91 protein-coding genes, 1 pseudogene and 1 other annotated feature (1 of these 93 running past the window's edge) are annotated in these 115,343 nt (G+C 39.1%); of the genes and pseudogenes, 39 read left to right on the plus strand and 53 right to left on the minus strand.

Annotated features, from left to right (window positions below; all coding sequences use genetic code 11):
* The first annotated feature begins 197 nt into the window (after window positions 1-197).
* Window positions 198-1,604, plus strand: a complete 1,407-nt coding sequence (gndA, locus tag HMPREF3129_RS10950; protein ID WP_004244519.1) for an NADP-dependent phosphogluconate dehydrogenase — start codon at window positions 198-200, stop codon at window positions 1,602-1,604.
* A gap of 119 nt (window positions 1,605-1,723) precedes the next feature.
* Here gndA and HMPREF3129_RS10955 read toward each other — a convergent pair whose 3' ends face one another.
* Complete coding sequence (locus HMPREF3129_RS10955; RefSeq protein ID WP_036920007.1) at window positions 1,724-2,230, minus strand: YbaK/prolyl-tRNA synthetase associated domain-containing protein; 507 nt, start codon at window positions 2,228-2,230, stop codon at window positions 1,724-1,726.
* A gap of 313 nt (window positions 2,231-2,543) precedes the next feature.
* Here HMPREF3129_RS10955 and yiaY point away from each other — a divergent pair, with 313 nt between their 5' ends.
* Window positions 2,544-3,695, plus strand: coding sequence for an L-threonine dehydrogenase (gene yiaY / locus HMPREF3129_RS10960; protein ID WP_036920008.1), 1,152 nt, complete (start codon window positions 2,544-2,546; stop codon window positions 3,693-3,695).
* Between the two features lie 142 nt (window positions 3,696-3,837).
* Here yiaY and hisIE read toward each other — a convergent pair whose 3' ends face one another.
* The 8 genes from hisIE to hisG are packed head-to-tail and all read right to left on the minus strand — an operon-like array spanning window position 3,838 to window position 10,967.
* Complete coding sequence (gene hisIE / locus HMPREF3129_RS10965; RefSeq protein ID WP_012367689.1) at window positions 3,838-4,455, minus strand: bifunctional phosphoribosyl-AMP cyclohydrolase/phosphoribosyl-ATP diphosphatase HisIE; 618 nt, start codon at window positions 4,453-4,455, stop codon at window positions 3,838-3,840.
* Window positions 4,455-5,228 carry an imidazole glycerol phosphate synthase subunit HisF gene (gene hisF, locus HMPREF3129_RS10970; RefSeq protein WP_004244523.1) on the minus strand — a complete coding sequence of 258 codons (774 nt, stop codon included), beginning with the start codon at window positions 5,226-5,228 and terminating at the stop codon, window positions 4,455-4,457. The genes hisIE and hisF overlap by 1 nt, the downstream gene beginning before the upstream one ends.
* Complete coding sequence (hisA, locus tag HMPREF3129_RS10975; RefSeq protein WP_036920009.1) at window positions 5,210-5,947, minus strand: 1-(5-phosphoribosyl)-5-[(5-phosphoribosylamino)methylideneamino]imidazole-4-carboxamide isomerase; 738 nt, start codon at window positions 5,945-5,947, stop codon at window positions 5,210-5,212. Before hisA ends, hisF begins: the two co-directional genes overlap by 19 nt.
* 6 nt (window positions 5,948-5,953) lie before the next feature.
* Window positions 5,954-6,544, minus strand: coding sequence for an imidazole glycerol phosphate synthase subunit HisH (gene hisH / locus HMPREF3129_RS10980; RefSeq protein ID WP_004244525.1), 591 nt, complete (start codon window positions 6,542-6,544; stop codon window positions 5,954-5,956).
* Window positions 6,544-7,611, minus strand: a complete 1,068-nt coding sequence (gene hisB, locus HMPREF3129_RS10985) for a bifunctional histidinol-phosphatase/imidazoleglycerol-phosphate dehydratase HisB (RefSeq protein WP_004252073.1) — start codon at window positions 7,609-7,611, stop codon at window positions 6,544-6,546. Before hisB ends, hisH begins: the two co-directional genes overlap by 1 nt.
* A 48-nt stretch (window positions 7,612-7,659) precedes the next feature.
* Window positions 7,660-8,742: a histidinol-phosphate transaminase gene (gene hisC / locus HMPREF3129_RS10990; protein ID WP_036920010.1), complete on the minus strand. Its 1,083-nt coding sequence runs from the start codon at window positions 8,740-8,742 to the stop codon at window positions 7,660-7,662.
* 2 nt (window positions 8,743-8,744) lie between these two features.
* Window positions 8,745-10,061, minus strand: a complete 1,317-nt coding sequence (gene hisD, locus HMPREF3129_RS10995; protein WP_017628449.1) for a histidinol dehydrogenase — start codon at window positions 10,059-10,061, stop codon at window positions 8,745-8,747.
* A 6-nt stretch (window positions 10,062-10,067) separates the two neighbouring features.
* Window positions 10,068-10,967, minus strand: a complete 900-nt coding sequence (hisG, locus tag HMPREF3129_RS11000) for an ATP phosphoribosyltransferase (protein ID WP_070487033.1) — start codon at window positions 10,965-10,967, stop codon at window positions 10,068-10,070.
* Window positions 10,968-11,011: 44 nt separating this feature from the next.
* Window positions 11,012-11,143: a sequence feature (His leader region), on the minus strand.
* A 329-nt stretch (window positions 11,144-11,472) separates the two neighbouring features.
* On the opposite strand from hisG, the gene HMPREF3129_RS11005 reads away from it, so the two are divergent.
* Window positions 11,473-12,294, plus strand: a complete 822-nt coding sequence (locus tag HMPREF3129_RS11005) for an SDR family oxidoreductase (RefSeq protein ID WP_004247604.1) — start codon at window positions 11,473-11,475, stop codon at window positions 12,292-12,294.
* On the opposite strand, the gene HMPREF3129_RS11010 is transcribed toward HMPREF3129_RS11005, so the two are convergent.
* Window positions 12,291-12,911: a glutathione S-transferase family protein gene (locus tag HMPREF3129_RS11010; protein ID WP_036920012.1), complete on the minus strand. Its 621-nt coding sequence runs from the start codon at window positions 12,909-12,911 to the stop codon at window positions 12,291-12,293. The genes HMPREF3129_RS11005 and HMPREF3129_RS11010 overlap by 4 nt on opposite strands.
* A gap of 157 nt (window positions 12,912-13,068) precedes the next feature.
* On the opposite strand from HMPREF3129_RS11010, the gene HMPREF3129_RS11015 reads away from it, so the two are divergent.
* A complete protein-coding gene (locus tag HMPREF3129_RS11015) occupies window positions 13,069-14,271 on the plus strand; it encodes a serine hydrolase (RefSeq protein WP_004247605.1) in 1,203 nt (400 codons plus the stop codon).
* 89 nt (window positions 14,272-14,360) lie between these two features.
* On the opposite strand, the gene HMPREF3129_RS11020 is transcribed toward HMPREF3129_RS11015, so the two are convergent.
* The 4 genes from HMPREF3129_RS11020 to ybjG form a co-directional block, all read right to left on the minus strand.
* The gene (locus tag HMPREF3129_RS11020) at window positions 14,361-16,031 is read right to left on the minus strand and encodes a formate--tetrahydrofolate ligase (protein WP_036920014.1); all 1,671 of its coding nucleotides are present in this window, start codon (window positions 16,029-16,031) and stop codon (window positions 14,361-14,363) included.
* Between the two features lie 347 nt (window positions 16,032-16,378).
* On the minus strand, window positions 16,379-17,743 hold the full coding sequence (locus HMPREF3129_RS11025; RefSeq protein ID WP_004244536.1) for an L-serine ammonia-lyase: 1,365 nt from the start codon (window positions 17,741-17,743) through the stop codon (window positions 16,379-16,381).
* Window positions 17,744-17,857: 114 nt separating this feature from the next.
* On the minus strand, window positions 17,858-19,186 hold the full coding sequence (locus HMPREF3129_RS11030; protein WP_004244537.1) for an HAAAP family serine/threonine permease: 1,329 nt from the start codon (window positions 19,184-19,186) through the stop codon (window positions 17,858-17,860).
* 929 nt (window positions 19,187-20,115) lie between these two features.
* Window positions 20,116-20,727 (minus strand): undecaprenyl-diphosphate phosphatase, encoded by a 612-nt coding sequence (gene ybjG, locus HMPREF3129_RS11035; RefSeq protein ID WP_004247606.1) that lies wholly within the window; start codon window positions 20,725-20,727, stop codon window positions 20,116-20,118.
* Window positions 20,728-20,963: 236 nt separating this feature from the next.
* On the opposite strand from ybjG, the gene HMPREF3129_RS11040 reads away from it, so the two are divergent.
* Window positions 20,964-21,389, plus strand: a complete 426-nt coding sequence (locus HMPREF3129_RS11040) for a secondary thiamine-phosphate synthase enzyme YjbQ (RefSeq protein WP_036920015.1) — start codon at window positions 20,964-20,966, stop codon at window positions 21,387-21,389.
* Window positions 21,390-21,655: 266 nt separating this feature from the next.
* Here the strand turns inward: HMPREF3129_RS11040 and HMPREF3129_RS11045 are convergent, their stop codons facing one another.
* Complete coding sequence (locus tag HMPREF3129_RS11045; RefSeq protein WP_004244541.1) at window positions 21,656-21,919, minus strand: GrxA family glutaredoxin; 264 nt, start codon at window positions 21,917-21,919, stop codon at window positions 21,656-21,658.
* 170 nt (window positions 21,920-22,089) lie between these two features.
* Here HMPREF3129_RS11045 and HMPREF3129_RS11050 point away from each other — a divergent pair, with 170 nt between their 5' ends.
* The 3 genes from HMPREF3129_RS11050 (at window position 22,090) to rlmC (ending at window position 24,228) form a co-directional block, all read left to right on the plus strand.
* Window positions 22,090-22,392, plus strand: coding sequence for a YbjC family protein (locus tag HMPREF3129_RS11050; RefSeq protein ID WP_004247610.1), 303 nt, complete (start codon window positions 22,090-22,092; stop codon window positions 22,390-22,392).
* Window positions 22,393-22,562: 170 nt separating this feature from the next.
* Entirely contained in the window at window positions 22,563-23,066 is a 504-nt protein-coding gene (locus tag HMPREF3129_RS11055; protein WP_004244546.1) for a type III secretion system chaperone family protein, read from the plus strand.
* A 28-nt stretch (window positions 23,067-23,094) separates the two neighbouring features.
* Window positions 23,095-24,228, plus strand: a complete 1,134-nt coding sequence (rlmC, locus tag HMPREF3129_RS11060; protein ID WP_036920017.1) for a 23S rRNA (uracil(747)-C(5))-methyltransferase RlmC — start codon at window positions 23,095-23,097, stop codon at window positions 24,226-24,228.
* A 142-nt stretch (window positions 24,229-24,370) separates the two neighbouring features.
* Here the strand turns inward: rlmC and artM are convergent, their stop codons facing one another.
* The 6 genes from artM to HMPREF3129_RS11090 all read right to left on the minus strand — a co-directional run bounded on the left by artM (window position 24,371) and on the right by HMPREF3129_RS11090 (window position 29,775).
* Window positions 24,371-25,039, minus strand: coding sequence for an arginine ABC transporter permease ArtM (gene artM, locus HMPREF3129_RS11065; protein ID WP_036920019.1), 669 nt, complete (start codon window positions 25,037-25,039; stop codon window positions 24,371-24,373).
* Window positions 25,039-25,743 (minus strand): arginine ABC transporter permease ArtQ, encoded by a 705-nt coding sequence (gene artQ, locus HMPREF3129_RS11070; RefSeq protein ID WP_004244549.1) that lies wholly within the window; start codon window positions 25,741-25,743, stop codon window positions 25,039-25,041. The genes artM and artQ overlap by 1 nt, the downstream gene beginning before the upstream one ends.
* 30 nt (window positions 25,744-25,773) lie before the next feature.
* Window positions 25,774-26,508: an arginine ABC transporter substrate-binding protein gene (artJ, locus tag HMPREF3129_RS11075; protein WP_004244550.1), complete on the minus strand. Its 735-nt coding sequence runs from the start codon at window positions 26,506-26,508 to the stop codon at window positions 25,774-25,776.
* A gap of 14 nt (window positions 26,509-26,522) precedes the next feature.
* The gene (gene artP / locus HMPREF3129_RS11080; RefSeq protein WP_012367698.1) at window positions 26,523-27,251 is read right to left on the minus strand and encodes an arginine ABC transporter ATP-binding protein ArtP; all 729 of its coding nucleotides are present in this window, start codon (window positions 27,249-27,251) and stop codon (window positions 26,523-26,525) included.
* Between the two features lie 115 nt (window positions 27,252-27,366).
* Window positions 27,367-28,821, minus strand: a complete 1,455-nt coding sequence (locus tag HMPREF3129_RS11085; protein WP_036920021.1) for a DUF2867 domain-containing protein — start codon at window positions 28,819-28,821, stop codon at window positions 27,367-27,369.
* A 51-nt stretch (window positions 28,822-28,872) separates the two neighbouring features.
* Window positions 28,873-29,775, minus strand: coding sequence for a LysO family transporter (locus HMPREF3129_RS11090; RefSeq protein ID WP_004244553.1), 903 nt, complete (start codon window positions 29,773-29,775; stop codon window positions 28,873-28,875).
* Between the two features lie 345 nt (window positions 29,776-30,120).
* Here HMPREF3129_RS11090 and HMPREF3129_RS11095 point away from each other — a divergent pair, with 345 nt between their 5' ends.
* The 3 genes and pseudogenes from HMPREF3129_RS11095 (at window position 30,121) to macB (ending at window position 34,988) form a co-directional block, all read left to right on the plus strand.
* Complete coding sequence (locus HMPREF3129_RS11095; RefSeq protein WP_020945404.1) at window positions 30,121-31,794, plus strand: ATP-dependent nuclease; 1,674 nt, start codon at window positions 30,121-30,123, stop codon at window positions 31,792-31,794.
* Window positions 31,795-31,935: 141 nt separating this feature from the next.
* Window positions 31,936-33,045 (plus strand): annotated as a pseudogene (macA, locus tag HMPREF3129_RS11100) (macrolide transporter subunit MacA).
* Window positions 33,045-34,988: a macrolide ABC transporter ATP-binding protein/permease MacB gene (gene macB / locus HMPREF3129_RS11105; RefSeq protein ID WP_036920023.1), complete on the plus strand. Its 1,944-nt coding sequence runs from the start codon at window positions 33,045-33,047 to the stop codon at window positions 34,986-34,988. The pseudogene macA and the gene macB overlap by 1 nt, the downstream one beginning before the upstream one ends.
* 162 nt (window positions 34,989-35,150) lie before the next feature.
* On the opposite strand, the gene cspD is transcribed toward macB, so the two are convergent.
* Window positions 35,151-35,360 carry a cold shock domain-containing protein CspD gene (gene cspD / locus HMPREF3129_RS11110; protein WP_004244557.1) on the minus strand — a complete coding sequence of 70 codons (210 nt, stop codon included), beginning with the start codon at window positions 35,358-35,360 and terminating at the stop codon, window positions 35,151-35,153.
* A 289-nt stretch (window positions 35,361-35,649) separates the two neighbouring features.
* Here cspD and clpS point away from each other — a divergent pair, with 289 nt between their 5' ends.
* Both clpS and clpA read left to right on the plus strand, forming a co-directional pair.
* Window positions 35,650-35,964: an ATP-dependent Clp protease adapter ClpS gene (gene clpS / locus HMPREF3129_RS11115; RefSeq protein WP_004244558.1), complete on the plus strand. Its 315-nt coding sequence runs from the start codon at window positions 35,650-35,652 to the stop codon at window positions 35,962-35,964.
* Window positions 35,965-35,994: 30 nt separating this feature from the next.
* Entirely contained in the window at window positions 35,995-38,289 is a 2,295-nt protein-coding gene (gene clpA, locus HMPREF3129_RS11120; protein WP_004244559.1) for an ATP-dependent Clp protease ATP-binding subunit ClpA, read from the plus strand.
* Between the two features lie 119 nt (window positions 38,290-38,408).
* Here the strand turns inward: clpA and infA are convergent, their stop codons facing one another.
* The 5 genes from infA to trxB all read right to left on the minus strand — a co-directional run bounded on the left by infA (window position 38,409) and on the right by trxB (window position 44,265).
* Window positions 38,409-38,627 (minus strand): translation initiation factor IF-1, encoded by a 219-nt coding sequence (gene infA, locus HMPREF3129_RS11125; protein WP_004244560.1) that lies wholly within the window; start codon window positions 38,625-38,627, stop codon window positions 38,409-38,411.
* A 319-nt stretch (window positions 38,628-38,946) separates the two neighbouring features.
* Window positions 38,947-39,639 carry a leucyl/phenylalanyl-tRNA--protein transferase gene (aat, locus tag HMPREF3129_RS11130; RefSeq protein ID WP_004247616.1) on the minus strand — a complete coding sequence of 231 codons (693 nt, stop codon included), beginning with the start codon at window positions 39,637-39,639 and terminating at the stop codon, window positions 38,947-38,949.
* A 1-nt stretch (window position 39,640) separates the two neighbouring features.
* Window positions 39,641-41,392, minus strand: a complete 1,752-nt coding sequence (gene cydC, locus HMPREF3129_RS11135; protein WP_004244562.1) for a heme ABC transporter ATP-binding protein/permease CydC — start codon at window positions 41,390-41,392, stop codon at window positions 39,641-39,643.
* Window positions 41,393-41,394: 2 nt separating this feature from the next.
* Complete coding sequence (cydD, locus tag HMPREF3129_RS11140) at window positions 41,395-43,164, minus strand: heme ABC transporter permease/ATP-binding protein CydD (protein WP_070487035.1); 1,770 nt, start codon at window positions 43,162-43,164, stop codon at window positions 41,395-41,397.
* Window positions 43,165-43,305: 141 nt separating this feature from the next.
* A complete protein-coding gene (gene trxB, locus HMPREF3129_RS11145; RefSeq protein ID WP_004252032.1) occupies window positions 43,306-44,265 on the minus strand; it encodes a thioredoxin-disulfide reductase in 960 nt (319 codons plus the stop codon).
* 542 nt (window positions 44,266-44,807) lie between these two features.
* Between trxB and lrp the strand changes: the two genes are divergently transcribed.
* The 5 genes from lrp (at window position 44,808) to serS (ending at window position 52,710) form a co-directional block, all read left to right on the plus strand.
* Window positions 44,808-45,302: a leucine-responsive transcriptional regulator Lrp gene (gene lrp / locus HMPREF3129_RS11150; protein ID WP_004244566.1), complete on the plus strand. Its 495-nt coding sequence runs from the start codon at window positions 44,808-44,810 to the stop codon at window positions 45,300-45,302.
* A 106-nt stretch (window positions 45,303-45,408) separates the two neighbouring features.
* A complete protein-coding gene (locus HMPREF3129_RS11155) occupies window positions 45,409-49,209 on the plus strand; it encodes a DNA translocase FtsK 4TM domain-containing protein (RefSeq protein WP_441295501.1) in 3,801 nt (1,266 codons plus the stop codon).
* A gap of 112 nt (window positions 49,210-49,321) precedes the next feature.
* Window positions 49,322-49,927 (plus strand): outer membrane lipoprotein periplasmic chaperone LolA, encoded by a 606-nt coding sequence (gene lolA / locus HMPREF3129_RS11160; protein WP_004244569.1) that lies wholly within the window; start codon window positions 49,322-49,324, stop codon window positions 49,925-49,927.
* Between the two features lie 10 nt (window positions 49,928-49,937).
* Window positions 49,938-51,287, plus strand: coding sequence for a replication-associated recombination protein A (locus HMPREF3129_RS11165; protein WP_012367706.1), 1,350 nt, complete (start codon window positions 49,938-49,940; stop codon window positions 51,285-51,287).
* Between the two features lie 133 nt (window positions 51,288-51,420).
* On the plus strand, window positions 51,421-52,710 hold the full coding sequence (serS, locus tag HMPREF3129_RS11170) for a serine--tRNA ligase (protein WP_004244571.1): 1,290 nt from the start codon (window positions 51,421-51,423) through the stop codon (window positions 52,708-52,710).
* Between the two features lie 168 nt (window positions 52,711-52,878).
* Here the strand turns inward: serS and HMPREF3129_RS11175 are convergent, their stop codons facing one another.
* Window positions 52,879-53,211 (minus strand): hypothetical protein, encoded by a 333-nt coding sequence (locus HMPREF3129_RS11175; protein ID WP_004244572.1) that lies wholly within the window; start codon window positions 53,209-53,211, stop codon window positions 52,879-52,881.
* 399 nt (window positions 53,212-53,610) lie between these two features.
* Here HMPREF3129_RS11175 and allD point away from each other — a divergent pair, with 399 nt between their 5' ends.
* The gene (allD, locus tag HMPREF3129_RS11180; RefSeq protein WP_004247622.1) at window positions 53,611-54,660 is read left to right on the plus strand and encodes an ureidoglycolate dehydrogenase; all 1,050 of its coding nucleotides are present in this window, start codon (window positions 53,611-53,613) and stop codon (window positions 54,658-54,660) included.
* A gap of 72 nt (window positions 54,661-54,732) precedes the next feature.
* Here the strand turns inward: allD and HMPREF3129_RS11185 are convergent, their stop codons facing one another.
* The 5 genes from HMPREF3129_RS11185 to ycaO form a co-directional block, all read right to left on the minus strand.
* Complete coding sequence (locus HMPREF3129_RS11185; RefSeq protein ID WP_004244574.1) at window positions 54,733-55,638, minus strand: BPSS1780 family membrane protein; 906 nt, start codon at window positions 55,636-55,638, stop codon at window positions 54,733-54,735.
* 357 nt (window positions 55,639-55,995) lie between these two features.
* Window positions 55,996-56,736, minus strand: coding sequence for a pyruvate formate lyase 1-activating protein (gene pflA, locus HMPREF3129_RS11190; RefSeq protein ID WP_004244575.1), 741 nt, complete (start codon window positions 56,734-56,736; stop codon window positions 55,996-55,998).
* A 107-nt stretch (window positions 56,737-56,843) separates the two neighbouring features.
* Window positions 56,844-59,126 (minus strand): formate C-acetyltransferase, encoded by a 2,283-nt coding sequence (gene pflB / locus HMPREF3129_RS11195; RefSeq protein WP_004244576.1) that lies wholly within the window; start codon window positions 59,124-59,126, stop codon window positions 56,844-56,846.
* Between the two features lie 54 nt (window positions 59,127-59,180).
* Window positions 59,181-60,035 (minus strand): formate transporter FocA, encoded by an 855-nt coding sequence (gene focA, locus HMPREF3129_RS11200; RefSeq protein WP_004244577.1) that lies wholly within the window; start codon window positions 60,033-60,035, stop codon window positions 59,181-59,183.
* A gap of 670 nt (window positions 60,036-60,705) precedes the next feature.
* Window positions 60,706-62,463 carry a 30S ribosomal protein S12 methylthiotransferase accessory factor YcaO gene (ycaO, locus tag HMPREF3129_RS11205; RefSeq protein ID WP_036920028.1) on the minus strand — a complete coding sequence of 586 codons (1,758 nt, stop codon included), beginning with the start codon at window positions 62,461-62,463 and terminating at the stop codon, window positions 60,706-60,708.
* A 227-nt stretch (window positions 62,464-62,690) separates the two neighbouring features.
* On the opposite strand from ycaO, the gene ansB reads away from it, so the two are divergent.
* Window positions 62,691-63,728, plus strand: coding sequence for an L-asparaginase 2 (gene ansB, locus HMPREF3129_RS11210; protein ID WP_004244579.1), 1,038 nt, complete (start codon window positions 62,691-62,693; stop codon window positions 63,726-63,728).
* A gap of 74 nt (window positions 63,729-63,802) precedes the next feature.
* Here ansB and HMPREF3129_RS11215 read toward each other — a convergent pair whose 3' ends face one another.
* Both HMPREF3129_RS11215 and HMPREF3129_RS11220 read right to left on the minus strand, forming a co-directional pair.
* A complete protein-coding gene (locus HMPREF3129_RS11215; protein WP_036920029.1) occupies window positions 63,803-65,068 on the minus strand; it encodes a two-partner secretion domain-containing protein in 1,266 nt (421 codons plus the stop codon).
* A 136-nt stretch (window positions 65,069-65,204) separates the two neighbouring features.
* On the minus strand, window positions 65,205-66,635 hold the full coding sequence (locus HMPREF3129_RS11220) for an MFS transporter (RefSeq protein ID WP_004247627.1): 1,431 nt from the start codon (window positions 66,633-66,635) through the stop codon (window positions 65,205-65,207).
* A gap of 136 nt (window positions 66,636-66,771) precedes the next feature.
* On the opposite strand from HMPREF3129_RS11220, the gene serC reads away from it, so the two are divergent.
* The 11 genes from serC to kdsB all read left to right on the plus strand — a co-directional run bounded on the left by serC (window position 66,772) and on the right by kdsB (window position 80,151).
* Complete coding sequence (gene serC / locus HMPREF3129_RS11225) at window positions 66,772-67,860, plus strand: 3-phosphoserine/phosphohydroxythreonine transaminase (protein ID WP_004244582.1); 1,089 nt, start codon at window positions 66,772-66,774, stop codon at window positions 67,858-67,860.
* 196 nt (window positions 67,861-68,056) lie between these two features.
* A complete protein-coding gene (aroA, locus tag HMPREF3129_RS11230) occupies window positions 68,057-69,343 on the plus strand; it encodes a 3-phosphoshikimate 1-carboxyvinyltransferase (protein ID WP_004247629.1) in 1,287 nt (428 codons plus the stop codon).
* A gap of 288 nt (window positions 69,344-69,631) precedes the next feature.
* Window positions 69,632-70,309, plus strand: coding sequence for a (d)CMP kinase (gene cmk / locus HMPREF3129_RS11235; protein WP_004244585.1), 678 nt, complete (start codon window positions 69,632-69,634; stop codon window positions 70,307-70,309).
* A 181-nt stretch (window positions 70,310-70,490) separates the two neighbouring features.
* A complete protein-coding gene (gene rpsA, locus HMPREF3129_RS11240) occupies window positions 70,491-72,164 on the plus strand; it encodes a 30S ribosomal protein S1 (protein WP_036920030.1) in 1,674 nt (557 codons plus the stop codon).
* A gap of 64 nt (window positions 72,165-72,228) precedes the next feature.
* On the plus strand, window positions 72,229-72,516 hold the full coding sequence (gene ihfB / locus HMPREF3129_RS11245; RefSeq protein WP_004244587.1) for an integration host factor subunit beta: 288 nt from the start codon (window positions 72,229-72,231) through the stop codon (window positions 72,514-72,516).
* 414 nt (window positions 72,517-72,930) lie between these two features.
* Window positions 72,931-75,300 carry a DNA internalization-related competence protein ComEC/Rec2 gene (locus HMPREF3129_RS11250; RefSeq protein WP_036920031.1) on the plus strand — a complete coding sequence of 790 codons (2,370 nt, stop codon included), beginning with the start codon at window positions 72,931-72,933 and terminating at the stop codon, window positions 75,298-75,300.
* A gap of 36 nt (window positions 75,301-75,336) precedes the next feature.
* A complete protein-coding gene (gene msbA / locus HMPREF3129_RS11255; protein WP_004244589.1) occupies window positions 75,337-77,082 on the plus strand; it encodes a lipid A ABC transporter ATP-binding protein/permease MsbA in 1,746 nt (581 codons plus the stop codon).
* Window positions 77,079-78,080 carry a tetraacyldisaccharide 4'-kinase gene (gene lpxK, locus HMPREF3129_RS11260; RefSeq protein ID WP_004244590.1) on the plus strand — a complete coding sequence of 334 codons (1,002 nt, stop codon included), beginning with the start codon at window positions 77,079-77,081 and terminating at the stop codon, window positions 78,078-78,080. The genes msbA and lpxK overlap by 4 nt, the downstream gene beginning before the upstream one ends.
* A 495-nt stretch (window positions 78,081-78,575) precedes the next feature.
* A complete protein-coding gene (locus HMPREF3129_RS11265) occupies window positions 78,576-78,791 on the plus strand; it encodes a cold-shock protein (protein ID WP_004247631.1) in 216 nt (71 codons plus the stop codon).
* Window positions 78,792-79,205: 414 nt separating this feature from the next.
* On the plus strand, window positions 79,206-79,385 hold the full coding sequence (locus tag HMPREF3129_RS11270) for a Trm112 family protein (protein WP_004244593.1): 180 nt from the start codon (window positions 79,206-79,208) through the stop codon (window positions 79,383-79,385).
* A 4-nt stretch (window positions 79,386-79,389) separates the two neighbouring features.
* Window positions 79,390-80,151, plus strand: a complete 762-nt coding sequence (gene kdsB, locus HMPREF3129_RS11275) for a 3-deoxy-manno-octulosonate cytidylyltransferase (protein ID WP_004244594.1) — start codon at window positions 79,390-79,392, stop codon at window positions 80,149-80,151.
* A 123-nt stretch (window positions 80,152-80,274) separates the two neighbouring features.
* Here the strand turns inward: kdsB and elyC are convergent, their stop codons facing one another.
* Entirely contained in the window at window positions 80,275-81,105 is an 831-nt protein-coding gene (elyC, locus tag HMPREF3129_RS11280) for an envelope biogenesis factor ElyC (protein WP_070487040.1), read from the minus strand.
* A 379-nt stretch (window positions 81,106-81,484) separates the two neighbouring features.
* Between elyC and cmoM the strand changes: the two genes are divergently transcribed.
* Genes cmoM through mukB form a run of 4 tightly spaced genes read left to right on the plus strand, consistent with a single transcriptional unit; the run spans window position 81,485 to window position 88,756 of the window.
* A complete protein-coding gene (gene cmoM, locus HMPREF3129_RS11285) occupies window positions 81,485-82,258 on the plus strand; it encodes a tRNA uridine 5-oxyacetic acid(34) methyltransferase CmoM (RefSeq protein ID WP_004244596.1) in 774 nt (257 codons plus the stop codon).
* A 9-nt stretch (window positions 82,259-82,267) separates the two neighbouring features.
* Window positions 82,268-83,590 (plus strand): chromosome partition protein MukF, encoded by a 1,323-nt coding sequence (gene mukF / locus HMPREF3129_RS11290; protein ID WP_004244597.1) that lies wholly within the window; start codon window positions 82,268-82,270, stop codon window positions 83,588-83,590.
* Window positions 83,571-84,302 (plus strand): chromosome partition protein MukE, encoded by a 732-nt coding sequence (gene mukE, locus HMPREF3129_RS11295; protein WP_036920034.1) that lies wholly within the window; start codon window positions 83,571-83,573, stop codon window positions 84,300-84,302. The genes mukF and mukE overlap by 20 nt, the downstream gene beginning before the upstream one ends.
* Window positions 84,299-88,756, plus strand: a complete 4,458-nt coding sequence (mukB, locus tag HMPREF3129_RS11300) for a chromosome partition protein MukB (RefSeq protein WP_017827041.1) — start codon at window positions 84,299-84,301, stop codon at window positions 88,754-88,756. Before mukE ends, mukB begins: the two co-directional genes overlap by 4 nt.
* A gap of 282 nt (window positions 88,757-89,038) precedes the next feature.
* Here mukB and catA read toward each other — a convergent pair whose 3' ends face one another.
* Complete coding sequence (gene catA, locus HMPREF3129_RS11305) at window positions 89,039-89,692, minus strand: type A chloramphenicol O-acetyltransferase (RefSeq protein ID WP_036920036.1); 654 nt, start codon at window positions 89,690-89,692, stop codon at window positions 89,039-89,041.
* 405 nt (window positions 89,693-90,097) lie between these two features.
* On the opposite strand from catA, the gene aphA reads away from it, so the two are divergent.
* From aphA to HMPREF3129_RS11325, 4 genes are all read left to right on the plus strand, one after another.
* The gene (gene aphA, locus HMPREF3129_RS11310) at window positions 90,098-90,811 is read left to right on the plus strand and encodes an acid phosphatase AphA (protein WP_004247637.1); all 714 of its coding nucleotides are present in this window, start codon (window positions 90,098-90,100) and stop codon (window positions 90,809-90,811) included.
* A gap of 342 nt (window positions 90,812-91,153) precedes the next feature.
* Window positions 91,154-92,869: a L,D-transpeptidase gene (ldtD, locus tag HMPREF3129_RS11315; RefSeq protein WP_036920038.1), complete on the plus strand. Its 1,716-nt coding sequence runs from the start codon at window positions 91,154-91,156 to the stop codon at window positions 92,867-92,869.
* Window positions 92,870-93,200: 331 nt separating this feature from the next.
* Window positions 93,201-93,749 carry a peptidoglycan L,D-endopeptidase MepK gene (locus tag HMPREF3129_RS11320; RefSeq protein WP_004244605.1) on the plus strand — a complete coding sequence of 183 codons (549 nt, stop codon included), beginning with the start codon at window positions 93,201-93,203 and terminating at the stop codon, window positions 93,747-93,749.
* A gap of 53 nt (window positions 93,750-93,802) precedes the next feature.
* Window positions 93,803-94,453, plus strand: a complete 651-nt coding sequence (locus HMPREF3129_RS11325) for an MBL fold metallo-hydrolase (protein ID WP_004247640.1) — start codon at window positions 93,803-93,805, stop codon at window positions 94,451-94,453.
* A 92-nt stretch (window positions 94,454-94,545) separates the two neighbouring features.
* On the opposite strand, the gene HMPREF3129_RS11330 is transcribed toward HMPREF3129_RS11325, so the two are convergent.
* From HMPREF3129_RS11330 to tssC, 16 genes are all read right to left on the minus strand, one after another.
* A complete protein-coding gene (locus HMPREF3129_RS11330; protein ID WP_004244607.1) occupies window positions 94,546-95,019 on the minus strand; it encodes an Hcp family type VI secretion system effector in 474 nt (157 codons plus the stop codon).
* Window positions 95,020-95,109: 90 nt separating this feature from the next.
* Window positions 95,110-96,846 carry a type VI secretion system baseplate subunit TssF gene (locus tag HMPREF3129_RS11335; protein WP_004244608.1) on the minus strand — a complete coding sequence of 579 codons (1,737 nt, stop codon included), beginning with the start codon at window positions 96,844-96,846 and terminating at the stop codon, window positions 95,110-95,112.
* Complete coding sequence (locus tag HMPREF3129_RS11340; RefSeq protein ID WP_223302915.1) at window positions 96,839-98,182, minus strand: VasL domain-containing protein; 1,344 nt, start codon at window positions 98,180-98,182, stop codon at window positions 96,839-96,841. Before HMPREF3129_RS11340 ends, HMPREF3129_RS11335 begins: the two co-directional genes overlap by 8 nt.
* Before the next feature lie 49 nt (window positions 98,183-98,231).
* On the minus strand, window positions 98,232-101,780 hold the full coding sequence (tssM, locus tag HMPREF3129_RS11345; RefSeq protein ID WP_004244610.1) for a type VI secretion system membrane subunit TssM: 3,549 nt from the start codon (window positions 101,778-101,780) through the stop codon (window positions 98,232-98,234).
* A 2-nt stretch (window positions 101,781-101,782) separates the two neighbouring features.
* On the minus strand, window positions 101,783-103,246 hold the full coding sequence (gene tssA, locus HMPREF3129_RS11350; RefSeq protein ID WP_036920041.1) for a type VI secretion system protein TssA: 1,464 nt from the start codon (window positions 103,244-103,246) through the stop codon (window positions 101,783-101,785).
* Window positions 103,247-103,251: 5 nt separating this feature from the next.
* Window positions 103,252-103,902: a type VI secretion system-associated protein VasI gene (gene vasI, locus HMPREF3129_RS11355; protein WP_004244612.1), complete on the minus strand. Its 651-nt coding sequence runs from the start codon at window positions 103,900-103,902 to the stop codon at window positions 103,252-103,254.
* 1 nt (window position 103,903) lies between these two features.
* Window positions 103,904-104,692 carry a helix-turn-helix domain-containing protein gene (locus HMPREF3129_RS11360; protein ID WP_004244614.1) on the minus strand — a complete coding sequence of 263 codons (789 nt, stop codon included), beginning with the start codon at window positions 104,690-104,692 and terminating at the stop codon, window positions 103,904-103,906.
* Between the two features lie 3 nt (window positions 104,693-104,695).
* Complete coding sequence (gene tssH, locus HMPREF3129_RS11365; protein WP_036894552.1) at window positions 104,696-107,419, minus strand: type VI secretion system ATPase TssH; 2,724 nt, start codon at window positions 107,417-107,419, stop codon at window positions 104,696-104,698.
* An 8-nt stretch (window positions 107,420-107,427) separates the two neighbouring features.
* Window positions 107,428-108,183 (minus strand): type IVB secretion system protein IcmH/DotU, encoded by a 756-nt coding sequence (gene icmH, locus HMPREF3129_RS11370; protein WP_004244617.1) that lies wholly within the window; start codon window positions 108,181-108,183, stop codon window positions 107,428-107,430.
* Window positions 108,176-109,534, minus strand: a complete 1,359-nt coding sequence (gene tssK, locus HMPREF3129_RS11375) for a type VI secretion system baseplate subunit TssK (protein WP_004247647.1) — start codon at window positions 109,532-109,534, stop codon at window positions 108,176-108,178. Before tssK ends, icmH begins: the two co-directional genes overlap by 8 nt.
* Before the next feature lies 1 nt (window position 109,535).
* Window positions 109,536-110,087, minus strand: a complete 552-nt coding sequence (tssJ, locus tag HMPREF3129_RS11380; protein ID WP_004244619.1) for a type VI secretion system lipoprotein TssJ — start codon at window positions 110,085-110,087, stop codon at window positions 109,536-109,538.
* Between the two features lies 1 nt (window position 110,088).
* Window positions 110,089-111,357 (minus strand): type VI secretion system-associated FHA domain protein TagH, encoded by a 1,269-nt coding sequence (gene tagH, locus HMPREF3129_RS11385; RefSeq protein ID WP_004247648.1) that lies wholly within the window; start codon window positions 111,355-111,357, stop codon window positions 110,089-110,091.
* Between the two features lie 4 nt (window positions 111,358-111,361).
* On the minus strand, window positions 111,362-112,399 hold the full coding sequence (gene tssG, locus HMPREF3129_RS11390; protein WP_004244621.1) for a type VI secretion system baseplate subunit TssG: 1,038 nt from the start codon (window positions 112,397-112,399) through the stop codon (window positions 111,362-111,364).
* Complete coding sequence (gene tssF / locus HMPREF3129_RS11395; protein WP_017628432.1) at window positions 112,363-114,138, minus strand: type VI secretion system baseplate subunit TssF; 1,776 nt, start codon at window positions 114,136-114,138, stop codon at window positions 112,363-112,365. The genes tssG and tssF overlap by 37 nt, the downstream gene beginning before the upstream one ends.
* A 7-nt stretch (window positions 114,139-114,145) precedes the next feature.
* Window positions 114,146-114,577 carry a type VI secretion system baseplate subunit TssE gene (tssE, locus tag HMPREF3129_RS11400; RefSeq protein ID WP_004244624.1) on the minus strand — a complete coding sequence of 144 codons (432 nt, stop codon included), beginning with the start codon at window positions 114,575-114,577 and terminating at the stop codon, window positions 114,146-114,148.
* Between the two features lie 5 nt (window positions 114,578-114,582).
* A protein-coding gene (gene tssC / locus HMPREF3129_RS11405; protein WP_004247652.1) for a type VI secretion system contractile sheath large subunit crosses the window boundary here: on the minus strand, window positions 114,583-115,343 show its 3' portion. It continues 718 nt past the right edge of the window; 761 of the gene's 1,479 nt are visible here — the last part of the coding sequence; its start codon lies off the right edge, out of view; the stop codon is at window positions 114,583-114,585.

The following is a 115,343-nucleotide window of genomic DNA, read 5'->3' on the forward strand; positions in this document are numbered from 1 at the left end:
GAGGTGATTCAGACATCAGTCTGAACGCAGTAGGAACCCACATCCTTTAGGGCGTGGAGGATGTCAACCATAAGGAATGCGATATCGATTGCATCAATAACTACCACCAAATGAGAGAGTGAGTTACTATGTGATCAGGTTAACAAATTGTCAGTACATTGAGACTGGCAGGTTTATATTCAGACGGGAGTTATTTCATGTCAAAACAGCAAATCGGCGTGGTTGGTATGGCAGTGATGGGACGTAACCTTGCGCTAAACATTGAAAGCCGTGGTTACACTGTATCTATCTACAACCGCTCGAGCGATAAAACCAATGAAGTGATCGCTGAAAATCCAGGTAAAAAACTGGTTCCGAATTACTCTATTGAGGAATTTGTTGATTCATTAGAAAAACCGCGTCGTATTTTGTTAATGGTTAAAGCGGGTGAAGCAACAGATAAAACCATCGCAGCCCTGACACCACATTTAGATAAGGGCGATATCCTTATTGATGGCGGAAATACTTTCTTTAAAGATACTATTCGTCGTAATCGTGAGCTATCGGCTCAAGGTTTTAACTTTATTGGTACGGGTGTTTCTGGTGGTGAAGAAGGGGCATTAAAAGGACCTTCTATTATGCCTGGTGGTCAAAAAGAAGCCTATGAGTTAGTTGCTCCTATTCTTGAGAAAATTGCCGCGGTGGCAGATGGCGAGCCTTGTGTCACTTATATTGGTGCAGATGGTGCAGGCCACTATGTGAAAATGGTACACAATGGTATCGAATATGGTGATATGCAACTGATAGCAGAAGCTTATTCAGTATTAAAACACTCACTAGGTTTAACTAACGAAGAGTTAGCTGACACTTTTACCGAGTGGAATAAAGGCGAATTAAGTAGCTACCTTATTGAAATTACTGCTGATATTTTCCGTAAGAAAGATGAAGAAGGTAACTACCTTGTTGATGTTATTCTTGATGAAGCGGCAAATAAAGGCACCGGTAAATGGACTAGCCAAAGCTCTTTAGACTTAGGTGTTCCTGTTACGTTGATTACAGAATCTGTTTTTGCACGTTATATTTCTTCACTGAAAGATCAACGTGTGGCGGCATCTAAAGTATTATCAGGCCCAGCACCAAAAGCATTTACTGGTGATAAAAAAGCCTTTATCGAGAATGTTCGTCGTGCACTATATTTAGGTAAAATTGTCTCTTATGCGCAAGGCTTCCAACAATTGAAAGCTGCATCAGATGAATATAACTGGGATCTAAATTACGGTGAAATTGCGAAAATTTTCCGTGCAGGTTGTATCATTCGTGCTCAATTCTTACAAAAAATCACTGATGCCTATAATGACGATGCGAATATTGCTAATTTATTATTAGCACCTTACTTTAAAAATATCGCTGATGAGTATCAACAAGCATTGCGTGATGTTGTTTGTTATGGTGTTCAAGCAGGTATTCCTACGCCAACATTCTCTGCGGCTATCTCTTATTACGATAGCTACCGTGCGCAAGTGTTACCAGCAAACTTAATTCAAGCACAACGTGACTATTTTGGTGCGCATACTTATAAACGTACTGATAAAGAAGGCGTATTCCATACTGAGTGGATGGAGTAAGTTTTAAAAACAGTGAGTTATAAGTGTTAGGGGTGCTGAATTTCAGCACCTTTTTACTATTTGTAATTAAAAAGTTATAGTTAAAAAATACTTTTTAACTGCATTTTATAGTACTTTTATTAATCATTATGCTCTTGATCATCTTGGCGAATAAAATGAATTAACTCGGGCTGAGCAATCCGCTGATAATCTTGTGTATTTAAAATAATCGAGCGTTCTAATGTTCCAGCATTAAAGGCTAATTCATCAAAACGTTCAAATAATAGCGGATCAGCAACCAGTTTTAGTGCTGGATGAAAACTAAAAGGTGGGATCGCGCCAAATACACATTGCGTTAGTTCATCAACTTCTTTCGGGCTTGCAAGAGAGGCTCTTGTCCCACCAATAGCGATAGCGAGTTTTGATAGATCAGCTTGTTTATCAGCAGGTAAAATGGCCAGTACATGTTGTTTAATACCATTGCCTTTTACATGACAAACTAGACCTTTTGCCCCTTGCCCTAATTGTGTACCTCTTATTTTAGCAACTTCCTCAGAACGACCCGCGGTCGGGTGTTCCATGACGCGATAACGGGCGTGGTGGTTATTGAGTAATGTGGTTAATTGCTCGAAAATAGTCAAAGACATCAATGACTCCTAAGATTAAGCATGTATTTTTATTCGGTCATTATACGACTTTAAAAAAATTTTTCTGCGGTGATATGTTTCTTTGGTATTTATTATTTTGATAAGCCTATCAAATTATTTTGTTACAAATGATAATATGTTAATAGTATTATCCTATTGAATTAATAGGATAATTAGATTATCTATATTATTTTAGAGCTCTAATATTATAAAAAAATTAATATTTATTCATTATATTGATAATGATCAATTTAAGAATAAAAAGAATAGAACATATTAAAACGTAGATTAAATTACTAAAAGGAAGTCAATAATGGCCAGTTCAACATTTTATATCCCTTCAGTAAACAAATTAGGCGCAGGTTGTCTTGCAGACGCGATAAACTCAATGAAAGACTTTGGCTTTCATAAAGCACTGATTGTTACTGATAGTGTTTTAAATCAATTAGGTGTTGTAAATAAAGTGAGTGAATTACTGGCGAAATCAGGTATTGCTAGCGTTACTTATGATGGTACAGCGCCAAACCCTACCGTTGAAAATGTTGAAGCGGGGTTAGCCTTATTAAAAGAGCATCAATGTGACTGTGTTATCTCTTTAGGTGGTGGCTCTCCTCATGACTGTGCTAAAGGTATCGCATTAGTCGCTGCCAATGGTGGTAAAATTGCCGATTATGAAGGGGTTGATCGCTCTGAGCATCCGCAATTACCACTGATTGCAATTAATACAACCGCTGGTACTGCTTCTGAAATGACACGTTTTTGTATCATCACGGATACTGCGCGTCATATTAAAATGGCTATTGTTGATAAAAATGTAACACCAATCTTATCTGTAAATGATTCAGAGTTAATGATTGGCATGCCAAAAGGTTTAACCGCAGCGACGGGTATGGATGCGTTAACCCATGCTGTTGAAGCTTATGTCTCTACTGCCGCTAATCCTATTACTGATGCATGTGCGTTAAAAGCAGTGACGATGATCAGTGAGTCTTTACGTAAAGTCGTTGAAAACGGGGGTGATACAGCAGCACGTGAAAATATGGCTTATGCACAATTTTTAGCGGGTATGGCATTTAATAATGCTTCTTTAGGTTATGTGCATGCTATGGCTCACCAATTAGGTGGTTTTTATAACTTACCTCATGGTGTATGTAATGCAGTATTACTGCCTCATGTTCAAGCTTATAATATCCAAGCTGCAGCAGGTCGTTTAAAAGATATAGCGCAAGCTATGGGTGTTGATGTTTCGGCAATGAATGATGAGCAGGGTGCGCAAGCTTGTATTGATGAGATCCGCAAAATCGCCAAAGATGTCGGTATTCCAGCTGGCCTGAAAGAGTTAGGCGTGAAAGAAGAAGATTTTAAAACATTAGCTGAAAATGCATTAAAAGATGCATGTGCCATCACTAACCCTGTTCAAGGTAGTGAAAGTGATGTTATCGAGATATTCCGCCAAGCAATGTAATCGCTAAAAATAAGAGGGTTAATATAAGTTAACATCTTGTTTAAGCAAAAAATTAACACCTCAAATATCAATGTTGTATTTGAGGTGTTTTTTATATTATTAAGTATTAAGTGGTCATGTAGTTTAATGACTGATACTTATTTTATTGCGCTTTTTTATGACGCTTTTGTAAGCAATCAATCACATCAGATAGAGATAGCGATTGGTCTTGTAATAGCACCATTAAATGATAGAGCAAATCAGAAGCTTCATTTTTTAACTCTTCACGATCATTAACAGTTGCAGCTAAAGCAGTTTCAACACCTTCCTCTCCGACTTTTTGTGCGATACGTTTGGTTCCACTGGCATAAAGTTGTGCTGTATAAGAGCTATCTGGTGAGGCGCTTTTACGCTCGCGCAGTAAGTTCTCAAGCTCATAAAGAAATCCCCATTGGCTTTGAGCTGGAGCAAAACAACTTTCAGTCCCATTATGACAAGTAGGCCCGATTGGGTGAGCTAAAATAAGTAAAGTATCGTTATCACAATCAGGATAAATATCCACCAATTTAAGGAAATTGCCTGATGTTTCACCTTTTGTCCATAAACGTTGTTTAGTTCGTGAATAGAAAGTGACCTTGCCACTGTTTAGTGTCATTTCTAATGCAGCTTTATCCATATAACCAAGCATTAAGACATCACCAGAAATAGCATTCTGGATAATGACAGGCATTAGGTTATCGACTTTTTGCCAATCTAATTGGGCGAGTTTTGTATTATTCATTATATTCTTACCTTAACGCCATTTTCTGCGAGATACTGTTTCAATTCGTTGATATTAATGATCTGCTTATGGAATACGGAAGCGGCAAGGGCACCGTCAACATTGGCTAATTTAAATGCATCCAGAAAGTGTGACATTTCACCTGCACCGCCAGAAGCTATCATGGGAACCTGAGTGACTTGGCGTACCAGTGCGAGTTGTTTTAAATCATAGCCTTGTCTTACACCATCTTGGTTCATCATGTTTAACACTATTTCTCCCGCCCCCCGTTGCTGTACTTCTTGTACCCAATCGAGCGTTTTCCATGGCGTTTGTTGTGTGCGTTTTTCATCACCCGTAAATTGATAAACGAGATATTCCCCAGTTTTTTCATCAAACCATGTATCAATTCCCACAACTACACACTGCACACCGTAGCGATCGGCAAGGCGAGAAATCAGTGTTGGATCAGAAAGTGCAGGGGAATTAATTGAGATTTTATCTGCCCCAAAAGAGAGAATTTTCCCGGCATCTTCTACTGAGCGAATGCCACCCGCAACACAAAATGGAATATCAATCACTTCGGCTACCCGCGATACCCAACTTTTATCGACCACTCGGCCATCAGAAGAGGCGGTTATATCATAAAAGACCAGCTCGTCGGCACCTTCTTTCGCGTAGCGTTCTGCTAAGGGAACAATATCACCAATAATTTCATGGTTACGAAATTGCACACCTTTAACAACCTGTCCATCACGAACATCAAGACAAGGAATTATGCGTTTTGCCAACATGATATCGCCTCTTGTAATGTGAATTTGCCTTCTAATAGTGCTCTGCCAACAATAATGCCCGCAACACCCGATCCAGGAAGTGCTGCAATATCCTGTAAATCGCCAATACCGCCTGAAGCTTGGAATAAAATATCAGGGAAACGCTGGCTAATTTCTTTATACAGTTCGACGTTAGAACCGGCTAAGGTGCCATCACGAGAAATATCAGTACACAATACATGCTTTAATCCTACAGGTTGATAAAGTGCGATGATCTCTTCTAGTGTATAGGGGGAGTTTTCTTGCCAGCCACTTACCGCCACCCATTTTTTACCTTGTTCGTCGATACGAACATCAAGGGCGAGTACAATCGCATCGGCACCATAACGCTCAAACCATGTTTTGACTAATTCGGGCTGGCTCACCGCTGTAGAGCCAATCACCACTCGACTTGCTCCTGTGGCTAATAGCGACTTCACATCTTCTTCGCTACGAATACCACCACCAACTTGCACAGGAACGTTAACACAGGCAACTAGCTGTTTTAATAGTGGGATCTGCCGTGCAAGTGGATCTTTCGCACCAGTTAGGTCGACGAGATGCAATAATTTTGCTCCGTCTTGTTGATACTGTTGATAGCGACGGATCGGATCATCATCATAATCACGTTGTTTATTATAATCACCTTGATGAAGACGAACGACTTTGCCATCAATTAAATCTAATGCCGGAATAATCATAATGCGTTACATCTCCAAAAAATTCTTAATCAGTTGAGCACCCGCTTTTCCTGAGCGTTCAGGGTGAAATTGCACCCCATAGAAATTATCTTTCTGAATGGCACTGCTAAAGCGTGAACCATATTCTGTTTCGGCTATGGTTGAGTCATTGAGCCCTAAACCATAACTGTGAACAAAATAGAACCAAGCGTCGCTGTCAATATTGCGAAATAGAGGGTGAGCGGGTTTTGCTAATACCTGATCCCAACCCATATGCGGTAAGGGTAATCCTTTGGTATCAAGTTTATTGATATTACCGTCAACTAATCCTAATAGAGGGATATTGTGACCTTCTTCACTCAGAGAGGCCAAAATTTGCATTCCTAAGCAAATGCCTAATACGGGTTGGGTTAACGCTTTAATTAAAGGGATAAGTTCACGGGCTTTTAGTTGTTCCATAGCGGCACTAGCTGTTCCCACCCCGGGTAGAAACAGTTTATCAGCAGATAACACGATATTTTTTTCATAAGAAATAATCGGATCGTAACCTAGCCTTTGTACGGCGTATGCAACCGAGGCTAAATTAGCACAACCTGTATCAAGAATGACGACTTTCATCACAGCACACCTTTTGAACTGGGTAAGGTATTTCCTTCAACACGAATAGCTTGGCGTAAGGTACGACCAAATACTTTAAACAGACTTTCTGCTTTGTGGTGATCGTTTTTGCCTTTTGATTTTAAGTGTAGAGTGCAGCCCATAGTGTAAGAGAGAGAGCGGAAAAAGTGCTCAATCATCTCTGTGCTTAAATCACCAACGCGCTGATATTTAAATTCTGCTTTATATTCAAGGTGAGGGCGTCCAGAAATATCTAGCGCACAACTTGCTAGGCACTCATCCATAGGCAAAGTAAAACCAAAACGTGCAATGCCGCGTTTATTACCTAATGCTTCTCGCAGTGCTTCGCCGAGTGCAAGGCCTGTATCTTCAACGGTGTGGTGATCGTCAATGACTAAATCCCCTTGTACATTGATATTCATACGAAAGCCACCGTGGGTGGCAATTTGATCTAGCATATGATCAAAAAAACCAACTCCAGTGCTAATTTGGCTCTCGCCTTCACGATCAAGCCAGATATCAATGGCAATTTGTGTCTCTTTGGTTTTACGTTCAACGTGGGAGTAGCGATCTTTTTTCGTCAGTAATTCACTGATAGCTGACCAGCTTAATTCATTGGCGTTATAGCGTAATCCGTTGATCCCCATATTTTCAGCTAATTGTAGATCGGTTTGTCTATCACCAATCACATAGCTATTGGTTTTATCAAGAGCACTTTCAACCAGATATTGGGTGACTAACCCTGTTTCAGGTTTACGACAAGGACAGTTGTCTTCAGGTTTATGAGGGCAGATTAATACTTCATCAAAAACAATACCTTGTGAAGAAAAAACCTGCATCATGAGATTATGAGGGGGTTCAAAGTCCGCTTGTGGAAAACTGTCTGTACCAAGCCCATCTTGATTGGTGATCATAATAAGCTTATAGCCCGCCTGTTGTAAGTTGAGTAATGCGGGAATAACGCCATTTTCAAAGGCAAGCTTATTGAGACTATCAACTTGGTGATCGGTTGGTGGCTCAGTGATCAAAGTACCATCACGATCGATAAAAAGAATTTTCTGGCTCATGGTTGAGATCCCTCAGTGGTGATTTTTTATTGTTATCATTAGTGATGTTTATACGTTTGCCGTTTGTCTATTTTTTATAGCGGTTATCACGCTATCACACTCTTGACGCGTACCGATAGAGATGCGTAAACAACCTGCCAGCCCATATTGACGCTGTTGATCGCGTAAAATAATCCCTTGCTCCCATAAACTGCGGAAAACACAATCAGCATCAGTGAATTTCACTAAAATATAGTTGGTTTCACTACAATAAACCTGTTCAACATTGGGTAAATTTTTTAGTGCATCTGCTAAATATGCTCTATTGTGTACAATTTCCGTTACCCGTTGTTTCATCGCTTCTATACCTTGGTCAGTTAATGCTTGTGCCGCAATATCAGCAACTGGGGTAGAAAGTGGGTAAGGGGCGATCACCTTAAGTAATAATTCAATAACAGGTGAATTGGCAAGTGCAAAGCCACAACGCAGCCCCGCTAATGCAAAAGCTTTAGAGAGCGTTCGCAAAATGACTAAATTCGGATACTCTTTTAACCAAGTGACTAGTGATGCTTGAGGACAAAACTCAATATAAGCTTCGTCAATAGCCACAATGGCTTTATCTTTTGCTAATGCTAATACTTCGCGGATCAGTGAAGGCTCAACGATATTGCCCGTTGGGTTATTGGGACTGCATAGGTAGATAAGTTTTACATTATCAAGTTGTGATGCAATGGCTTTGACATCAGGCTCCCAATCAGCAAGAGCAGGGACAACACGCTGTTCTACACCAAAGGTTTCCGCACTGACGCTGTACATACCATAAGTGGGTGGACAATAGAGAACAGCATCTTTACCGGGCTCACAAAAAGCACGGATCAGTAGTTCTATCGCTTCATCGGCACCTCGGCTAACTAACACTTGCTCAGGTTGGACGCCTGCATATGCTGCATAGCGATTAATTACGTTAACAGGCTGACACTCAGGGTAGCGGTTTAAATTTTTTTCATTAAACGTAAAGTCAGGAGCGGTAGGGTATTCATTGGCATTTAACCAAACCGAGCCATTTCCACCTAAACGTCTCGCTGATTGATAAGGGGTTAACTGGCGAACATTTTTTCTGGCTAATAGGGTAATATCAAAGGGCGTGTTCATGGCTAGTTATCTCCTTGAGCCAAGGCGTTAACGCGAAGTGTGACGGCATTTTTATGTGCAGTTAATTGCTCTGCTTGCGCTAATATTTCAATGGTATTGGCTAAATCAGCCAAACCTTGAGCAGTCAGTTTTTGTACGGTCATACGTTTCATAAAATCGGCTAAGCCTAAACTCGAATAGGTGGCGGTATAACCGTATGTAGGTAGTACGTGATTGGTGCCAGAAGCGTAATCTCCCGCCGATTCAGGAGACCAAGCCCCTAAGAACACTGAGCCGGCGCTAGTAATGCTATCAACAAGTGAGTCTGCATCATTAGTCTGAATAATTAAGTGTTCAGGCCCATAGCGATTACTGATTTCAATACATTGGTTGAGATCACGGGTGATAATGACACGACTTTCGGCTAAGGCTTGTTGTGCTATTTCTGCGCGAGTTAATTGTGTTAATTGGGCTTGCGTCTCGCTAATGACCGCTTTGGCAAGGGCTTCATCTGGGGTTAATAGCACCACTTGTGAGTCAGGGCCGTGCTCTGCTTGTGATAGTAAATCAGCGGCAATAAAGGCAGGATCAGCATCGGCATCAGCAATCACTAATACTTCCGAAGGGCCGGCTGGCATATCAATAGCTGCACCTTGTAGCGATTGGCTGACTTGGCGTTTTGCTTCTGTCACATAGGCATTTCCCGGGCCGAAAATTTTATCTACCTTTGGGATAGACTCTGTACCAAAAGCCATCGCAGCAATGGCTTGAGCACCACCGACTTGGAATATTTCATCAATACCAATTTGTTGCGCAATATACAAAATTTCATCAGCAATCGGTGGCGGAGAGCATAAAATTATTTTGCGACAACCGGCAATACGGGCCGGTAGCCCCAACATCATCACTGTTGAGAGTAAAGGCGCTGATCCTCCGGGAATATAAAGTCCTACTGCATCAATAGGGCGACTGACTTGTTGGCAAAATACACCAGGTTGCGTTTCTACCTCAATGGTTTTAGGAATTTGCGCTTCATGAAAACGGCGTATATTGCTCATGGCTTGCGCTATTGCTTGTTTGATTTCGTTATTGAGCCTTGCACAAGCCGCGTCAATCTGTGTTTTTGTCACCAATACGCTATCGGGAGCCGCTTTATCATATTTTTGACTCAGTGCCTTAAGGGCTTTATCCCCATCGTTGCGTACCTGAGAAATAATCGTAGCAACTTGCTCTGTAATAGACGCTGATGCGGATATCGCTGGGCGAGTGAGTAGCTGTTGTTGTTGCTGTTGGGTGCATTTATCCCAGAAATTTAATGTATTAAACGCCGTTTTCATCATCTCACCTTATTCCATCATTTTTTCTATTGGTAAAACAAGAATTGAACTTGCCCCTAATGCTTTTAGTTTTTCCATCGTTTCCCAAAAGAGGGTTTCACTGCTGACCATGTGCATTGCTACTCGATTTTGATCACCCGCTAAAGGAAGGATGGTCGGGCGCTCAGCACCCGGTAATAGGGCGATAACATCTTCAAGGCAATCACTTGGCGCGTGTAACATAATGTATTTTGATTCGCGCGCTTGAATAACTCCTTGAATACGCGTCATTAAGCGATCGATAAGGGCTTGTTTTGTTGCGTCCATTTCACCGTCACGTTGAATTAAACAAGCTTTAGAACGATAAATAACTTCTACTTCTTTTAATCCATTGGCTTCTAATGTGGCGCCAGTAGAAACTAAATCACAAATAGAATCGGCCAGACCGGCTCCAGGGGCGACTTCCACGGAGCCATTTAATAAGCAAGATTTAAAGGTGATCCCTTTTTGGTCTAAATAACGTTTTAATAGATTAGGGTAAGAGGTGGCAATACGGGTATTATTGAGGCATTCAACCCCTTGATAATCAAAATCAACCGGTGCAGCAAGAGATAAACGGCAAGCACCAAAGTCAAGACGACGCAGTGTGATATAACTTGGATTTTCTCCTTGTGCTCGGCGTTTTAGTAATTCTTCTTCTAATACATTTTCACCAATAATGCCTAAATCAACCACTCCGTCCATCACTAAACCGGGGATATCATCATCTCTGACACGTAAAATATCGATAGGCATATTTTCCGCATAAGCGATAAGGCGTTGTTGGTTTAAGTTTATTTTAATGCCACAACGCGCTAAAAGTGCTCGTGAATCATCACTTAAACGACCTGATTTTTGCATGGCAATTCGTAATCTTGCTTTATCTAACATAATGTTACCCTATCTTTGTCCGTATTCTTGTTATGAAATTTAGCTATAAAAAAACCCCGGAAGTTGCCTTCCGGGGTTTTTATTTTATTGTCTGCACTCAGACCACCGGAAGCGTTACCTAAACGTCTTCCAGCACTCATCGCCTGAAAGACTAGTCAGGATGATGGTGATGATGGTGGTTTAATTGAATGCTATACATAATGTTTTCCTAGCGAATAAAAATACCCGTTATAAATAATTAACCAGTATTTAGAATTTGTCTGCCTTTCAACCTACCTGATTTATAAAGTAAAAAGCAACCTATTTTTTAATAATAATTTAAATAAATTGTAACCTTATGTTTTTTAGAGAATTTTAATATTTCTTTTCTTTACTTAACCGAGTAAGTGCGCCAGTATATTAAAGCAGGCTAAATATATATAACGCTTAAGCAGTTTTTATCAGTAATGGATAAAATTAAGTTTTGTTACATAATTTAAATAAGCCATGAAAGTAGGGGTAGAAAATGAAACGGATCACGATAGTCGGATTAGGTTGGTTAGGATTACCACTTGCCAATGCCTTGCGTGAAGCGGGGTATCAAGTAAAAGGAACAAAAACCACAGAAGATGGTGTAGAAGCAGCACGAATGAGTGGTGTTGATTGTTGTCTAATGAATTTAACACCGGCTATTGAGTGTGATAGAGATGATTTTGATTACTTAATGGAAACTGACGTACTGATTATTACATTACCTCCCAGTGCGGCGGGGGGAGGATATGATTATGTTGAAGGGATACAAACATTAGTGGATAGCGCCATGTCTCGGCATGTGACAAGAGTGATTTATATTAGCTCTACTTCAGTATATGGCAATCAAAGTGGTGTTATTACAGAAGAAGTTGATATTAGGCCAGAAACGCAATCCGCTAAGATGATAGCGGAAGTTGAAAATTGGTTACATCGCTTACCACTTACGACCGTCGATATTTTACGTTTGGCGGGGTTAGTTGGGCCTGGTCGTCATGCAGGACGCTTTTTATCCGGTAAAAAACAGGTCAAAGGTGCACATCAGAGTGTCAATTTAGTGCATTTAGACGATGTTATTTTTGCGATAGAGCAATTGCTTGCTCAAAATGAAGGAGGCCGTTTATATAATTTATGCGCCCCTATTCATCCTAAAAAGAAAGATTTTTACAGCCGTGCTGCTGCACAGTTAGATCTTACTCCCCCTGAATTTGCTCTAGAAGATAAACCGCCAGCACGAGAGATCGACGGTCAGGAGATTTGCCGAGATCTCGGATTTCATTATCACTATCCTGATCCCGACAAAATGCCAATGAGTTAATTTACCGGCAGTAAAACGACATCACGGAAGATCTGATTTTCACTTAATTGTGCAAACCAGCGTTGTAGATGTGGATAATCTGCACCTTCTTGGCAAACCTCTAGCCATGGGTATACCAAAGGAGCAATAGCGATATCAGCTAATGAAAAATAGTCACCGGCAAAATAAGCTGTTTTAGCCAGTTGATCATCGGCAATTTTGATCAGTTGGTTTAATTTCGCTTTTAGGCTCTGTACAAGCTGTGGATCTTGCTGCTCTTTTGGTGTGCGAACAAGATTTATCATCATTTGTTGGATTGGAGAAAAAAGGCTACCATTTGACCAATCCATCCATTTTTCAACGTTTGCGCGTTGCTTTACATCGGTTGGGTAGAGATGATAATTTTCATATTTGGTACATAAATAACGAATTATGGTATTTGACTCCCATAAGGCAAAATCATCATCTTGTAAGGTAGGAATAGATGCATTGGGATTGAGTGCTAAATAGTTGGCCTCATGAAGTCCACCAAAAGGGCCTCCGACATCAATTTGTTCGTAAGGAGCTTGAAGCTCTTTTAAACACCACAGGACTTTTTTAACGTTCGATGAGTTTTTTCTACCCCAGACTTTTAACATAAAGGTCTCCTAAACCACGATAAGTAACAAAAATTCCCTCTGTAGGGCGTTAAATATGAATATAAGATAAATCTTTATCTATCAATGTTGGCGTCTTATTCCATAAAGCCCTATAGTAGGAAAGCTTTAACAAATTGATATAAAAGGGTGATCGGTAATGAAAACAAATCTTCCATCCGTATTGGCTAAGGTTACCGCGGGAATGGGTTTACTGCTAATTATTTCTAGTCCTACTTTTGCGGTGAATAATCCTGTGCCGCCTCAAATTGAGGCTAAATCTTACGTATTAATGGATTATAACAGTGGAAAAATACTTGCTTCAGAGAAGCCTGAAGAGCGCCTAGATCCTGCCAGTCTAACCAAAATAATGAGTAGTTATGTGGTAGGACAAGCGATAAAAGAGGGACGTATGTCGCCCGATGATATTGTTATTGTTGGGCGCAATGCTTGGGCGACGGGTAATCCTGTTTTAAAGGGCTCATCCTTGATGTTTTTAAAACCAGGCGATCGAGTTAAAGTGATCGATTTAAATCGAGGTATGGTGATCCAATCTGGTAATGATGCCAGTATTGCGTTGGCAGAACATGTTGCCGGTAGCCAAGAAACCTTTGTTGATCTTATGAATACCTATGCCGCGAATTTAGGTTTAAAAAACACTCACTTTAAAACAGTACATGGTCTAGATTCTGAAGGGCAGTACACCACAGCACAAGATATGGCGTTATTAACAGCTGCCATGATCCGCGATGTACCTTCAGAATATGATATTCATAAAGAAAAAGAATTTACCTTCAACAATATTCGCCAGCCAAATCGTAACCGTCTATTGTGGAATAAAAATATGAATGTCGACGGTGTAAAAACCGGGCATACCAATGGGGCTGGCTATAACCTTGTCTCTTCGGCAACCGAAGGAAATATGCGTCTGATTGCAGTGGTTTTAGGGGCGCCATCAGATAAAGTGCGTTTTGCTGAAAGTGAAAGATTACTCGGCTGGGGTTTCCGCTTTTTTGAAACCGTGACACCTGTAAAAGAGAACGTGCCCCTGACTACGCAAAAAGTATGGTATGGCGATAAAGGTGAAGTGGCTTTAGGTGTTGCTAAAGATGCATCAATCACCATTCCTAAAGGAGAGCTAAAGAACTTAAAAGCCTCTTTTACATTGACTAACCCCGAATTAGAAGCACCATTAACACAAAATCAAGTAGTAGGAACAGTGAATTTCTTACTAAACGATGAAGTGATTGAGCAGCGCCCATTAGTGGTAAAAGAAGCGGTTGAAGAAGGGGGTTTCTTTAGTCGTATCTGGGACTTTGTGGTTAAAACAGTCTCTGGTTGGTTTAATGCGCTTTTTGGTTAATTAAGTTCATAATTACTGAAAAACTCACCCATTTAAAATAAGAATGCCAGTATTAACTGGCATTCTTTATTGAGCAGGTTTTAAGTGCCTTAGAACAGTCCTTTTATTGCCCCATGATCATCAACGTCCATCGCCATTGCTGCCGGTTTTTTAGGTAATCCTGGCATCGTATTTATTGTACCCGTTAATGCAACAACAAAGCCTGCACCAGCACTGACATACATTTCCCGGATATTAATGGTAAAATCAGTCGGGCGACCAAGTAATGTGGGATCATCTGATAGAGAATATTGCGTTTTTGCCATACAAATAGGGAAATGGCCAAAGCCCATATCCTCGATTTTTGTTAGCATCTCTTGGGCGTTAGCATTGTAAGTCACCCCTTTTGCACCATAAATTTCTTGAGCAATGGTCTCTATCTTTTGCTTTAAAGGCATATTATCAGGGTAGAGTAATTGAAACTGTGGTGCATCATTTTCTAGTGTATCAATAACCTGATTGGCTAATTCAATACCACCCGCGCCACCTTTCTCCCATACTTGACTAATGGCAAAACGACATCCTCTTTGCTGACAATATTGGGCGATAAATTCATGCTCTTTAGCAGAGTCTGTCACATAAGCATTTACTGTAACAATAACTGGAACACCATATTTTTTCAGATTTTCAATATGCTTACCTAGATTTTCGATCCCCGTTGCCAAAGCGGTGAGATTTTCGTGATCCCACTGCGTTTTGCCTAAGCCACCGTTATATTTTAATGCCTTAGTGGTAACGACTAAAACAGCGCAGTCTGGTTGTAAGTCGCCTATGCGACATTTGATATCAAAGAATTTTTCCGCACCTAGATCAGCACCAAATCCCGCTTCTGTTACGGTGATATCAGCCAGTTGAAGAGCAAGTTTAGTCGCTCTTAGGCTATTACAGCCATGGGCAATGTTGGCAAAAGGGCCACCATGAATAATCGCGGGGGTATTTTCTAACGTTTGTACTAAATTAGGATTAAGGGCATCTTTAAGTAAGGTTGCCATAGCGCCGACAGCGTTGAGATCTTCAGCACTAACAGGCTCGCCTTCATAGTTATATGCAACGATGATACGTGCTAAGCGCTGTTTTAAATCATTAATATCTTTTGCTAAACAAAGGATAGACATAATTTCGCTAGCAACGGTGATAACAAAGCTATCTTCTCTAACCACCCCATCTTTGTCGCCACCTAATCCAATCACTAAATGACGTAGTGCGCGATCATTCATATCCATACAGCGCTTAAAAATAATCTTTTTAGGATTAATGTTAAGGGGATTACCTTGATAAAGCGAGTTATCTAACATCGCTGCTAATAAATTATTTGCAGAGGTGATAGCATGAAAATCACCGGTAAAATGAAGATTGAGATCTTCCATCGGTACAACTTGTGAATATCCACCGCCAGCCGCTCCTCCTTTTAGACCAAAACAAGGGCCTAAGGAGGGTTCGCGTAATGCAATAATGGCACTTTTGCCTAATTGATTAAGGGCTTGTCCTAATCCTACCGTAACGGTGGTTTTACCTTCACCTGCTGGCGTGGGATTAATGGAAGTGACAAGCACCAATTTACCCTGTTTTTTTGAGGTGACTTTTGACCAAATACTCTGGCTAAACTTGGCTTTGTATTTGCCATAAAATTCAATATCGTCTTGGTCTACATTTATTTTTTTAGCAATATCTTGGATGGGTAAAAGCGGTGCTTGATGGGAAATTTCAATATCTGATTTCATTTTGGTTCTCTTTTTATCCCGTGTAGAGCTACATGAGTGATAATGCATCAATGCTATCGATTCAACAGATCAAGAAAAAATATATCGCTCTGTTGCTACTTATTGAGCGAATAACCCTCTAATTAATCAACTTTAGCTAATAATATAAATATGACCAATAGATTTATAGGTTTATAGATATTGGACTTTAGAAGATATGCTCGGTGTCACATGATACTGCCATTGTAATAAAAAATATAAAATTATTATGAAGTGATTGAAGAGATATAGGACGGGGGAGCAAAAATAAATAATGCCAGCAAAAGCTGGCATTGGTTTATGGGTAACAATCATGTCAAAGTGTTAAATTAATCGCAAGAGACTTTAATGGCTAAGCCACCTTGTGATGTTTCACGATATTTAGAATTAATATCTTTACCTGTTTCATACATGGTCTCGATGACTTTATCTAAACAGATACGTGGATCACTGACACGACGAAGCGCCATCCGTGCTGAGTTTACCGCTTGTACGGCAGCAATAGCATTACGCTCGATACAAGGCACCTGTACTTGTCCTGCAACCGGATCACAAGTAAGACCTAAGTTATGCTCCATTGCGATTTCAGCCGCAATACAGACTTGCTCAGGACTACCCCCTAGCAGTTCAGTTAAAGCCCCTGCAGCCATTGAGCAGGCTACACCGACTTCACCTTGACAACCCACTTCAGCACCGGAAATAGAGGCATTCATTTTGTACAGCGACCCAATAACACCGGCTACTAAGAAAAAGCGTGTATAAGAGTTTTCGTTGACTGGGCGAATAAATTTATCGTAATAGGAGAGTACGGCAGGAATAATACCGCATGCGCCATTAGTGGGTGCTGTTACAACACGTCCACCGGCGGCATTTTCTTCGTTTACGGCTAATGCAAACATATTGATCCAATCAACCACTGTCATAGGATCGGTGGTGGTTTTATCTTCAGTCACTAACATACGACGTAATGCAGACGCGCGACGAGGAACACGTAATGGTCCCGGTAATAAGCCTTCGGTATTAACACCGCGCTCGATACCTGATTTCATTACCTCCCAAACGGCAGCAAAATGGGCTGAGATCTCTTCTTTACTGCGTAATGCAAGTTCATTTTGCATCACCAGTGCAGAAAGAGAGAGGCCGGTTTCCTTACAGTGACGTCGCAAATCAGCAGCATATTGATAAGGATAAGGTACTTCAACTTTATTCTCTTCGGGCTGACCAAAATGCTCTTCATCAACAATAAAGCCGCCACCAATGGAGTAATAGGTTTTTTTCAACAGAAGTTGTTCGCCATTATAGGCGCTGATAGTCATACCATTTTCATGAAGAGGTAAATTACTTTTATGAAAATTCATGCCTCCAACCGCGGGGAAATCAACCTCTTGAGCACCATTAGCTAACATCAAACGTCCGGTATTTTCGACTTGTTTAATAAAAGGTGCGATAGCGTCAATATCAACCGTATCAGGTAAATTACCGGCTAATCCCATAATAATCGCGATATCTGTTGCGTGACCTTTACCTGTTAGAGATAAAGAGCCATACACATCAACGACTACGCGGGAAACAGAGGAGAGAAGGTTTTTCTCAGCAAGTAAATCGACAAATTCTTTACCTGCTTTCATTGGGCCTACCGTGTGTGAGCTTGAAGGTCCAATACCGATTTTAAAAATATCAAAAACGCTAACCATAATATTCGCCTCCCTAATTTAAAGGCGCACTGTGTGTTATTAGAATGAAAACTGTTTTGTAGACTGTAGCGATATGGCTACTTTCATTTTAGAAAGTAGCCATCGATAAACTTATTAGTTAAAGAAATAATTAATGAAAGTATTACCTAAGGTGTAGAAAACCGCTGAGATTGCAATCAGACCCATGATAACAACAAATACGTTGCTAATATGGCCTTGATATTTTTTCATCGCTGGTACTTTACGGATAGCATACATAGGCATTAAGAACAGTAACATTGCGATGATTGGGCCACCCAGTGTTTCAATCATACCAAGGATACTTGGGTTTAATGTTGCAACGATCCACGTTGTAACCAACATAAACAGAGCTGTGATTTTGTTTAAACGATCTTTTTCGACATTCTTACCAATTCCGCGCATCCCTTTGATAATTAAGCCATTGAAACCTTCACGAGCCCCTAAATAGTGACCTAAGAAAGATTTAGTAATCGCAACAAAGGCAATGAAAGGTGCAATGTAAGCGATAACGGGTGCTTCAAAGTGGTTAGCAAGATAAGACAGAATACTGATGTTTTGCTCTTTTGCTTCAGCTAAATTTTCTGGTGTTAAGCTAAATACGCAGCTAAACACGAAGAACATAACAGTGATCACCATCATAATATGAGCATAAGCTAAGATGCGTGAACATTTTTTCTCTGCATTGTCACCGTACTCTTCGCGTTTTGCCACAGCAAAAGCAGAGATGATTGGTGAGTGGTTAAAAGAGAACACCATCACAGGGATAGCTAACCATAAGGTTACTAACAAGCCTTGGCTCATACCTGAAGTTGAGGCGTGATCAAAAGAGAGCGTATCAAGAATGGCACCATTCCATTCAGGAATGAGGTATAAAGCAAGTACCATCAAGATGGCAACGAATGGGAATACTAAGACACTCATTGCTTTAACAATAGCTTGTTCACCAAAGCGAATGATACACATAATACCGACAATCAGTACCAGTGATAAAATCGCACGAGGTGGTGCTGTCATATGCATTTGGTGAACAATAAAGCTTTCTACCGTATTAGTGATAGCGACACTGTAAACCAACAAGATAGGATAAATAGCAAAGAAATAGAGCAGAGTGATTAATACACCTGCTGTTTTACCAAAGTGTTCTTCAACCACTTCAGTAATATCTTCACCTGGATTTTTACCTGATAGCACAAAGCGACACATACCACGGTGTGCAAAAAAGGTCATAGGAAAAGCAAGTACTAACATAATCAACAGAGGAATTAAGCCACCAATCCCGGCATTGATAGGTAAAAACAGAACGCCAGCACCGATAGCTGTACCATACAAACCGAGCATCCATACTGTGTCTGACTTACGCCATGTTTTGTAATCACTTTGGGTATTACCCTGTGCGATAGAACCAGCTTTGGTTGTATCCATAATACTCTCCGAAATAACGCGGTAAAAAAATAATGAAAAATAAAGTGAGTCATTGCCTTTTTACAAAGCAATCACTGCATAAATTTTATTATGAATAAATGAGCGCATTGAGTGCCTGGTGTTATCTCAATATCTTCAATTACCACATACTAAAAAAGCTAGATTTTAAAAGAATAAAAATCTTCTAAAATTTGAAAAAATATTCAATAAGTTTATATCTAGACTTTAGATGGGCAGAATATAGTGTTTTTCAGGATAAACTACCGTGATCACCATCTCAAATGCTAAATATAACTAAAAAATCGCTAAATGTAACATTTTTTATACTTTGTGCTTTTTGTGTGCTGTTTATAAACATTTTGAAATGGTTTTCCAAAATTGTTTATTTTTTAGAATAAAATTAAATATAGAAATATTCATATGTTAATGATTATTTTTCCTGCTTTCTATTTTTTATAAAATAGATGATTTAAATCAATGAGGTTATTTTTATTTACATTTAAAACATTATTTTAACTTTATAATATGTTGATTTATATATAAAAAATAAATTTTGTGACTTGGCTAAAAAATCACTTAAAAGCCTATAGAAATAAAAAAATATGATTATTTATTAATGGTCTTCTACTGTTTGATAAAATAGTTATCTCATTATTTTATCAATAACAGAAATATTGTTTATATTTGGTACAATATTCCTGTTAATAAAATCATAAAATATTTTATTTCTAGTGAATATAAAAACTTCATTTTGATTAAAATAACAACGAAATTATTTTTTGGACAAAAAATATAATAATAGAGAATATTTTTATTCATATATTAATATATAAAATCTTTATTTATTTATATTAAATAGCAGAAAAAGACAATAAAAAAGACCACATTAATACTGTGGCCTTTTGCGGTTGTTTCTTATCCTAATAGGATTAAGCTTTTGTCCAACCTTTGCGAATAGGATATGCAAAGCAGAGTTGATAGAGCTGGTGGATAGCTTTTTGTAACTTTTTCCCGCCTTGTGACCAAAGTATTTGGCTTAATGCACAAGAGAGGAGAGCAACAATAAATGCACCAACCATATCTATTGGCCAATGGACGCCAAGATAAATACGAGCCCAAGCAATCGCAAGACCTAAAATAAGCATCAGCATGCCAATGCGTTTACTGTTATGCCAAAAAAGATAAGCCAGTGCGATAGTAAACACGAAAGTACCATGATTACTAGGGAAGGAAGGCGTTGCTTCATGATCAAGGAAGTTATAACCGATATTGGCTGCAAAAGGGCGATCATGGGGAGCTATCATACCGATAAACCAAGAGATAGAGAGGGCAATAATCAGAGCGACCCCAGCCTTACAAGCTAAAGTCCTTTGCTGATCAATATGCTTTTCATTTCCCCATAGCCAATAGAAAGCTAAAGACAGAGGGAACAAGTAAACCAAGTATTTAGCAATAAAGATCGCGACATTAATCTCTAAAGGGGAGGCCGAAGGGGTTGCATTCATCAATGAAAATACGGCTAAATTGAGTTGTTCCAGCAAAGTAAGCTCCATATATATCGTGCTGATAGGCAATGTTTATGGTACATAATCAGTCAATCCCACAAGGTTAAATGAGGCTGTGCGCAGGGTAAAGAGTAATTTTCTTATTTAATTGTGCTTTTTTTCAAGAATTGTCAGTTTTTTTCGCTGACTGACTGAATTAACTAAAAAAACACTTTACCCTTGAGTAATTGCACTTTTTTATCTATCACCCATATGTTTAAAGGTATTAATCAATGTGGTTTCAAAAAGAGATTTTACTTCAAGCAAAACCGAGAGGATTTCATTTAATCACACAGGCACTGTTGCAAGAATTACCCGAACTCAGACAATACAAAATAGGTATTGCTCATTTTTTTATTCAACATACTTCTGCGTCATTAACCATTAATGAAAACGCCGATCCGACTGTACGCAGTGATTTTGAAAGTTTCTTTAATCGCTGTATGAAAGAGCATGAAGCTTATTATCTTCACACTTATGAAGGCAGTGATGATATGCCAGCCCATCTTAAAAGTAGTTTACTTGGTCAGAGTGTGTCGGTGCCTATTTGCCAAGGGGAATTAAATTTAGGTACATGGCAGGGGATTTATTTAGGTGAACATAGAGATCACGGTGGGCGTCGACGTATTGTGGTGACATTACAAGGAGAGTGTTACTGAATTTTAGGCAATAAAAAACCCGACAGTTATTTCACCAAAAGGGGTTGAAACTATCGGGCTCCTCAATATTTGGGGACATCAAAGAAAAGCAGTGGCACTAATTCAGACTACGAGTTAAAAAGAAAGTTCGCCAATTAATGAAAAAAATTAGAAATATTTTTAGTAAGTGGTCTGAAAAGGGAAAAAACAACGGAGAAAGTAGTAGGTAAAAAAGAATGAAAACGCTAAAACACATTGATAAATAAAGTATTTTAGCGTTTTAAAAATTAGTTATAGATGCCTAAATGCTCTTTCGCATAAGCTTCAAAATCTGTGCAGCCACCAATGTGTTTTTCATCAATAAAAATTTGTGGCACAGTTTCAACTGGTTTACCGACAGTTTTTGATAAGTCTGCTTTGGTAATACCTTCAGCTTGAATATCCACATAGCGGAAATCAAAGTCATCACGTTTTTCAGACAAGGTTTCAGCAAGTTGTTTAGCTCGGACACAATATGGGCAACCAGGACGACCAAAAATTACAACAAACATACGACACTCCTTATTGAGGAAATAAATTCAGGCATAATAGTCTTTATTTGTGAATACTATGCCTTTTTATTCGAATAAACAAAAACAGTTATTGCCTTTTAGTGTAATAAATTATATCAATTTGCTGAATGATGATATAGGACTAGTGCAAGGTGATGAACGGAGACAACATGGAAAAGCCCTCTAAACGGGATATGAAAACACTATCAGATATGCCAAAGCCAATTATTATTATTGAACTAATTGGTATTGTGCTATTGGTTATCGCTTACTTATATATTAATCAATATATGACTTCACCGGAATGGTTAACAACCTATACAGGGCAATTGACCTTGGTTGTTTTAGGGGTGCTTTGTATGATCCCACCTGCAATACATATCGTTTGGCGAGCGATCTATCGTTTAACCTTCTTAGGTATTGATACTAAGGCAACTGAAAATAAAAAGAAAAAGCCACATAACGAAAAATAAATACGCTTTTATATGATGATGATTGAAAGAGACTAGGTGACTTAGCCTCTTTGTCACTTGACTTTATTTGTGGCGTTTTTCTATTTATTACTGCCTTCTGGTGAAAAAAAGTGGCAAAATAACATCAATGCAGAAAAGCACTCTTATTTTTAGCGCGTAAAGGTTATTTAATGGACGCTGTTGTTACTATCGATCTGGATCAGCTGAAATCTTGGCTGGATGAATTACAGATTGCTTTCTATGAATGTGACTCTTGTCAGGCGTTACATTTACCTCATCTTCAATATATCAATGGTATTTTTGATGCTAAAATTGATGTGCTTGATGATGTGCTTGTTTTTACCGCTATTGCTGAATTAAAACCATCAGCGATAGTGCCTGTTATGGCAAATCTTAGTCAAATTAATGCAAGTTCCCTATTTATTAAGACGTTCCTAGAAATTAGCGATGAAAACTTACCGAAATTAGTTTTGAGCCAATCTTTACCTATTGCTGTGGGACTATCATTTAATCAGTTCGATCTGTTTTTACATAAGGCTGAAGAGCAGTCAGCAGAAGTGATCAGTGAGATCTTTAATAATGATTTTCTGTATGGCGAAAGACAAGAAAATGAAGAAGATGAAGATCTAGACATAACATCATCATCAACAGACTCTTCATATACTGTACATTAATTACTATCTATAACGGTCACAAAATCTTATGCAATGCGCACGCTCCAGTGCGGGTGATTGCCACTCTTGTGAGTGGCTTTCTCTTGCTTATTCCGAACAAATTAATCAAAAACAACATAATCTATTAGATCTATTGCCCAAAAACTACGCGTTTACTCAATTAGCGCCGGTAGAAAGCCAACAAGTTCAATTTCGTAATAAAGCGAAAATGGTGGTAAGTGGTAGTGTCGAAAAACCGATTTTAGGGTTACGTAAACCAGAGGGGGAAGGTGTTGATTTATGCCAATGCCCACTCTATCCCGCTTCCTTTGAACCGGTTTTCCCAATATTAAAAACCTTTATTGCCAAAGCAGGATTAGTGCCTTATAACGTGGAACGTCGTCGAGGCGAGCTAAAGTTTATTTTATTAACAGAAAGTCGCCACAATCACAGCATGATGCTACGTTTTGTGTTGCGCTCAGAAAAAAAACTGGCGCAACTTCGCCAAGCATTACCATGGTTACAGGCTCAATTACCCCAATTAGCCGTTATTTCGGTGAATATTCAACCTGTCCATATGGCGATATTGGAAGGTGAGCAAGAAATTGTATTAACAGAGAAAACCTTTTTAGATGAATATTTTAATGAGATTCCGTTACATATTCGCCCGAAAGGTTTTTTTCAAACCAATCCCGATGTTGCCGCGTCACTGTATGCAACGGCAGGGCATTGGGTCAAAGAGTTGCAGATAAACCGGTTATGGGATCTCTTTTGTGGCTCAGGGGGGTTTGGCTTACATTGCGCACAAAAAAACACGGAATTAACAGGCATTGAGATTAGTCCAGAAGCGATTGAATGTGCACGTTTATCCGCCAATGAATTAGGGTTAGAGCATGTAGAATTTCAAGCGCTGGACTCTACTGGTTTTGCTTTAGCAAAAGAGTCTGTTCCTGAATTAGTACTGGTTAATCCGCCACGACGAGGTATTGGCGAAACGTTATGCGACTATTTAAATAGTATGAAGCCTCGTTTTATCCTCTATTCCAGTTGTAATGCTCAAACGATGGCAAAAGATATACAACAACTTTCTCATTATCGTATCGATAGAGTACAACTGTTTGATATGTTCCCTCATACTGCTCATTATGAAGTGTTGACGCTCTTGGTTTTACAACAAAGTTAAACGCTCATTTAATCGCAATAACATATTATTGTCGTTAACGCTTGATAATTTTAACAGCACAACTTAATAACCCCCAAAGCGGTTGTTCAACTTTGGGGGTTAATTTTAAAGCAAAAAACGTGGTGTAATGATTTAAGTAGCACTAATCACGATGTTCAAAAGCTAAGGCTTTCTTCTCAATTAATCTCATTAACAGTGTCAGTATTCCATTGATAGCTAAATAAATAATGCCTGCAGCAACAAATACCATCACATCATAATTTTGCCCAAAGACTTGTCGGCTATAACCGGTTAGCTCAAGTAAAGTGATAGTGCTAGCAAGAGAAGTACTCTTGAAAATCAGCACCACTTCATTGGAATAAGAAGAAAGGGCGCGTTTAAAAGCATAAGGTAAGATGACATTCGCTGTTTGTAATGGCGACATACCTAAAGCTTGGCAGGATTGCCATTGTCCAGCAGGTATCGCCCTGACTGCACCGTGGAAAAGGAGTGTTGAATAAGCCGCACTATTTAATGCTAATGTCACCATGGCGCAAAACCAAGGTGTGGATAATAATTCCCACAACAGAGGATATTCTTTTAATGAGGGGAATTGTCCTGGTCCATAATAGATTAAGAAAAATTGTACCAACAAAGGTGTGCCAGTAAACAATGTAATATAGACTTTTACGATAGGTGAAATAACAGGGACTTTTAATGCCAAAATAAAAGTCATTAATACCGATAACGTAAAGGCGACGAAGAGCGCAACAAAAGTCAGTGATAAACTGGTCGGTAAGCCTGGTAAAATATCAACAATATAATCCCACATTATGAGGCACTCCGTTCAAATCGGGTCGTTCTCATCTCTAACCATTTCAGAATATATTGGCTGACTAATGTAATGGCTAAATAGATAAGTGCCACAATGCTATACCAAGTAAAAGGCTCTTGAGTACGATTGGCAATACTCTGGGTTTGTAGCATTAAATCATTAACGCTAATTAATGAGACTAAAGCGGTATCTTTTAAGAGCACTAACCACTGATTACCGAGTCCGGGTAACGCGTGACGCCACATTTGAGGCATGATAAAGCGGAAAAAAATGGTGATTTTTCCCATACCCAATGCCTGTCCTGCTTCCCACTGTCCGGTTGGCACGGCTTTTAATGCACCACGTAAAGTTTGTGAAGCGTAAGACGCATACAGAAGTGAAAGGGCGATAACACCACAATAGAAAGGTAAAGATTCAGTATCACCAAAGTCAAATTGTAAGGTGAAAGGACCTAATTCAATACCATCCATGAGCATCATGACACCTTGTAAGGTGCCATAATAGACAAAAAGAACCACCAGCATTTCTGGCAGTCCTCTAATTAGTGTTACCCAGCAAGTTCCTAGAAAAGCAAAGGCTTTCCACTTTGCGGATTCCCACGCAGTAAACAGCATGGCTAGAACTAATCCGATAATAAGAGCAGAAATAGCAAGTGTGACCGTAGTCACGGTCGCACCTGCTAGCGTTGTTATTTCATTCATTTATTAAGCTATTGTTGTTATTAACTATAATTATTCAAACCATTTTTTATAAATGACATCATAGGTGCCATCGGCTTTTACTTCAGATAATGCTTTGTTTAATTTATCTTGTAAATCAGCATTACCTTTTCTTACTGCAATAGCAAGGCCTGTACCAAAATAGTTAGGATCAGTGACCTTATCACCAACAATACCTAATTCAGGATTCTTTTTCAGCCATTCATTAACCACAGCGGTATCACCAAAGATAGCCTCGATACGACCATTTTTTAGGTCTAACACGGCATTTTGGTAACTGTCATAAGGCACCGTTTTCATCTCTTTATGTTGTTCATTGATGAATTTCTGATGGGTTGTTCCATTTTGGACACCAATTTGCTTGCCTTTTAAACTTGCAACATCGGAAATTTTACCTGTCACGGTGATAAAGACCGCTGAGTTGTCATAGTAAGAATCAGTAAAATCTACCTGTTTTTGACGCTCAGGCGTAATATCAATTCCCGCCATTAATGCGTCAAAACGACGGAATTTTAAGCTAGGAATTAAGCTATCAAATGATTGATTGGTAAAAGTACATTCAGCATTAATTTTTTCACACATGGCATTTGCTAAATCTACATCAAAACCAACGATTTGATTGTTTGCATCAATCATTTCAAATGGAGGATAAGTTGCCTCAGTAGCAAAACGAATAGTCTCTTTATCAGCCGCTGTTGCAGAAAGTGTAATACTGGTCAGAAGTGCTGCAAATAATATTTTTTTCATTGTCAGATCCCGATTTAGTGTGACAAGTAATTAGCAAAAGCTTCCGTTTGAGGGGCAGTGAAATGATGATTATCACCTTGCTCTATAATACGGCCGTTTTCCATATATACAACTTTGCTTGCGGCTTTGCGCGCAATTTCAACTTCATGGGTCACAATAACTTGTGTGATCCCTGTTTCAGAAAGCTCTTTTATGATATCAACAACTTGAGCCGTAATTTCTGGATCAAGTGCTGCCGTTGGTTCATCAAATAACAGTACCTGAGGCTCCATCATTAATGCTCTTGCAATGGCAACACGTTGCTGTTGTCCACCGGATAAATGCAGTGGAAAACGTTGTGCATAATCACTTAAACGTAAACGCTCAAGTAATTTCATCGCTTTTTCTTTAGCTTGCGGTTTTGCCAAGCCTAAAACACGACAAGGTGCTTCAATTAAATTATCAAGAACCGTTAAGTGTGGCCATAAATTATATTGCTGAAAAACCATGCCAACATTTTGGCGTAATGTACGAATCGCTTTCGCATTCGGTTGCTGGCCAAAATCAAAATGTAGACCAGCAATGTCTAATTCACCAGAACGAGGCATTTCTAATAAGTTTAGAACCCGCATTAGAGAGCTCTTACCCGCACCACTTGGTCCTAACAGAACCATTGTTTCACCAGCAGAACATTCTAGATTAATATCATAGAGTGCTTGGTGCGAACCGTAGAAACAATTTATATTTTTTAATTGAATACTCATGCGTTTTTTTTGAATAGTCATTAACTGTTTCAAATGATAAAACGATGAGAATAATTATGCAACTAATAGTGCATAAAAAATTGCTTTTTTTACTTAAAAATGGATATTAGGACGATTACTCGGGCTTTTTAGGTGAATTTTTATCCAATCTATAGGCGCAAGTTGAGATGGTTTGAGCCATACCTTTAAAAATAAATAAATGGGCTGGCATCATGGCAAACCAATAGAGTAAACCACTAAAACCAGCAGGATGCCACCAAGCACGGACATCTAATGAGCGTAGGTTACCACTATCGTGAATAGTAAAAGAGAGGCGCCCTAAACCGGGGGCTTTCATACCGAAGAGTAAAGTCAGTTGTTTTTCAGGCTCTAACTTTATTACCCGCCAACCATCAATCATATCACCTAGCGCTAGCGTTTCACGCTGAGGGCGTCCATAAGTGACTTTGTTGCCGACAAGATCATCTAATAAAGCACGTGTTTTCCATAATGCATTACCATAAAAATAACCTTGTTCACCACCAATTTGCTGAACGACATGCCAAAGTGCCGCCGCACTTGCTGGTGTTGACACTGTACATCCGGCATTTTTGGGATAATAGCCATAGCCGGGTTTCCAACGGTTACGTACTTCAGGAGAGTAACCCCAATCTTGATCATCTAAAGCCGCTTCTTCATCTGCGAGTGTTTCTCTGACTGCGTCATCAAAATAAATTAACTTTTGTGGGATCAGTTTGCGTAAAGAGGCATCTTTAGCGGGAAGATCGTATTTAAGCCCTTGGATAAGCTCCTTGGCGATTGAAGTGGGTACTGAAGTTATTAGGCTAATAAACCCAGCAGAAATAATACTGGCGGGGATCGGTAAAGGGATCAGTAATCGTTTTTTGCCGGAGATGTTAATAAAGCGCTCAAAAAGTGTTTGATAGCTAATATATTCAGGGCCACCGGCATCAAAAATGCGGTGTTGATGGGTTGGGTGATGAATAATTTCTGTTAAATAGTAAATTAAATTTTTTAACGCAATAGGGGATGATTTTGAACGCACCCAACGCGGCGGGGTTAATATCGGTAAGTTATATACCATATCTCGCATGATCTCAAAAGCGGCCGAACCGGGGCCGACAATCATAGAGGTGCGGATTTCTGTCACAGGAATAGAGCTGGTTCTAAGTACTTCTCCCGTGAGCTTGCGGGCAACAAGATGGGGAGAGTAGGGTTGATCTTTATGTTGGAGCGCACTTAAAAAAATAATTTGTTTAACGTCACTCTCTTCTAAAGCATCGACGACGTTCAATGCCGCTTGGCGCTCTTGTTCGATAAGGTTATGGGCATCTCCCATACTGTGCACAAGGTAATACACAATATCCGTATTACGGATGACATCTCGTAATGTTTTGGGATCGTGTAAATCAACAAATACACAGCGTGTATTTTGCCACCCTTGCGACATCATCCAATCGACTCTACGAGCTCCGGCGGTGACTTGATGGCCTTGTGCTATTAAGGCAGGAATAAGATTTTGTCCAATATGTCCACTGGCACCTAATACCAATACACGCTGTTGATTCATCGTTAACCCACTGTAAGAAAAGACGTAATAATACTATTGTTACAAAATTTTCTATGAAGTAAAGAACGCCATTAAGATTGGTGTGACCAAACTTAATACGAAACCATGCACAATTGCAGCAGGAACTATGGCAACCCCTCCACTGCGTTGTAATACAGGTAGCGTAAAGTCCATAGAAGTTGAACCACAAATACCTAATGCCGTATTTCTATAACGATTAACAATAATGGGGATTAGCATGATGGCGGCTAATTCACGCATTAAGTCATTAAAGAAAGCGGTACTACCAATTACCGGGCCAAACGCATCGGTTAATACGATCCCCGATAAAGAATACCAACCATAACCAGAGGCTATCGCTAATCCCATTTTTGTGGGTAATCCGAGTAAATAAGCCGCTAATGCACCACCTGCAAGGGCACTTATTGCCATCACTATTGCAATGGTAGTACCGCGACGATTAATTAAGATCTGCTTTGGACTCATGCCACTATTACGTAATTGTAGACCAACAAGCCATAATAAAAAGATAAGTGCGCCTTGGCTGGCTTGAGATGCATAACCAAAAATTGACCATCCGGTTAAACCGACAAAAAAACCTACTACCACTACACCACAAAGTTGTAGTGATTCGAGTACCATTTTGATACGTGAAGGGGGCTTAGCTTGTTTATGTGCAGGGACATGCCAAGGATCTTTTTTATCCAGCAACCATAAAAACAGCAGATTGGCACCAAAAGTACAGATAAAGAAGACACTGGCATAGGCAAGGATAGAAAATAAATTTTCACCAATATTATCTAACATGGCTAAGCTAACCCCCATTAAAAAGAGGATCACATAGACCATTGCACTAAGTAAACGGTTAGCCAATTGAAGCAAAGGGCGATTGTTTAACTTAATCAAATACCCTATAAACAGGGGCAATAGGATAATCAATAACCCTGATAGCATTTCTATTCCTTACTGTGTGTTGTCAAAATTATAAAATAAACTAATAACGCGAATTGTATTATAACATTTGCTAATAGTTATGTGGATATAGAAACCGCGATAAGTTGAAAATTTTTATTACAGAAGAAGAGCCTAGCACGATCTGATTAATATAGCCTTAATTGTTTGAAAAATGAGCTGATTAGTTATGTGTCGAATAGTTGAGTAAATTTTATTACGCTCATGAGGAACTGTGTTTTAATAAAAATAAGTCATTAAGTAAAATTATTATCAGAAAGCGTATAAAGTTGATAGAGATGCAATAGATGAACCATAACAACTGAGTTGCGACCTGAGAGGGAATTTATGTATTTAGAAAGAGTGGAAATAGCAGGATTTCGGGGGCTTAATCGCCTTTCTCTCCCCCTTGATATGAATACGGTTTTGGTTGGCGAAAATGCATGGGGTAAAACTTCATTACTTGATGCGTTAACCTTGAGTTTGGGGATCGAAACTTATCAATATGCTTTTACAGCAGAAGATTTTCATCGTTTACCTAATGAGCCAGAAAACAGTAAAAAAAACCTACAAATTATTCTGACTTTTACCGAATCACGTCCTGGTCGTCATCGCTCGTATCGTTTTCGTAAATTAGCACCCGTATGGATAGCTAATGGGGACGCTCGTAAGCATATTTATTACCGTATTAGTGCAGAATTAGATGAGCAGCAAAATGTCAAAACCTTTCGTTATTTTCTGGATAAAGAAGGTAAACAGATCCGTTTAGCGAATGGACAGACCAAAGCGATTATTGCTGAAATTGTGCGCCTTTATCCAGTATTGCGTTTACAGGATGCGCGTTTTATACCTAATTTAACAACAGAAGTTATTGACCCTCATAACGAGCCTCGTCGTGAAGCATTTAATAATAAGATGAGTGAATTAACGAAAGCATTAATTAATAACCCAGACAATTTATCAGATGAAGATTTACGTGAAGGGTTAGATGCAATGCAGCAGTTATTAGGACACTATTTTGCTGATCACGGTGCGCTACTGTTTAAATCTCATTTGAAACATCGCAAAGTCAGTGAGCCACATATTCGAGGATGGCATGCACTAGAAAATATTAATAAGATTTTAGCGAAACCTAATCAGCGCAATATCCGCTTAATTATTTTAGGTATGTTCTCTTCTATTCTACAGTCACGAGGCAGTGTCGAACTTGATCCTTATGCAAGACCGATAGTGATTGTAGAAAACCCTGAAACTCGCTTACACCCTATTATGCTTTCTGTGGCATGGGGATTATTAAATCTCTTTTCTTTGCAACGCATTACGACAACTAATTCAGGGGAGTTACTCTCCTTAGCACCACTACAAAGTGTTTGTCGATTAGTACGTGATACAGATAAAGTTGCCGCTTATCGACTTGGCGACAAACAACTTCATGCAGAAGAAGAGCGTCGTATCTCTTTTCATATTCGTTATAACCGACCTTCTGCACTCTTTGCTCGTTGTTGGTTATTGGTCGAAGGGGAAACGGAAATCTGGCTAATGAACGAATTAGCCAGACAATGTAACTACTTCTTTGAATCTGAAGGGATCAAAGTCATTGAGTTTGCGCAGTGCGGACTTAAGCCACTGTTAAAGTATGCTACCTATATGGGTATAGAATGGCATACGTTGGTTGATGGCGATGAGGCGGGTAAAAAATACGCCGCCACCGTTAAAGAATTTGCCGCAAAAAGAAATGATGCGGAGCGTGACCGATTAACACGGTTGCCAGCATTAGATATGGAACACTATTTATATAAAGAAGGTTTTCGCAATGTCTATCATGAGGTTGCGGGTGTTCCTGATAATGAAAAATGGCCAGTAAGACGTGTGATCATAAAAGCGATACAACGTTCATCAAAGCCTGATCTTGCCTTAACGGTTGCTAATAATGCTGCACAACGAGGTATTGATGCTATTCCTACTTTATTAAAGGTGATGTTTTCTCGGGTAGCATGGCTTGCGAGAGGAAAAGCCAATTAAGTCATTTTTCTATGCTTCTATTTATAGGGGCATAGATATCTTATTGTGTTTTTATTATCGAAAAAGTTAAGGGTGATTTTAGGTTATTACCAACAGGACTTTATTTTTTATTTCACTCTTATTGTATAAGAAGGATATTTCATGGCTTTTTTCCTAACTAAAAAGCAAGGGAAGATTATAGCTGCTATTTTGATTTTTATTGCCATAGGCTTATTTTTTTTCTGGCCGAAAGAGCATTTACCTAGTTATCAAACACAAAAAATTACTCGTGGGGAGCTTTCCAAAGAAGTCACAGCAACGGGCAAATTAGATGCGGTACGTAAAGTCGATGTTGGTGCGCAGGTGAGTGGTCAGCTACAAACCTTATATGTAAAAGAAGGGGATGTAGTAAAAAAAGGCGATCTGCTGGCGATTATTGATCCGAAAAAAGCACAAAATGAGGTCGCGGAATCTCAAGAAACTAATAATGAACTGACGGCTAATTTACAGCAAGCTAAAGCCGAATTACGTTTGGCGCAATTGACTTATCAACGTCAATTAAAGCTGATTGGCACACATGTTATAGCCCAAGAAGAGCTTGATCGCACTAAAACAGACGTTGAAGTCAAAAAAGCGCGAGTGGCGACTTATGAAGCACAAATTAGAAAAAATCAGGCAACACTGGATACCGCAAGAACTAATTTGCAATATACCCGTATTACTGCGCCGATGGATGGTGTGGTCACTTTTATCAAAACCCTTGAAGGGCAGACAGTCATTGCAGCTCAAGAAGCACCAACCATATTAACATTAGCTGATTTAGATACCATGTTAGTAAAAGCCGAAGTTTCTGAGGCGGATGTTATCTATTTAAAACCCGATCTTAAAGCCTCTTTTACTGTGTTAGGAGCACCAGACAAAGCCTTCAATGGTAAGTTAAAAGATATTTTACCTACACCTGAAAAAATCAATGATGCGATTTTTTACTATGCACGTTTTGAAGTCCCCAATGAACAACATTTGTTGCGTTTACAAATGACAGCACAAGTTAAAATTCTCCTTGAGCATAAAAAAGATATTCTCTTAGTGCCATTGTCAGCATTAGGGGAAGATGTAGGCATAAATGAATATCAAGTAGAGGTTCTCGTCAATGGGTAGCCTGAAAAACGCGTAGTTAAAATCGGTATTCGTACAGATGTTTATGCAGAAGTCATTAGTGGATTAAATGAAAATGATGACGTGATCCTCGGTGAGATTGCAGGAGAGTCATAATGTCTGCATTACTAGAGCTCAACAACGTAAGCCGTTTATATACCAATGGTGAAGAAGACACGGTGGTCCTAGATCAGATTTCACTGACGATTAATGCTGGGGAAATGGTCGCGATTATTGGTGCATCAGGCTCTGGGAAATCAACGCTAATGAACATATTAGGTTGCCTAGATAAGCCAAGCAGCGGTGAATATAAAGTGGCTGGGCAATGTGTGGCAGATATGGAAAGTGACCAACTGGCTGCGCTACGTCGTGAACATTTTGGCTTTATTTTTCAACGCTACCATTTGATGGCGCATTTAACTGCTGAGCAAAATGTGGAGATCCCCGCCATATATGCAGGTAAAAGTACAGAGCAAAGAAAAGAGCGCGCCCGTGCGCTATTAACTCGCCTTGGTTTAGTAGAGCGTATTCACTATCGACCAAGTCAGCTTTCCGGAGGTCAACAGCAAAGAGTCAGTATTGCCCGTGCATTAATGAATGGCGGAGAAGTGATCCTCGCCGATGAGCCAACGGGGGCATTAGATAGCCAATCGGGTAAAGAGGTAATGGCTATCTTAAAGCAATTAAATCAACAAGGGCATACGGTGATTATTGTCACTCACGATCCATTAATTGCCCAACAAGCCGATCGTATTATTGAAATTAAAGATGGTCAAATTATTAGCGATAATAATAATCACCATTCTGTACCAGTGAAAAAGGCACCACTTGCGATCCAAACCGCCTCTTATTTTCATCAAGTCATTGGGCGTTTTACGCAGGCATTAAACATGGCTTGGCGAGCAATGGTGGTGAATAAAATTCGTACCTTGCTAACAATGTTGGGGATCATTATTGGCATTGCCTCTGTTGTCACCATTATTGTTATTGGTGATGCTGCCAAAGATAGGGTCTTAGCAGATATAAAAGCGATTGGCGCCAATACCATTGATATCTATCCGGGTAAGGAGCTTGGTAGTGATTCACCAGAAGATAAACAATCCTTAACCATTCAAGATGTTGATGCGTTAAAACAGCAATCTTATATACAATCAGTGACACCACAGATTTACTTTAGCTCTCGATTACGTCGTGGTAATCAAGATGCGCCGGCAACAGTTTCTGGTGTTAACGAGGATTATTTTTCAGTGTATGCGTTGAAATTTGCACAGGGGAGCACTTTTACGCCTGATATGATCCATCGCCAAGCGCAAGTAGTCGTTATTGATGAAAATACTCGTCATCGTTTTTTCCCGAATAAACAAGCGGTGATTGGCGAGCAAATTATTATCCGTAATATTCCTTCTACTATCATAGGGGTGGTTGCAGAGCAAAAATCCACTTTTGGTGATAATAAGTCATTACGTGTCTGGGTGCCTTACAGTACGCTAAGTAGTCGAATTTATAACCGTAGTTATTTAGATAACATCACGGTAAAAGTAAAAGAGGGCTATGATGCGAGTGTTGCTGAGCAACAAATTCTCCGCTTATTAACGATCCGACATGGTAAAAAAGATATTTTTACTTATAACATTGATAGTTTTATTAAAGCGGCTGAAAAAACCACGCAAACTATGCAACTGTTTTTAACCTTGGTGGCGGTTATTTCGCTGGTGGTAGGCGGCATCGGCGTGATGAATATCATGTTGGTTTCTGTTACAGAAAGAACTCGAGAAATTGGTATTCGTATGGCAGTAGGCGCACGAGCCAGCGATGTTATGCAACAATTTTTAATTGAGTCAGTACTGGTGTGTTTGGTGGGAGGATTATTAGGTATTAGCCTTTCATTTGCGATTGCTATGTTTGCCAGCATGATGCTACCCAATTGGCATTTTGTTTTCCAGCCCACGGCACTGATAAGTGCTTTTGCTTGCTCTACAGCAATTGGGGTTATTTTTGGTTTTTTACCGGCGAGAAATGCGGCCAAAATGAACCCTATTGATGCCTTAGCGAGAGAGTAAAATAGCGGTAGACTATAAAAGATCCAAAGCCCTATCTTTCAAAAGATAAGGGCTTTTATTGGTATGATAATGTGAGCGTCATTTTCTGTTTAAAGTGTGAAAATGGACGAAATAAGGGGCGATAGCGGATAAAATATTATCCACATTATACTTACTTAACCATTATTCGATAATAGGAATGATAAGATCAGCATGATCCCCTTTAGGTCCTTTTATTGTGCTATAATTAACTTTCTGACCCGCTTTCAGTGTGCGGTAGCCTTCCATTCTTATTGATGAATAATGGGCAAAAATATCTTCGCCACCTGCGGCAGGGGTAATGAAACCAAAACCCTTAGCGTTGTTAAACCACTTAACTGTACCTGTCTCCATACTTAGCTTCTCTCATATACTTGTCTTTATTTACTTAACATTACTTTCAGTATATTTACTGAGCTGTTCATAAAACATACTCTAATTAATTGTTTCAATCGTCAAGGGGGAGATGAGCAAGAAAATGTTCCGAGTAGGTGAAACTTTGATGTAGCTAACGCTTTGTTATTTATTTTGGTAGAAAAAGAGTTAATAAAAAACCGTTGATAGGCAGACTTTCCTATGAGATGGTAAACTGAATGTCATAGTGAGTCGTGACGTTTAACAAACCAATGAGTAACACATAACAATGGGTCAGTTTGATTTTTTAACAGAAACCACACTAGGGGAGAAGGTCTCTCAGTTAAATGAGCCACCTGCGATGTATAAGGTGATCTTGAATAATGATGATTACACCCCCATGGATTTTGTTGTAGAAGTATTAACAATGTATTTTTTTCTTAACGAAGAAAAAGCCACACAAATTATGTTGGACGTTCATCATAAAGGGAAGGGAGTGTGTGGTGTCTATAGTGCGGATATCGCTGAAACTAAAGTTGCACAAGTGAATCAATACGCCAGAGAAAATGGCCATCCACTTTTGTGTACACTGGAAAAAGCGTAGTCCGGTGAGTCTTTTAAGGAGGAGGTGCTTATGCTTAATCACGAATTAGAGCTTAGTCTTAACATTGCATTCGCGAAAGCCCGTGATAACAGACACGAATTTATGACTGTAGAGCACCTGTTGCTGGCGCTATTAAGTAACAAATCGGCGCGTGAAGCATTGGAAGCTTGTAAAGTCGATTTAGCAGTCTTACGCGAAGAGCTTGAAATCTTTATTCGTAAAACGACACCTATTTTACCCGAGCATGTCGATAGAGAAACACAGCCAACCTTGAGTTTCCAACGTGTATTACAACGTGCTGTGTTCCATGTGCAATCTTCAGGTAAAAATGAAGTTTCCGGTGCCAATGTGCTAGTGGCGATTTTTAGTGAGCAAGAGTCTCACGCCGCTTATCTACTACGTAAACATGATGTTAGCCGTCTTGATGTGGTTAATTTTATCTCTCATGGCATTTTAAAAGATGATCAACAAAACAGTGATGATCAGTCTGATATGGGCGATATAAATGCACAATCTCAACAAGAGATGCCACAAGGCGATGATCGCATGGATAATTTTACCACTAACTTAAACCAGTTGGCGCGTCAGGGTAAAATTGATCCACTTATCGGCCGTCAAGCGGAATTAGAAAGAACGATACAAGTCTTATGTCGTCGACGTAAAAATAACCCATTACTGGTCGGTGAATCGGGTGTCGGTAAAACGGCAATTGCAGAAGGGCTCGCATGGCGTATTGAACAAAATGATGTGCCTGATGTGATGAAAGGCTGTACGCTCTATTCGCTTGATATTGGATCTTTATTAGCAGGAACCAAATATCGTGGTGATTTCGAAAAACGCTTTAAAGCGTTATTGAAAACACTTGAAAAAGATGAAAAAAGTATCTTATTTATCGATGAAATTCATACCATCATTGGTGCTGGTGCCGCCTCTGGTGGGCAAGTTGATGCCGCTAACTTAATTAAACCACTATTATCAAGTGGTCGTATTCGTGTGATTGGTTCAACCACTTATCAAGAATTTAGTCAGATCTTTGAAAAAGATCGCGCCTTGGCTCGTCGTTTCCAAAAAATTGATGTAATTGAGCCTTCGGCAGATGAAACTGTATTAATTATTAAGGGATTGCGTCAGAAGTATGAAGCACATCACGATGTGCGTTATACCAATAAGGCAATTCAGGCAGCTGTTGATTTATCAGTTAAATACATTACTGATAGACACCTTCCTGATAAAGCCATTGATGTTATTGATGAAGCCGGTGCGAAAACCCGTTTAATTGCACCAAGTAAACGTAAAAAGACGATTAATGTCTCTGATATTGAATCGGTAGTAGCAAAAATTGCCCGTATTCCAGAAAAAACGGTTTCTAGCAGTGATAAGTCAATGCTAAAAAATCTGGATAACCAATTGAAAATGTTGGTGTTCGGTCAAGATCAAGCCATTCATGCCTTGGCTGAATCTATCAAAATGAGCCGAGCAGGTTTAGGGCAAGAGAATAAGCCGGTTGGCTCTTTCTTATTTGCCGGACCAACTGGGGTGGGTAAAACAGAAGTAACGGTCCAGTTGGCGAAAGCGCTTAATATTAAGCTACTGCGCTTTGATATGTCTGAATATATGGAACGACATACGGTAAGCCGTTTAATTGGGGCACCTCCTGGTTATGTTGGTTTTGATCAAGGTGGATTACTCACAGATGCGGTGATTAAAAACCCTTATTCTGTAGTGTTACTTGATGAGATTGAAAAAGCACATCCTGATGTGTTTAACATTCTGCTACAAGTGATGGATAACGGAACACTTACTGATAATAATGGCCGTAAAGCTGATTTTCGTAATGTGATTTTGGTGATGACAACCAATGCGGGTGTTCATGAAACGCAACGTAAATCGATAGGGTTTACTGAACAAGATCATAGCACTGATGCCATGGTTGAAATCAAAAAAGCGTTTTCCCCAGAGTTTCGTAACCGTTTGGATGGCATTATTTGGTTTAATGCGCTATCAGCCGATATTATTGCTATGGTGGTTGATAAATTTATTGTCGAGTTACAAGCTCAATTGGATGATAAAGGGGTATCGCTAGAGGTAAGTCAAGAAGCTCGCCAATGGCTAAGTGATAAAGGTTACGATAAAGCAATGGGAGCAAGACCTATGGCTCGCGTAATTCAAGAAAATCTGAAAAAACCATTAGCCAATGAAATTCTGTTTGGCTCGTTAGTTAATGGCGGCTCGGTTTCTGTGACCTTAAATGACCAAGAAAATAAATTACAGTACCAATTTACTAGCCAAGAAAAATTGGCTAAAAAAGAAGATACCGTTATTTAATAATAGCGGTTTATCTTAGGCTAAAAAGCAGACACCACAGGTCAGCATCAATTCATGCTTTGCCTGTGGTGTTTTTTTTCACCCGAAATGATGATATTGCGGGAGAGAATGGATTGGGATCAACGGCTACGGAAGATGATACGGCCTTTGCTCAGGTCATATGGGGTCAGCTCAACGGTAACCTTGTCGCCTGTCAGGATACGAATATAGTTTTTACGCATTTTTCCTGAAATATGAGCGGTAACGACGTGTCCGTTTTCTAATTCTACACGGAACATCGTGTTTGGCAGAGTATCCAGTACAGTGCCTTGCATTTCAATGTTGTCTTCTTTGGCCATCTAATCCTCTAAGTTTTAATAACCATATTTTTTAAACGGCAAGATAATGCCGAAAATATTGTCCTATGTAAAGGAATGTTATTGGTTAACAAAGATGTTTGCTTTGCTAACAAGTTAATATTCCTTACCGTTACTTGTGTTTTAGTTGCTGAAAAACAAGGTTAATAACACAAGTCATAATTCTTTATTGTGCGGTATTTATTGCAATAAAATAACAACATCCAAACCACACTTTGGATGTGCAAGATGCATTTTTGTATAGACCACAGCAGTGAAATTCTATTTAAAATCTGATGGGCTTTACAAAAACGAGTGGTGATTATAATTCCAACGATTGCTGATACCAACACTTTTTATCAATAATCACCTTTTTCCAACGAGATAGCGCCTCTAAATAGCGATCTCTGGCAATTTCTATCGCACCTAATGCTGCCGTATGAGAGTTTAACACTTGGCAATCAAATAGTTGACCCCCATAACGCAGAAAATGGTTATAAAAAGCAACAAAGGCACATTTAGAAGCATTATTTCGACGACTAAACATTGATTCACCGCAGAAAACGGCACCAACGTTAACCCCATATAAACCACCGACCAATTCGTCGCCCTCCCAAACTTCTACAGAATGGGCTTCTCCTTGTTGGTGCAATGCCCGATAGCCGGTTTTTATATCAGGGCCTATCCAAGTTCCCTCATCACGTACACTACAGGCCTCAATGACATCAGAGAATGCCTGATTTAAGGTGATGGTATAAGGCGCTTGGCGTAAAAACTTACGTAACGTACGACCAATATGCAATGTTCCTGCGGGTAAGACGGCTCGGGGATCGGGTGACCACCATAACGGCGTTTCATGGGGTGTATACCAAGGGAAAATCCCCGTTTGATAAGCCTCTTTCAAACGAGCAGGGGAAATATCGCCGCCAATTGCCAATAACCCACTTGGCTCTTTTAAAGCCAAATGGGGGGCAGGAAAAGTCACATCGTGTTCATCTAATTGAAACAACGGCATATTACGCCTCATCATGTGGCATTAACAATGCTTGTCTTTGATGAAATTTAGCATACTGACCTTGCTGTTGTAATAACTGACGATGCGTGCCGGTTTCGACAATATGACCGCCATCCATCACACAAATTTTATCCATTTTATCTAGCCCAGAAAGTCGGTGGGTGATCATTAATACCGCTTTTCCTTGGCAATGTTGCTGTAATAGCGCGAGGATCTGTTGCTCTGTATCTGCATCAAGACCTTCTGTTGGCTCATCAAGTAAAATTAGTGGTGCATTATGGAGTATGGCTCTTGCCAGCCCTAAACGTCGTTGTTCGCCTCCAGAAAGCTGTCTTCCACCATCACCCATCCATGCATTTAAACCTTCATCATTTTCGACCAGTTGTTCAAGACCCACTTGGCGGAGAACATGAGTAAGCTCTTCATCTGTCGCATCTTCTTTTGCCATAATTAAGTTCTCTCTTAAAGTATGGCTAAAAACATGCACACGTTGAGGTACAACAGACATCATTGAACGTAATGTCGCTTCATCATAATCAGCAAGAGATAAATGATTTAATGTGATCACGCCCTGAGAGGGGTCGAACGCGCGATTGACTAATTGTAAGAGTGTTGATTTACCACAACCCGTTTTACCCAGTAATGCCACATGTTGTCCTGCTTCAATGGTGAGATCAACATGATTGATCACAGGCATGGGTTGATTAGGATAGGTAAAGCAGACATCCCGTAGTGTTAATGAGGCGCTCGGTTTTATCTCTCCCCCTTGGGCTGGGAAGGTGACATCGGGTTGTTGCTCAATTAAATGCGTAATACGCGTAGCCGATGTCATGACTTGCCCTAAATGTTGAAATGCGACAGTCACCGGGCCGAGCGATTCAAATGCCGCTAATGCACAGAAAGTAAAGAGAGCGATGAGTGCTTCTGGCATAAAGTGGGCATCAATACCATCGGCAGCTAACCATAAAATCAGTGTGGCGGTTAATCCCGAGGCCAAAATCATTAGCGATTGAGATAAACCAGTTAAGTTAGCTTGTTGTGCTTGACGGCGCAGCCAGCGTGCTTCAAGTTGCGCTAAATTTTGTCTAAAGCGGGGAAGGGCGCCAAAAATTGTTAATTCAGCTTGCCCTTGTAACATACTGGTGAGTACGGTGCGATATTGCCCTCTTAGATCTGTGAGATCACGACCAATGGGCTTTCCGGCATAATAAAATACAAAAGGTAATACCACCAGCAGGGTGAGCATAATACCGCCTAGCGTATTTGCTAAGCGAGCATCAATAAGCCCAAGCCCAAACATAATGGTCATGATAACCACAAAGGCGGCAATTATCGGTGAGATCACCCGGATATAAAGGTGATCTAAGGTTTCAACATCAGCCACTAAACGGTTAAGTAATTCACCTTGACGAAAACGGGCGATCCCCCCAGGAGAGAGCGGTAAAATTTTCTTAAAAGTGAAAACACGCAAGTGTGAGAGTACACGAAAGGTGGCATCATGGCTGACAAGACGCTCAAAATAACGCCCCGCAGTACGAAATATTGCCGCACCTCGTACCCCAGCGGCGGGTAACATATAGTTAAAACTATAAATGCCCGCAAAACCCGCTAATGACGTGCCCGCTAAGAACCAGCCAGAAAGTGTTAAAAGGCCAATACTGGCTAACAATGTTAAAATTGCCAACAAAATACCCAGTAACAGCATAAACCAGTGACGACGGTATAACGCGAGAAAAGGAAGCAGTACTCTCATGATCAAAGTTCCTCTTTACGATGAGCAAGAAGACGAGCAAAGGCACCATGTTGTTGACTGAGTGACTGATAAGTCCCAGTTTCAATGATTTGCCCTTTTTCCATTACCCAAATCTGATCATATTCCATCGTTTCTTCTAATAAGTGGGTAATCAACAGCGTCGTTTGATGTAATGAAGCTTCATTAAGCGCTTGCATAACGCGCTGTTCACTGTGAGAGTCTAAACTTGCTGCTGGCTCATCTAATAATAAAAAGTGACAAGGTGATAACAGGGCGCGAGCTACCGCAATACGTTGGGCTTGACCAACAGAAAGACGGGCAGCATTATCACCAATAATGGTGTTTAAACCATCCGGTAATTCGTTAATAAAATCACTTACATAAGCTTTTTCAATAGCTTGATTTATCTTCGCTTCACTGGCGTTCGGATCACTTAAACGAATATTATCCAGCAGGGTTTGCTCTGGTAAGTTAGGGTTTTGTCCCACCCAGCTGATACATTGTCGCCATGCCTGTGGAGAGAGTTGAGTTAACTCAACACCATTGACGGTTAACGAGCCACGATAAGGTAAAAAACCTAACAATACATTAAGTAATGAGCTCTTGCCTGCGCCACTTTGCCCGACCAGTGCAATACGCTGTTTGGGATGAATGGTAAAATTAAGAGGGCCTGCCAGTTTGGCTCCTTGATGTGACAAAATTTCTAATTGTTGGGCAACTATTTCAATACCTTGGTCGGTATTAATAGTTTGATTACCCGTAGGTTGGGGCTGTTCACTTTCGGCTTCTAAAAACTCAACCAAGGAGCCAGCTGCACCTACCGCCTGTGCTTTAGCATGATAATAGGTGCCTAAGTCGCGTAATGGTTGGAAAAACTCAGGGGCAAGGATCAGGGCTAAAAAACCAGAAAATAACGTCCCGCCTAACCCATAATCACCAAAGCTCAATTCTCCAAGATAGGAAAAACCAAAATAGACCGCGACGACCGCAATGGATACGGCGGTAAAGAATTCTAATACGCCAGAAGAGAGAAATGCCATACGTAGCACTTCCATGGTTCGCTTACGAAAGTCTTCCGTTGCATCCGTTATCTGTTTTACTTCTGCATCACCACGGTTGAATAGGCGCAATGTATCCAAACCACGTAATCTATCAAGGAAGTTGCCACTTAAGCGACCTAAGGCAAGAAAATTACGCCGGTTAGCATCTGCTGCGCCTAAGCCAACTAACGCCATAAATAAAGGAATAAGAGGGGCTGTGACAAAAAGAATTAATCCTGCGGCCCAATTAATAGGAAAAATGGTAATAAGAATAAGCAAAGGTACAATAGAGGCGAGATACATTTGCGGTAGATAACGCGCATAGTAATCTTGCATATCTTCTATTTGTTCTAGAATAATCGTTGCCCAACTTCCTGCGGGCTTGCCTTTGACCCATACAGGGCCTAGCGCTTCAAGTCTATCAAGTACTATTTTGCGAATTTGCTGTCTGACCGCCATACCACAGCGATAGCCTACACGTTCGCGTATCGCCATCACGACAGCGCGTAAAATAAAGATGCTGATAAGGATAAGGAAAGTAGTCGTATGTGTATCACGACTTAGCCCATCCATAATGAACGCTTGTAGTAGAATGGCTAATAACCATGCTTGCGCAATAATTAATAAACCACTGACTACCCCTAAAATCATTGATAGCCGTAACCAACGGCGGGCTGGAGCACTTTGCTGTTTCAGCCATCGAACCAATTCATTTTGTTTAGTTTTATCCATGAGAAAAGATTCAAATCTGCAGGTGAGATACAAAGTATCAAAAACGCCAAGAATAATAATGATTACTCTTTAACGACCAAGCTAGTATGTTACATGGTAAAAGGCGCTACTGAAATAGCGCCTTGAAAGGAAGTGAGGATTTTAGTTAGATTTTAGTGCGTCTAAGTAACGTTCTGCATCTAAAGCAGCCATACAACCTGTACCAGCTGAGGTAATGGCTTGACGATAAATATGATCCATTACATCACCTGCGGCAAAAACACCTTCAATAGATGTTTGGGTAGCATTGCCTTGCGTACCGGATTGAACTTTAATGTAACCGTTATCTAAGGCTAATTGATCTTCAAAAATTGCCGTGTTAGGGCTATGACCAATAGCAATAAAGACGCCCATGACCTCTAGCTCTTCGGTTTTATCACTTTTCGTATCTTTTAAGCGCACTTTAGTGACACCCATATCATCACCTAACACTTCATCTAAGGTACGATCGGTATGCAAAATGATATTGCCACTGTTAACTTTGTCCATTAAACGGTCAATTAAGATTTTTTCAGAGCGGAATGAATCGCGACGGTGGATTAGGTGCACTTCTGAGGCGATATTTGCTAAATACAGTGCTTCTTCTACGGCAGTATTACCGCCACCGACAACAGCAACTTTCTGGTTACGATAGAAAAAGCCATCACAGGTTGCACAGGCAGAAACACCACGGCCTTTAAATGCTTCTTCAGAAGGTAAACCGATATAACGTGCTGATGCCCCTGTTGCAATGATCAAGGCATCACAAGTATATTCTTGTTCATCACCAAATAGGCGGAAAGGTCGGTTTTTCAGATCGACTTTGTTGATATGGTCAGAGATAATCTCGGTATTAAATTTTTCAGCGTGCTGAAACATGCGATCCATTAAACCAGGACCAGTTAATCCTTCAGGGTCGCCAGGCCAGTTTTCAACTTCAGTTGTGGTAGTGAGCTGTCCTCCTTTTTCAACACCCGTAATCAGCACGGGTTCTAGGTTAGCTCGTGCTGCATAAACTGCTGCAGTATAGCCGGCAGGACCTGAACCTAAAATAATAAGTTTGCTATGTTTGATGGTGCTCATGGATACCTCATCTTTGATTAGGCTTGATGCGAATTGAGCGATTGTAGGAGAAATAAGACGTTAAAAAAAGCCAAGAAAGGGAAATAGCGATAATATTTTAACTATTTTAGCAATAGTTAATAGTAATATAGTTTAATAATTATAGAGTTATATTGCGTTAACATCATCGAATTAACCTGAAACATTTTGCTTTACAATTGCTGTTTATCTTGCATATATAGACAATAACATAGCGCCTTGTTCTGATTTTTGTTCATTTGCTTTGACAATCCGCTGTACATTTGCGAAAACATGACTGTAAAAGATAATTATCCTCAGACGTAATAGGTATTATTTTTAGACAGACAGGGCATAGGATAGTGCTTTTGCAAGATGAATAGATAAAAATTTGGATAAAATGATTGTTTTATCCGGCATTAAATAAAAATAGATTGGTAGTTTGCTCTGACCGTTTGATACCGAGGTCTCAATATGATGCTGAAGGTGTACAGGTATGGGTATAGGAAAATAAAGTAAGAGAAAAAGAGAAAGAGAGTATAGAGATGATTGATAATAAAAAACGTCCGGGTAAAGATCTTGATAGAATAGACCGGAATATTCTAAATGAGCTTCAGAAAGATGGTCGTATCTCAAACGTTGAGCTGTCTAAACGCGTTGGTTTATCACCAACTCCATGTTTAGAGCGTGTACGCCGATTAGAACGCCAAGGATTTATTTCTGGTTATACTGCGCTATTAAACCCCCATTACCTAGATGCATCTCTGTTGGTATTTGTGGAAATCACATTAAACCGTGGTGCGCCAGATGTCTTTGAACAATTTAATATGGCTGTTCAAAAACTTGAAGAGATCCAAGAATGTCATTTAGTTTCTGGTGACTTTGACTATCTGTTGAAAACTCGTGTACCTGATATGTCTGCTTATCGTAAATTATTAGGCGAAACGCTATTACGTCTTCCTGGTGTAAACGACACCCGCACTTATGTGGTGATGGAAGAAGTAAAACAAAGCAATCGCCTAGTGATTAAAACACGCTAAGCCTGCTAATAGGTTAGTGCAAAACAGGATAAAGTTAGGTACACTCCTGTTTATGTATACAGTTTCAACGCTGGGTTATCTCAGCGTTGTTCCGTTTAAACCTTAAGTGAAACCTGGAGAGCCCTCTTTGAGCCAGGAATATACAGAAGATAAAAATATTCGTTTTACTAAGATAAGTAACCGCCGTCGTATTTGGGAAGCCCTTCTTATTTTGATAGGCATTGGTGCTATCTTTTTAATGATTTCTTTACTGAGCTTCCATCCAGCCGATCCGAGTTGGTCACAAACCACGTGGAATGAACCTATTCAAAACTTAGGTGGCAATATTGGTGCATGGCTTGCTGATATCCTTTTTTCAGCATTTGGCTTGCTCGCTTATGCAATCCCTATTGTGGTGGTATTTGGTTGCTGGAATGCATTACGTCATCAAAAAAATCGTGAGTACACAGATTTTTTCTCCCTTGCATTACGTACAATTGGTGCCTTGGCTCTGGTTCTTACATCTTGTGCGTTAGCTGATCTTAATTTTGATGATATCTACAATTTTAGCTCTGGTGGGGTGATTGGTAGCTTATTTAGCAAGGCATTGCTACCTTGGTTTAATATGCTAGGTGCAACACTGGCGCTACTATCGGTATGGGCGATAGGCTTTACGCTATTTACTGGCTGGTCATGGCTGACGATTACCGAAAAGATTGGTGCGGTTATCTTAGGTGCGGTTGCTTTTATTACTAATCGTGGTCAAAAAGATATTGACTATGATGATTATGAAGAACCCGCCGATCCTGCTCAGGCAGATCCTGAGGCGCTGGTGGATAACAACACCCAGCCAGAACATCAACTTTCTGCGCAAATAGAACCAGATAGTGATGATATTCTCTTTTCTGCACCTTCCGCCCTTGAGTTAGCGCGTCAGCAAGAAATGGCGATCACGCCACAACATGATGATATAACTGAAACTTCAGAAGTTGCTAGCGGATCTGCAACCCCAACGATTTCAGCCACAGAGACAGTTATCGCTGAGGCGCACGAGAGCAAAGAGCGGGCAGAGCATATTGTTGATAATCAACAACCGACGCATGCCACAACCCATGATGCAGAAGTAACACCGCCATCCATTATGGCTACTCATGACGCTAGCCCAGTCACTGAGCCTGAACCTGAACACTATCGCTTTGAAATACCATCGGCATTTCTTAAGCAACAAGCGCATTCCTCTGACTCTATGGCAGACAATGGTGTCGTGACAGAAGAAGTACCGACAACCATGCCATTGACGGAAAACAAACCTATTGAGATAAACGAAGCGCCAATTGTCTCGCAAAAAACAGCGGCGGATAATAGCGACCATAGTGCATCATTATTTACGCCATCTGCTACATCAGCTACATCAACAGATAGCAATTCAGCTTCATTAACTCAAACAGCCGCCGGTGTTGCCAGTGTGGCAACAGCAGCAATAGTCAGTCACGGTGCACAAGTTAAACAAGGATTAGGGCCTGAATTACCTCGACCAAATCCGGTACGATTACCAACGCGTCGAGAGCTTTATGGTATTCGTATCCCATCACAACGTGAGGCGGAATTACGCCGCCGTGAAGAAGCGCTTCAACAAGATCATGAAGACGATTTAGCGGATATACAAGAGCAGGCTAATTTCGAACAATCGTTACGTCAGCAATTTCTTGAGCAACAACGTGAGCGCTATGGTGAGGATACATCAGCAACACAAAATGTTGAGCCAACCATCACGATGTCATCAGCGACATCTAGCTCGCAGTCAACCTATGACGAGTATGACGAGTCTGATAATCAACCTTTCATTGATACCCATACCTTTTCTGCGCAAGAAACAGAAGAGGAGAGTGATGAGTATGAACAACACCTCGCTGAGCAGTTTAAGCAACAACTGCAAGAACGCTACGGTGAGGATGTTTTACAGGATGAAGATGACGAGGTATTGCCATCACTCACGACTGGATCATCCGAAACGTCATCCTCGGCACAAGGATATCATCCCCATATTCAGCACTCTTTTGCGGCTCAATCTACCCCTGTTACTCAACAGACTGATAACAGCACTCTTTATCCTAACAGTGATGCATTCTTACAAGTATCACCTCGTGATGATGAAGAAGAGGAATACACACCGACTATCGAGTTACAAGAAAATCTTGATGCATTAGGCTCGTTATCACCGGTGGATGATTTGTTAGATGAAGAGCCTGCAGAGCCTGTTTTTACGCCGATGGTAACCTCTGCAGAGCCAGTATCTTCTGTAGGGCAAACACCTATTGAGCCTCAAGCACAGATGGCTCAACATTTTGCACAGCAACAGCAACAGCAACAGCAACAGCAACAGCAACAGTCATTAATTCATCCATTATTAATGCGCAATGATAGGCCGTTACAAAAACCAACAACACCAATGCCATCACTTGACTTATTAACCTCTCCTCCTATGGATGATGAACCTGTTGATATGTTTGAGCTTGAGCGTATTGGTAAGTTAATTGAAGCGCGTTTAAATGACTACCGTGTTAAAGCAAAAGTGGTTGGTATTTCACCGGGCCCGGTGATCACCCGTTTTGAGCTAGAGCTAGCGCCTGGTGTAAAAGCTGCACGTATTTCAAATCTATCCCGCGACTTAGCACGTTCACTTTCCACGACGGCAGTGCGTATTGTTGAAGTTATACCGGGCAAACCTTATGTTGGGCTTGAGTTACCAAACAAAAAACGCCAAACCGTCTATATGCGTGAACTATTAGATAGTGATGCATTCCGTGACAGTCGTTCACCATTAACTGTGGTATTAGGGAAAGATATCGGTGGGCAACCTGTGGTTGCTAACTTGGCTAAAATGCCTCACTTACTGGTTGCAGGTACTACAGGTTCGGGTAAATCTGTTGGGGTGAATGCGATGATCATCAGCATTCTCTATAAAGCGAAGCCAGAAGATGTACGCTTTATTATGATTGACCCGAAAATGTTGGAATTATCTGTTTATGAAGGTATTCCGCATCTGTTAACCGAAGTGGTGACAGATATGAAAGATGCTGCGAGTGCTTTGCGCTGGAGTGTCGCAGAAATGGAACGCCGTTATAAATTAATGTCCGCATTAGGGGTACGTAACCTTGCGGGCTATAACGAAAAAATTAAAGAAGCGGAAGCCATGGGGCGTCCAATTCCAGATCCACTATGGAAACCTTCTGACAGCATGGCACCTGAGTTGCCTATGTTAGAAAAAGAGCCTTATATTGTGGTCATCGTCGATGAGTTTGCTGATCTAATGATGACCGCGGGTAAAAAAGTGGAAGAATTAATTGCTCGCTTAGCACAGAAAGCACGTGCGGCGGGAATTCACTTAGTATTAGCCACTCAGCGCCCTTCAGTGGATATTATTACTGGTTTAATTAAAGCGAATATTCCAAGTCGCATCGCATTTACCGTATCGAGTAAAATCGACTCGCGCACTATTTTAGACCAAGGTGGTGCCGAATCCTTGTTAGGTATGGGTGATATGCTTTATGCCCCTAATGGCTATATGCCAGAGCGTGTACATGGTGCATTTGTCAGCGATGATGAAGTACATGCGGTTGCAACAGACTGGAAAGCACGTGGCCGACCTCAATATATTGAAGCCATTACCAAATGTGGTGAAGAAGGCGAAGGTGGCAATGGTGGTGGTTATGATGATGGTGAAGAGCTTGATCCGCTATTTGATCAGGCCGTAGAATTTGTGGTTGAAAAACAGCGAGTCTCTATTTCGGGTGTACAGCGTCAATTTAGAATTGGCTATAACCGTGCAGCCAGAATTGTTGAACAGATGGAGATGCAGGGTATTGTCAGTGCACCTAATCACAATAATACGCGTGATGTATTATCACCACCGCCAGCAGAAATGTAATATCTTGAAAACAGAGTTATCAGCGCTTAAATCAGCATGATAATCTAATAAATATCACTATAACTTATACGCCGACATGATGTCGGCGTAATCTCAGTCAGAGGCGTGTTGAATGAAAAAAGTATTACTCACAGTCTGTGCTATCGCGTTGTTTGGTAGCCAAGCCGCTTGGGCGGATGCTCGTCAAGACTTACAACAACGTCTTAATAAAGTGAATAGCTTTCAGGCTAACTTTAGTCAAACGGTGACCAGTAACGAAGGTGCGTTAATTCAAAAAGGGGAAGGACATTTAAAAGTACAGCGTCCTGATCTGTTTAATTGGCAAATGACGGCACCGGATGAGAGCACACTAATTTCTGATGGTAAAACATTGTGGTTTTATAACCCATTTGTCGAACAAGTGACGGCAACTTGGTTAGAGAGTGCCACAACGAATACCCCTTTTATGTTGATTGCGCGTAATGATAGTAAAGAATGGCAAAATTACGATGTTAAGCAAAATGGTGATCGCTTTGAATTAACCCCTAAAACAGAGAACAATTTAAAGCACTTTTCTATTACCGTTTCACCTAATGGTCAAATCCAACAATTTGCGGCTACAGAGCAAGATGGGCAAGTCAGCCAATACCAATTAACGGCACAAAAGGTCGCCCCCATTGATGCATCAGCGTTCCGCTTTACACCACCCGCGGGTGTGACGGTGGATGACCAACGCTAGTGAGGCTATTTTGAGTAATTTATCACTCGACTTTTCACAAAATGAATTTCAACCTCTGGCCGCGAGAATGCGGCCTGAAACATTAGAACAGTATATTGGGCAGAAGCATCTACTCGCTGAAGGTAAACCGCTACCACGGGCGATAAAAGCAGGCCAATTGCATTCAATGATCTTATGGGGACCTCCGGGTACAGGAAAAACCACATTAGCTGAAATTATCGGGCGCTATGCCCAAGCGGATATAGAAAGACTTTCTGCGGTGACGTCAGGGATCAAAGAGATCAGGGCCGCCATTGACATAGCGCACCAAAATAGAAATGCGGGGCGTAGAACCATCCTATTTGTTGATGAAGTTCATCGTTTTAATAAAAGCCAACAAGACGCTTTTTTGCCACATATTGAAGATGGCACTATCACTTTTATTGGTGCAACAACGGAAAACCCTTCTTTTGAATTAAATTCGGCACTGTTATCACGTGCACGAGTTTACCTGCTACGCTCATTGACAGAAACAGACATTGAACAGGTATTACAGCAAGCATTAGATGATACTGAACGTGGATTAGGTGGGCGTAATATTATTTTACCTGATAATACACGCAAAATGATTGCTGAATTAGTCAATGGCGATGCGCGCCGTTCACTCAATCTGCTTGAAATGATGGCTGATATGGCAGAAGTCGATAGCCAAGGCAAACGAACGCTAACAGCGGAATTATTAAAAGAAATTAGTGGTGAACGTAGCGCCCGTTTTGATAATAAAGGTGATCGATTTTACGATCTTATCTCTGCTTTGCATAAATCAGTACGTGGCTCGGCACCTGATGCAGCTCTTTATTGGTATGCTCGTATCATCACTGCGGGGGGCGATCCGCTGTATGTTGCTCGTCGCTTACTGGCTATTGCTTCAGAAGATGTCGGTAATGCAGATCCGCGTGCTATGCAAGTTGCCATCGCTGCATGGGATTGCTTTACGCGGGTAGGCCCTGCAGAAGGTGAACGTGCGATAGCACAAGCGATTGTTTATCTTGCTTGTGCGCCGAAAAGTAATGCCGTGTATACCGCTTATAAAGCCGCACTGGCAGATGCGAAAAGTAAACCTGATTATGATGTACCTGCACATTTACGTAACGCGCCAACGCAATTAATGAAAGAGATGGGCTTAGGTGCAGAGTATCGCTATGCTCATGATGAACCTAATGCTTATGCGGCAGGAGAGGTCTATTTTCCTGCTGAAATGGCACAAACGCGTTATTATCACCCTGTTAATCGAGGGTTAGAGATCAAGCTTGCTGAGAAATTAGACTGGCTTTCTCAGCAAGATCAAAATAGTGTGACAAAACGCTATCGCAAATTGTAAAGATGCGGTAAGGTTATTCAATCATTAGTAATTTTTTTAACTACCCCTTATCTCAGGTATCTTCGCGATAGGTAAACAAGAGAATGATAGGAGATAAGGTTTTTATTAATCTATCAATAAGCACAGGATAAGCATGCTCGATCCAAATCTACTGCGTAATGAGCTAGACGCGGTCGCCGAAAAACTGGCTCGCAGGGGGTTTACCCTCGATGTGGAAAAAATTCGTCAACAAGAAGAACGCCGTAAGGTGTTACAGGTTGAAACAGAATCCCTGCAAGCAGAACGTAATTCCCGATCGAAGTCTATTGGTGCTGCTAAAGCGCGTGGTGAAGATATTGAGCCACTTCGTCAGGAAGTTAACCAATTAGGTGAAAAACTTGAAGCGGCAAAAGCGGAATTAGATAAACTGCAAGCCGACATTCGTGACTATGCGTTAACTTTACCGAATCTGCCTCATGACTCTGTGCCTAATGGTAAAGATGACAGCGAGAACGTTGAAGTATTTCGTTGGGGTGAACCAAAGACTTATGACTTTGAATTAAAAGATCACGTTACTTTAGGTGAACTTACAGATGGTTTAGATTTCCCATCTGCCGTGAAAATCACCGGTTCACGTTTTGTTGTGATGAAAGGTCAAATTGCACGTTTACATCGCGCGATCGCCCAGTTCATGCTGAACTTGCATACAGAACAACATGGCTATCAAGAAATGTATGTGCCTTATTTAGTTAACCATGCCACTTTATATGGCACAGGACAGTTACCTAAATTCAGTGGTGATTTATTCCATACCAAACCACTTGAAGAAGAGTCTGAAAGCCAATATGCGCTGATCCCAACAGCAGAAGTACCTGTTACCAATATGGTTAGAGACGTTATTCTCGAAGAAGACGAACTACCATTGCGAATGACTGCACATACGCCATGTTTCCGCTCAGAAGCAGGCTCTTATGGTCGTGATACACGTGGTCTGATCCGTATGCACCAATTTGATAAAGTAGAGTTAGTACAAATTGTACATCCTGAAAAATCAATGGATGCATTAGAAGAGCTAACTGGCCATGCAGAGAAAGTGTTGCAATTGCTCAATCTGCCTTACCGTAAAGTGGTACTTTGTACAGGTGATATGGGCTTTGGTGCACGTAAAACCTATGACTTAGAAGTGTGGGTACCGGCACAAAATACCTACCGTGAAATTTCTTCATGCTCTAACTGCTGGGATTTCCAAGCACGCCGTATGCAAGCACGTTTCCGTGCTAAAGGTGACAAGAAAACTCAACTTGTGCACACTTTAAATGGTTCAGGTTTAGCTGTAGGGCGTACTTTAGTCGCCATTATGGAAAACTATCAAACTGCTGATGGTCGTATTGAAATTCCAGAAGTTTTACGTCCTTATATGAATGGCCTTGAGTATATTGGTTAATAAAAACCTAATTACTCAGTGGTTATAATATTAAAACCCCCTACTAAATAGGGGGTTTTTTAATGGTATAAAAAGCATCAAAAGACTAGTGGTGGTAATTTCTATTAACCTTTTAACCTGAGTATAATTTTATTAATGGTTTATATACTAGCTTCAGTATCTAATACTTCAATGAGGTTGAGATAAGTAAGGCAACAAAGAGAAGAATACTTCTATTTTTCTTTCATTTGTCATATCAACAAAATCGTCCATTGCAATTTCTATAAAATCAATGGTGTTATTATCAATAGTGAATTTATACATTAAATGGCCACTCCAACTGCGATGAACATAGACACAGTTTTCTATACTATATGAAAGCCATTTATCTTCCATACATGCAGGTAACCAGCCGTTTAGTATATTTTTTTTAGCATCTTCAGTTAGGGAATAATTAATATGATGAATCAATGGTGTTTTTTCAAAATACTTTAGGTTCTTTAACATTTCTTTATTTATCATTCTTTATTCCACAAATAATAATTGTTATTACAGACTACCTAAATGGACTTAAATGATCAAAAGAAACATATCATTTTTTCTCTTTGATACAGATGAAGGGTGACATTATTAATAAATAATAGCAGGTGGGTTTTTACTGATGATTTTTTAATAAAAGAGTGTTTTATTGCTCTTAATATTATTTAATAACAGTTATCAGGTGCAGAAAAAACAAATGATTATTAAAAAATTCTTACTAAAATAAGTGAGATTAAATAAAAATATAATGCAATTCGCTATTGGTTAAACTGATCACAGCAGATCATCTCTATACTGCTACATTAAAATTATCGCTCAAGTTAATTTCAATTATCTTATGACGTTTCTATTTATTTAGAACCCTACTAAAGAGCCTATTGTATGATAATTTCTAAACAGCAGTTACACCAATTAATCAAAAATAAGTTACATAATGCAGGACTGAATGAAAACCATGCAGACATTGTTGCCGATGTATTAGTTCATGCTGATATGAAAGGAATTCATTCCCATGGTGCTGTACGTGTGGAATATTATGCTGAGCGCATTAGTAAGGGAGGAACAAATACGCATCCTAAGTTTACTTATCAAGAGACAGGACCTTGTAGTGCGATTTTTGATGGTGATAATGGTGCTGGACATGTTGCTGCTAAGCAGGCCATGGAGCACGCGATTAATATGGCACAAGAGAAAGGCATTGCTGTTGTTGGGGTTAGACGTATTGGTCATAGTGGGGCGTTATCCTACTTTGTAGAACAAGCCTCTGCATCTGGAATGATTGGTATTTCACTTTGCCAATCGGATCCTATGGTAGTGCCATTTGGTGGATCTGAAGTTTATTATGGCACTAATCCTATCGCTTTTTCAGCCCCGAGTGCAGATGATAAACCTATTACCTTTGATATGGCGACGACGGTGCAGGCATGGGGTAAAATTCTCGATGCGCGGGCTAAACATAGTGACATTCCTGACACATGGGCGGTAGATGAAGCGGGCAAACCAACCTGTGATCCCTTTGCAGTAAAAGGTTTATTACCTATTGCGGGACCAAAAGGGTATGGCTTGATGATGATGGTTGATGTATTGTCTGGCATTTTATTAGGATTACCTTTTGGTAAACATGTTAGCTCTATGTATCATGATTTGACACAAGGTCGTGAATTAGGCCAGCTCCACATTGTGATTAATCCAGCCTTCTTCACTGATGCTGATTTATTTAAAAAACACATTTCTCAAGTAATGGCTGAGTTAAAGAGTATTAAGCCTGCAGTCGGTTTTGAACAGGTATTATATCCTGGGGAAAATAGTCAGCTTGCAGCGCAGCGAAGCGAAAAAGAGGGGATAGAAATCGTTGACGAAATTTATCATTACTTAAATTCTGATGTATTATTTAATCAATCTTATGATAATAAAAACCCATTTGCCAGCTAAGTTATATTAATAAAAAAACAGCCATCCATTAATTAGGTGGCTGTTTTTGGGTTATCCAAAATTATAAAATATTTAACTGACTAATTTACCGATATTCGATTCTGCGGTTTTATTTAAAGAAACTTTATTCCCACCATCACCATTATTGTCATTGTTATCAGTATGGTTATTAGTCATATTACCCATATTTTTCTGATAGAAAATATGGCGATATGATCCATACATTGCAGTAAAAGAGAGTGGAATAGTGATAAATAAGCCTAATCCAAATGGGATAATACTCAAGCCAATAATGATGCTTAACAGCACAAAGAATAGAAAGCCACCAAATAAGTTGTTTTTAACCGCCATAAAACTGGCTTTAACGGCAGGGATAGCTTTATAGTCATTTACTAAAATTAAGGCAGGGGCAAACCAATAAGAGGCAGTACTGATTAAGCTAAAAATGATAATAATGATAGAAGAAAACGTAATTGGTGTCAGGTTATCAGCCAATAAGCCTTGAATATAGTAGGTTGGTGCATCATTAAGAGCGGCTTGAGCAACTTCCATCAATAATGAGCCACTGATTAATAGTGCTAAAATAAAGCCTGCTAAGATAATAAGCACACTAATACCATAAGCACCCATGATGCTAAGGTAGCGTTTGTTCTGGAAACCAGAAAATAAATTATCCAGATTTAGCTGACCAGTCTCATATTGCTGATGGGCTATCATCATAAGCCCGGCAACTAATACAGCTGAAATAAACGGGGAGATAATCGGCCCAATAAGTGGGATAAATCCAAGGATAGATGAGATAATTAAGTTAACAAGAAAGTAAATAATTACAGCGCCTACCCACATAAAAAAGCGCTCTTTAACTAAATCCCAGCCAATACCTAACCACTCGGTTGCCCCTGAGGCACCTCTTTGTAGAGGAACTGGCGTAAACACCTCTTCTGGCTCCGTAAGCGATGAACTATTATCTTGTTCCATTTTTTTCTCTGCCTTAAAAATAATTAATTGTTTATAAATATAACTTTTTATAATTCATATCATATCTTTTTATTTTGTAATTAATCAATACTATTAAACTAAAGAATGCTTAAGGATAATCTTAGAAACTTCTAAATGACCATTAGAATGAGTAACAATTTTATATTGTCATAATTAACTGCAATGGTCGTTATTAAAAATATCTTTATTTGAGGTATGGAAAACAATATTTTTTAATTTAGTGGCTGGTGCTTTCTCAAAAGAACATGCCGCAGGGAGGGGAAAACTTGATGGCAGTTTTACATAAAAAAAGCAGTACATTGTGCACTGCTTTTTAAAATGGGGGTGTATAAAAGCTTAATACATCACTTTATGACCATAAGATGCAATAATTGCTTTAACATTTTCCATCGTCTCTTTTGACGGTGGATGAATACCATCGAGTTTATACTCTTCTCCTAAAGCAACCCATTTATGTTTACCTAATTCGTGGTAAGGGAGAAGCTCGACTTTTTCGATATTTTTCATATCTTTTATAAATTCGCCTAAACGATGAGCAGAATCATCATCATCAGACCAACCGGGCACAACTACGTAACGTATCCAGGTTTTTTGGCCTCGTTTAGCTAAATAGCGGGCGAATTCCAGTGTACGTTGGTTAGAAACACCAACCAGTTTTTGGTGAATGTCATCATTCACTTGTTTTAAATCCAGCATGACTAAATCAGTCACGTCCATTAATTCATCGATGACAGGATCATAACGGCGTACAAAACCGTTAGTATCTAAGCAGGTATGGATATTTTCTTTTTTACAAGCACGGAACCAATCACGTACAAATTCTGCTTGTAAGATAGCTTCACCACCAGAAGCAGTAACGCCACCACCAGAGGCATTCATAAAGTGACGATAAGTCACTGCCTCTTTCATTAATTCATCAACTGTGACGATTTGCCCACCATGAGTATCCCATGTGTCACGGTTGTGACAATAGAGGCATCTCATTAGGCATCCTTGGAAGAAAACAATAAAGCGTATTCCGGGACCGTCAACAGTACCGCAGGATTCAAATGAGTGGATACGACCAAGTACGGACATAACAGGGTTACTCCAAAACTGTCTAGATAAAAAGGCCCCAAAGTAGGGGCCTTTATTCTAAGCGATTTTATCTACTTTCTCAGTAAATAAATGCATGAGTTATCAAATTACATTGTTTGAGTGAATGTACGAGTGATAACGTCTTGTTGCTGCTCTTTAGTTAATGAGTTGAAACGGACTGCATAACCAGAAACACGGATAGTTAATTGAGGATATTTCTCAGGATCTTCCATTGCTTCTAACAGCATTTCACGATTCATTACGTTAACATTCAGATGTTGGCCACCTTCGATATCCGCTTCATGATGGAAGTAACCATCCATCAGACCTGCAAGGTTTGCTTTACGAACATCATCATCTTTACCTAACGCGTTAGGTACGATAGAGAAGGTATAAGAAATACCATCTTTCGCGTAAGCAAATGGCAGTTTAGCAACTGAAGTTAATGAAGCAACTGCACCTTTTTGGTCACGGCCATGCATTGGGTTAGCACCTGGTCCGAATGGTGCGCCAGCACGACGACCGTCTGGAGTGTTACCTGTTTTCTTACCATACACAACGTTTGAAGTGATGGTCAGAATTGACTGAGTTGGCACTGCGTTACGGTAAGTGTGCAGTTTCTGAATTTTCTTCATGAAACGTTCAACTAAGTCACAAGCGATATCATCAACACGAGAGTCGTTGTTACCAAATTGTGGGTATTCACCTTCAATGTTGAAGTCTACGGCTAAACCGTTTTCATCACGGATTGGTGATACTTTTGCATATTTGATAGCAGACAGTGAGTCAGCCGCAACAGATAGACCTGCGATACCACAAGCCATAGTACGGTATACATCACGGTCATGAAGTGCCATCAGTGCTGCTTCATAGCTGTATTTATCGTGCATGTAGTGGATAACATTCAGTGCAGTAACATACTGAGTTGCTAACCAATCCATAAATTGATCCATACGGTTCATCACAGTATCAAAGTCTAACACTTCGTCCATGATAGGTGCGTGTTTTGGACCTACTTGGATTTTCAGTTTCTCATCCACACCACCATTGATGGTATACAGTAAGGTTTTAGCTAAGTTTGCACGAGCACCGAAGAACTGCATTTGTTTACCCACAACCATTGGGCTAACACAACATGCAATTGCATAGTCATCACTGTTGAAGTCAGGACGCATTAAGTCATCATTTTCGTACTGGATTGAAGAAGTATCGATTGAGACTTTAGCTGCATATTTTTTGAAATTAATAGGCAGTTGTTCTGACCATAGGATAGTCATGTTTGGTTCTGGTGAAGGACCCATGGTGTACAGGGTATTTAAGAAACGGAAAGTATTCTTAGTTACCAAAGTACGACCATCTAAACCCATACCACCTAATGATTCTGTTGCCCAGATTGGGTCACCAGAGAATAATTCATCATACTCAGGAGTACGTAAGAAACGAACCATACGTAATTTCATGACTAAGTGGTCAATTAATTCCTGAGCTTGTTCTTCAGTCAACAGACCTGCATCGAGATCACGTTGGATATAGATATCTAAGAAAGTAGATACACGACCGAAGGACATTGCTGCGCCGTTTTGAGATTTAACAGCGGCTAAGTAACCGAAGTAAGTCCATTGTACTGCTTCTTTCGCATTTTGAGCTGGGCGAGAAATATCACAACCATATTTCGCAGCCATTTCTTGGATTTGACCTAATGCAGCGTGCTGCTCTGCGATTTCTTCACGCAGTTGGATAGTCATTTCCAGATCTTCACCTTTTTCCAGTTTTTCTTGTAAAGAGGTGAATTGAGCGAATTTGTCTTTACGTAGGAACTCAATACCGTACAGTGCAACACGACGGTAGTCACCGATGATACGGCCACGACCATAAGCATCTGGCAGACCAGTTAAGATACCTGATTTACGGCATTTTAAGATGTCTGGAGTATAAACATCGAATACACCTTGGTTGTGTGTTTTACGATATTCAGTAAAGATTTTTTTCAGCTCTGGATCTAGCTCACGGTTATAAGCGTGGCAAGAACTTTCAACCATACGGATCCCACCGAATGGGATGATTGCACGTTTTAGAGGTGCATCAGTCTGTAAACCGACGATTTGTTCTAAATCTTTTTCGATATAACCCGCATCGTGTGAAGTGATAGTTGAAGCAACAGAAGTATCAAAATCAACCGGCGCATGAGTGCGGTTTTCAATTTTGATGCCTTCCATAACTTGTTCCCAAAGTGTATCAGTTGCTTTAGTGGAACCTGCTAGGAAAGATTCGTCGCCTTCATATGGAGTATAGTTTTTTTGAATAAAGTCACGAACATTAACATTGTTCTGCCATTCACCTTCAGAAAAACCTTTCCATGCTTCAGCAAATTTTTCATTTAAATCAGACATGATACTTCTACCTTTTTACAATGGAACTTAAGAAATCAGTCATAACTGCACGGATTAATGTTTATCGCCGCGCAGATGCATTAACCAGTATACCAGACCGACTAGGACTGCTCCGCCGATAATATTACCGATAGTGACTGGCAATAAATTATCAACGAGGAAATTTGATACTGTTAGATTTGAAAATTGTTCTGGTGATGCACCTACTGTAGTCCAGAATTCTGCCGGTGCAAAATTCTTAATTACAATACCTAAAGGAATAAGAAACATGTTAGCGATACTGTGCTCAAAGCCACTCGCCACAAACATACCGATAGGTAAAATAAGTGCAAAGAGTTTATCAATTAAAGTTCGACCTGCATAACTCATCCAAACTGCAAGACAAACCATTAAATTAGCTAAAATACCTAAACAAACTGCTTCAATAAAGGTGTGCTCAACTTTATGCTGTGCAGTTTGTAATACATTCAGACCCCATAACCCATTAGCTGCTGCATATTGACCTGCAAACCACATTAAGGCAACAAAGAACAGGGCGCCAATAAAGTTACCAATATAGACATTTATCCAATTAGCGAACATCTTAGCCCAAGAAATACGTCCTGTCGCTTTAGGAATAATGGTGAGTACAGTTGAAGTGAATAAGTCTGCACCACAAACAACCACGAGCATTAAGCCTAAAGAGAAACAAATTCCTCCAACGAGTTTAGCGAGACCAAATGGAACAGATGCGGTGCCTGTAGTCGCTGTAATATAAAAAACAAACGCAATTGAAATAAACATTCCCGCAGTAAAAGCAGATAAGTAAGTTGTTGGGATATGTTTGTTTGCTTTATAACAACATGCATCATCGGCAACTTTTGCCATATCAGCAGGTGATAATAAATTAAAAGGGCTGTCAGCTTTCATACTAACACTCTCTTATATGTTGGAATAATTATAGCACGCAATAATAGTAGCAAAGGGTCTTACTCCTAAAGTTGATATGGATCATAGTCGCTTATGAGAGACGCAATTTTAGTACGTAAAAACCGGCTAAATTAGCTATAATTATTTGATTAATAATAAGAAAAAATTTTTTAAATTTTATCAAAAAATTTTAGCCTGGCTGGATAAACAAAGTAAAAAGTAAATATAACGTATTATTTATTTTTATTAGCGTTAACAGATAAAAATAAAATTTAACGCTCCATTTACTTTTGCGCTAAATATAAACATTACTTTATTTGTGGGTAATCTAATTGATTACGCCAGCCTTAAAACCATTATAAAAATACGGTTTTTAAATTTTTGAGATCTAGGTAAACAATTAGCAATTTAAACTATATTTTTGTGGTTTTTTTAGATTAAAAAGTTAACCTTATCTTTTTGTGTCGTATTTAAAACTTAAAATCGTCACTTTTGACATATTTGACACTTTTGTCATTTGACATAATTGTCATGGTGGCAAAATTGTCGTTATATTTTTTTATATATAATAAAACACTCTACTAATAAGTAGAGTGTTTTGATTTTAAACAAAGCGATTATTAATCAGTTAAAAATAATTATTTAATAAATAACCTTAAATAAAATAATGTTATTTATTCGATTGACGTTTTGCTTGTTGTAATTTTTCATACGCGGCTAATAAAGATTGATGAACAGGCAAATTCGCTAATGATGGAGCTATGGGTTGCAAGCCATAAAAAGGTTGTTTACCTTCAATTGCATTTAATGCAGCTTGCAGTGTTTCCTCGCCATACATACGAGAAAAAGCCTCCATATATTGTGCAGGCTCACGCTCATGCTCTTCACGTAGGAGTAAAAGATTATGCAGGCAACGATAATAATTTTGACGCGCTGGTGTAAATAATGATGCGTTAAAATCTTGTGTCCACTCAACCCAAACTAATGCTTGTTCTAAATCGCCACCAGCGAGTGCTAACATTGATTTTAATTCACCTACACGTAAATGACTCCAACCATTATCTTTACCCGGTGCAATACCAATCATTTCTCTGATACGAGTAAAGTCATCTAAGCCATCTTCATCAAATTGGCCAATAAGTGAGAGGTACTCTTCTTTTGTGCCATGACTTGTTGGTAAAGAAAGAATGGTGTCACGCCAATGGACACCCATAATGTTATTGGCTAGTTGCAGATCTTCAGCAGGATAAATATCGGATAAGCCAGGGACTAAAATACGGCAAGCATAAACCCCTAAATGGTTATAATCCATAATATACACTTCTGCATCACATTGCTGGCACAGTGACATTAATGTGTGGAATTCTTCTTCGGTTGAACCACTGAAATCCCAATCAACAAATGGATAGTCTGCATCTTTTTTAAACAGATCCCAACTAATTAAACCACTAGAGTCGATAAAGTGGGTTTCAAGATTAGTGTGATCACCGACTTCTTCATCATCAAAACTCGGTGGATTGAAAACATCGAGATCTTTAAGGCTACGGCCTTGCAATAACTCAGTAACAGTACGCTCTAATGCCACACCAAAATCGGGATGAGCACCAAAAGAAGCGAAACAAGTCCCATTTTGTGGGTTAAACAGCACGACGCAAATAACGGAGAATTGTCCCCCTAAAGAAGCATCAAAACTAAAAATAGGGAAGCCTTCTTTTTCTAATGTCGTAATAGCTTCAATAACAGCAGGATAACGAGCTAAAACTTCATGGGGGATTTTAGGCAAGCTAATTCTTTCGCTGATAATTCTATTTTTGACATAGCGTTCAAACACTTCAGAAAGCCCTTGCACTCGAGCTTCATTTTGCGTATTTCCTGCTGACATACCATTAGATGCATAAAGATTTGCAATGATATTAACAGGTATATATACAGGTGTTTTATCTGATTGGCGAATAAACGGTAAGGCACAAATACCACGTTCTGAATTACTTGATTGTAAATCAACCAGTTCACTGCCACATAGCTCACCTTCAGGATCGTAAAATTGACGTAAACGTGCATCTAATAAGCCTTCAGGTACAGCATCATCATCTGTCAGTGGAAACCATTTTTCATTTGGGTAATGAACAAACTCACCTTCTGCAATATCAGCACCTAGCCAGAAATCAGAAAAGAAATAATTGGTTGAGAGACGTTCAAAATATTCGCCTAATGCTGAAGCCAATGCTGCTTTTTTAGTAGCACCTTTGCCGTTAGTAAAACATAACGGACAATCTTTATCACGAATATGAACAGACCAAACGTTAGGAACAGGATTTAACCATGAAGCTTCTTCAATGTTAAAACCTAACTGAGTTAATTTTTGCTGAAAGCTAGCGATAGAGTCTTCCAGTGCGGCATCTTTGCCGGGAATAAATGTTTGTGACATGGCAGGTTTCATCAATATTTTACGAGTGATAGTTAGGGGCACATGATACTGAAATCGTCGCTAATGCACTAATTATTTCTCGTGTCGGTTGATTTTAAATAACATTCCTTATCATTAATGCACTAATATATTAGTTCTTTTGATAAATTCGTTCTATTTATCACGGAATTACTGATAATAAATCATCATAATTGGACGCGATTTTATAGACTCATAAGGATTAAAAAATGATAAGAAAAACATTGCTAGCCAGCTTATTAACCGTAATTAGTGGTACCGTTTTTGCTTTACCTAATGTGACAATCCTCGCAACTGGGGGAACCATCGCAGGGGGTGGTGACTCTGCAACTTCTTCAAGCTACACCGCAGGAAAATTAGGCATTGATACATTGATTAATGCCGTACCTGAGGCAAAAAAAGTGGCTAACTTAACAGGCGAGCAAGTGGTTAATATTGGTTCGCAAGATATGAACGACCAAGTGTGGTTAAAACTGGCGAATAAAATTAATACGGATTGTGATAAAACAGACGGCTTTGTGATAACCCATGGTACAGATACGATGGAAGAGACCGCCTATTTTCTTGACTTAACCACAGCATGTAAAAAACCGGTGGTGATGGTAGGGGCAATGCGCCCAGCAACAGCATTAGGTGCTGATGGTCCATTAAACCTCTATAATGCCGTGGTGGTGGCAAGTGATAAAGCATCTGAAAATCGTGGTGTATTAGTTACCATGAATAATTCGGTGATTAGTGGTAAAGATGTTGTCAAAATGAATACGACAGAAGTGCAAGCATTCCAGCCGATTAATGCAGGTGCTCAAGGTTATGTTCATGATGGTAAAGTACACTATTACACTGCTGCAACACCACGCGCTGAGAAAGTTGCCTTTGATGTCAGCAAATTAACCGAATTACCAAAAGTAGGTATTGTTTATAACTATGCTAATGCATCTGATTTACCGGCTAAAGCGTTTATAGATAACCACTTTAAAGGTATTGTTAGTGCAGGTGTCGGCAATGGTAACTTATATTCTGACATCTTAAATACTTTAGCAGATGGTGTAAAAAAAGGTGTTGTTGTGGTTCGTTCAAGTCGTGTTCCGGTTGGATTTACCACACAAAATGGTGAAGTAGATGATGCAAAATATGGCTTTATTGCTTCAGAACGTTTAAATCCACAGAAAGCAAGAGTGTTATTACAGTTATCTTTGACAGAAACACAAGATCCCGCCACGATCCAAGAAAACTTTGAAAAATATTAATTAGATTTTTTGTTTTTTAGTTAAATCAGAAAACCATCCGCTGATAAATAGCAGATGGTTTTCTTTGTTAAATATTATTTAATTTTGCGTAATTTAGTATAAATTTTGATATCTTCTCTATTGTTTTGAATATTATTCATATTTTTATCGCGAGTGTATAATCGTTCAGTGTTGATAACACCATTATTTATCAGCTTGCTATCCTCACTAATATCTAAAGTTAAGTTTTTCATTTGGCTAATAGTATTTTTGGGTATTAACCCTATGTATGTCTCGCTATAGTTATTGTTATTTTTACCAGTATTAAGCCAATATTGCATGCCAATAGTTCCACTTTCCATATTATAGAAGAAAGACTTATTTTGCAGATCTAAATATCCGCCTCTGGCGAGAATATATCCATGGTTATTAAATGTTGTTTTATTTAGATTAAGTTGTATGACATTTTTACTACGGTTACTACTTTCTAAACTACCATAATTATAAATAGTAGTATCAGAAGCATTAATAATGATATTTTTAGAAGAGATTAAACCTTGTTTTTTAGGATCACCATTTTTATCACCTAATATTATCTGATTGGGGAGATTATTTCTTTTTATATGTGAGCGCATGGCGTATTCTTGTTTTAAGATACTTTCACCTTCTTTAATTATTATATCTCTTTTACCTGAATAAATATTTATATCTCCTTTAGAGGATATAAAGCCGTTTTCTAACTTAATGTTATTAGATATGATATTAAGTTTATTAAAAGAATGACTAGAACTACGGTCATTTTTATTACTGAATACAATTTTTCCAATATGTTCAATTGATTTTCCACCCCTATATCCTTTATTTATAGGAGCGATAGCTTTTTCTAAGCGGTAGCCGATTAATTCATCATTATTATTATTGATAACAGGTTTCCCTGTTGTTAACGTTTCTTGTAATGTATTCGAAAAACTACAATTATGGCATTCAATACCATTTGGGTTGGCTATAACAACATGAGCTGCATTGCCAGCTACCGCGATATTCCCCGCTAAGAATGACGTTGCTCCATTAACCACTTCATTAATAATAGTCTCAGCGGCAACCTCTTTATTATTTAAAATAATGCCAGCATCAGTTACATCAAATGTATCATATTTATTATGAGAAATACCTTTGGAATTTTTTGGTGCTATTAATATTTCTGCTTGTTTAGGATTAATTTCATTAGGTTTAACTATTGTTGAAGAGTCTTGATTAATAGAAATATGATCAGAATAATATTTATAGTTAGTTTGTTCTACGGCCTGGCATATTGATGGTGTGTATATTACGCCAATTATTATTGCATTTCTTAATTTCATATGTTTACCCTTGTATATTATTTAGGGCTAATTTAGCGATATTAAAAACATAAATAAAGATAGTCAGGTTTAAAAGGCGTTTATTTATAAAAAATAAAAAGGCTATTTTTTTAATAGCCTTTTGGGTTATATGTTATTAATGTTTTCTTATATTGGAAACAACGATTTTTGCAGTAATAAATGCAATCAGTGGGGTAATAGAAAATACAATAAATAACCAATGGGCTGCATTTTGTGCGCCAGCAATACCTCCGGGGTTGGTTAATCCTGCCATATTTACAACAGTACCTGAAATGGCAGCACCTACAGCGGTTGAAAATAGCTGAATAGTGGTGATTGACGTCGCCGCTTTTTGCGCTTCTTCCCCTTGAGAAACCTGTAATACACGAGTGAGATAATGAGGCCAAGCCATGCCAATTCCTGCACCTGTAAAAAAGAGGGCTAGACAAATAATAATCACTTGCCCATAAGGTAAAAGGAGATAATTTGAAATTAATAAGCCAAGAACAATTATGGCAGTAAAGTTAATGGCAGGGCCGATACGCATAAGACGCTGAGCAATACCGCTTGGTTGAGATGAAGAGATAATAGCCGAAAAAGACCAACCAGCACCGACTAAAGCAGCTAAATAACCGGAAAGTAACGGAGTAATACCATGGATCATTTGTAAAAAATAGGGCACAAACACTTCTGTCTGAACACTTATTCCTAGCAATGCCATAGTCAGATAAATAGGGGATAGTGGGGCTGAAAAAGAGAATGTTCCTTTAGGAAAAAGCCCATCATGAGATCTCTTATCGATATAAATTAATAATAAGATAAAAATAATTGCTAATAGAAAAGATAAAATATGATATAGCGTAACGTGATACAAGCTACCGATTGAGATAGATAACACTGCTAATATTAATAAGGTAAGTTGTAGGTAGGGAAGTGATGTTTTTTTGTTAGCAATATCAGCACTGTTTTCCTTAGGAAGGATAGTAAACAGTAGAATAGCATAAGGAATGCCTACACAAAGAATAGACCAAAAAGCACCCCGCCAAATATTATATTCTGCAAATATTCCTCCTAATGCGGGACCCAGCAACGTTGATATTCCCCACATACTGGACATTAACGCCATAGCTCGAGACCATAATGGTTGCGGAAACATCACCCTGACCAATGAATAAGCTAAGGCCAGTAACATTCCGCCCCCCGCACCTTGAATAAATCGGCCAACCAACAAGATTGGCATTGAAGGGGCGGTAGCACAGATAATAGAGCCTGCTAAAAAGCAGAGTGTGGCAAATAAGTAGCTATTACGTGGCGCGAGCAAAATTAATAAACGAGAAGTCAACGCTGAAGAGAGAATGGATGCCAAAATAAAAACGGTGGTATTCCATGCATATAAATTAAGCCCCCCGATATCACGAACAATAGAAGGTAGGGTGGTAATGGTGATATAGACATTAATAGCATGTAATGCCACTCCCCCTGCTAAAGCGAGTGATTTTAGACTATTTCGTCCTTTAAGTAGCATTCCCCAGCTCGCATCTTCCTTTTTATACTGACTCCCCGACATAAAATACTCCTAACGATTATTTTTGTGTGCTACACATAATACGTAAGTTTACAAAAGTCATTGCGCCAATTAGAGGAGAATGATACAACCGATAGAGGTCGTTTTGTCAAAACATATTCAGATAGGGTGAATTTGAATGAGTCAGGTATATAACTTTAGTGCAGGTCCGGCCATGTTACCGGCAGAAGTTCTTCGTCGTGCAGAATTAGAATTATGCAACTGGCACGGATTAGGGCGTTCTGTTATGGAGATCAGCCACCGCAGTAAAGAATTTTTGGAGGTTGCCCATCAGGCAGAGCAAGATCTACGGGATCTACTCAATGTACCAGAAAATTATAAAATTCTGTTCTGTCATGGTGGCGCTCGTGGTCATTTTGCGGCATTACCGCTTAATTTGTTAGGTGAGAAAACCACCGCTGATTATATCGATGGAGGATATTGGGCTAAAAGTGCTGCCGATGAAGCGGAAAAATATTGTTCACCTAATATCATTAAAATAAAGACAGAAATTGACGGTAAAATCGCGGTTAAGCCAATGAAAGAGTGGCAATTAAGTGATAATGCAGCCTATGTGCATTATTGCCCAAATGAGACTATCGATGGGATTGCTATCCACGAAGAGCCGGATTTTGATGATAAAAAAATTGTTATTGCCGACTACTCTTCCGCTATTTTATCTCAGCCACTTGATGTTAGCCGTTTTGGCATGATTTACGCTGGAGCACAAAAAAATATTGGTCCTGCGGGGTTAACATTGGTAATTATTCGCGAAGATTTACTGGGTAAAGCACGTAAAGAAACCCCTTCAGTATTTGATTACACAGTACTGGCTGAAAATGACTCCATGTTTAATACACCGCCGACTTTTGCTTGGTACTTATCAGGCATGGTGTTTAAATGGTTAAAAGAGCAAGGTGGCTTGCAAGAGATAGCAAAACGCAATTATGAGAAAGCGACACTGCTTTATAGTGCGATTGATAACAGTGATTTCTATATTAACCGTATTGCAACAGAAAACCGCTCTTTGATGAACGTACCTTTCCAAATGTCTTCTCCTGCTTTAGATGCAGTTTTCTTAAAAGAAGCTGAAGAGCAAGGATTAGTTGCGCTGAAAGGGCACCGTGTTTCAGGCGGTATGCGTGCATCTATTTATAACGCAATGCCTTTTGCTGGTGTACAAGCATTAGTTGATTTTATGGCTGATTTTGAGCGTCGCCACGCTTAATGGTTACCTTTTCACTGCTGCAAAACCTGTCTTATTGGCAGGTTTTCTGATAATTAAAGCACAGAGAGCCAATAACTGTTATCTCTGTGCCAATATGGCAAATAGATAAATATTAATTACGATAATCATACTATTTGACATTATTACACAGCGTCTCTACCTATTTTGACTTATCTAGCGGAGCTTTTACCTGTTTATGGAATCGTTGACATTACAACCCATCGTACATATTGAAGGCACTATCAATTTACCCGGATCAAAAAGTGTCTCTAACCGTGCACTTTTATTGGCAGCTTTAGCCAAGGGAAAAACGCGTTTAACTAATTTATTAGATAGTGATGATATTCGTCATATGCTCAATGCGCTAACCGCCTTAGGGGTACAATATCAATTATCAAATAATAATACGGTATGTGATATTGAAGGGTTAGCAGGTTCTTTTCATCCCCAGCAGCCACTTGAGCTTTTTTTAGGCAATGCAGGAACAGCGATGCGCCCATTGGCGGCAGCTTTAAGCCTCGGAGAGCACGATATTGTTCTTACGGGTGAGCCTCGTATGAAAGAGCGTCCTATTGGTCATTTAGTGGATGCGTTACGTCAAGGGGGGGCAAAAATTGATTATCTTGAACAAACGGACTATCCGCCACTACGTGTTTGTGGGGGATTTTCGGGCGGGAGTGTTGATGTTGATGGCACCGTTTCCAGCCAATTTCTGACCGCATTACTAATGATGGCGCCTTTAGCTCAGCAAGATACCACTATTACCATTAAAGGTGAATTAGTCTCTAAACCTTATATTGATATCACGTTAGCCTTGATTAACACTTTTGGTGGAGAAATTGAAAATCAAAACTATCAGCGTTTTATTATTAAAGGTGGTCAACAATATCAATCTCCGGGTAAATATTTGGTTGAAGGCGATGCATCTTCTGCCTCTTATTTTTTGGCGGCAGCCGCCATTAAAGGAGGGATCGTGCGAGTAACCGGCATTGGTAAAAATAGCTTGCAAGGTGATATCCATTTTGCGTCTGTGCTTGAAAAAATGGGGGCTACAATACGTTGGGGTGACGATTATATAGAGTGTGAACGTGGCAAGTTAAAAGGGATAGATATGGATATGAATACTATTCCTGATGCGGCAATGACGATTGCTACGACAGCGCTTTTTGCTGAGGGTGAAACGACTATCCGTAATATTTATAACTGGCGGGTAAAAGAAACCGACCGTCTATCTGCCATGGCGACAGAATTACGTAAAGTTGGTGCGATGGTTGACGAAGGTCGCGACTACTTAACTGTGATACCGCCTAAACAGTTAACGACGGCTGAAATAAAAACCTATAATGATCACCGGATAGCTATGTGTTTTTCACTGGTGGCATTGTCTAACACGCCGATTACTATTCTTGATCCTGGCTGTACGGCAAAAACATTCCCTGACTATTTTGAAAAACTAGCAAGTATTTCTCATGCAAAAGTTTAATTAAAATAGCATCAATTAAATCGATAGTATTGGCTTTTCTCTAGTACGATACTATCGATTTTCTTAATTTAAGCGTGTTTTTATTCTATAAATAAGTAGATTAATAAAAAATTATCTTTAAAAAGCACAGCTTGTTTTTAACTGCTTGTTTCCTCCTCTAGAGAGTATGCGTATAATGACGCGCAATATATTAATACTGTTTTTCTCTGTTTAGAGCTTATGTTGTAGAACGCCATAGGTTCACGGCAGTAAATATAGAAAAACAGTACCCATGAAAAGGAGAAACTCATGGCGGTTATCGTCCCTGTAATTACTGTTGATGGGCCTAGCGGAGCAGGTAAAGGAACATTGTGTCAAGCATTAGCAAAAGCCTTTGGTTGGCATTTACTTGATTCCGGTGCTATTTACCGTGTATTAGCATTAGCAGCATTACATCATCATGTGGACATTACATCAGAAGATGCATTAGTGCCTTTAGCGGCGAATTTGGATGTGCGCTTTATTCCTAATGAAAATGGATTAAGTGTTATTCTGGAAGGTGAAGATGTTTCAACCGAAATTCGTACTGAAACCGTTGGCAACACAGCGTCACAAGCAGCAACGTTTCCTCGCGTAAGAGAAGCATTATTACGCCGTCAGCGTGCATTTCGTACTGCACCGGGATTAATTGCTGATGGCCGAGATATGGGCACAATCGTTTTTCCTGATGCGCAAGTAAAAATATTTCTTGATGCCAGTGCGCAAGAGCGTGCACGTCGTCGCATGTTACAGTTGCAGGAGAAAGGCTTTAATGTTAACTTTGAGCGCCTTTTATCCGAGATAAAAGAGCGTGATTATCGTGATAGAAATCGCGCAGTAGCGCCTTTGGTTGCGGCAAAAGATGCATTAATTCTCGATTCAACAAGCTTATCTATTGATGAAGTTATTGAAAAATCGTTAGCTTATGCGAAAAAAATCTGCAATTAACAGCGTAATTCGTTTTTATTTCGTTTATACTAGGTAATTATTAAAATCGGGTTGACGTGTTAATGAATACACAATAATGCCCGATGACCTTGTCACAAAGGATGTAACGAGGTATGTGAAACAACCCCATTCGGCCGGATGCTAAATGGACGTTAATTAAATTTACTTGAAGATCATTAACATGACAGAATCTTTTGCTCAACTCTTTGAAGAATCCCTAAAAACAATCGAAACTCGTCCAGGTGCAATCGTTCGTGGCGTTGTTGTTGCTATCGATAAAGACGTTGTTCTGGTTGATGCAGGTCTGAAATCAGAATCTGCGATTCCTGTAGAACAATTCAAAAACGCGCAAGGCGAATTAGAAATCCAAGTGGGTGACGAAATTGACGTTGCTCTGGACGCGGTTGAAGATGGCTTCGGTGAAACCGTTCTGTCTCGTGAGAAAGCTAAACGTCACGAAGCGTGGCTGATGCTGGAAAAAGCTTACGAAGAAAACGAAATTGTTGTTGGTATCATCAACGGTAAAGTTAAAGGTGGTTTCACTGTTGAACTGAACGGCATTCGTGCGTTCTTACCGGGTTCACTGGTAGACGTTCGCCCAGTTCGCGATACAACTCATCTGGAAAACAAAGAGCTTGAGTTCAAAGTCATCAAATTAGACCAAAAACGTAACAACGTTGTTGTGTCTCGTCGTGCGGTTATCGAATCTGAGAACAGCGCAGAACGTGATCAACTGTTAGAAAACCTGCAAGAAGGCATGGAAGTTAAAGGTATCGTTAAGAACCTTACTGACTACGGTGCATTCGTTGATCTGGGCGGTGTTGACGGCTTACTGCACATCACTGATATGGCTTGGAAACGTGTTAAACACCCAAGCGAAATTGTCAATGTTGGCGACGAAATCACTGTTAAAGTCCTGAAATTCGACCGTGAGCGTACTCGCGTATCATTAGGTCTGAAACAACTGGGCGAAGATCCATGGGTAGCTATCGCTAAACGTTATCCAGAAGGTACTAAACTGACTGGTCGTGTAACTAACCTGACTGACTATGGTTGCTTCGTAGAAATCGAAGAAGGCGTTGAAGGTCTGGTACACGTTTCTGAAATGGATTGGACTAACAAAAACATTCACCCATCTAAAGTTGTTAACGTTGGTGATGTTGTTGAAGTTATGGTTCTTGACATCGATGAAGAACGTCGTCGTATTTCACTGGGTCTGAAACAGTGTAAAGCAAATCCATGGCAGCAATTCGCAGAAACTCACAACAAAAACGACCGTGTTGAAGGTAAAATCAAGTCTATCACTGACTTCGGTATCTTCATCGGCTTAGACGGTGGTATTGACGGTCTGGTTCACTTATCTGACATTTCTTGGAATGTTGCAGGTGAAGAAGCTGTTCGTGAGTACAAAAAAGGCGACGAAATCGCTGCAGTAGTACTGCAAGTTGACGCTGAGCGTGAGCGTATCTCTCTGGGCGTTAAACAATTATCAGAAGATCCATTCAATAATTACCTGTCTGCTCACAAAAAAGGTGCTATTGTTTCTGGTAAAGTAACTGCTGTTGATGCTAAAGGCGCAACTGTAGAATTAGCTGACGGCGTTGAAGGTTACCTACGTGCTTCAGAAGCTTCACGTGACCGCGTTGAAGATGCAACTCTGGTTCTGAATGTTGGCGATGCTGTAGAAGCTAAATACACTGGTGTTGACCGTAAAAACCGCGTTATCAACCTGTCTGTTCGTGCTAAAGACGAAGCAGATGAGAAAGACGCTATCGCTTCTGTAAACAACAAAGAAGAAGCTGGTTTTTCAAACAACGCTATGGCTGAAGCTTTCAAAGCAGCTAAAGGCGAATAATTTAAGTTATTAACGGAAGGCAACGAGAGTCGTTGCCTATTTATCGGTAGTCTAGGGAGGTAATATGACCAAGTCTGAGTTAATCGAGAGACTTGCAGGCCTACAATCTCATCTTTCGGCTAAGACGGTTGAAGAAGCTGTAAAAGAAATGCTTGATCATATGGCTGATACTTTGGCTGATGGTGAGCGTATCGAAGTCCGCGGATTCGGCAGTTTTTCTCTACACTACCGTGCGCCGCGTACGGGTCGTAACCCGAAAACTGGTGATAAGGTAGAGCTGGAAGGTAAATACGTTCCACACTTTAAGCCAGGTAAAGAGTTACGTGACCGTGTAAATATTTATACGGAATAATAGTTTCCTATCAAATAGGCATAAAGTTAGTAAACTTTTTCAAAAACGGTGCTTCGGTGCCGTTTTTTATTGGGTTATCGGTTGGTATTAAGTTACGTTCTACTATTCTCTATTCTCTATTCTCTATTCTCTATTCTCTATATTCTTTATCACTTCTCTATATTCTCTTTATTAGCGATTGTTGTAAGACATTGGGCTTACCTTACGTGATCTTTATCTATTTGGCTTGAGTTAATTTTGATATTTGCCGTTATTCCATCACTTTTTAGAACAACTTCGCAAAAAATAGTGTATGCGCTTAAAACGAAAGTTTTTATTAAAAGAGAGTTCGAAAAAAATACGATTTTAACTATCTTAGATAACAATTTAACAGCATGATATTACAAGGAAAAATTAATTATATGGATGTAAAATATGATTTTATTAGCCAAGATAAAATATATTTATAGAAATAAAATAGCATTAATAAAATGGCATTATCTTTATGCTAAATATATTACAATGCTAGGGCTAAAACCTCTTAATATAGATTATCTTGCCACTATCATTATATTAAGTTGCTTACCTTTACTTATTCAACGTGAAACACTGAGTTTATCCCTGAGTTATACACTGATTATCGTAGGGATATTGTTATATTTAATTCCTTTTTCATACTTACGTTTTTTGTTGCTATTACTCTGTTTTTGGTGCTATGCAAACAGTACTGCCTCCTCTTTAATGGTCAAAACCTCTCAACTTGCTGACACCATTGCCACAATAGAAAGCGCAATTCTAGAATATCGTCGCTTGCCGGATAGCAATATAATGATTAAAGTTGCTATTCCTAAACAGCATCTCTTTTCTGCTAAACTCTATGCCAATATATATTGGCGTCATCCACCTAAAAATGTCGTAGTCGGGCAAACATGGCTGTTTAAAATTCACTTTCGTGCAGTACATAGTTATTTAAATGAGGGAGGATTTGATAGCCAAAAATATGCAGTTTCAGTAAGAGAAACATTGTCAGGAAAAATATTATCAGCCACATTAACGAATTCTCACCTTCCTATTTATACTCAATTTATTCACTATCTTTCATCTTATTGGCAAGCCACAAAAAATAGTGGTGAAATCACAGCATTAGTGTTAGGTGATAAACGAGGTATTTCTGCCGAAAATAAAATACTTTATATGAAAACAGGTATTTCGCACCTTATTGTGATTTCAGGGCTGCATATTGGCCTTGCTGCTCTGTTTGGTTGGCTGATAGCGAGAGGAGTACAATATCTTTTCCCAACGCAATGGATTAACCCACAATTTCCTTTGGTTATTAGTTTAGGTTGTGGTGTTTTTTATGCGGCTTTATCAGGATGGGGGATCCCCGCAACCAGAGCGATAATAGGCCTAACTATTTGGGTTTTACTCCATTGGCGTAGTGGGCTTTTTTTACCTTGGCAGTGGGCGATTTGGAGTGCAGCAGTGATTTTATTGCTTGATCCGCTCGCCATATTATCCGCTAGTTTTTGGTTATCCTTTTCTGCGGTATTTGCCATCATTGTTTGGTATTGGCTCTATCCATTAAATAAAAGATTTAGCCAGCAAAAACGTTGGTTTGTTATTAGACTCATTCATTTGCAACTAGGACTATTGATCATCTTATTACCCTTTCAATACTACTTATTTGGTGGTGGTAATCTTTTTAGCTTGCTTGTTAATTTATGGGCTGTGCCTATTATTTCGTTTATTACCGTACCACTTATTATGTGTGGGCTATTTACTGCCTTTTTACCTGTTCTACAACCTATTATTTGGTCATGGGTTGATCAGTCTATCAATTGGGCATTTTTCTGTGCGCCTTATTTTCTTGGGTATTGGCAACCCTGTGGCGCTGTCCCCTGGTTATTTGCATTAAGCGGTATTATGACTCTTTTAGTTATCAAAATGAGCTGGTGGCGTCATCATGTGATTATTTTGATCACTATTGCTACGTTTTTATATTGTGAACTGTCTTTCTCTAAACGTTATGATTGGCGAATAACCATGTTAGATATTGGACATGGTTTAGCTATTATTATTGAAAAAGAGGGAGAAGCGGTTATCTATGACACAGGGATACGCTGGAAAAGTGGTGGCTCTATTGCTAAAAATGTCATTATTCCCTATCTAACGCATCATCGATTACAACCTGTTGCCATGATAATTAGCCATGATCACCTTGATCATACCGGTGGTATTGACGACTTATTACGTGCTTATCCCAAGTTAACTATCCGTAGTAGTTTTGACAATCCCCAACATTTACCGTGCTTACAAGGGGGAGTATGGCAATGGAAAGACCTTACTTTCAACGCGCTCTGGCCGCTGACATTATCTCGTTCACCTAAAAATAATGATTCTTGTGTGATTTCATTAACGGATGGTAACAGTGTTATTTTATTAACAGGCGATCTGGAAAAAGAGGGGGAAGCACAATTACTGAGAAGGAAAAAAGCCTATTTAAAAGCGGATATTTTACAAGTTCCTCATCATGGTAGCCAAACATCATCCACATTGGCGTTTATTCAAGCAATATCACCAAAATATGCACTAGTTTCTGCTGCACGTTATAGCCCTTGGCGTTTACCTTCTGATAAAGTACATAACCGTTATAAAAAAGAGGCCATTGATTGGCTAACAACATCGATAAATGGGCAAATTTCTATCGAGTTTAAACACGGAAAGATTGATGTATACACCTATAGACGAGATATTTTACCTCGTTGGTATCATCAGTGGTTTGGTGTTTTGACGTTTCCCGAGTAGAATAGCCCGCTATTTATTAAAAGTTTGGTAATATATATGAATGATATAGACCTATCAACGTGGCAAACATTCCGACGCTTATGGCCGATGATTCGGATCTTTAAAGCGGGGTTGTTTGCTGCAGCAGGCGCATTAATCATAAATGCGGGTGTTGATGCATTTATGATCTCTTTATTGAAACCTCTACTTGATGAAGGTTTCGGTAAAGCAAGTAATGATGTATTAAAATGGATGCCTTTAGCCGTTATTGGCCTGATAGTTCTGCGTGGTATATCTAACTTTATTTCTAGTTACTGCCTTTCTTGGGTATCAGGAAAAGTCGTGATGAATATGCGCCGTCGGCTGTTTTCTCATATTATGGGAATGCCGGTGAGCTTTTTTGATCAGCAATCTACAGGTACGTTATTATCACGTATTACCTATGATTCAGAACAGGTCGCTTCATCTTCATCAGGGGCTTTGATCACTGTTGTCCGTGAAGGGGCTTATATCATCGGCTTATTTGGCCTGATGTTCTACTATAGCTGGCAGTTATCACTTATCTTGATTGTGATCGCACCTATTGTGGCGGTGGTGATCAGAATGGTATCAACACGCTTTAGAACCATCAGTAAGCGTATCCAAAATAGTATGGGGCAGGTGACAACAAGTGCTGAACAAATGCTTAAAGGCCATAAAGAAGTCTTAATTTTTAATGGTCAAGAAGTTGAGAATAAGCGCTTTAATCATGTCAGTAACCATATTCGTCGCCAAGGTATGCGTATGGTGGTGGCATCTTCTATATCAGATCCCATTATCCAGCTTATTGCTTCTTTTGCTTTAGCCTTTGTTTTATATGCAGCCAGTTTTCCTGAGATTATGGATACCCTGACTGCAGGGACAATTACGGTGGTCTTCTCTTCAATGGTCGCTTTAATGCGCCCATTAAAATCATTAACTAACGTTAATGCTCAATTCCAACGAGGCATGGCTGCTTGCCAAACATTATTTGCTATCCTTGATATGGAACAAGAGAAAGATACTGGCACCCTTGAGCTGAAAAAACCAACAGGTGATATTGAGTTCCGTAATGTCACTTTCCAATATATCACCAAAGATACACCTGCTTTGAAAAATCTGTCCTTCACTATTCCTGAAGGGAAAACAGTGGCACTAGTAGGGCGTTCAGGCTCAGGTAAATCTACCATTGCAAACCTCCTCACTCGTTTTTATGACGTTAATGAAGGGGAGATTTTGATCAATGGTCACGATATTCGTGATTACACATTAAGATCACTACGTAATCAGGTTGCGTTAGTTTCACAAAATGTGCATCTGTTTAATGAAACGGTAGCAAACAATATTGTTTATGCTTGTGAAGACCAATATACCCGTGAGGATATCGAGAAAGCGGCTAAAATGGCCCATGCTATGGACTTTATCCAAAAATTAGATAATGGTCTCGATACTGAAATTGGTGAAAATGGCGTGTTGTTATCAGGTGGTCAGCGTCAACGTATTGCCATTGCAAGGGCACTATTGCGTGATGCGCCTATTCTTATCTTAGATGAGGCAACTTCAGCATTAGATACTGAATCAGAGCGGGCAATTCAAGCTGCACTTGATGAACTGCAAAAAAATAGAACATCATTAGTGATTGCTCACCGTCTATCAACCATTGAAAAAGCAGATGAAATTTTAGTGATTGAAGATGGGGAAATTGTTGAACGTGGTGCTCATCTTGATTTAATTGAGCGAAAAGGCGTTTATGCTCAGCTACACAGGATGCAATTTGGCAAATGATTGAGCGGATTTGGTCTGGTAAATCGTGGTGTTACCTTCTTTTATTGCCTTTTTCATGGCTCTATGGGGCGATCAGCCTTTTTAGGCGTTTTGCCTATAAACAAGGCTGGTTGTCCTCATGGAAATCCCCCGTACCTGTTGTTGTGGTAGGTAACTTAACGGCGGGAGGTAATGGTAAAACACCAGTGGTGATTTGGCTTGTTGAGCAATTAAAAGCACAAGGCTTTAAACCTGCGGTTGTTTCTCGTGGTTATGGCGGGAAATCAGACCAATATCCTTTATTATTGTCGCCAGAAACACAGCCGGCCGTCGCAGGAGATGAACCGGTTTTAATTTATCATCGCACTGGCGTACCTGTTGCCGTTGCACCTTCTCGCAGTGATGCAGTCAAAGCGCTATTAGCGCAATATGATCTTGATATTATTATTACTGATGATGGATTACAGCATTATGCCCTACAGCGAGATTATGAAATCGTCGTTATTGATGGACAACGGCGTTTTGGTAATGGCTGGTGGTTGCCCGCAGGGCCGATGAGAGAGCGCGCTCATCGTCTTGATTCTGTTAATGCGGTTATTGTCAATGGTGGTGATTGTCAAGCGAATGAAATAGCGATGAGTTTAGAGGGAGAAATCGCGGTAAATCTAAAGACAGGTGAGAAAAAAGCCATTACTGAGTTGGGTAATGCAGTTGCTATGGCAGGGATTGGTCATCCTCCTCGTTTCTTTAATTCCTTGCAAGATAAAGGGGTTAAGTTAATTGCAACTAAAGCCTTTAATGATCATAGTGAATATACCCTACAAGAGTTACAAATACTGACGCCTCACCAAGAGCCTCTGATTATGACAGAAAAAGACGCAGTTAAATGCCAGCATTTTGCGCAAAACAACTGGTGGTATTTGCCTGTCAGTGCGGTATTGAAAGATCTATCTGTGCTAAATCAAGTCAGCCAATTAGTGACAACGCGAAAAAAACTTGTATATGATCTGAAACAATGATATTTATAATGGAAATCAGGATAGCGTTACATAAAGATTACCTACCCACTAATCGCATACCGCTTTTGTCGTAGTTCAATTTAACTCGCTAATACCCTATCTACTCAAAAGCCTTGTGTGGAGAGTTTTTAGATCTTTATTGTAGAGTTAATATTGTTATGCTGTGGATATTATTCATGCTTGATAGTTAAAATGCTTTCGAATAGAAATTACTTTATCATTTATATCAAGCAAGTTTATTGATAGGTACAGGCTACAATATAGAATATGTCATATATTTGTCATGAATATTTTGTAGTTTAGTGTCTGTTCAATAAATAGTTATCTAATTTAGCTATCACGATTTTGAACATTTATATTGAATAATAAAATGCACTACTTAAATTAATGTGTTCAGAATTTAATGGGGTTTTATATAAGAAGACTTAATAAAAAGTAGAATGCATGTGTATAGAAGATAAAAACTATACAAAGAACAAAAGGAGTTTATCTATCATGACATTACAATTAAGAATGGGTCGCGTAAAATGGTTTGACAATAATAAAGGATATGGTCTTATTGTTGCAAAAGATCTTGAACAAGATATTTACGTCAATAAAAAAGCGATTGCCAATACAAAAAATAAAGCACTAACCGAAGGCCAAGACGTTGAGTTTTCTGTTATCAAAACAGCAGCAGGTCTAGAAGCCGCTGATGTTATCGGGTTCTAAATAGTCGACACCTATAATAAATGGGTGAGACCATGTTTTAACCTATTGATTTAATTAAAATCTATCATTACGTTGATGCAAAAAGGATAAAATAAGACGTTATCACTGATTGCTCAAGGTAATATAAAATGGTTGCCACGTTAATTAGAATGCAATAAAGATAATAAAAAGGTTAAATTATTATCAATAAAAGCGGAATGTAATTCTTTATTAATGATGTTGCAGACAAAACGATAAAAGGCCACATTATTGTGGCTTTTTTGTTGCTTATAGTGAAAAAGAAAATAGTAAATTTATTAATAGAGAAAATATTTAGCGAATAATTACCAAACCCGCGGTGTAGAGTATTAACGCTGATCCTTCCTTATGATATCCTTTTATCCTATAACATGATTAACCCTTGTGAGGGACAAAATGGATCACCGCTTACTCGAAATTATTGCTTGCCCAGTTTGCCATGGCAAACTTATCTTTGATAAAGAAAATTCAGAGCTTATCTGCAAAATTGATCATCTCGCTTATCCTGTTCGTGACAATATTCCGGTTCTACTAGAGAATGAAGCCAGAGAGTTGTCATTAGAAGAGGAAAAATAACCTAATGTTTACGGTCATTATCCCAGGTCGATATGCGTCGACTCGGTTACCCGGTAAGCCACTTGCTGATATTCATGGCAAACCGATGATTGTTCGTGTTATGGAACAAGCAAAGCGTTCAGGTGCTAAACGTGTCATTGTTGCAACTGATAACTTAGATGTGGTTCGCGCTGTTGAACAAGCGGGTGGAGAAGCGTGTATGACCCGTGAAGACCACCACTCAGGTACAGAGCGTTTAGCTGAGGTTATCGAAAAATATCAATTCGCAGATGATGAGATAATCGTTAATGTACAAGGCGATGAACCACTCATTCCACCCGCAATTATTACGCAAGTGGCAGAAAATTTAGCTAATTGTGGTGCAGGTATGGCAACTCTTGCTGTGCCTATCGTCGACTCAAAAGAAGCCTTTAATCCTAACGCTGTAAAAGTGGTTATGGATGCGAAAGGTTTTGCACTGTACTTTTCTCGAGCCACTATTCCTTGGGAAAGAGATCGTTTTAATCTCTCTCATGATGAAATAGGCGAGCATTACTTACGTCATATCGGTATTTACGCTTATCGTGCAGGCTTTATTCGTCGTTATATTACTTGGGAGCCAAGCCCATTGGAGTCTATCGAAATGTTAGAGCAGCTGCGTGTATTGTGGTATGGCGAGAAAATCCATGTAGCAAAAGCGCTTGAAGTACCGGGTGTCGGGGTTGATACTCAAGATGACTTAATTGCCGCGAGAGCCGCTTTTCGGGCACTAAACCAAGAGTTCTAATATTTGCAGTATATTGCAAATTAATGTTTAACGGCACTGGTATTCAGTGCCGTTGTTGTTTTCTTCCATCGATAAAAAAGAGGATTGATTACTTTTTTACCTAATGATCTCATTCTTCATACGCTATTTTATGCCATTGTCAGCTTCATTTTTATTCTCAATAACCGCCTCTACACTAGATGGTTCGCTAGGTTTTATGGTTTGCCAAATCGAGCCGATAAATTCATACCATGCTCGCTCACTATGCTGAAAATAATACGCGGAAGGGGTATATTTTTCCCAAGGATGCAGAGGGGTAGTAATGGCTAGCTGATAAGCAGGTGCAACAATAGGGTGCATACCTCTAGCTAAAAAGAAACGTTCTGCCCGCGCTAAATGGTTTGCTGAGGTCACCAATAAAAAAGGTTGTTTACCGATAAGTTTATCCACTTCATACGCTTCTTCTTCGGTATCTTTAGGTTGGGAAAGGGCGATCGTTTTTTCTGCTGGAACACCTAATGATTGTGCAACTTGTGCAGCCACTTCGGCGCTACTTATTTTATTGACGCCGGCACCACCGGTAAAAATTAAGCTGGCATTAGGATAACGATAATAAAGCCTTACGCCTTCAGCAACACGAAATAAGCTATTATTTAGCAGGTTAGCACTAGGAGCCCATTCAGGATTATAAGTAAAACCGCCCCCTAAAACGACAATGTAGTTAACATCTTGTGGTGAGTTTTCGCGTAATTCATAACGTGCTTGAAACGCTTTTTCACTCGGCATCAATAGAGTATCTGCGACAGGTTGCATGCCTAACAGCGTAAGTAACACAATCACGATAGTGAGTACGCTTTTTCCTGTTTTTTGCCAACGAGTAAACCACAGTAAAATAAGCGCAAAAAAAGCAATTATTAATAACAGCGGTAGTGGCATGATTAGGCTACCAAGATATTTTTTGAGCAAAAACAGCATAAATCTTCCTAAGTTGAGTGAAATGTCAGCAACTGAGAGTAAAAATCTAGTGAAAACTAGGGGATTGATAAAGCATTGTGTCAAAATAGCGTATAAGTATAGTTTTTACTAAATGCTAACGAACAGAAATACTCACTAATTTAGAAATTGTAAAACGATAAACGTTTGAGCGTTAATTTTTTCATTAATAAGCGTTATATTTATACTGCGCTTTGCGAATAATCTGATTCATGGCTTATTTTGTGATTGAAAACAGCCAGTATCATCGAACACTGGTAAAATTGTTGTCTTTGTTTACCTTCAGTACAGTGTCTCATATTTTTGAATTTATCAGAATGCAAAGAGCGCAAGTAACAAGTTGTTATCATGAGGCGTTTTAATGTCAGACCGTAATTTTGACGATATTGCTGATAAATTCTCTCGCAATATCTATGGCACAACAAAAGGAAAAATCCGCCAAGCGGTGATTTGGGATGATTTACAACAATTATTAACTCAACTCCCTGATCGTCCGTTGCGTATTTTAGATGCGGGGGGTGGTGAAGGTTATTTTTCCAGACAACTGGCAAAATTAGGGCACCAGATAATTTTATGTGATCTATCACAAGAGATGCTTAACCGCGCACAAGAAGCGGCTATTGATGAAGGTGTTGTCAATCAAATGACGTTTATTTGTTGTGCAGCACAAGAGATAAACCAGCATCTAGATGATGGTGTTGACTTAATTCTATTCCATGCCGTATTAGAGTGGATCACAGATCAGAAAAACGCCATAAATGTACTTACCGATATGCTACTTCCTAATGGTATCCTATCGTTAATGTTTTACAATGCGAATGGCATTGTCATGAGAAATGCTATTTTGGGAAATTTCCATTTGGCAAATCCGGAAATACCACGCAGAAGAAAACGCTCATTATCCCCACAAAATCCGCTACAACCTGAGGATGTTTATCAATGGTTAGCGTCATTTTCAATGACGATTTTAGGAAAAACGGGAGTGCGTGTTTTTCATGACTATTTGCAAAGTCGTCAGTTGCAAAATAAAGATTTTCCAGCGTTGCTTGCCTTAGAGCAACGCTATTGTCGGCAAGAGCCCTATATCAGTCTGGGGCGTTACATTCATGTCATGGCACAAAAGTGTGTAAATTAAGGATGTACTATGAGTGATTTTACCCAGACCGTTCCTGAGTTAGTGTCTTGGGCGAGAAAAAATGATTTCTCTATTTCACTGCCACCGGAAAGATTAGCTTTTTTGATGGCAGTTGCTGTATTAAACAGCGAACGTCTTGATGGCGAGATGAGTGAAGGGGAGTTGATTGATGCCTTTCGAGAGGTGTGTAAAGGCTTTGATCAACCCGCAGAATCAATACAAGTTCGTGCTAATAATGCCATTAATGATATGGTCAAGCAGCGGCTTTTTAACCGTTTTACCAGTGAACTGGTAGAAGGTAATGCGATATATCGTTTAACGCCATTAGGTATCGGCATCAGTGATTACTACATTCGTCAACGTGAGTTTTCATCACTACGCTTGTCAATGCAGCTGTCAATTGTGGCAAGTGAGTTAGATTCAGCGGCAAGTGCCGCAGAAGAAGGTGGTGATGCATACCATTGGCATCGTAATGTTTTTGCACCGTTAAAATATTCGGTGGCTGAGATATTCGATAGCATCGATTTATCTCAACGCATTATGGATGAACAGCAAAATATCGTTAAAGAAGATATTGCTGCACTATTAAACCAAGATTGGCAAGCTGCCATTTCAAACTGTGAACAATTACTATCTGAAACCTCTGGGACATTAAGAGAGTTACAAGACACACTGGAAGCGGCAGGGGACAAATTACAAGCAAATCTATTACGTATTCAAGAAGCGAATATGAGTTCAGGCCATGTCGACCAAATAGATACTTTAGTCTTTGAGTTACAAAGTAAACTTGACCGTATTATTAGTTGGGGACAGCAATCTATCGATTTATGGATAGGTTACGATAGGCATGTGCATAAATTTATTCGCACGGCGATAGATATGGATAAAAACCGTATTTTTTCACGTCGCCTACGCCAATCCGTACAAAACTATTTCGACAGCCCATGGGCATTAACTTATGCTAATGCGGATAGGCTATTTGATATGCGTGATGAAGAGCTTGTGTTGCGAGATGAAGAAGTGACCGGGGAATTGCCTGAAGAGCTGGAATATCAAATGTTCAGTGAAGTAAATGAACAAATTGCTCAATGGGTTGAACAAGAGCTGGCTGCTTATAAATTAGAACAACGAGCGTTAGATCTCAGTTCAGTATTAGTTGAGTATCTTAATCGTTATCCACAACAGAAGCATTTTGATGTGGCACGGATTGTCATTGATCAAGCGGTACGATTAGGTGTCGCGCAAGCTGAACTTGCAGGATTGCCAGCAAAATGGGCAGAAATTAACGAATATGGAGCTAAGGTACAAGCGCATGTCATCGATACATACTGAACAATTTATACCAGCTAAATTAGCACAGGCATTAGCGAATTCACTTTTTCCTGAACTGGATAGTCAGCTACGTGCAGGTCGACATATTGGTATAGACTCACTAGATAACCATGCTTTTTTGATGGACTTTCAAGATGAGTTAACAGATTTTTATGCGCGTTATAATGTCGAATTAATTCGAGCACCTGAAGGCTTTTTTTATTTACGCCCCCGTTCAACGACGCTTATTCCTCGTTCAGTGCTTTCTGAAATGGATATGTTGGTCGGCAAAATTCTTTGTTATCTCTACCTTAGCCCTGAGCGATTAGCTAATCAGGGGATCTTCACTGTACAAGAATTATTTGATGAATTACGCACACTGGCCGATGAAAGCAAATTGTTACGCTTAGTTAATCAACGCTCAACAGGATCGGATTTAGACCTACAAAAACTGCAAGAGAAAATGAGAACGTCACTTAACCGACTACGTCGTTTAGGGATGATTTCGTTTTTACCCAATGATACGCAACGTTTTTCAATTACTGAATCGGTGTTCCGCTTTGGTGCTGATGTGCGTAGTGGTGACTCTCCTCTTGAAGCGCAAATGCGTATGATCCGCGATGGTGAGGCTATGCCACTAGAGCAAGATAGCGAGCCAAGTGATAACGATGAACAGGAAGATGAGCAATTAGAGTCCAGTGAAGATGATGATGCAGAGGAAGAAAATAAATGATTGAACGAGGAAAATTTCGCTCATTAACATTGATCAACTGGAATGGGTTTTTTGCTCGTACTTTTGATTTAGATGAATTAGTCACGACTTTATCCGGTGGTAACGGAGCGGGTAAATCCACCACCATGGCGGCTTTTATTACCGCGATGATCCCCGATCTGACTTTACTTCATTTTAGAAATACCACTGAAGCCGGTTCAACCAGTGGCTCTCGTGATAAAGGATTATATGGGAAATTACGCCCGGGAGTTTGTTACGCTGTTTTAGATGTGATTAATTCCCGCCATTTACGAGCTGTCGTTGGCGTACGCTTACAACAAGTTGCCGGACGAGATAAAAAGGTTGATATCAAACCTTTTATGATCCAAGGGCTACCTATTGCTGAAAATCCAACAGAAATTTTGACGCAAGCTGTCGATGGACGCCAAGCACGTGTTCTACCACTTAATGAATTAAAAGAAAAAGTAGAAGCGATAGAAGGCGTTGTTTTTAGACAATTTAACTCGATTACTGATTTCCACTCTGTACTCTTTGATTTAGGGGTTATTCCGAAACGTTTACGCTCAGCAAGCGATCGGGCAAAATTCTATCGTCTTATTGAAGCTTCATTATATGGCGGTATTTCAAGTGCCATCACTCGTTCTTTACGCGACTATTTATTACCTGAAAATAGCGGAGTAAGAAAAGCCTTCCAAGATATGGAAGGGGCATTACGTGAAAACCGCATGACCTTAGAAGCTATTCGGGTCACTCAATCCGATCGTGATCTGTTTAAACATTTAGTTACCGAAGCGACCTCTTATGTTGCCGCGGACTATATGCGTCATGCTAATGAAAGACGAGTACACCTTGATCAGGCTCTATCTTTACGTAAAGAGTTGTGGGATCAGCGTAAAGCGATTAACAATGAAGCTTATCGCTTTATTGAAATGGGCAAAGAGTTAGAAGAGCAACAAGCGTTATCGGCTGATTTGGAAACGGATTATCAAGCCGCCAGTGATAGACTTAATCTTGTACAAAATGCGGTGCGCCAACAAGAAAAAATCGATCGCTATGTTGCGGATGTTGAAGAAATCACATTCCGTTTAGAAGAGCAAAGTGAAGTTGTTGAAGAAGCAACATCAAAAAAAGAAGAGTTGGAAGCGCGAGTTGGATCTGCGGAAGAAGAAGTTGATGAACTGAAAAGTCAATTGGCAGATTATCAACAAGCGTTAGATGTTCAACAAACCCGAGCTATTCAATATCGTCAGGCGGTACAAGCATTAGAGCGTGCGAAAGCACAATGTGGCATTGATGATTTAGATGAAACCAATGCCGAGCTATGGGCTGAACGTATTCAAGCAAAAATTCAATCCATCACGCATTCATTACTTTCTATGGAGCAGAAACTCGGTGTTTCTGATGCGGCCAAAACGCAATTTGATCAAGCCTATAAATTGATCACCTCGATTGTTGGGGAAGTTGAGCGTCAAAATGCGTGGAGTGTGGCTAAAAGCGCATTACGTGAATGGTCATCACATCGCCATCAAGCCGATCGTGTTCACCCTATTCGGATGCAATTAGCTGAATTAGAGCAACGTTTACAGCAAAGAAATAATGCTGAACGTCAACTTGCAGAGTTTAATAAACAGTATGGCAAAAATGTTGAGCCTGATGATCTATTTACTCTACAAGAAGAGCTAGAAGCAAAGATTGAAGAGCTGAGCGATTATGTTAGTGATTCTGGCGAACAGCGTATGCAAATGCGCCAAGAGCTTGATCAACTAAAACAACAAATTGAAAAATTAAGAAAACAAGCGCCAGTTTGGTTTGCTGCACAAGATGCTTTAACGCAACTGTGTGAACAAACGCATCAATCTTTTGAAACAAGCAATCAAGTTACTGAATATATGCAACAGTTACTTGAGAAAGAGCGTGAAGCCACGGTTTTGCGTGATGAAACCGCTGCTCGCAAACAGCAAATTGAAGCTCAAATTGAACGATTAAGTCAGCCTAGTGGGGCTGAAGATGGCCGATTAATTACTTTAGCAGAACGCTTTAACGGGGTTTTATTATCGGAGATTTACGATGATATCACCTTAGATGATGCGCCTTATTTCTCAGCATTATATGGACCTGCGCGCCATGCGATTGTGGTACAAGATCTCAGTGCGATCGAAGAGCAGTTAGCTTCTTTAGAAGATTGCCCGGAAGATCTCTATTTTATTGAAGGTGATCCACAATCCTTTGATGATAGCGTATTTAATGCCCAAGAGATGGAAAAAGCGGTACTTATTAAAAGTTCAGATAGGCAGTGGCGCTATTCACGTTATCCAGAAATTCCATTATTTGGCCGTGCAGCACGAGAAAACCAGCTAGAAATATTATCCCGTCAACGAGATGAGCTGTCAGAGCTATATGCTACACAGGCCTTTGATGTGCAGAAAATTCAACGTGCACACCATGCATTTAGCCAATTTGTTGGGCAACATATTTCAGTGGCATTTGATGCCGATCCTGAAGAAGATATTCGCCAATTAAATCAACGTCGTAATGAATTAGAGCGCGAGTTATCACAATATGAAGAGGGCACTCAGCAACAACGTCAGCATTATGCGCAAGCCAAAGAGTCGCTCAATTTATTAAATAAACTCATTCCTCAAGTCAATTTATTATTGGACGAAACATTAATTGATCGTGTTGAAGAGCTACGTGAAGAGCTTTATAACGCAGAAGAGTCGATGCGTTATTTACAGCGTCATGAGAAAGCATTAACTGCGTTAGAGCCTATAGCCTCGATTTTACAAAGCGATCCACAAGAGCATGATCAATTAACACAAGATTATCAATACGCAAAAGAAGAGCAGCAACGTTATCAACAACAAGCATTTTTGCTGGTGGAAGTGGTTCAGCGTCGTCCACATTTTAGTTATAGCGATGCGGTTGAAATTGTCAGTGAAAATAACGATCTTAATGAAAAATTACGTCGTCGTTTAGAAATGGCTGAAACAGAGCGAGCGACAGCGAGAGAGTTATATCGTCAACAGCAGGCACAATGTGATCAGTTTAATCAAGTACTAGCCTCACTAAAAAGTTCTTTTGATACCAAATCAGAACTATTAAGAGAGCTTGAGCAAGAGATGAAAGAGACTGGCTTGCAAATTGATGCGGGTGCAGAAGCGCGAGCCAAAGAGTTACGTGATCAACGTTATGCTGCGGTGAGTGCTAACCGTACGCGTATTAGCCAACTTGAGCGTGATATTGCGCTTAGTGAAGCTGAACGTGAAAATATGGCGAAGAAAATTCGCAAATTAGAACGTGATTATGGCCAAATGCGTGAGCACGTCGTCAGCGCTAAAGCCAGTTGGTGTGCTGTTATGCGTTTAGTGAAAGAAAATGGTATGGAGCGCCGTTTACATCGTCGTGACTTTGCCTATCTTTCAGCGGATGAGTTACGTTCAATGTCGGATAAGGCGCTAGGTGCGTTACGTCAGGCTGTGGCGGATAATGAATATTTACGGGATGCATTACGTCGCTCTGAAGACGCAAAATACCCTGATCGTAAAGTCCAATTCTTTATTGCGGTTTACCAACATTTAAGAGAACGCATTCGACAAGATATTATCAAAACCGATGATCCGGTTGATGCTATCGAACAGATGGAAATTGAATTAGCTCGCTTAACCGAAGAGCTAACCAGTCGTGAACAAAAACTGGCGATCAGCTCTCGCAGTGTGGCAAATATTATTCGTAAAACTATCCAACGTGAACAAAATCGCATTCGCATGCTAAATCAGGGCTTACAAGCGGTTTCCTTTGGTCAGGTTCGTGGTGTACGGTTAAACGTTAATATTCGTGAAAGCCATCAAATCTTACTGGATGTATTATCGGAAGAAGAAGATAGCCAATATCAAGATCTATTTAAAAACCAAAACCTAACCTTCTCTGAAGCGATGGCAAAACTGTATCAACGCTTAAATCCACAGGCTGACTTTGGTCAGCGTATGCCACAAACGGTGGGTGAAGAGCTACTTGATTACCGTAACTATCTTGAGATGGAAGTTGAAGTTAATCGTGGGCCAGAAGGTTGGTTAAAAGCAGAAAGTGGTGCGCTATCAACAGGTGAAGCCATTGGTACAGGTATGTCTATCTTAGTGATGGTGGTTCAAAGTTGGGAAGAAGAATCACGACGCTTAAGAGGAAAAGATATTTCGCCTTGTCGTTTGCTCTTCCTTGATGAAGCCGCACGTTTAGATGCGAAATCTATCGCAACCCTGTTTGAACTGTGTGAACGACTTGATATGCAACTTATCATTGCTGCACCAGAAAATATTAGTCCAGAAAAAGGCACAACTTATAAATTAGTGCGTAAAGTATTTAATGGAAGCGAGCATGTTCATGTGGTCGGATTAAAAGGCTTTGGGCAACAAAGTGAAAAAGATAAACATTTATCCGAAAATATTGCAGATAGTTGATGAAGGATCATGATGAGTAAGTGAATAACCTTATAATATAACTTATTGTTTTCATTATTTTATATTTTGGTTATTCATGAGTGTTAATGGCATTTAGTATTTTTATCACAGTTATTAGTACAAATCAGTGTACAAATTTTATAGCGTGACCCCTCAATAAAAAGGGAAGTACTAAATGCCCCTCATCAATTTATATCGATGTTAAAGTAATCAATAAAAGTGGAAACAGAGGATAGCGACAGGTTTGAGTGGAACAAAAACATGTGCTTTAAGCCTCATTGACTATTTACATCCCTCATCGCAGTATTGCTGTATTTCATTGAGTAATCTGCCTACATGGAAGCCATCACATACGGCATGATGCACTTGAATTGCTAGTGGCATCAGAACTTTATCTCCCTGCGTATAATATTTACCTATTGTAAATACAGGGGCAAAGAAATTGTTTATATTCGCCACATTCAAGTTAAAACTGGTGAAACTTACCCAAGGATTTGCTGACACAAAAAACATATTTTCGATAAATTCTTTTGGAAAATAGGCTAGATCGTCACCGTATTGTGCTATATCTTCTGAATAAGTTTTCAAAAAATGATTGATATCTTTGTGGTAGTAACTCCATAAAGATGAAAATGTTTCGGTCTGTTCATGAAAGATAGTGTACCCAGGGTTAACACTATCCCATATCACCAATTCCCCGTCTTTCATTGCCATGCGGAATTCTGCATGTTTATTTACCAATCGGCTAATGATGTATATAAATGTCGGATAGAATTTGTACCCATTTTGCTTTACGGTTTTTAATAATGAAGTAATATCCAGTTGAACGGTCTGGCTAAAGGTGCATTGAGCAAAAGACTGAAATGCTTCAAAGTGTTCTTTTCGTCCCCATTGGGATAGATCAACAACAGTATATCCCACGCGCTTTGTGTCCATGTTAGCTTTCCTGTTTTCTAATCCAAATTTAAATTAATTGTATATTACTTATAAATTATTAAAACAATTTCGAACCTCTATCTGTAGATAAACCCATAACCTATGGTAGGTAATGGGTTTTTCTTGGTTAATTTTAAAATGTTTATTTTTTACCAAAAAATGTTTCAAAAATAACAGAGTCATTGATGTATTCATTTGGGAACGACTTAGATAACAACGGCACTATCTGCTTTCGTAGATAGTGCTTTCTTTTTTCAAAGTGTTAGATAGATCAAAAAATGAAAGTAAACTAACAAAAGAGTACCTGCCTAAATAAAATAACGTGCGCTATATCTCATTTAAATGTAATTATGATGTTTATTATTATCACCTTCTGTGATTAATATAAAAATTAAAGGAAAGAGAATGCGTAAAGTCACACTTACTCTTAGTGCAATTGCGTTGGCGTTAAGTTTAAATGGCGCAGCAATGGCAAAAGTTCATATGCCAGAAGTTGTTAGCCCAGGGGTTACTGTTACTGAACTTGCACATCAGCAACCAATTAAATGGGTTTCTGTTGCAGAAATTGAAAAAAGCTTAGAAGGCCAAGCACCAATGGCGGTAGGTTTTGATATTGATGACACCGTTCTGTTCTCAAGCCCAGGCTTTTATCGTGGTAAACTGGAATATTCTCCTAACGATTTCAGTTATCTGAAAAACCCAGAATTCTGGGAAAAAATGAACAACGAATGGGATAAATTCAGTATGCCTAAACAAGTCGGTATCGATCTTGTTCAGATGCACTTAAAACGCGGTGATACTGTTTATTTCATTACCGGTCGTACACAGACTAAAACAGAGACTGTGACTAAATATGTTCAAGAAGGTTTAAATATTCCTGCAGACAAAATGCAACCTGTTATTTTTGCCGGTGACCAACCTGGCGCAAATAACAAAGTAAGCTGGATGCGCGATCACAAACTGAAAATTTACTACGGTGATGCAGATGCTGATATCGCAGCAGCTGATGAGCTAAATATCCGTGGGATCCGTATCTTACGTGCTGCTAACTCTTCTTACCAGCCGTTACCTAAAGCGGGACAATTTGGTGAAGAAGTGGTTATCAATTCAGAGTACTAATCTGTCTCTGTGCTGTTGACCTTTATTTGTTAGGCGTAGGAAACTACGCCTTTTTTATTTTGGGTTTCTTTATAAAACAAAATAGAACCATATGATAGATTAAATCTATATACTTTCTATTTGAATATTTATTGTGCACGGTATTGTGAGTATTTAGTATTTATACTCTTATTTAATATAAAAAGTGTATTAAGCATCTTTTTATGATGATTTAAGTGCCTATTGTTGAAAAGATTTTATAAAACTTTACAAATATTAGTTTATTCCTATAAAACTCTTTGTCTAACTCATCTAATATTTTACGATAGCAAAATAATAACAAGGGATGAGGCACTGAGGACTATGGCGCAACAAGCAATTAAAAGAGCAATAACATATTCGGTCGTAATAGGTACACTTCTCTCAGGGCATAATGTTATTGCCTCAGAAAGTGAAACGCCACTGCTATTCACATCAGAAACACCTGCATTAGTACCCGCATTCACAGAAGACGTGGCAACACAAAATACATTAAATTCACCATCAGTGAGTAAGCAGGAAGTTAGCACTAAACTACAATCTTGGTTACCAAGCGAATATAAACCACTTTACTTTAAGCAACTCGTGGATGTTTATCAAAGCAATGATTTAGCACTGATTTGGCAAGATGAACAAATTACACAACAACTAGAGCAGCAACTGGCAGAGGTTGCCTTAACTGGAATTCAACCACAATTTGGACGTTGGTTAACGCTATTAGAAACAGCACAATTAACGCCAGAAGCACGAGATATTATTTTATCTGACGCTTTTTTAGGTTATATCAGCTTTGTTGAACAGATTAATCAATCAGGAACAACACTGTTATATCGCGCTGCGATACAAGCATTACCGGCACCAACTGTGCAAGCTGTCGAGCATTTCCAACTCAATCTACAACAAAATACCTTAGGGCGCTTTGTCGTCTCCTTTGCACCCTCACACCCTTACTATCCATTAATGAAAGAGGAAGTGCGCAAACAGCTTCATCAAGAGGTTATTTGGCCCGTCATGGAAGGGAAAAATTCATTAAAGCCAAACCAATCGGCAGAAGAAGTTATTGCATTAAGACAAATATTGCGTAACTTAAATTTACTGCCTCAATTGGCTGAAAATGAGCAAGAAGTAGCAACAACGATTTATGATGAGCCTTTAATTGCTGCTGTAAAATCGTTTCAAGCGGCCCATGGATTAGAAACTGACGGTATTATTGGTAGACAGACGCGTAATTGGTTAAATATGACACCAATACAGCGTGCTGGAATTATGGCATTAAATATACAGCGGTTACGTTTAACCCCACCTATTGGTGACACTGGAATTTGGGTCAATATTCCTGATTACTCCCTCTATTTTTATGCTAATAATCAACTGATTTTAGATTCAAAAGTGATTGTTGGTCGACCAGATAGAAAAACCCCCATTATGAGTAGTGCGCTTAATAATGTTGTGGTTAATCCGCCTTGGAATGTACCTACTAGTATGACGCGTAAAGATATAGTTCCAAAAGGAAAGGCTGATCCTAGTTATTTTAGCCGTAAAGGTTATACGATTTATTCAGGGTGGGGGAATGACGCCTATCCAATTAGTCCTTACGATATAGATTGGGAAAACATCTCTGCGGCTAATTTTCCATATCGCATTTGGCAAGCCCCTGGGCCAACTAACTCCCTAGGCCGATATAAATTTAATATGCCAAACTCTGAAGCGATTTATCTGCATGACACACCAAACCACAATTTATTTACTAAAAATATGCGAGCAATTAGTTCAGGTTGTATTCGTGTGAATAAAGCGGCGCAATTAGCGACGATATTATTAGGTGATGCAGGATGGAAACAAGATAGAATTGATGCAGCCTTAAAACGAGGTTCAACACAATATGCACCAATTCCAGAACGTATCCCTGTCTATTTATATTATCAAACAGCTTGGGTAGCAGAAGAAAATGCCCCTCAATATCGAGCAGATATTTATAATTATGACCAAAGCATTAATAATGCAACCTCTTTTTTAGAGAATATTAAGAAATATTTGTAATAGAATAGATGGCTAACAACAATAAAGAGTAAGCATTATGCTTGCTCTTTATTTTTTATAAAAATCAGTGAGATAAAATAATTTCATTCAGTTTTATTAATAAATTTTAAAAAATAGCTATTATTTTTAATCTATTTTTAGAAATAACATTAATATTAATAAAATGTTAATTGCTAACACGGCTATTATTAATAATAAAACATAAACTTTTATAAAATAATATCAATGATATGTTTACAAATCTATACAAACAATAAGCAACAATTTAAGAAAAATATTGTCATAATAAAGGTCTGTTCTTCCTTCTATCATTATTTTGAGTGTAGCTATCATGGATATTGTTGATTCACATCGTCGTAAGTGGTTAGGCCTTGGTATGGCTGCTGTTGGTTTAGGTTTACTTCCCTCACATGCATTTGCATCATTAGCAACTCCCCGACCGAAAATTCTTCGCTTTAATAATTTAAATACTGGTGAAACTATTAAAGCCGAGTTTTTTGATGGTAAACGTTATAATAAACAAGAGCTTGCTAGACTAAATCATCTTTTTAGAGATCACCGTCAAAATAAAGTTAAAACTATCGATCCAGCCTTATTTGATCAAATCTATCTGTTACAGGTGATGTTAAACAACAATAAAGCCGTTGAACTTATTTCGGGTTATCGTTCACTCGCGACTAATAATCATCTACGTCAACACACCAGCGGTGTTGCGAAAAAAAGCTATCATACCCGTGGTCAAGCAATGGATTTCCGTTTAGTAGGTACAGATTTATCTAAAGTACGCCAAGTAGCACTAAGAATGAAAGCGGGAGGAGTGGGTTATTATCCACGAAGTAATTTTGTTCATATCGATACAGGACCCGTGCGCTCATGGTAATCTATGTAATAAATAAATAAATAGATATAGATTAAGAAAGCGCGGAGTAAGCTATGATGTATCACATTATACCTGTGACAAATTATATGCAAAATTGCACCCTTATCTGGTGTGATGATACCAAAGAAGCGGCCATTGTTGATCCCGGTGGTGATGTCGAAACATTAATTGCAGAAATTGAACAACGTCAATTAAAGTTGACTAAAGTGCTATTAACTCATGGTCACTTTGATCACGTAGCAGGAACAGCTCAAATTGTTGAGCATTTTCATGTGCCTGTTTATGGGCCACATAAAGATGATAACTTCCTTATTGAAGATTTAGAACAACAGTGTCGTATGTTTAACTTCCCCAGTGGAAAATCTTTTACGCCTGATCAATGGTTAAATGAAGGGGATACTGTCACTATTGGTAAAACCATTACTTTGTCGGTTTTACATTGTCCGGGCCATACACCTGGCCATATTATTTTTGTTAATCACCAAAATAAACTTATCTCGATGGGAGATGTATTATTTCGTGAAAGTATTGGTCGTACTGATTTCCCTCGTGGTAATCATGCCGATCTGATTGCCTCTATCAAAAATAAAGTATTACCACTAGGTGATGATTATCTATTTATCCCCGGCCATGGCCCTATGTCTAATTTAGGTCATGAGCGTCAATATAATCCTTTCTTACAAGATGAAATGCCCATTTGGTAATTTAAAATAAAGCAAACTCTTTAAGCCCTTTATATTAAAGGGCTTTTTTATAGATGAAAAATTAAAAATGATATCGCTCATCGTCGGTAAAATTAAATATTTTTGCTGATACTATAACCTGATGTTCCTGCACAAATATGGTTCCAAGAGATACTTTCATATCGAATAGTAATATCTTCATAAGGCTGGGCATCTGCATGCGTTAGTGAATTAGGGTAATGTGCCGATATATTGGTAATACTGGCTTTTGTTAGCTTAATGGTATAAAACTTTTCTTGATTGCCGTTTGAACTTGTTCTATAGAATTCTAGCTCGCACTCTAATAATTCATTATTTGTTATTGCAACCCCAAGTAAGGGTGAAGATTTATCTATAGGTTTTGAAATTACCACAGGAGAATGATTTAAATTTTGTGCTCGAGTTAAATCATAATCAAATGAATACACAAATATCTGATCTTCATGTCCGTGCTGATATTTATTGCCTATAGATCCTAAAGTAGAGCACCCTTTAGATATATCACCTTGAGATTTCCCTATTATCTTTAAATATATTGAATTAGCCATTATTTATAACTCCTTTTTGATATTTCTTCATATGATATTATCAACTTTATAAACACTTTTATTATGTGCCATAGTTAATACTACTAATTATTAAATCATTGATTTATAGCCCCTTAGTGGTGAGGGAGATAAATACCAAGTGGTGTTTTTCTGATCATTGAGTGTAACTGACATTTCCAATAACATATTTTCAGATAAACAGAACGGGAAAAAATGGTAAAGATGTGTAGTAAAGACAAAAGCTTCACCTCTATTTTCATATTGTGTTTCGTCAATGAATAGCGATAAAGATAAACAACGATAGGGTTTACCTTTTAAAATATAGTCATATAAATGTGTTTTTAGTTCAACGAGTCCATTTAATAATCGCTCACATTTTCGAGTGATCTGCCTATCAGTATCTCGGTAAAGAATATAATCAGAAATCATATGTTTAATAGTATCTAATGACATTAACATTGAACCATTAGCACTGTAATGAGATAACAATTTCCAAAAATGGTGATTATTTACAATAGGTGGATAACAAGATGATAATAATGTGATATTTCCTGTTTTTACTGCATCAGGCATTTTTTCGCTGTGTTTATTTAATAGACCTAACTCATTTCTTTTATATTGTTCAAAGCCAATATAAACACATGCAAAATGTAAACTAGGCGGTGTGACCATAGGATCACCTTTATTATCAAAGAAATTCAAATAATAAAGTGTATGCCCAGTAATATTTTTCTCCATTGTTAATGAATAGAAAATGGCTTTATGAAATTGGGGCATTAAACGAGAGGCGGCGGTTAATTCTGTCGTAGGATAAAAATGACAGTATATGCCACGCGCTAGCTCATGAGGCTCTAGTGATAACTCAATTTTATCAAGATCGGCCAAATAGTGATGGGTTGGAATAGGGAGTAAATAACTTGATTTATTCTTTTTAAAATCAATTAAAAGTGTATGTTTTGCTTCACTATCAATCGCTGGAGCACAGTTTAAAAAAAAGCTCTGATTACACTCTTCTTGAGTTAAAGGAAGTTGCTGACTGAAATAGATATTCACAACAAACCGCTGCTGTTGTTTCCAATCTAATTGAGTCACTATTTGTGGTATATCTAACTCAATAAAATGGTGAACATGGGGTAAATAAAGACCTTCTAATAAACGTTGTGGCGCAGAAAATGAGTTATTTTTCTGTGGGAAGATTTTATAGTCATTGCCAATTTTGGGTTCAAAAGCATAATTAAGAGGATCGCCTTCATAACGTTCACCGTTATGTACCACCTCAATTTTTTCAAAGTATTGACTAAATGCGAGTAATAAAATGTCTGAGGTGGTTTTATTTTCCCCTAAAAAAACATTAAGTGCATTTGTTTGAGTTAATTCCACATCACCACGATATAATATTTCAAGAGAGATACAAGAGTGGTTTGGATGCTGAGTAATTTTTCTATCCAAAATGCTATAAGGCATGATGGTGAAATTATGGCAGAAACTAAATTGTGCCCCGTTGTCGCCAATCACCAAATGTTTTTCATTAATCTCCATGGGATAGGGGAGAATTTCACTTTGGTCAATTTGGATAATTGTTGTTGATGGTAGCCCTTTAATGGCTTGGGAATTTAGTCGTTGCAGTAGGGGTAATGTGATCTCAGGAAAAGCATCATCAATTTTATCTTGTAAACGAGCAGATAAAAAAGCAAAGCCTTCTAAGAGATAACTTGTTTGTGGATCTTGAGGATCAAGTACGCTCGCTAAATGTGGCGCTTTATCTGCATACTCACTGAACAGTTTTTGTAAGTACTGCTTTTCTTTAATATATTTAATTTCACTCATGATCTAATCCAAAAGATGAATATGAGCCGGGTTTTAAACCTTGTTGTTCAGCTTGTTTTTGTAAATCATAATAACGAGCTAATAACCCATTAATTTTATTATCAATATTATTGAGAGTTGCAGGAGAAATAGGTTGCCCTGTTTCAATTTGTACAGCGAGTTGTCGCAGTTTTTCTTCGATTGGCTCAACTTTATTGTGCTGTTTTTGAATATCATAAATTGCCGTTTTTAGATAAGAGAGTGTAAAACTGCCTCTATTTCGTTCTTGCTGAACTATTTTATTAGAAAGTTGTTGTAATAATGTCGCGGTTTCAGACCAGCTATCATTAATTGGCATATTCTCTAAGCGCGTTTGATAAAGATTTTGCCAATTACGTGTAAAATAAATTTGCTCTGCATCTGTAGGCCAAGCGTTTTTGGCTTTTTCTTGCATCGTATCAATTAGCCGTAAATTAGAAAGAGGAGAACGTTTTTCTAATAATGCTAAATGATACTCGTAGCTATTTAACTGTGGTTTAAACAACCATTTGGCAGCCGCACCTTCAGGTATTGAAGTAATCGCATTCATCTCTTGTTTTAAATAGAGATGTACACCAAATCCGACAGCTAAAAACAGTATGCAACTGAGCACACAGCCCCATATAAAACCTCGGGTCGCACTCATTTTTTTTGTTACTACAGTGAAAGAAGAGGCGGGTTGAGGCGTTTCAATCACAAAAGTGGGGGCTGCTTTGTCCGTTGTTTTCGACGGTTGTTGAATACAGACTAATGGCGGTACGCTAACGGGTTCGGCACTATCTTGTTGCGTCTGTTTTTCTTGCTTTTCAATTTGTTTGGCTAAGTTTTGGAAAAACCACAGTAAGTTTTCAATTTTAGGCAGTTTTTCCCAAGTTGTTTTAGCCAGTTTATCGATTATTAACTGTAACGCGCGCTCTGAACGATAGATTAATCGTAGATCTTTTGCTTGATAGGATTGTTGTCTTAATAAAGCGCTGGCTTTGGTATTAAACCAGTTTAATACCTCTGTACGTTGGTTTGGCTTTTCCGGCCACAGGCTATCCCAATAAGTCACAATAACATTTGCTAATAACTCACATCCTTCAGTAAAACCGCTTAAACCATGCTGTTGTAATCTTGCAATGGTATAGTAAGCACCGCTTTGTAGGTCGATACCATGATTTTTAAATAGGGATAAGCAAAGTGACTCAATAAGTGTCCAACTTATTTCTGGTCGAGCAGGGTGGCTCAATTTATTAAATTCGGTTTTCAGGGCAATAAATTCAGGGGTATCAAGTGGAGATCCCCCAATTTTAATCACTAAACTTTCTGATTTCATCGCACTCAACATCCTTTTATTCCCCCACTATAAAGTGGGGGAAATCACATTAATAAAGCGTTTCAGGTAAACGGAATTTTGTGAATAATCCACCGAAGAAAGGATTATTAGATTCATCAACTATAACTCGATAAGTCATATCACCACCGTCGATTGTGAAGCGAATATCGAATGAGTTAGATTTGATATTGATGAGTTTTGCATTATCAACTAATCGCATTTGTGCCCATGGCCCAGAGAAACTGATTGAACGTGGCGATTTATCACCGGAAAGAGGCACTAAAGTCAGTTTACTTTCAATATTGGAACGCATTGAGTTTGGCCATACCAAGTGTGTCACATGGCTACGACTATGAGCGTAATCAATCAATTGTCCATCAAGATTTAAGATGCTACGACGCTTATTACCACTTAATGACAGTGGCTCAATAGCATATTGTGCTTCTAAATTACCTTGGGCATTAAAGAAGGTTTCTCTAATACGATTGGCTATTTCAATTTGTGCTAATACATCAGCGCGGATCAATGATTGGCTATCACTATCGTTGACTAAGTTATTCTCAACGAATAAACGCAGATTTTGTTGATAGAAGCTATCTAATGTTCCATTTGGTTTGAAGAAACGTTCAAATTCACTTAAAGGAACATCTTGTTTAGCTGCTGGGTTAAATGGATAGCGACCGGCAATATAAGTATTGTATTGTTTGACAACATTTTCATTCCATTCTACTTCCATATAACGAATAGCTTCTTTTTGGACCACATTCCATGCTTGCACTGATAACTCATCGACCCAGCGGTTAAGCGGCTCTGGTAATGTTTTCGCCATTTGTGATAGCTCAAAAATAGCGTCGCGATTATTATCGTTTAAGCGCATCGAAACTGCTTTAAGCGCCGCTTTCCCCGGCACTGGAGAGTTTTGGATCCCCAATAGGTAACGATGTAAGTCATTTAGTTTTTGATTCAGATTCTGTAAATTTTCCCCTTGGTTACTGACTAATATCTCAGTTTGAGGAGTAAATTCGCGATCTAAGCGGGTTAATAAACGGTAAGATGGCTCAGCCATCAGTGTTTTTTGTTCATCAAGTGGTAAATTTTCATCAATAGTTGGAATAACCGTGTTATCACGTAGAACTTGTAATGCTCGGCGTAATGGTTGTTCACCACTAATAATTTGCTCAAGAGCGGTAATTTCATCTTGTATTGAATCAAATTGACGAATTTCTAAATTGCTCATGGCATTACGCCATTGAGCCGTATAGTCACTAAGATATTGTTCACTGATTTGACGCTGAATTTCTTTACGATCACTTTCACTATATTGTGTGTTGGTGGTTAGATTAAGAACCCAAGCATCAAGTAATGTTAGCTCGACCAATTTATCATTTTGGCGGATAAAATAGTTTAATAACCCTGAGCGCGTTAAGAATTGTGGAATTTCTAATTTATCATCATCAATAGCCGTAAAGACCGTATTAAAACTTGGGCCAATTTGATGTTGTAAATTTAAAGGCGCTGAAAGCTCTTGATTAGCCTTTAAGCGTAAGGCTTGATATACACGCTGATAAAGTGACAATACACTTAACTCTGCTTGTGCATTTTTTATAGGTCCAGCAAAAGGCATAAAGGCTTTAGTGGCTGAAACAAATCCTTTTTCACGCTCTTGTTTCCAATCTGTGTGCTCAAGGGCATAGCGCAAATGGGCTTTTAGTTGCAGTTGTTTTTCACGTTGACCAGTGAACAGTTGGCTCCAATAATCAGCCATAAAATCTTCTACCATGCCATTATTACGGCCACTTTTATCTTCTAACATGCGCATAATACGCAATATCTCTAACTTATCTTCACTTCCTTTATCGGCACTGTTAAGTTCATTTAACAACCCAGACATAACCGCAGGTAAAAAGCGATCGGTGAGTAGTTGTAAATAGACTTGTTCAACTTGTGGGCCTACTTTTTGACCTTGGTAAAGACCCATATCAGAAAAGAGCACATTTTTATCACGATGATTACCATAAGCTAAGGTTGCTTCACGTAATGGATTGAGCACCGGTAATTGTAGGCTACCATCAGTATCTTTCTGAGCATTGTTCTCAATAGCACGGAATGCTTTTACCTCATTAAGAACGTTTTCTCCAGCACGATAGTTTTTGTCGTAATAGTGGCTCCAACCATTCCAAATTGCGATTAAGCCGACAAAGCTAACAGCAGTGGTGACTAATAGGCGAGTCCGATGTTTTTTAACCCAATAATGGTTTTCTGCTGCAATATTAGGCTCACTAAATAGCACTTGACTAAATAATTGGGTAGTAAAATAAGGGTGGCTATCATTAATTGGCCATGTAGTAAGAGGTGCTGTCGGTAAATGATATTGTTCGGACGCTGTTTGGCTAAACACATCATCGATTTGACCGATTTGCAATGCAGAAGTTAAATAAACCCCTCTTAAACAGATATTATGTTGCTCATTATTGATGAGCAATGCATCAATTAATGTGCATACAGAATGTTGTAACCCTTCAATTTGGCGCACGAAACTAAATAGATCACTACGCTGGTTACCTTCTGCTCTTTGTAGCATCATTTCTGGTAATGCGCTGTTCATTTGGCCTACCCATTGTGACCAAAAATGATTTAATTCCTTTTTCCAATTACTTTTTGCTTTCTGGTTGAAAGAAACACCTAATACTTCATTACGTTGTTGAACATCTAATGATTGATACATTGAGTCAAAACCACGTAATAGATCTAGCTTGGTTAAGACGATATATAAAGGCAAGCGACTATTAAATGTCATGCGTATTTCTTCAATACGCATTTGTAAATCAGCAAGTAGCTGACTATTTTGCTCCTTACTATTGGTTAATAACGATAGGGTATCGACAGTTAAGACGATGCCATTCATTGGTTGTCTTGGGCGATTAGTTTTGATCCAATTGAGTAAATCGCCCCACAAACGGTGATAAAGTTGAGGTTTATCAGCCTGATTTGCCGGTTGGGTTAATAGATCACCATTAGGGACAAAAAGTACAGCATTGTCGGTTAATAGACATTGAATATTTAATGCAATATTTTGTTCGTTAACAATATTGTCGCTAGGCGCAATATCTAATGGGTTTACCGTATTTTTTAATAAGCTATGCTTTCCACTTTGGTTAGCTCCTAAAACAAAATACCAAGGGCGTAAATAAACCGCTTTAGTATGACCATTTAAGTGACGAATAAATTGTGATTTCCAATAGTTTAAATAACGTTTTTGAAAATCAAGATCTTGTCTTACCGGATCAACTACAGCCAATTCGACATCAAGTTTTAATGCTTCCAATTTTTTAACTCGACGCCATGTTGCTAGACCAATCCAACTCACAACAAGCAATACAATAACGACGGTTGCTAACCAACGTGTGGTGACCTCGCTAAACGGTATGGAATCTTGATAACGAAATGTTGGCCCCCACCACCAGATCCAAATAATGAGCAAAGCGGGAAGTAATGCCAATAAAAATAGCAAAAAGGAGGCAATTTTAGATTTATCAGCAAAAAAGAGTTTTTTTACCGAACTCGTAATGTTTGAAATGGAGAAAACCGGTAATTTCATTATTATTGATCCCTATCCATAGTCATTGTTATTTCTGTCTTTTTGTCTATTTTTTGCATGAGTTGTCGTATTAAGTTGGGTTCCCAATCTGCAAGTGAATAATGTGAGGCAGAGGTATTAAGTTGTTGGTATAACTGTGTAGCCATATAATCCATACCTGACAATTCAAATAGTTGTGCAGACAATAATTGTCCATAAAATCTATCTCTAGGCTCTGATCTGCTAGCAAGGTTTAATTCAATAAGCTTCAGGGCTGCTTCAAGACCTTGTTGCTCATAACATTGCAAGACCTCTTGCTCTAGGATTGCAGTATTCGTATTCGATGGTGGCAATTGACCGTTTTCAGTTTGGTTATATTGCTCTAACCACTGTTGTACACTTTCAGGAAAGAAGGGTGTCATATCCGAAAAGTGCAAGTTAACAAGTTCAGGAAGACGCGCTAAAAAAATACGTAACTCTTCAATAATGCCACTTTCTACTTCCCCATAACCTAATTTAGTTGCTACTTGGGCAGCTAACATATGGCCTTCTAACCAGTAAGGGGAGAGTGAGAGACTCTGTTCAATATTGTTTAATAGCGTAATGGACGCTTGAGTCAGTTGAGCTTTGTAATCCATTACACGGTCAATTGATACGGGGGCTAAAGGCGTTTTACCTTGAGCATTAGCTTGAGGTAAGACCGTAATAGCGTGCCAAATTGCATAACGCCGTATACGATATCCTACTGAACTTTCAGGGGCTTGTTGGCAGATAACATCAGCTACTTGAAGTAATGTTTGTTTCCATTGTCTTTCATCTTGATGGTTAACGTTAATAGTTGGTGTTAAGCTATTTTTTGTCGGTGTTTCTATAGACTCGCTAACTGGCGGAGTCTGTACTTTTTCTTCTTTCTCGGCAGGTGAAGCAACAATAATCGGCGCATCGTTATTTTCAATACGATTATAATCTCTGCTTAAATCATCAATTTGTTCTGCAAGTGCCGGGCTTTGTTCATGCCAAAATTGCGCTAGAAAGGCGAACGAGCCTAGAATATCATCACGCATCGCACTGTTGGCTGCATGACAAAAACTCTCACTCGCTGTTTCAAAACGTTTCAAAACTTGATTGGCTAAACGTGATTTCAATTTCATATTGGTTGGGTAGCAACTTTGCCAATATTGACGATTAAAATCAGTTAGGATCTGTGCTGCCAATACTAATTCTTTTGGCTCTCCAGCATGCTGTAAAGTACGTAATAAATGGACTAAGATCCGAAAATCTTTAGTCTGCGTTTCAAATAGGTGTAAACAGCGACGCTGGATCTCTTTAATATCTAATTGACCATGACTAAGTGAGCCGAACTTTATCATTTCACTGTCAATATATTCCCAGTCGGCATCATTATCATTGACAGCACTACTGACTTGCTGTTCATCAAGTGCTGTCAGTAGCTGTTGTTTCCATGCATAAGAAGTATTGTTCATCATGATTTCTACCAGTGGCAAGCCGCTCTTAAAGGGATTATTTGTTGTGAAATACCTGAAATATTGAAGGTGAGTTTTTCGTTATTAGATAATTTCAATGTCAATCTTTCAGCATTTAACAAGCGTTTAATTTCATCTATGCCCGGTATACCGCGGCTTGATTCCAATACATAACCGTTTTCACGTAAAAACCATTCTGCAGTAAATTGTGTTTTATCCGTTGAAACCATCACACTGCCAGCATCTTGTTTTGTTGGCAGGATAATTTGCATCCGAGTAATGTTATCAATACAGCTCAGCATTAAGATGGGGCGAGGCGGTTGAAAGCCAATCGCTGGAATGGTCATTAATACGGGATAATCACCGGTTTCTGGTACTGAGACGAGAAAACCTGCACTGTTTCCCGTCCGTTTCATTTCATGCTCTGTTGCTTGGCGCCATGTTTTACCCATTTGAGTAACATCAGGCAGTGCATTGGAGGAAGATGTTGAAGAAAGCGCAATTTTGTCATAACAATCTAAACGAATTAGCTGAGATGATTCCAAACGGCATTGAGTTAATTCCTCAATCATTTTCTGATTAAGATTATTTTCGGCCTTTCCCGGTGAAGTGAAGAGTAAAGGGAGTAATGTGCAGAAAAAGATTTTCAATACGTTCATTTTATACTCCGTATTTCTTCAATTTATATATTAACGCTCGTTTAGAAATACTAAGCTGTTCTGCCATGGCGTTAATATCTCCTTTCAATTCTTGCTGTTTATCTAATAAAATTTCTTTTTCATAATTTTCTATAGCAACTTCTAAATCATTAACTCCTTTGATTTGTATGGTAGGAAGTGCAATAGTCGCTACAGATGCGGTTAATTTATCTAACGTTTCATTAAGCGTGGTTTCTTTTTCCCTTTGTAATTGATTGATATATTGCAAGTAAGAGATTTTTTGTTGCATATTTGATAATTCAAAAAGATGCTTTAATTGATGATTAAATAGTTCACAATAAATAGGGAAAATACCTTGCTCGATATTTTCTAGCTCTTCAGCTTGCCCTAAAAGAATAATTGTGCCGCATGCTTTATGGTTAACATCATAGATAGGCAAACTATACAATCCGGTGTTCACCGGAAGCTGTGAAATAAAACCGCGCATAGCAGCATTATTAATATAACTACCTTGTTGTAAGTTTTGCCAAAATACAGGTTCACCCTTAAATAGCAGTTGAATTAATGGGTGATCTGCATCGGTAATATCGGTATCTAAAAAATGGCTTTGCACTTGAAGCGTTAAGTCGATATTCCAACTTTCCAATTTATTTTCAGCTTTATTCATTAACGAAATAATTAACCCACTCAGTGAGCTACGAAAAAAGCTATATTTTAGAAATTGAACAGCTAGCGTCTCTACATCATGACATTCTAGTAGTGCAAGCGCATTTTTTAGTCTCGCTTTCATTGCTTAATTAACCTCCGCAATAAACTCATCATTTTCAGTCGCTAAGCGGATATGAGAGATAGCTTCATTACGTGCACTATATTGTAGAAGTAATAAAGAAAGAGGCGGCAATAACGCACCATCAATAATAGATTCCAAAATACGCGCACCATTTTCAGCACGAGAAGCTCTGCGTAAAATTTCCGTAGCAACACTCTCTTCTACATTGATTTCTGCGTTGAAACGCTGTTTTAACAGGTTAATAAGACGAGCTAATTTGCCATCAACAATTTGTCGTAAAACCTCTGCAGGCAACGGTAAATAAGGGATCACTTCCATTCGAGCAAGTAATGCCGGTTTAAAGAAAGTTGTTAATTCAGGGTAGAGTGCATCTTCTAGTTCGTCCGGTTTATCCGCGTAAGCAGTAATGACATGGTCACCTAAATTAGAGGTGAGGAAAAATGCGATATTTTTACAATCAATGACTCGTCCTTCTCCATCGGCTATCTCTCCTTTATCAAAAGCTTGATAAAATAGATTTAGCACATCAGGATGCGCTTTCTCTACTTCGTCGAGTAAAACAACTGAGTAAGGTCTTTTACGAATAGCTTCTGTTAAGATCCCTCCTTCACCATATCCCACATAACCGGGAGGTGAACCAATAAGGCGAGAAACAGTATGTTTTTCTTGAAACTCAGACATATTAATAGTCGTGAGATATTGTGTGCCACCGAACATTAATTGGGCAATTTGGATAACCGTTTCTGTTTTACCCACGCCACTAGGACCTGCTAATAAGAATGCCCCCAGCGGTCGACCCGGTCGACGTAAATCAGCCCGCGCTGTAAGTAAATGTTTGTGTAAACATTGAATGGCTAATGATTGGCCTTTGATACTCTCTTCCAAGTAGGTCGGTAACTCAGTGACAATTGATAATGCATCTTGTGATAATCGATTTAATGGTACGCCTGTCCATTCAGCAATTACCGCCGCAATTTGTTTTTTATCGACGTGAGGTGAAACCAGTAAATGCGTGTCGTGTAACTGAGCAAGTTGTTTATCTAATTGTTGTAACTGTTGCTTTAATTCTTCAGATGAGCAGGGGGGCTGTGTTGCTATTTTTTCATCATTATCTTCAGCATTATCTTCAGCATCTTCTGCTTCACTATAAGTTCTTATATCACTTACCACTTCATTATTTGCAACATCGTTTGCGACATCGTCATTAGTCGCTTCGGTAGCATTATTAAGTAATGTTGCTCGTAACGTAATAATTTGAGATACAAGCTCTTTTTGTTGCTCCCATGCTTGCTGTAAATCAGTTGCTTGTTGTTCAATAGCACTTGCTTGTGAGGCTAACGTTTCAAGACGCTCAGAATGATCATCTAAACCTAAATAGTGTTCTCTTTGTAATACATCCATTTCCATATTGATTTGGTGGAGTTCTGTTTTCAAAGAGGATAATGCCTTTGGTGGCGAAGATAGATTAATCGCGGCTCTTGCACAGGCTGTATCTAATACATCAATGGCTTTGTCTGGTAATTGACGTCCAGAGATATAACGTTCACTTAATTCAGCACTGGCTCGTAGTGCTTCATCATCAATAAAGACATGGTGAGATTTTTCATAGATACTACGTAAGCCACGCATAATGATAATGGCTTCTGCAGATGATGGCTCTTTGACTTGCACTAATTGGAAACGGCGCGCTAATGCGGCATCTTTTTCAAAATATTTTTTGTATTCGCTCCAAGTCGTTGCTGCGATAGTTCGTAGCTCTCCACGCGCCAAAGCCGGTTTTAATAAATTAGAAACATCTAAGCCACCTTGCTGGTTACCTGCACCAATGAGGGTGTGTGCTTCATCAATAAATAGAATGATAGGGTGAGGAGATTGAGTGACTTCTTGCATAATGCCTTTAAAGCGTTTTTCAAATTCGCCTTTGACTGCAGCACCTGCTTGTAATGCGCCTAAATCAAGAGTAAGAAGTTCACAACCTCTTAATTTATCAGGAATATCTCCGGCAATAATACGTAGTGCTAGTCCTTCAATTAACGCACTTTTACCCACACCGGGCTCTCCGACTACTACAGGATTGTTTTTACGGCGACGGCACAGAATATCAATCATTAAGTCGATTTCATTATCGCGACATAAGACCGGATCTAACTCACCATTTCGCGCTTGTTCAGTCATGTTATGAGTAAATTTCGCTAACAATGAATCAGCGGCAAGGTTACCTTTTTCTGATACTGTTTTTTCGTTAAAAGGCGATTCAGCAGAGCCTTCAGTCCATTGATCAAAATTGAGTTTTAATTGGTCGCGGTTAATCTGCGCAAGCATATCGGCAACAGGTTTCGCAAGATAACGCAAAGGCATTTGTAGTAAAGTTAAAAACAATGCACCAGAGCGAAGTTCACTGTGATTTAGCTCAGTTGACGCTAATAGCCAGCTATCTTTCATCCATTCGACTAATAAGGGTGAAAAACTAGGATAACTTTGTGTAATAACTTGATGTGGCGGAATGTCGATATCTAATAACTCTGATAACGCATTAATATCTAATGCGCTTTTTTGACTGATCATACGAATGTCAGTTAATGGCGTTTCTATCAGTTTTTGTAGAAACTGAGCAATCGTAATTTCAGGTTGCTGGTGGCTTACACAGTAAGCGGCTGCACTTTCTAAGGCATGCTTAGCTATTGGGTGTAATCGATTAACGAGAGTAGAGAGATCAATTTGGATCATAATGCGTCCTAGCCAAGTAAAGTATTAAGTTGTTCCACAATACTGAGTGTTTGATAATTCAGTCTGGATGAATAAATGCTATAAATAATCAACGCGAATACCGCTGTACCTATGAGAATATAGCGAGCCCCTAAACGCTTACCTAAACGATAACGGCTTTGTTGGTTATCACCTTTTTCAAATAGAACTATTGGTTTAGCGTTACCTCTTAGCTGTTGGATCTGTTTTTGTAAGCGTCTTAATAAATGATTAAATTCATCATTTTGTCCCGCAGAGACTTTGTAGCGCCCGCGGTATCCTAGGCATAAACAAAGGTAGATAAATTCAATCAGATCGAGGTAACGCTTGGGTTCACCTAATAATCTTTCAATTAAGACAAAGACTTTTTCACCACCCCATGATTCATTATGAAAATGAACCAGTAATGATTGTTTTACCCAACCATTATCTTGATCCCAGCCTAATCCAAGGGCGGTTTCATCAATAAAAGTACATAGCACATAACGAAATGAAACAATGGCACCTGGCTCGTAACCTTGGATCTGTAATTGTTGCTCAATAGAGGTAATATCCATGACAACTTGTTGGTACAGCTTTTCTGAAAGTGGGGTTTCAGACATCGCTTTCATGCGCAATACCATGCCTAATAAAGGTGTAGCAGCATCTATCATTGGATTGATGTTGTTTCCTCTTAGCGGCAGTTGGTAATTTTTCTTTGTAATGCGCTCTTCATCATCATGATTCAGTAAAATATCATCAGTCATAGAGTGCTCCATCTCTTATTGCCCATAACTGAATATCAAGATCGGGGAAGTTTCCTGAAACGTGGAATGCGATGTTGCCATCCTGCTGGATCCCTTTCCATTCATTGCCTTGTTGATCAAAATGGAAATAGTTATATCCCGAGTGATAAGGTAATTGTCTTGGTGCAGCCGAAAGTGGTGATAAAGGAACACCCGGTATTTGCACACTAACCAAGCTGCGAATGTTATTGATTGTTGTCACCTTAGTTTGTTGTGGGAATTGGCGACGTAGTTGCTCTTGCGGCATTTGTGATTTCACCGCAATAATAAATTCAGCTCGTTGTAGCAGTTGTTTGTCATGAATGGTTGCGACACGAATACCATGCTCTTGAACTTGTAGCGGGATTGGGATCGCTCTTGGTGTTAAGACAACACTGAGTGCTTCGCGGATACTGGCTATTAATGGAATATAACTTTCTGTTAATTTAGCATGTTGATATTTGGCAATATTTTCAGGTAAACGTGAAGTATTCGTGAATGTTTGTAGTTCACCACAAAGCTCTAATAAATCTCGAAATAGTTTTTCAGGATGGATCACCGGCTCTTGAGCATAATGCGAATAGAGTGGATAAGTGCGATTAAGCACTTGTAACATCATAAATTCTGCCACATCCGCAACACCTTGCTGACCTGGGGCACCAATGCGAGAGGCAATTTGTTTTCCTCTTTCATATAGCGTTCCTTCAAGCTCGGTGAGAAATTGGCTCAATAATGTTGAGGCACGGATATTTAATAGGCTGGGAATATAATCATTATCTAGCGTTAAATTACCATTAGCATTACGCTCTCTAATACGACAGATAGGTAAAGCAACATAGGCATCTAAACCATGTTTACCTTGTTTGAGTATTGGTGTGAGCTGTGCAACATGAATAGCACTGATATCACCATTTTCAGTATGTAAATCACGAATATTTTCGGTGCTTTCGCTGTAGCGAGAAAGTAAACGACTACCGTTATGTTCAGTGGAAATTTCACTGACATTCTCGTTCATTAAAGGAAAAGCCAGATAAATAATACTGCTGTCACTATCAGTAATATTCGTTATATCAATAGGCTGTGGTAGTAAATCTTGGTTTGGTATAGAGAAAATGGTGCCGTCTGGCATAACACCAGAAGCTTCTTTAATACCAATACGACCTAAAGCATATAAATCGTCACTCAATTTTAAGGTACTAAATCCCCAAAAGTGTGAAAAAAAGTTATTTAAAATACTCACCGTCATATAATCTTGATGACGTTGTTGTTGCTGAAAATGTTGAGGTTTGATAAATAGCCCTTCACGCCAGATCACTCTATTTTTAGTTGACATATTAATCATCCTCTTCTTGTCTAAATTCGATTTCATTTTCCCTAATGTGCACTAATAGGAAGTAGTGGCGTCCTTTACCACGCGCTTTGACTATTTTCTTCCATTCTGCTTTATCAGGATCTGAGTAATAGGCAATAATGCCAATGTAACGGTTAGATGGGTCTAACGTCATAGTAGGGAAGGGTTTATATTGGCCAGGTAAAATGGTGTAGTCTTGATGGTCAATATAATTTTTCTTTAGAACTTTCTCTAAGTCACCCTCTTTTGCATCTATCTGATCATGATCAACAGAGCCAAATACTGAATCTTCGTTAAGATAAACAACTTGGATATTTATCGGCGCAGCTTCACCTTCCTGATTAGGATTAATATAGGGCTCCGCAAGGATGGTTAATGCAACGGTAGAGGGCTGATCTTTCGGTTGCCCAACAGGAGTTGAGGGATCTAATAAGATTTTCCCCATTTTACCCGCGGCTTCAAAAGGTTTACTACATCCACTCAATATTAAAAAAGAGCTAAATAACAGTAATATTGAGAAAGTTCTAAGCTGCATATTAAGCTTCCTCTATTCCTTTTCTCAGCGCTCTGTCATAAGCATGGCTGTATACTTCATAGAATAATTTTTCAAAACCCTGTTGCCGAGATGAAGAGAGTTCTTTGTAATAGTTGTTGTACATTTCCCAAGCCCAGCCATCATTCATTGGTGTGTTATCTGAAGCTCGTCGATACTGAGAAAAGCGGTTTAATAAATGTTCAGGAGAGAATGCTGCCAACATGGTTGATAGTGCGGTTGAAATAGCTTCTTGATTCGCTTGATAATGCAATTGGATGTTGTGCAAGCTTTCTGTTACTGCCGCAGGTGCTGAAAGATGTACAGGGCTACGTTCATCGGTAAACATCAACTTCATTGTCTCTTCATAGCCACTATTAAGACGTAGAGGATTATCTTCAATTGGGCGTAATTGCTTATCTTGTAAGCTTTCTTGTTGTTGTTGCAAAATCAGTAAACCTTCAATAGCCGCTTTGACGGTTTTACCCAGTTCAACAAGAAAATCATTAGCATGCTGTGTATTTGTTAAATTAAGGTGGATACCTAATCCCTTCATCAGAGGGTTAACCGCCACATGATCGACATCGGTCATATGTTCGTTTTCATTAGGTGTGATTTTAGGTAAATCAATAAATTCTTGGACCATAGTATTCTCTTGATTATCTGATGTCGGAAAGGCAGATGAATACGAGTGGGGGTCACTCAATAAAGGATCGTCTGAAGTAGCTTGTGTGTTTTTAGAAATTAAGCTTAGATTTTCGTTTTCTAAAGCCTGTAGTGGATCTGTTGTTAATGCACCCTGAACGGTTGGTACAAACGGAGGCTCTTTCCGCTCATTTTTGACTGTTGTATCAACATCAAATAATGAATCTAGCGGATTATGATCTTTTGCGATAATAGACTGAGGCGTCATCGCCATCATATTTTGTACCGGCTCTCCGGTAAGACTAATATTGGTGGCAATAACTAATTTACCCACTTTTATCTGATCACCTTGGGTCAGTCTAACGGCATCAAGATGCAATGGAATAATCGCATTATTAATGTAAACAGGACCTGAATTTACTTTTAAGCAAAAGTGTTGATCTTTCCAAAACACCGTACATTGCCGATCGGCAATAGCACCTTCATTATCTTGGATTTTCCAGTCACATTGATTGCCACTACCAATCTGTCCGCCACTTTGAGTTAAAGTCGCATTTGGCAGATAACCACTTTCTAGCTGTTCACTATTTTTGATGCTAAAAGAAATTGTTGGCTGATATTTATCCATCTCTTTATTCCAATACCGTAATGGTGACATCCGGTTTCTTTGCGGGTTGACCTAAAAAGCTTTGCCAGCCTAATTGGTTGTGTTGTTGGTGACCCAAACGGAACCCTTCGGCTTGCTTTTCAGCAATGCTAAGACGTAAATCCCAAGCTAATTGCTCATGAAAAATGTAAGAAACAAAGGCAACTAATGGTGCGAAATCACTGCCGTTAGGTAAAAAACGCATATAGCGTTCTAAACTTAATTCACTGATTTCGATGGTGCATTTTCCATTGCAGTCATATATGTGTGAGCCCAGACTAAAATTTTCCCCTAATAACATTCGTGGGCGAGATTTTTGTCCGGATTGATGAGAAATCGTACCTAACTTGTTTTGTTGTGATTCAGGAATAGGAACACGGCGTGTCTCCCAACCAATTACTTTTACATTTTCTAAGTCGAAACAGTGAGATATAAGACTACTAATCACATCAGAAGAGCGACTTGGACTCGCCAAAAGACCAGCATAAGCGAGCATTTTGCTATGGTTGATTTTGATCCGACCGCGATTAGCTCCATTGCCTAATCCAACGAGAGAAAACATATATTGTGAAAATGAATCCTGACCTTCATTTTCAAAGCAAATGTAGTAACGATATTTGCGCCAGATCCGATAAAGTAACGCTATCAGACGATGATTGAAGATATCGAGAAAAGCGGAGATACCTTCTATCTGTTGTGCATCTTCCCAAGCAAACTCATCCAGATAATAGCCTGGTAGGGGGGACTGACTTCCTTGTAAGCCTAAAAAAGCGACTTCTAATTCATATTGTTCGACATTATTTTTTTCAATGGAAATGACATCTCGCGTCGGAAATGCAATATTTGAATAAGATTTAAAGCGAAGAATACCGCTGTCATCCTCCATCGAGTTGACATCTTGATGAATTATTTTATTTAACAATTCAACGAGTTGATAAAAATTATACTCTGTTACCGATGAGCCAGCTTGTTCCAGCCAACGATCGATTACTTCAGTATGTGCTGGTTGATTTGTGCTGGCCATCGATAAACTTCCTTATTATCAAGGTTAATAACTTCCAACTCATGAAACATATTAATGCTGGTATATAAGGTGAAAAATTGAGCGATAACGGTACAAAATAGGAATAAACTTCCTTCCGAAAGAAACGCATTTTGATGAACAACTAAAGTTGTTTTCAGACCACGAACAGGAAGCCCTTTGTAGATATGCTCAATATGCTCTGAATGTAAATCAACTAATGCATCTAGGCGTTTTTGTGATTGCCTTGCAACCTGTGTGTTATAAACAGACGGTAAATCATAGAGTTGTAATATTTTTTTTAATGAATCAAGATTGAGCAAAGACTGATAATTTAAAGATAAATTAGTTAATTCAGACCAATATAATGTTTTATCTAATAATGGATATAAAGGCAGTGTTGGTGCGAATAAATTCTTAGCAGATAAAGCCCCATAAGGAATTGATGCACTATCTAAATCGATAGAACGCGTCGATAACTGGGAAGCGATATAGCGGTTAGTACAGTTGAGTGCAACAGAAACGGTTTCTTCACACTGTTGTAACTGAGGCTCTTGCTGACGAACAAAAGAAAGTCGATGGGAATAGCCGTATAACTGTTCATTTTGACTTATCTTTAAACGGTAATAGCCATGATTTTGAGTCTGATGGTTTTGATGATAAAAACTTTCAAATGCTGTATAGGTGATCGGATAAGGTTTAGCATCATTAGGATAACGTAACCCTCTAACCTCATTAATCGAAAAAATATCAAAACATTCAGTAAGTTGGTAATTAGGACTTAAAACATACTCCTCACTTTTCCCCGTCAAATTTATTGCTTCACTATCAATAGGAAATAAATTCACAATAGGGGTGCAATTAAGTTTAATACTGTCGTCGTAAAGAATAACGCCATCAGGAATTTCTAGATCAAAATTGATCACCAGTTTGAATTGCTCTGCTTCGATAGCCAAAGGAATGTCATCCAAACCATGAATATCTAGAAAGAGAAAGGCTTCAGGAAAACAGAAAAACTCTTGCAGTATACGATAGCCATCATAGCTATTTTTCGGGTATGGAAGTAAGGCATCCTGCTTTTGAAAACCAACAGGCGTAACTGAAAAGTGAGTAAGAGGTAGCGTATGTACATCTGTGACTAAAGAGGCACTCTGCACATGCTGGCTTAATAAAAAATAGAGCTGATTTGTAGTAAATGGCGCACCATTTAAGTAAAAACACAATTTATCTAAGCCAATATTGGCAAGTGGCTGTTTTGTTGCTAACTCAAATGTTATTTCAATGGCGGTTGTTTGCTGCAAAATGTTACTGATTTTTGTCGGCATTAACCAGAGGTCGCGACTTTGACTAAATCGACATTGAAATAACGTCTCGTGGTTTGTTTCCTCACTTTGCACATAAAGTGGAGTGGCACTAAAAGGTTGTCCTGCTGAAATTTTTGTTGCGTGTTGGCACTGAGCATAATTAGGATGATATTCAACAATCGTCATGCTTGGCACAGGGCGCGCGTAGTTTGGCCAAAGCATATTGGCTAAACTGTTAGTTAACTCAGGAAATTGTCTATCTATTTGCTGGCGTAAATTACCCGATAAATAAGATAGCCCATCCATAATCCGCGAAGTATCAGGATCTTTAACATTGTGCGAAAGCAAATTAACAAGTTGCGGTTTTTCTTTGGCAACTTGCTCAGTCAGCTCATTTAAGTATTCTGATTCATTGGTAAAGTAGGATTTTGATGACATATTAATGCTATTTAAGCTGATATCTACGGTTATTATCTAAATACACATTAAATTCAATAAGTTGCTGCTTATTTTCTAAATCAATAAAAGCATTAATATTAAATTGTAAAGATAAACTATCTGCATCTTCTTCAAGAAATTTCACTACAACTTTGCTGATCCGTGGTTCATACGCAATAATGCAACTACTAATGCTATCTTCTAGGTGAGATTTAAAATCAACCGTAGATTGAGTCGCATCATTTAAATCAGGGATCCCTAAGGGTGGCGTTCCTTGGCAACCATCAGGTCTAGCATTTAAGATGTAATTTAAATTCTGTTTTATTGATTCAATGAGTGTATTTGTTCGCGAACGATGGGAAAAACCTAAGTTTTTCCCTCGGATCCGTTCAAATAAGCTGGCGCCAGCATTAGCCTGCCAGCCATAATTGGATGCCATCACCGTTACTCTTTATCAAGACGACCAACAAGTGATAATTCAAAGTTTGCACCCATATATTTAAAATGTGGGCGAACTTGAATAGCGACTTGGTACCAACCTGGATCGCCATCAACATCAAGTACTTTGATTTCAGCTGAACGCAATGGACGTTTACTACGAACATCTGCTGGTGGGTTTTCTTGATCTGCGACATATTGCTTAAGCCAAATATTGAGTTCACGCTCCAGATCTTGACGCTCTTTCCATGAGCCAATCTGTTCACGTTGCAATACTTTTATATAATGAGCTAAGCGATTGATAATAAACATGTATGGCAATTGAGTTCCTAACTTATAGTTAGTCTCTGCCAATTTGCCTTCAGGAGTATTTGGGAAGACTTTTGGTTTTTGAACCGAGTTTGCGGAGAAGAATGCAGCATTATCACTGCCTTTACGCATGGTCAGCGTGATAAAGCCTTCTTCTGCTAGTTCAAATTCTCTACGATCGGTAACTAAAACTTCAGTTGGGATCTTAGTTTGTAATTCACCCATCGCTTCAAAAATATGCACAGGAAGATCATTAACTGTACCGCCACTTTGTGGGCCAATAATGTTTGGACACCAACGATATTTTGCAAAACTATCATTAATACAGCTTGCTAATAAGAATGCGGTATTACCCCATAAATAGTGCTCATGGTCTTGTTTAACATTTTCTGAATAGTTAAACATTTTTACAGGGTTTTCTGTTGGAGAGTATGGCAAACGTAATAAGAAACGCGGTG

The sequence above is a fragment of the Proteus sp. HMSC14B05 genome (assembly GCF_001808035.1).
GTDB lineage: Bacteria > Pseudomonadota > Gammaproteobacteria > Enterobacterales > Enterobacteriaceae > Proteus > Proteus mirabilis.

Bases quoted from the DNA above. Each gene is read 5' to 3' on its own strand.
- elyC (WP_070487040.1), bottom strand. From the start codon at position 81,105: ATGCTGTTTTTGCTCAAAAAATATCTTGGTAGCCTAATCATGCCACTA.
- ldtD (WP_036920038.1), top strand. From the start codon at position 91,154: ATGGCGCAACAAGCAATTAAAAGAGCAATAACATATTCGGTCGTAATA.
- focA (WP_004244577.1), bottom strand. From the start codon at position 60,035: ATGAAAGCTGACAGCCCTTTTAATTTATTATCACCTGCTGATATGGCA.
- yiaY (WP_036920008.1), top strand. From the start codon at position 2,544: ATGGCCAGTTCAACATTTTATATCCCTTCAGTAAACAAATTAGGCGCA.
- HMPREF3129_RS11050 (WP_004247610.1), top strand. From the start codon at position 22,090: ATGGAAAAGCCCTCTAAACGGGATATGAAAACACTATCAGATATGCCA.
- msbA (WP_004244589.1), top strand. From the start codon at position 75,337: ATGAATGATATAGACCTATCAACGTGGCAAACATTCCGACGCTTATGG.
- aroA (WP_004247629.1), top strand. From the start codon at position 68,057: ATGGAATCGTTGACATTACAACCCATCGTACATATTGAAGGCACTATC.
- vasI (WP_004244612.1), bottom strand. From the start codon at position 103,902: ATGAACGTATTGAAAATCTTTTTCTGCACATTACTCCCTTTACTCTTC.
- HMPREF3129_RS11360 (WP_004244614.1), bottom strand. From the start codon at position 104,692: ATGAAAGCGAGACTAAAAAATGCGCTTGCACTACTAGAATGTCATGAT.
- HMPREF3129_RS11020 (WP_036920014.1), bottom strand. From the start codon at position 16,031: ATGAAATCAGATATTGAAATTTCCCATCAAGCACCGCTTTTACCCATC.
- mukB (WP_017827041.1), top strand. From the start codon at position 84,299: ATGATTGAACGAGGAAAATTTCGCTCATTAACATTGATCAACTGGAAT.
- hisIE (WP_012367689.1), bottom strand. From the start codon at position 4,455: ATGAATAATACAAAACTCGCCCAATTAGATTGGCAAAAAGTCGATAAC.
- serC (WP_004244582.1), top strand. From the start codon at position 66,772: ATGAGTCAGGTATATAACTTTAGTGCAGGTCCGGCCATGTTACCGGCA.
- lpxK (WP_004244590.1), top strand. From the start codon at position 77,079: ATGATTGAGCGGATTTGGTCTGGTAAATCGTGGTGTTACCTTCTTTTA.
- HMPREF3129_RS11320 (WP_004244605.1), top strand. From the start codon at position 93,201: ATGGATATTGTTGATTCACATCGTCGTAAGTGGTTAGGCCTTGGTATG.
- HMPREF3129_RS11030 (WP_004244537.1), bottom strand. From the start codon at position 19,186: ATGGATACAACCAAAGCTGGTTCTATCGCACAGGGTAATACCCAAAGT.
- hisC (WP_036920010.1), bottom strand. From the start codon at position 8,742: ATGAACACGCCCTTTGATATTACCCTATTAGCCAGAAAAAATGTTCGC.
- hisB (WP_004252073.1), bottom strand. From the start codon at position 7,611: ATGAGCCAGAAAATTCTTTTTATCGATCGTGATGGTACTTTGATCACT.
- HMPREF3129_RS11055 (WP_004244546.1), top strand. From the start codon at position 22,563: ATGGACGCTGTTGTTACTATCGATCTGGATCAGCTGAAATCTTGGCTG.
- artQ (WP_004244549.1), bottom strand. From the start codon at position 25,743: ATGAATGAAATAACAACGCTAGCAGGTGCGACCGTGACTACGGTCACA.
- HMPREF3129_RS11025 (WP_004244536.1), bottom strand. From the start codon at position 17,743: ATGGTTAGCGTTTTTGATATTTTTAAAATCGGTATTGGACCTTCAAGC.
- tssF (WP_017628432.1), bottom strand. From the start codon at position 114,138: ATGTCATCAAAATCCTACTTTACCAATGAATCAGAATACTTAAATGAG.
- tssJ (WP_004244619.1), bottom strand. From the start codon at position 110,087: ATGCAGCTTAGAACTTTCTCAATATTACTGTTATTTAGCTCTTTTTTA.
- HMPREF3129_RS11175 (WP_004244572.1), bottom strand. From the start codon at position 53,211: ATGATAAATAAAGAAATGTTAAAGAACCTAAAGTATTTTGAAAAAACA.
- cydD (WP_070487035.1), bottom strand. From the start codon at position 43,164: ATGGATAAAACTAAACAAAATGAATTGGTTCGATGGCTGAAACAGCAA.
- serS (WP_004244571.1), top strand. From the start codon at position 51,421: ATGCTCGATCCAAATCTACTGCGTAATGAGCTAGACGCGGTCGCCGAA.
- ansB (WP_004244579.1), top strand. From the start codon at position 62,691: ATGATAAGAAAAACATTGCTAGCCAGCTTATTAACCGTAATTAGTGGT.
- tagH (WP_004247648.1), bottom strand. From the start codon at position 111,357: ATGGATAAATATCAGCCAACAATTTCTTTTAGCATCAAAAATAGTGAA.
- mukE (WP_036920034.1), top strand. From the start codon at position 83,571: ATGTCATCGATACATACTGAACAATTTATACCAGCTAAATTAGCACAG.
- HMPREF3129_RS11215 (WP_036920029.1), bottom strand. From the start codon at position 65,068: ATGAAATTAAGAAATGCAATAATAATTGGCGTAATATACACACCATCA.
- macB (WP_036920023.1), top strand. From the start codon at position 33,045: ATGTCTGCATTACTAGAGCTCAACAACGTAAGCCGTTTATATACCAAT.
- HMPREF3129_RS11335 (WP_004244608.1), bottom strand. From the start codon at position 96,846: ATGAGTGAAATTAAATATATTAAAGAAAAGCAGTACTTACAAAAACTG.
- artP (WP_012367698.1), bottom strand. From the start codon at position 27,251: ATGAGTATTCAATTAAAAAATATAAATTGTTTCTACGGTTCGCACCAA.
- hisG (WP_070487033.1), bottom strand. From the start codon at position 10,967: ATGTTAGATAAAGCAAGATTACGAATTGCCATGCAAAAATCAGGTCGT.
- lolA (WP_004244569.1), top strand. From the start codon at position 49,322: ATGAAAAAAGTATTACTCACAGTCTGTGCTATCGCGTTGTTTGGTAGC.
- hisH (WP_004244525.1), bottom strand. From the start codon at position 6,544: ATGAAAGTCGTCATTCTTGATACAGGTTGTGCTAATTTAGCCTCGGTT.
- tssH (WP_036894552.1), bottom strand. From the start codon at position 107,419: ATGATCCAAATTGATCTCTCTACTCTCGTTAATCGATTACACCCAATA.
- allD (WP_004247622.1), top strand. From the start codon at position 53,611: ATGATAATTTCTAAACAGCAGTTACACCAATTAATCAAAAATAAGTTA.
- HMPREF3129_RS11085 (WP_036920021.1), bottom strand. From the start codon at position 28,821: ATGAATCAACAGCGTGTATTGGTATTAGGTGCCAGTGGACATATTGGA.
- catA (WP_036920036.1), bottom strand. From the start codon at position 89,692: ATGGACACAAAGCGCGTGGGATATACTGTTGTTGATCTATCCCAATGG.
- rlmC (WP_036920017.1), top strand. From the start codon at position 23,095: ATGCAATGCGCACGCTCCAGTGCGGGTGATTGCCACTCTTGTGAGTGG.
- tssK (WP_004247647.1), bottom strand. From the start codon at position 109,534: ATGTCAACTAAAAATAGAGTGATCTGGCGTGAAGGGCTATTTATCAAA.
- clpS (WP_004244558.1), top strand. From the start codon at position 35,650: ATGGGTCAGTTTGATTTTTTAACAGAAACCACACTAGGGGAGAAGGTC.
- HMPREF3129_RS11325 (WP_004247640.1), top strand. From the start codon at position 93,803: ATGATGTATCACATTATACCTGTGACAAATTATATGCAAAATTGCACC.
- pflB (WP_004244576.1), bottom strand. From the start codon at position 59,126: ATGTCTGATTTAAATGAAAAATTTGCTGAAGCATGGAAAGGTTTTTCT.
- kdsB (WP_004244594.1), top strand. From the start codon at position 79,390: ATGTTTACGGTCATTATCCCAGGTCGATATGCGTCGACTCGGTTACCC.
- ihfB (WP_004244587.1), top strand. From the start codon at position 72,229: ATGACCAAGTCTGAGTTAATCGAGAGACTTGCAGGCCTACAATCTCAT.
- gndA (WP_004244519.1), top strand. From the start codon at position 198: ATGTCAAAACAGCAAATCGGCGTGGTTGGTATGGCAGTGATGGGACGT.
- cydC (WP_004244562.1), bottom strand. From the start codon at position 41,392: ATGAGAGTACTGCTTCCTTTTCTCGCGTTATACCGTCGTCACTGGTTT.
- tssA (WP_036920041.1), bottom strand. From the start codon at position 103,246: ATGATGAACAATACTTCTTATGCATGGAAACAACAGCTACTGACAGCA.
- hisD (WP_017628449.1), bottom strand. From the start codon at position 10,061: ATGATGAAAACGGCGTTTAATACATTAAATTTCTGGGATAAATGCACC.
- HMPREF3129_RS11015 (WP_004247605.1), top strand. From the start codon at position 13,069: ATGAAAACAAATCTTCCATCCGTATTGGCTAAGGTTACCGCGGGAATG.
- HMPREF3129_RS11090 (WP_004244553.1), bottom strand. From the start codon at position 29,775: ATGCTATCAGGGTTATTGATTATCCTATTGCCCCTGTTTATAGGGTAT.
- hisA (WP_036920009.1), bottom strand. From the start codon at position 5,947: ATGATTATTCCGGCATTAGATTTAATTGATGGCAAAGTCGTTCGTCTT.
- ycaO (WP_036920028.1), bottom strand. From the start codon at position 62,463: ATGTCACAAACATTTATTCCCGGCAAAGATGCCGCACTGGAAGACTCT.
- artJ (WP_004244550.1), bottom strand. From the start codon at position 26,508: ATGAAAAAAATATTATTTGCAGCACTTCTGACCAGTATTACACTTTCT.
- mukF (WP_004244597.1), top strand. From the start codon at position 82,268: ATGAGTGATTTTACCCAGACCGTTCCTGAGTTAGTGTCTTGGGCGAGA.
- HMPREF3129_RS11250 (WP_036920031.1), top strand. From the start codon at position 72,931: ATGATTTTATTAGCCAAGATAAAATATATTTATAGAAATAAAATAGCA.
- HMPREF3129_RS11095 (WP_020945404.1), top strand. From the start codon at position 30,121: ATGTATTTAGAAAGAGTGGAAATAGCAGGATTTCGGGGGCTTAATCGC.
- cmk (WP_004244585.1), top strand. From the start codon at position 69,632: ATGGCGGTTATCGTCCCTGTAATTACTGTTGATGGGCCTAGCGGAGCA.
- HMPREF3129_RS11340 (WP_223302915.1), bottom strand. From the start codon at position 98,182: ATGAAATCAGAAAGTTTAGTGATTAAAATTGGGGGATCTCCACTTGAT.
- trxB (WP_004252032.1), bottom strand. From the start codon at position 44,265: ATGAGCACCATCAAACATAGCAAACTTATTATTTTAGGTTCAGGTCCT.
- icmH (WP_004244617.1), bottom strand. From the start codon at position 108,183: ATGACTGATGATATTTTACTGAATCATGATGATGAAGAGCGCATTACA.
- HMPREF3129_RS11330 (WP_004244607.1), bottom strand. From the start codon at position 95,019: ATGGCTAATTCAATATATTTAAAGATAATAGGGAAATCTCAAGGTGAT.
- HMPREF3129_RS11045 (WP_004244541.1), bottom strand. From the start codon at position 21,919: ATGTTTGTTGTAATTTTTGGTCGTCCTGGTTGCCCATATTGTGTCCGA.
- clpA (WP_004244559.1), top strand. From the start codon at position 35,995: ATGCTTAATCACGAATTAGAGCTTAGTCTTAACATTGCATTCGCGAAA.
- cspD (WP_004244557.1), bottom strand. From the start codon at position 35,360: ATGGAGACAGGTACAGTTAAGTGGTTTAACAACGCTAAGGGTTTTGGT.
- tssE (WP_004244624.1), bottom strand. From the start codon at position 114,577: ATGGCATCCAATTATGGCTGGCAGGCTAATGCTGGCGCCAGCTTATTT.
- tssM (WP_004244610.1), bottom strand. From the start codon at position 101,780: ATGAAATTACCGGTTTTCTCCATTTCAAACATTACGAGTTCGGTAAAA.
- artM (WP_036920019.1), bottom strand. From the start codon at position 25,039: ATGTGGGATTATATTGTTGATATTTTACCAGGCTTACCGACCAGTTTA.
- HMPREF3129_RS11220 (WP_004247627.1), bottom strand. From the start codon at position 66,635: ATGTCGGGGAGTCAGTATAAAAAGGAAGATGCGAGCTGGGGAATGCTA.
- HMPREF3129_RS11005 (WP_004247604.1), top strand. From the start codon at position 11,473: ATGAAACGGATCACGATAGTCGGATTAGGTTGGTTAGGATTACCACTT.
- tssG (WP_004244621.1), bottom strand. From the start codon at position 112,399: ATGGCCAGCACAAATCAACCAGCACATACTGAAGTAATCGATCGTTGG.
- HMPREF3129_RS11185 (WP_004244574.1), bottom strand. From the start codon at position 55,638: ATGGAACAAGATAATAGTTCATCGCTTACGGAGCCAGAAGAGGTGTTT.
- aat (WP_004247616.1), bottom strand. From the start codon at position 39,639: ATGCCGTTGTTTCAATTAGATGAACACGATGTGACTTTTCCTGCCCCC.
- HMPREF3129_RS11010 (WP_036920012.1), bottom strand. From the start codon at position 12,911: ATGTTAAAAGTCTGGGGTAGAAAAAACTCATCGAACGTTAAAAAAGTC.
- HMPREF3129_RS10955 (WP_036920007.1), bottom strand. From the start codon at position 2,230: ATGTCTTTGACTATTTTCGAGCAATTAACCACATTACTCAATAACCAC.
- hisF (WP_004244523.1), bottom strand. From the start codon at position 5,228: ATGTTGGCAAAACGCATAATTCCTTGTCTTGATGTTCGTGATGGACAG.
- lrp (WP_004244566.1), top strand. From the start codon at position 44,808: ATGATTGATAATAAAAAACGTCCGGGTAAAGATCTTGATAGAATAGAC.
- rpsA (WP_036920030.1), top strand. From the start codon at position 70,491: ATGACAGAATCTTTTGCTCAACTCTTTGAAGAATCCCTAAAAACAATC.
- aphA (WP_004247637.1), top strand. From the start codon at position 90,098: ATGCGTAAAGTCACACTTACTCTTAGTGCAATTGCGTTGGCGTTAAGT.
- HMPREF3129_RS11270 (WP_004244593.1), top strand. From the start codon at position 79,206: ATGGATCACCGCTTACTCGAAATTATTGCTTGCCCAGTTTGCCATGGC.
- pflA (WP_004244575.1), bottom strand. From the start codon at position 56,736: ATGTCCGTACTTGGTCGTATCCACTCATTTGAATCCTGCGGTACTGTT.
- HMPREF3129_RS11040 (WP_036920015.1), top strand. From the start codon at position 20,964: ATGTGGTTTCAAAAAGAGATTTTACTTCAAGCAAAACCGAGAGGATTT.
- infA (WP_004244560.1), bottom strand. From the start codon at position 38,627: ATGGCCAAAGAAGACAACATTGAAATGCAAGGCACTGTACTGGATACT.
- HMPREF3129_RS11265 (WP_004247631.1), top strand. From the start codon at position 78,576: ATGACATTACAATTAAGAATGGGTCGCGTAAAATGGTTTGACAATAAT.
- cmoM (WP_004244596.1), top strand. From the start codon at position 81,485: ATGTCAGACCGTAATTTTGACGATATTGCTGATAAATTCTCTCGCAAT.